Origin of the sequence: Parvibium lacunae (genome assembly GCF_003335215.1) — a bacterium.
GTDB classification, from domain to species: domain Bacteria; phylum Pseudomonadota; class Gammaproteobacteria; order Burkholderiales; family Burkholderiaceae_D; genus Parvibium; species Parvibium lacunae.
On record NZ_QPGB01000003.1, the window covers coordinates 230687 to 323191 of the forward strand.

At 51.9% G+C, this 92505-nt stretch carries 72 protein-coding genes, 1 other RNA gene and 1 pseudogene (1 of these 74 running past the window's edge); 31 read left to right on the forward strand and 43 right to left on the reverse strand.

Annotated features, from left to right (window positions below; all coding sequences use genetic code 11):
• Positions 1–912: the 3' portion of a putative bifunctional diguanylate cyclase/phosphodiesterase gene (locus DU000_RS08750; protein ID WP_114403006.1), read on the forward strand. Its footprint begins 405 nt before the window's first position; 912 of the gene's 1317 nt are visible here — the last part of the coding sequence; the start codon falls outside the window, past its left edge; it ends in the stop codon at positions 910–912.
• Positions 913–955: 43 nt separating this feature from the next.
• Here the strand turns inward: DU000_RS08750 and DU000_RS08755 are convergent, their stop codons facing one another.
• Positions 956–1549: a 5-formyltetrahydrofolate cyclo-ligase gene (locus DU000_RS08755; protein ID WP_158529670.1), complete on the reverse strand. Its 594-nt coding sequence runs from the start codon at positions 1547–1549 to the stop codon at positions 956–958.
• A 71-nt stretch (positions 1550–1620) separates the two neighbouring features.
• Between DU000_RS08755 and DU000_RS08760 the strand changes: the two genes are divergently transcribed.
• From DU000_RS08760 to DU000_RS08800, 9 genes are all read left to right on the forward strand, one after another.
• Positions 1621–3735 (forward strand): lytic transglycosylase domain-containing protein, encoded by a 2115-nt coding sequence (locus DU000_RS08760; RefSeq protein ID WP_114403008.1) that lies wholly within the window; start codon positions 1621–1623, stop codon positions 3733–3735.
• A gap of 279 nt (positions 3736–4014) precedes the next feature.
• A complete protein-coding gene (locus tag DU000_RS08765) occupies positions 4015–6606 on the forward strand; it encodes a CHASE2 domain-containing serine/threonine-protein kinase (protein ID WP_114403009.1) in 2592 nt (863 codons plus the stop codon).
• Positions 6607–6631: 25 nt separating this feature from the next.
• Positions 6632–7453, forward strand: coding sequence for a Stp1/IreP family PP2C-type Ser/Thr phosphatase (locus DU000_RS08770; RefSeq protein ID WP_338049460.1), 822 nt, complete (start codon positions 6632–6634; stop codon positions 7451–7453).
• Between the two features lie 21 nt (positions 7454–7474).
• A complete protein-coding gene (locus tag DU000_RS08775; protein WP_114403010.1) occupies positions 7475–8194 on the forward strand; it encodes an FHA domain-containing protein in 720 nt (239 codons plus the stop codon).
• Between the two features lie 42 nt (positions 8195–8236).
• The gene (locus tag DU000_RS08780) at positions 8237–10525 is read left to right on the forward strand and encodes a CHASE2 domain-containing protein (RefSeq protein WP_114403011.1); all 2289 of its coding nucleotides are present in this window, start codon (positions 8237–8239) and stop codon (positions 10523–10525) included.
• A gap of 10 nt (positions 10526–10535) precedes the next feature.
• Complete coding sequence (locus DU000_RS08785; protein WP_114403012.1) at positions 10536–11357, forward strand: MBL fold metallo-hydrolase; 822 nt, start codon at positions 10536–10538, stop codon at positions 11355–11357.
• Positions 11358–11367: 10 nt separating this feature from the next.
• Positions 11368–12477: a cyclic nucleotide-binding domain-containing protein gene (locus DU000_RS08790; RefSeq protein WP_114403013.1), complete on the forward strand. Its 1110-nt coding sequence runs from the start codon at positions 11368–11370 to the stop codon at positions 12475–12477.
• Positions 12478–12502: 25 nt separating this feature from the next.
• Positions 12503–14839, forward strand: coding sequence for a GspE/PulE family protein (locus tag DU000_RS08795; RefSeq protein ID WP_205074047.1), 2337 nt, complete (start codon positions 12503–12505; stop codon positions 14837–14839).
• A 13-nt stretch (positions 14840–14852) separates the two neighbouring features.
• Complete coding sequence (locus tag DU000_RS08800) at positions 14853–15452, forward strand: hypothetical protein (RefSeq protein ID WP_114403014.1); 600 nt, start codon at positions 14853–14855, stop codon at positions 15450–15452.
• Between the two features lie 132 nt (positions 15453–15584).
• Here the strand turns inward: DU000_RS08800 and proB are convergent, their stop codons facing one another.
• From proB to rplU, 4 genes are all read right to left on the reverse strand, one after another.
• A complete protein-coding gene (gene proB, locus DU000_RS08805) occupies positions 15585–16703 on the reverse strand; it encodes a glutamate 5-kinase (RefSeq protein ID WP_114403015.1) in 1119 nt (372 codons plus the stop codon).
• Positions 16700–17824, reverse strand: a complete 1125-nt coding sequence (obgE, locus tag DU000_RS08810; protein ID WP_114403016.1) for a GTPase ObgE — start codon at positions 17822–17824, stop codon at positions 16700–16702. Before obgE ends, proB begins: the two co-directional genes overlap by 4 nt.
• Before the next feature lie 163 nt (positions 17825–17987).
• The gene (rpmA, locus tag DU000_RS08815; protein WP_114403017.1) at positions 17988–18245 is read right to left on the reverse strand and encodes a 50S ribosomal protein L27; all 258 of its coding nucleotides are present in this window, start codon (positions 18243–18245) and stop codon (positions 17988–17990) included.
• A 48-nt stretch (positions 18246–18293) separates the two neighbouring features.
• On the reverse strand, positions 18294–18605 hold the full coding sequence (rplU, locus tag DU000_RS08820; RefSeq protein WP_114403097.1) for a 50S ribosomal protein L21: 312 nt from the start codon (positions 18603–18605) through the stop codon (positions 18294–18296).
• 375 nt (positions 18606–18980) lie between these two features.
• On the opposite strand from rplU, the gene DU000_RS08825 reads away from it, so the two are divergent.
• From DU000_RS08825 to DU000_RS08860, 8 genes are all read left to right on the forward strand, one after another.
• The gene (locus DU000_RS08825; protein ID WP_114403018.1) at positions 18981–19931 is read left to right on the forward strand and encodes a polyprenyl synthetase family protein; all 951 of its coding nucleotides are present in this window, start codon (positions 18981–18983) and stop codon (positions 19929–19931) included.
• A 103-nt stretch (positions 19932–20034) separates the two neighbouring features.
• Positions 20035–21330, forward strand: coding sequence for an HlyC/CorC family transporter (locus DU000_RS08830; RefSeq protein ID WP_114403019.1), 1296 nt, complete (start codon positions 20035–20037; stop codon positions 21328–21330).
• 108 nt (positions 21331–21438) lie between these two features.
• Positions 21439–23181, forward strand: coding sequence for a type IV-A pilus assembly ATPase PilB (gene pilB / locus DU000_RS08835; protein ID WP_114403020.1), 1743 nt, complete (start codon positions 21439–21441; stop codon positions 23179–23181).
• A 13-nt stretch (positions 23182–23194) separates the two neighbouring features.
• Entirely contained in the window at positions 23195–24415 is a 1221-nt protein-coding gene (locus tag DU000_RS08840) for a type II secretion system F family protein (RefSeq protein ID WP_114403021.1), read from the forward strand.
• Positions 24408–25286 carry a prepilin peptidase gene (locus DU000_RS08845; RefSeq protein WP_205074048.1) on the forward strand — a complete coding sequence of 293 codons (879 nt, stop codon included), beginning with the start codon at positions 24408–24410 and terminating at the stop codon, positions 25284–25286. The genes DU000_RS08840 and DU000_RS08845 overlap by 8 nt, the downstream gene beginning before the upstream one ends.
• Before the next feature lie 6 nt (positions 25287–25292).
• On the forward strand, positions 25293–25919 hold the full coding sequence (gene coaE / locus DU000_RS08850; RefSeq protein ID WP_114403022.1) for a dephospho-CoA kinase: 627 nt from the start codon (positions 25293–25295) through the stop codon (positions 25917–25919).
• Between the two features lie 116 nt (positions 25920–26035).
• A complete protein-coding gene (zapD, locus tag DU000_RS08855; RefSeq protein ID WP_114403099.1) occupies positions 26036–26785 on the forward strand; it encodes a cell division protein ZapD in 750 nt (249 codons plus the stop codon).
• A gap of 13 nt (positions 26786–26798) precedes the next feature.
• Positions 26799–26999 carry a DNA gyrase inhibitor YacG gene (locus tag DU000_RS08860; protein WP_114403023.1) on the forward strand — a complete coding sequence of 67 codons (201 nt, stop codon included), beginning with the start codon at positions 26799–26801 and terminating at the stop codon, positions 26997–26999.
• A gap of 19 nt (positions 27000–27018) precedes the next feature.
• Here the strand turns inward: DU000_RS08860 and DU000_RS08865 are convergent, their stop codons facing one another.
• The 8 genes from DU000_RS08865 to DU000_RS08900 all read right to left on the reverse strand — a co-directional run bounded on the left by DU000_RS08865 (position 27019) and on the right by DU000_RS08900 (position 37191).
• Entirely contained in the window at positions 27019–29079 is a 2061-nt protein-coding gene (locus DU000_RS08865; protein WP_114403024.1) for a M48 family metallopeptidase, read from the reverse strand.
• A gap of 19 nt (positions 29080–29098) precedes the next feature.
• Positions 29099–29698 carry a LemA family protein gene (locus tag DU000_RS08870; RefSeq protein WP_114403025.1) on the reverse strand — a complete coding sequence of 200 codons (600 nt, stop codon included), beginning with the start codon at positions 29696–29698 and terminating at the stop codon, positions 29099–29101.
• Between the two features lie 95 nt (positions 29699–29793).
• Positions 29794–30786, reverse strand: a complete 993-nt coding sequence (locus DU000_RS08875; protein WP_158529672.1) for a Nudix family hydrolase — start codon at positions 30784–30786, stop codon at positions 29794–29796.
• 20 nt (positions 30787–30806) lie between these two features.
• Entirely contained in the window at positions 30807–31097 is a 291-nt protein-coding gene (locus tag DU000_RS08880) for an antibiotic biosynthesis monooxygenase family protein (RefSeq protein ID WP_114403027.1), read from the reverse strand.
• Between the two features lie 16 nt (positions 31098–31113).
• The gene (locus DU000_RS08885; protein WP_114403028.1) at positions 31114–31998 is read right to left on the reverse strand and encodes an ATP-binding protein; all 885 of its coding nucleotides are present in this window, start codon (positions 31996–31998) and stop codon (positions 31114–31116) included.
• A gap of 19 nt (positions 31999–32017) precedes the next feature.
• Positions 32018–33250: a bifunctional glutamate N-acetyltransferase/amino-acid acetyltransferase ArgJ gene (argJ, locus tag DU000_RS08890; protein WP_114403029.1), complete on the reverse strand. Its 1233-nt coding sequence runs from the start codon at positions 33248–33250 to the stop codon at positions 32018–32020.
• A gap of 103 nt (positions 33251–33353) precedes the next feature.
• The gene (gene secA / locus DU000_RS08895) at positions 33354–36098 is read right to left on the reverse strand and encodes a preprotein translocase subunit SecA (RefSeq protein ID WP_192878466.1); all 2745 of its coding nucleotides are present in this window, start codon (positions 36096–36098) and stop codon (positions 33354–33356) included.
• Positions 36099–36288: 190 nt separating this feature from the next.
• Positions 36289–37191 (reverse strand): M23 family metallopeptidase, encoded by a 903-nt coding sequence (locus DU000_RS08900; protein WP_114403030.1) that lies wholly within the window; start codon positions 37189–37191, stop codon positions 36289–36291.
• A gap of 122 nt (positions 37192–37313) precedes the next feature.
• On the opposite strand from DU000_RS08900, the gene DU000_RS08905 reads away from it, so the two are divergent.
• The gene (locus DU000_RS08905; RefSeq protein WP_114403031.1) at positions 37314–37808 is read left to right on the forward strand and encodes a hypothetical protein; all 495 of its coding nucleotides are present in this window, start codon (positions 37314–37316) and stop codon (positions 37806–37808) included.
• Positions 37809–37821: 13 nt separating this feature from the next.
• Here the strand turns inward: DU000_RS08905 and DU000_RS12735 are convergent, their stop codons facing one another.
• From DU000_RS12735 to rnpB, 17 genes and pseudogenes are all read right to left on the reverse strand, one after another.
• Complete coding sequence (locus tag DU000_RS12735; RefSeq protein ID WP_158529673.1) at positions 37822–37998, reverse strand: hypothetical protein; 177 nt, start codon at positions 37996–37998, stop codon at positions 37822–37824.
• Positions 37999–38028: 30 nt separating this feature from the next.
• Entirely contained in the window at positions 38029–38940 is a 912-nt protein-coding gene (gene lpxC / locus DU000_RS08910) for a UDP-3-O-acyl-N-acetylglucosamine deacetylase (protein ID WP_114403032.1), read from the reverse strand.
• A gap of 291 nt (positions 38941–39231) precedes the next feature.
• Entirely contained in the window at positions 39232–40512 is a 1281-nt protein-coding gene (ftsZ, locus tag DU000_RS08915; RefSeq protein WP_114403033.1) for a cell division protein FtsZ, read from the reverse strand.
• Positions 40513–40576: 64 nt separating this feature from the next.
• Positions 40577–41809 (reverse strand): cell division protein FtsA, encoded by a 1233-nt coding sequence (gene ftsA / locus DU000_RS08920; protein WP_114403034.1) that lies wholly within the window; start codon positions 41807–41809, stop codon positions 40577–40579.
• Positions 41810–41903: 94 nt separating this feature from the next.
• Entirely contained in the window at positions 41904–42707 is an 804-nt protein-coding gene (locus DU000_RS08925) for a cell division protein FtsQ/DivIB (protein WP_114403035.1), read from the reverse strand.
• Positions 42704–43723 (reverse strand): D-alanine--D-alanine ligase, encoded by a 1020-nt coding sequence (locus DU000_RS08930; protein ID WP_114403036.1) that lies wholly within the window; start codon positions 43721–43723, stop codon positions 42704–42706. The genes DU000_RS08925 and DU000_RS08930 overlap by 4 nt, the downstream gene beginning before the upstream one ends.
• Entirely contained in the window at positions 43720–45156 is a 1437-nt protein-coding gene (gene murC, locus DU000_RS08935) for a UDP-N-acetylmuramate--L-alanine ligase (protein WP_114403037.1), read from the reverse strand. Before murC ends, DU000_RS08930 begins: the two co-directional genes overlap by 4 nt.
• 20 nt (positions 45157–45176) lie before the next feature.
• Entirely contained in the window at positions 45177–46292 is a 1116-nt protein-coding gene (gene murG / locus DU000_RS08940; RefSeq protein ID WP_114403038.1) for an undecaprenyldiphospho-muramoylpentapeptide beta-N-acetylglucosaminyltransferase, read from the reverse strand.
• Between the two features lie 76 nt (positions 46293–46368).
• A pseudogene (ftsW, locus tag DU000_RS08945) lies at positions 46369–47508 on the reverse strand (putative lipid II flippase FtsW); the annotation flags it as partial.
• Positions 47509–47564: 56 nt separating this feature from the next.
• Positions 47565–49088, reverse strand: coding sequence for a UDP-N-acetylmuramoyl-L-alanine--D-glutamate ligase (murD, locus tag DU000_RS08950; protein ID WP_114403040.1), 1524 nt, complete (start codon positions 49086–49088; stop codon positions 47565–47567).
• A gap of 52 nt (positions 49089–49140) precedes the next feature.
• Positions 49141–50310, reverse strand: coding sequence for a phospho-N-acetylmuramoyl-pentapeptide-transferase (mraY, locus tag DU000_RS08955; RefSeq protein WP_114403041.1), 1170 nt, complete (start codon positions 50308–50310; stop codon positions 49141–49143).
• On the reverse strand, positions 50300–53542 hold the full coding sequence (murE, locus tag DU000_RS08960; protein ID WP_114403042.1) for a UDP-N-acetylmuramyl-tripeptide synthetase: 3243 nt from the start codon (positions 53540–53542) through the stop codon (positions 50300–50302). Before murE ends, mraY begins: the two co-directional genes overlap by 11 nt.
• Positions 53539–55419, reverse strand: a complete 1881-nt coding sequence (locus tag DU000_RS08965; protein ID WP_114403043.1) for a peptidoglycan D,D-transpeptidase FtsI family protein — start codon at positions 55417–55419, stop codon at positions 53539–53541. The genes murE and DU000_RS08965 overlap by 4 nt, the downstream gene beginning before the upstream one ends.
• Positions 55412–55696: a cell division protein FtsL gene (ftsL, locus tag DU000_RS08970; RefSeq protein WP_114403044.1), complete on the reverse strand. Its 285-nt coding sequence runs from the start codon at positions 55694–55696 to the stop codon at positions 55412–55414. Before ftsL ends, DU000_RS08965 begins: the two co-directional genes overlap by 8 nt.
• On the reverse strand, positions 55693–56691 hold the full coding sequence (rsmH, locus tag DU000_RS08975; RefSeq protein WP_114403045.1) for a 16S rRNA (cytosine(1402)-N(4))-methyltransferase RsmH: 999 nt from the start codon (positions 56689–56691) through the stop codon (positions 55693–55695). The genes ftsL and rsmH overlap by 4 nt, the downstream gene beginning before the upstream one ends.
• Entirely contained in the window at positions 56691–57119 is a 429-nt protein-coding gene (mraZ, locus tag DU000_RS08980) for a division/cell wall cluster transcriptional repressor MraZ (RefSeq protein WP_114403046.1), read from the reverse strand. The genes rsmH and mraZ overlap by 1 nt, the downstream gene beginning before the upstream one ends.
• 319 nt (positions 57120–57438) lie before the next feature.
• Positions 57439–57765: RNase P RNA component class A (gene rnpB, locus DU000_RS08985), an RNA gene on the reverse strand.
• A gap of 188 nt (positions 57766–57953) precedes the next feature.
• On the opposite strand from rnpB, the gene DU000_RS08990 reads away from it, so the two are divergent.
• The 4 genes from DU000_RS08990 (at position 57954) to DU000_RS13085 (ending at position 64129) form a co-directional block, all read left to right on the forward strand.
• Complete coding sequence (locus tag DU000_RS08990; protein ID WP_114403047.1) at positions 57954–58688, forward strand: response regulator transcription factor; 735 nt, start codon at positions 57954–57956, stop codon at positions 58686–58688.
• A 136-nt stretch (positions 58689–58824) separates the two neighbouring features.
• A complete protein-coding gene (locus DU000_RS08995; protein ID WP_114403048.1) occupies positions 58825–60534 on the forward strand; it encodes a FecR family protein in 1710 nt (569 codons plus the stop codon).
• A gap of 5 nt (positions 60535–60539) precedes the next feature.
• Entirely contained in the window at positions 60540–63068 is a 2529-nt protein-coding gene (locus DU000_RS09000) for a CHASE2 domain-containing protein (protein ID WP_114403049.1), read from the forward strand.
• 263 nt (positions 63069–63331) lie between these two features.
• Complete coding sequence (locus DU000_RS13085) at positions 63332–64129, forward strand: response regulator transcription factor (RefSeq protein WP_114403050.1); 798 nt, start codon at positions 63332–63334, stop codon at positions 64127–64129.
• A gap of 74 nt (positions 64130–64203) precedes the next feature.
• On the opposite strand, the gene DU000_RS09010 is transcribed toward DU000_RS13085, so the two are convergent.
• The gene (locus tag DU000_RS09010) at positions 64204–64632 is read right to left on the reverse strand and encodes an OsmC family protein (protein ID WP_114403051.1); all 429 of its coding nucleotides are present in this window, start codon (positions 64630–64632) and stop codon (positions 64204–64206) included.
• An 839-nt stretch (positions 64633–65471) separates the two neighbouring features.
• Between DU000_RS09010 and rplM the strand changes: the two genes are divergently transcribed.
• The 8 genes from rplM (at position 65472) to DU000_RS09055 (ending at position 70277) form a co-directional block, all read left to right on the forward strand.
• Entirely contained in the window at positions 65472–65900 is a 429-nt protein-coding gene (gene rplM / locus DU000_RS09020; protein WP_114403101.1) for a 50S ribosomal protein L13, read from the forward strand.
• Between the two features lie 9 nt (positions 65901–65909).
• Positions 65910–66302: a 30S ribosomal protein S9 gene (gene rpsI, locus DU000_RS09025; protein WP_114403053.1), complete on the forward strand. Its 393-nt coding sequence runs from the start codon at positions 65910–65912 to the stop codon at positions 66300–66302.
• 168 nt (positions 66303–66470) lie between these two features.
• Positions 66471–67505 carry an N-acetyl-gamma-glutamyl-phosphate reductase gene (gene argC, locus DU000_RS09030; protein WP_114403054.1) on the forward strand — a complete coding sequence of 345 codons (1035 nt, stop codon included), beginning with the start codon at positions 66471–66473 and terminating at the stop codon, positions 67503–67505.
• A 23-nt stretch (positions 67506–67528) separates the two neighbouring features.
• On the forward strand, positions 67529–68314 hold the full coding sequence (locus tag DU000_RS09035; protein WP_114403055.1) for a DUF6776 family protein: 786 nt from the start codon (positions 67529–67531) through the stop codon (positions 68312–68314).
• 37 nt (positions 68315–68351) lie between these two features.
• Complete coding sequence (locus DU000_RS09040) at positions 68352–68753, forward strand: bactofilin family protein (protein ID WP_114403056.1); 402 nt, start codon at positions 68352–68354, stop codon at positions 68751–68753.
• 129 nt (positions 68754–68882) lie between these two features.
• Entirely contained in the window at positions 68883–69236 is a 354-nt protein-coding gene (erpA, locus tag DU000_RS09045) for an iron-sulfur cluster insertion protein ErpA (protein ID WP_114403057.1), read from the forward strand.
• A gap of 55 nt (positions 69237–69291) precedes the next feature.
• On the forward strand, positions 69292–69891 hold the full coding sequence (locus DU000_RS09050) for a YggT family protein (RefSeq protein ID WP_240001853.1): 600 nt from the start codon (positions 69292–69294) through the stop codon (positions 69889–69891).
• A 32-nt stretch (positions 69892–69923) separates the two neighbouring features.
• The gene (locus DU000_RS09055) at positions 69924–70277 is read left to right on the forward strand and encodes a DUF167 domain-containing protein (RefSeq protein WP_114403058.1); all 354 of its coding nucleotides are present in this window, start codon (positions 69924–69926) and stop codon (positions 70275–70277) included.
• On the opposite strand, the gene DU000_RS09060 is transcribed toward DU000_RS09055, so the two are convergent.
• The 12 genes from DU000_RS09060 to DU000_RS12990 form a co-directional block, all read right to left on the reverse strand.
• Positions 70254–71198 (reverse strand): carbohydrate kinase family protein, encoded by a 945-nt coding sequence (locus tag DU000_RS09060; protein WP_114403059.1) that lies wholly within the window; start codon positions 71196–71198, stop codon positions 70254–70256. The two genes, DU000_RS09055 and DU000_RS09060, sit on opposite strands and share 24 nt — an antisense overlap.
• 14 nt (positions 71199–71212) lie before the next feature.
• Positions 71213–71713 (reverse strand): thiol peroxidase, encoded by a 501-nt coding sequence (tpx, locus tag DU000_RS09065; protein ID WP_114403060.1) that lies wholly within the window; start codon positions 71711–71713, stop codon positions 71213–71215.
• Positions 71714–71733: 20 nt separating this feature from the next.
• Complete coding sequence (locus DU000_RS09070) at positions 71734–72972, reverse strand: DUF3426 domain-containing protein (RefSeq protein WP_114403061.1); 1239 nt, start codon at positions 72970–72972, stop codon at positions 71734–71736.
• Positions 72973–73098: 126 nt separating this feature from the next.
• Positions 73099–74016, reverse strand: coding sequence for a 50S ribosomal protein L11 methyltransferase (prmA, locus tag DU000_RS09075; RefSeq protein WP_114403062.1), 918 nt, complete (start codon positions 74014–74016; stop codon positions 73099–73101).
• On the reverse strand, positions 74016–75377 hold the full coding sequence (gene accC / locus DU000_RS09080; protein ID WP_114403063.1) for an acetyl-CoA carboxylase biotin carboxylase subunit: 1362 nt from the start codon (positions 75375–75377) through the stop codon (positions 74016–74018). Before accC ends, prmA begins: the two co-directional genes overlap by 1 nt.
• Before the next feature lie 83 nt (positions 75378–75460).
• Entirely contained in the window at positions 75461–75925 is a 465-nt protein-coding gene (gene accB, locus DU000_RS09085) for an acetyl-CoA carboxylase biotin carboxyl carrier protein (RefSeq protein WP_114403064.1), read from the reverse strand.
• 128 nt (positions 75926–76053) lie between these two features.
• Positions 76054–76500 carry a type II 3-dehydroquinate dehydratase gene (aroQ, locus tag DU000_RS09090; protein WP_114403065.1) on the reverse strand — a complete coding sequence of 149 codons (447 nt, stop codon included), beginning with the start codon at positions 76498–76500 and terminating at the stop codon, positions 76054–76056.
• Positions 76501–76769: 269 nt separating this feature from the next.
• Positions 76770–77333 (reverse strand): TlpA family protein disulfide reductase, encoded by a 564-nt coding sequence (locus DU000_RS09095; protein WP_240001854.1) that lies wholly within the window; start codon positions 77331–77333, stop codon positions 76770–76772.
• Positions 77334–77365: 32 nt separating this feature from the next.
• Complete coding sequence (locus DU000_RS09100) at positions 77366–78097, reverse strand: UDP-N-acetylmuramate--alanine ligase (protein WP_114403067.1); 732 nt, start codon at positions 78095–78097, stop codon at positions 77366–77368.
• Between the two features lie 35 nt (positions 78098–78132).
• The gene (locus DU000_RS09105; protein ID WP_114403068.1) at positions 78133–79557 is read right to left on the reverse strand and encodes an HlyD family type I secretion periplasmic adaptor subunit; all 1425 of its coding nucleotides are present in this window, start codon (positions 79555–79557) and stop codon (positions 78133–78135) included.
• A 3-nt stretch (positions 79558–79560) separates the two neighbouring features.
• A complete protein-coding gene (locus tag DU000_RS09110) occupies positions 79561–81702 on the reverse strand; it encodes a type I secretion system permease/ATPase (RefSeq protein WP_114403069.1) in 2142 nt (713 codons plus the stop codon).
• Between the two features lie 43 nt (positions 81703–81745).
• A complete protein-coding gene (locus DU000_RS12990) occupies positions 81746–92455 on the reverse strand; it encodes a calcium-binding protein (RefSeq protein WP_240001855.1) in 10710 nt (3569 codons plus the stop codon).
• Positions 92456–92505 lie beyond the last annotated feature (50 nt).

Consider the following 92505-nt stretch of genomic DNA (forward strand, 5'->3'; position numbering starts at 1 on the left):
GCAGCCAGCCCCGACCATGAAACTGACCCGCTCGGCCTGCTGAATGCTGCCGAACAGGCGGCCAAAGTCGCCACTCGCCAGCAAGAAGGCTACACCATCGCCGCATTTCACCAGCGCAATCACCCGCAAACCCTAAGGGCTCTGCAAAATGAGTTGCGTTGGGCGCTGACCGACAATAGTCTCGAGGTTTACTACCAGCCCCAAATTGATCTACGCACTGGCGCTTGTGTTTCTGCCGAAGCACTCATCCGTTGGCAACGCAAGCCTGGAGAGTGGGTGGCAGCGGATCAGATTGCCGCGATGGCGGAAGCCAGTGGCATGATGTATAACCTGACCATGTTCGTGTTGCACACAGTGGGGCGCCAACACAGTGAGCTACAGGCGCAGGGATGTAAACTCAAATATGCCATTAATCTCTCGGCGAGTATGCTGGATGATCCTAATCTCGCTGCCGCAATCAGTGACGCCTTAGATATTTGGGGGATTCCCCCTGATCATATTGTGATTGAGGTTACCGAAAGCTCGATCATTAATGATGTTGAGCGTGCCATCAAACGGTTCAGTGAGTTGCGAGCGCTCGGTATGCAACTCTCCATCGATGATTTTGGCACTGGCTATTCCTCGCTCGCCTATTTGCGGCGCTTTCCGCTGAATGAACTCAAAATTGATCAAGTTTTTGTCCGGGGAATGCTGGATAATCCGGGGGATGCCAGAATTGTGAAGTCAGTGATTACCCTGGCGCATACATTTGATTTACTGGTGGTCGCTGAGGGCGTCGAAAATGCCGAGATCGCCCAGCAACTGCAGGCTTTAGGCTGCGATATCACCCAAGGATATCATTACAGCCCGCCGCTCAATTTCAGTCAGTTTAAAGTCTGGCTCAGTAAGCATACAACCGCGCCACCGCCATGACTGTGAGATGGCTGCGGTGACGGATTAAGGCCGTGATATGCCTTTAGTCAAGCTTAGCAATGTCATCTGACTTATGCCACCCATCCTGGGTACAGATGAGCTGCAGTGGTAGATCATGTTGCTCGACCGGTAAGTGGGCTAATTCACATCGGCTGTCTGCAACGCCTACCGTGGTACACCGGGCGGCATACGCCGCCAATGTACGGTCATAAAACCCACCCCCATATCCAAGTCGATAGCCTATCTTTGTAAACCCAACACAGGGAATAAGTAGTGCCGCTGGTTGCACGTAGTGCGCCGCCGCTGGAATGGGGAGGCCATACGCATCGGCCACCATAGGCTGACCCGCAGCCCAAGCTCGAAAACGCAAAGGTTTACCCGTCTCCGCTTCAGGCAAGGCAAGCAGATGGCCCTGGGCCCACCAACGTTGATACAAGGGGTGCAAATCAACCTCATGCTTCAGCGGCCAGTAGACGCCGAGCCATGGTTTTTCTTGCGGTAACCCGATGGTTGAGGCGGCTGCCTGATACCAAGCGTCAAGCGCCGATTGAATGTGCAGGTCGCGTGCGACCACACTCGCCGCAGAAAATGCGGCTCGCTGTTGTAACAGTTGTCGGCGTAGCGTCGCTTTATCCATTGCAGCGTCTATACTCAAAACAGAATTGGTATATTCTGCCATCATAGTCAATCAATCATGCATGCAATCTCATGAATCTCTGTTTTTCACCCATGTTTTCTAGACTCTTCCACCTGGTTACCCGTTTTTGGTATGGCCTGCGCGTAACCACGGTTTTCGTGCTGTGCGCTTTCATGGTGAACAATACAGCGATTGCCAAAGCCAGTGACAGTCAAAAATCGCCAAGTCGCGCACAGCCGCAAAATGACTCTTTTGATGACCTTATTTTGAATGCACGTGATGCCGTGCGGCTTGGTGATAGCAAAAAACTCCAAGCCAGTCTCAGCCGCTGGCGACAACTTGATGGGCCGCAATCCCAGTACGTGTTAAATGACTACCTGGGCTACTGGGAATGGCGACAAAAATTGGTAGATGCGCGCCAAAATCCGCTGGGCTTGGATCAATCGGCATTACGCCAATGGCTTGCCGCCCGCCCAGGGCAACTGGTGAGTGATCTACTGCGCCGTGATTGGCTACAGCAATTAGCCCGCCAAGGACAATGGGAGCGCTTTCGGGAACTGTACCCGGCTTGGGTGCTACGGGATGAGCGTGACTTGCTGTGCTATGAACAAGTCAGCCAACTTGAAAACCGGCAGAGTAGCGATTTCCGCCCAGCAGACTGGCGGCTACAAACCCGGCAATTGCTGCTACAAACCGCCCAAAGTAAAGAGTTCCCCGAAGGCTGCCAGGAGCTGCTGTCTCAAGCTATCCAACAGCAACTTTTTAGTCTGCACGATGGACTAGAACTGTTGCGCCTATTATTTGCCAATAATCGGGGGGGGGCCGCATTACGCCTGGGGCAACAGCTGCAAGCGCAGTTAGCCCTCGGTCAGAGCAATATCAGCTTAGCCTATGAAAGGCCACTGGAATTACTGCGCCAACTGCCAGCCGAGCGGCTGAAACAACAACCTGCTCATCAAGAATTAGCCGTACTCGCCATCGTTCGCCTCACCCGCGAACAAGTGGACGAGGCGGCGCAGCAGCTCACCCTATTGGCCCCAGCCCTTAGCGCGCGGCAACAGGGCTATCTGTGGGGGCAAATCGGCATGGCCGGTGCTAAGCGCCTGCATGAGCAAGCCATCGATTGGATGGAAAAAGCCGATGCCAGTCAACTCAATGCAGAAATTTTGGAATGGAAAGTACGGGCGGCACTACGCGCACAGCGCTGGGATATCGTGCAGCGGGCGATTGAGAATATGGACGAGCCCCAGCGCCGCGACCCCACCTGGATCTACTGGTTGGGACGAGCCTATCAGGCTCAAGGGCAAGCAGTGCAAGCCGAGCAGCAGTTTCGCGTGATTAGCCCGCAGTTTGGGTTCTACAGCAAACTCGCTCAGGAAGAGTTAGGCTTAAAAATTGTGTTGCCCCCTGTGGCGACCGCGCCCAGCGAAACAGAGCGGCAATTTGCGCAACAACACCCAGGCCTGAAACGTGCGCTCAAGTTCTATGCGCTGGGCTTACGCTTCGAGGGCAATCGTGAGTGGAATTTTGCGCTTAGGGGCCTAAGCGATCGACAGTTACTGGCGGTCGCTGACTATGCAAAACAATTGCAGATCTATGATCGAGCCATCAATACCGCAGAGCGCACCCAGCAAGAGCATGATTTTAATTTACGGTTTTTGACGCCCTACCGCCAAGAGCTGGCACTAGCGGCACAGCGGGCTGGGGTTGATGAGCCTTTTGTCTATGGACTGATTCGTCAGGAATCCCGCTTTATTACCGATGCGAAATCTCAGGTTGGGGCCAGCGGTTTGATGCAATTGATGCCTGCCACCGCAAAATACGTTGCCCGTAAAATTGGGTGGCATGATTTTCATGGTCAGGAAGTCAATGACGTGGGCACCAATCTTACGCTTGGCACACGCTATCTGCGCATGGTGCTCGACAGCTTGGATCAATCGCCTGTGCTGGCAACCGCCGCTTACAACGCGGGCCCAGGCCGACCAAGAGCATGGCGCGCGCGCGCGCATTATGGCAAAGCGATAGAAGGGGCGATTTTTGCGGAAACCATTCCTTTCACTGAGACTCGTGATTATGTGAAAAAAGTGCTATCGAACACCGTCTATTACGCGGCTCAATTTGAAGGCCGCGCCCAATCGCTCAAAACACGTTTAGGTGTGATTCAGCCCACCACCCCGCAGCCCTAGCGTGGGCGATGGTAGTCAGGGATAGGCGATGCTGCGATTTACGCCACCCTGACTGCCAATTTCATCACAGGCTTTGCAAACGAAGCTGATTAGAATCAGCTTTGTCATTTAGCCGCGCCACTGAGCACGAGACAGCCTGCTGTCGTTGCAAAAAAACCAGCAAGTTCAGTAAATAATCATCAAAACATGAAAATTTATTGCTGGCATTCGGTTTGATCGGTAAGGTATTTTTGCGCTGGCACTATTCAACTCTCACTCTTCGTACAGGAAATCCGCCATATGGCTCGCACTTCGCGCTCCACCTTGCCCAGTTCTGCAGCAAAAACTGCCAAGACCCAAAAACCCTTTTGGCAAAAAGATTGGGCCTTGGGCGTGCTCATTTTGCTGGCCTTACTGGTGATGGATCGCAGCAGCACCTTATTGGCAGGGCTTGAGCGTGCCGCGTATGACTGGGGGGTTCAACTCAACCAAAAAACGCCAAACGATAAAATCGCGATCATTGCTATTGATGATGCGAGTATCGACAAAATCGGTCGCTGGCCTTGGTCGCGCGATATTCATGCCGAGTTACTAACCCTATTACAGAGCGCCAAGCCAAAATTAATTGGGCATACGACTTTTTTCTTTGAGCCTCAACAAGACCCAGGGCTGGCTTATATCCGAAAAATTCACCCCCTTGCGACTAAGCTTGCGGAGACCGAGCCAGTCCCCGCTGACCTACAGGCACTGCTGGGGTTAGTGCAAGAAGCGCAAACTAAACTCGATACCGATAAAGCCTTGACCAATAGCCTACAAACCGCAGGGAATGTGGTTTTGCCGCTCAGTTTTACACTCGGTGAACCACTCGGAAAACCCAATGAGTTACCCCCACCAGCGGTCAGTCGTTTTAGTTTCACGACCCCGCAGCAGTCGAATGAGCCGAGTATCAGGGCTGTTCCCGCCAGTGCGATGCAATTCCCGCTCACAGCGCTTGCCGAGCAAGCCGTTGGCCTGGGGCATTTAAGTTTTAATTTAGAGGTGGATGGTGCCGCGCGGACTGATGCATTGTTAATTCAATACTACGAGCAGTTCTACCCCTCGTTTGCCCTGCAGATCGCGATGCGGAGTTTGAATTTACAACTGGCAGATATGCAGGTTATTTGGGGGGAAGCGATTCGCCTTGGCAAGCTAAGCATTCCCACTGACAGTGAGATGCAGATGCGCCCTCACTTTTATCAAGATAGCAAAAATAGGGCCGCGTTCAGCAAAGACTCGTTTTTTGATGTGCTGAGTGGCAAGATCCCATTAAGCAAATACACCGACAAGATCATCTTGATCGGCCCAACCGCAACCGGCCTCGGTAGCAGCATGCCGACGCCAACCAACCCAGCGATGGCCCCAGTCGAAATCTTGGCACACCAAGTATCGAGCCTCTTATCAGGGCACTTTTACATCGTGCCTTTTTGGATATCACTGGTAGAACTGCTCATTATCAGTCTCACCACACTTTACTTGGTTATTTTGTTACCCCGACTCTCTGCCAAGGCAGGGGCAATGGTCACCGCCGTTATTGCGCTCAGTTTCTTGGTAAGCCATTTCTCAGTCATGTTAGTCGCTGGGATTTGGATCAAGTTGATGTTCCCATTGGTCTTGCTACTGTGTGGCCACCTCGCGCTAACAACCAAACATTTCCTGCAAACTGAAGCGGGTAAAGTCAAAGCTGATGCTGAGTCAGCGGAAAGCAACCGCATGCTGGCGCTGGCCTTCCAGGGGCAAGGTCAATTAGATATGGCTTGGGATAAATTCCGCAAATGTCCTTTGGACCAAAGTTTGTTGGATAACCTCTATAACTTGGCACTCGACTTTGAACGCAAACGCCAATTCAATAAGGCGCAAGCGGTGTATGAATACATGGCAGCATTTAATCCGAATTTCCGCGATTTATCGCAGCGGCTCAACCGCGCTAAGGACATGGCAGAAACGGTCATTTTAGGTGGTGGTAACACCCGCAGCCAGCAAGGTACCTTAGTCAATCAGGCAGGTGGAGTCGAGAAACCCATGCTGGGTCGCTACCAGGTTGAAAAAGAGCTGGGTAAAGGTGCAATGGGGGTGGTTTATCAAGGCCGTGATCCGAAAATCGGCCGTATCGTTGCAATCAAAACACTGGCGTTAGCGCAAGAATTTGAAGAGGATGAACTGGCTGAGGTGAAAACTCGCTTTTTTCGGGAAGCAGAAACGGCCGGGCGTCTCAATCACCCCAACATTGTTACCATTTACGATGCAGGCGAAGAGCATGATCTTTGTTACATCGCCATGGAATTATTGCGCGGAAAAGATCTGGTTCCGCACACTAAGCCTGGGCAGTTATTGCCGACCAAACTCGTCCTCACCATGATTGCACGGGTTGCACAGGCGCTCTCTTATGCGCACAAACAGCAAATTGTTCACCGTGATATCAAACCCGCGAACCTAATGTTTGACCAAACAGATGAAATTATTAAAGTGACCGACTTTGGGATTGCGCGTATTACCGACTCCAGTAAAACCAAAACTGGGATGGTGCTCGGCACCCCGTCCTACATGTCGCCAGAACAGCTCTCTGGGCAGAAAATTGATGGTCGCTCGGATTTATACTCATTAACGGTGACCTTATATCAATTATTATGCGGTAAGCTTCCGTTTGTTGGGGAATCGATGGCGCAGCTCATGTTCAAAATCGCGAATGATCCTGCCCCTGACATTCGTGATGTGCGTCCTGACCTTGCGGACTGCATCTGGGCAATCTTGGAAAAAGGGATGGCAAAAAATCGGCAGGCGCGCTACCAAGATGGGGAAGAAATGGCCGCCGAGTTACTTGCTTGTGCCGAACGCTTAGAAATAGTTGGCCAATAAAATTGGGCATGATCCAGATACGATAATGATGCGCTTAAATGTTGACCTTGATATCGCCTATGCGACGGATTCCGGGAAACTGCGTCCGCACAATGAAGATTCCGTCGCCATCTCGACCGAATATGGCCTAGCTATTCTTGCTGATGGCATGGGCGGTTATAACGCCGGTGAAGTGGCGAGCGGGATGGCGACTGCGGTCCTTAAGAATGACCTGGAAGCGGATCTTGCGCGGTGGCATAAGGAGCTTTACCGTGGCCGAGGTGAAAAACTAACGGCGCTATTGCAGGCACGGATCGCGCGCGCTAATAGTGCAATCTACCAAGCTTCGCAGAGCCAACCCCAGTACGCGGGCATGGGAACGACCCTAGTCATGGGAATATTTCGTGGCGAAACTGTCACGCTTGCGCATATTGGTGATTCCCGCGCATACCGTCTACGGGGTGAAGTCTGGCAACAATTAACCCGTGATCATTCGCTACTGCAGGAACAACTGGATGCTGGGCTGATTACACCAGAGCAAGCGCGTCAATCGCATAATAAAAATTTGGTCACACGCGCACTGGGGATCGACTCTGCAGTGATTCCAGACATCCAGCAAATGCAAACGGAAGCGGGTGATATCTACCTGTTCTGTTCTGATGGTTTATCTGACATGGTTCCAGAAGAAGTCATTATTGAAACCATACAAGGGTTAGGCATGAATCTGGCCGCAACCGCACAGCAACTGGTGCAGGCAGCAAATGATTACGGTGGGCGCGATAATGTTTCTGTTGTCTTAGTGAAGATTCAACCGCACAGCACCGCGTCATTCAATTTATTTTCTCGTTTCTTTAATTGGCTCAAATAATTGGTGAGTAAGGGGACTACGATGGCAAAAATCATTCTCTCTTTAGATGGCATGACACTCAAAGATATTCCCCTGACGAAAGAGCGGACAACAATCGGACGCCGGCCGCACAATGATCTGGTGATTGATAATCTTGCAGTCAGCGGGGAACATGCGGTGATCGTACAGGTCATGAACGATGCCATCTTGGAAGATCTGGGTAGCACCAATGGCACGATTGTGAATGGTCAATCGATTAAAAAGCATTTCTTGCAGCATCAGGACCTGATCGAGCTCGGCAAGTATCAACTTACGTTTATTGCTGACACGAAGCCTGCCCAGGAAACGGCAGACTATGAGAAAACCATGGTCATTCGTCCTGGTGCCATGCCCACTTATGAGCCTACCACTGCGGCAGTAGCGGCTGCCGCCAGCAGCAACCCACAGACAACGGCAGCAGCAGCCCCTAACGTATCCGTTAGCCCCGCTCTAACCGCTACCCGACCAGCCGCAGTACAACTCCTAAACGGGGCGAATGCAGGCAAAGAACTGGATCTAGTCAAAGCACTGACAACGATAGGACGGCCCGGCATACAGGTCGCGGTTCTCACCAAGCGGCCGCAAGGTTACTTTTTAACGCCAGTCGAAGGACCACACCCCACCATCAATGGTGTGGCAATTGGCGCAGAACCGCAGATCTTGAATGACCATGATGTGATTGAGCTATCGGGTATCAAGCTTGAGTTTTATTTCAAAGCCTGATTCTAGCTCTCTGGCCTAGTCGCGTTACCGGGAATACGTCCTATGCGTCTGTCACGCAAATTTCAGGCTCCACTACTGCGTCTGACCCTTAATCTCTTGGTCTTGCTATTTTTCTTATTGCAAGCAGCGGAGATTGTCCCCGCGCCCTTTATTCAGCGTTTAGATAATTTTTTATATGATGCCCGCTTGCTGGCTACCATGCCGCGCACCCGTGACGAGCGCGTGGTCATTCTCGACATCGATGAAAAGAGCCTCGCCGAGCAAGGGCAGTGGCCCTGGCGTCGAGATAAGCTGGCGCAGATCGTGGATACGCTTTTTGATCACTATCAAATTCGCGCGCTTGGATTTGATATGGTTTTTGCTGAACGGGATGAAAAGTCAACCGCTGTGATGCTGGAAACCCTGGCGCTCGGCCCACTAAAAGAAGACCCGAGCTTTCAGCAACAGATTCCTCATCTCAAACAAACCCTCGACAGTGATCAACGTTTCGCCAAAGCGCTACAAAATCGCCCGATCGCACTTGGCTATGTTCTTAATCAATCGATTGCTGGAGAAACCGTTACCGTTGGTCAGCTACCTGCTCCATTATTTGAAGCAGCACTTTTACAAACAAGACAGGTGGCATATAGCCGTTGGGAAGGTTATACCGCTAATTTACCCATATTGCAAAGCGCCGCCGCTGGGGCAGGATTCTTCAACCCGTTTATCGAAGAAAATGCCGGTGGGGTCTTACGTGGACTGCCTTTAATCAGTGAGTACCAAGGGCAATTTTATGAAACCTTGGCCCTGGCAATCGTCCGCCAAGCCCTGGGAAATCCCCCCGTCAAATTGGTTTTCAGTGATACCAGCCCATTACCTGGGTTTATGGCAAAACGCGCCAAAGGGTTAGAAGCGATCGCGCTCCCTCTCGCGAATGATCAAACGATCATGATTCCTACCAGTCGGGGCATTATGGTTAACGTGCCCTTCCGAGGGCCAGGGGGGCCAGCCGCTAACAGCTATGCCTATTACTCGCTCACTGATGTCTTGCAGCAACGGGTATCACCGACCCAACTACGCGGCAAAATTGTGTTGATTGGGACCACTGCGGCAGGCCTCAAGGATTTGCGAAACACCCCTGTTGGCGCGGAATATCCGGGGGTAGAAATGCATGCCAACACAATCAGCGGTATTTTAGACGGCACCATCGTACAGCGGCCTGATTTTGCGCCTGGGTATGTTGTCTTTATTGTGCTCATTTTTGGCAGTTTATTGATTTTTTTATTCAGCCGGGTGGGGCCATTGGGGTCGATGGCGCTCGCAGCATTGGCCATATTAAGCGTAGTTGGCCTGGATTTATGGTGGTATCAACAGCAACGGATTGTGATGCCATTAGCAGCCCCTTTACTGATGATCATTACCTTATTTATGCTCGATATGGCCTATGGTTATTTTATCGAGTCACGCAGCAAACGTGACATGATTGGCAAATTTGGGGAATATGTTGCCCCTGAATTAGTCGAGGAAATGGCACGCGACCCCGCGGCCTACAACATGGAAGGCGAAGACCGTGAAATGAGCGTGATGTTTGCGGATGTACGCGACTTCACCACCATTGCTGAATCGTTGCGCCCCCAAATCTTGCGTGAGTTTATCAATCAATATTTGACAACGATGACTGTGATAATTCGCACGCAGCATCGCGGCACTTTAGATAAATATATCGGTGATGCGATTATGGCTTTTTGGGGTGCCCCAATTGCCGACCCTGAACATGCAGAACAGGCGGTAGAGGCAGCCCTCGCGATGCAACAAGCAACGCGTCAATTGAATCAGGAATTCAGTCAACGTGGCTGGCCAACATTAAAAATCGGGATTGGGGTCAACACTGGGCTGATGCGTGTGGGCGATATGGGCTCTTCAATTCGTCGCGCTTACACGGTCATGGGTGATAGCGTCAATCTGGCCTCACGCCTCGAGGGCATAACGAAAACATATGGGGTTGGCATTGCCGTTGGCGAGGCCACAAAACAAGCTGCACCCCATTTTGTATATCGCGAGCTGGATCGTGTGCGCGCGAAAGGCAAACTGGAAGCTGTGTCAATTTATGAGCCTATCGGTCATGAGGGTGAAGTCTCGGCCGAATTGATCGAGGAGATCAAACTGTGGCACCAAACATTAAAGCTTTATCGCGCCCAGGAATGGGATCGTGCAGAAATTCAACTCTTAAATTTGCAAGCCAAGTCAACTGATACGATTCTCTATGCCCACTATCTCAAACAAATCAAGTGGTGGCGGCACAACCCGCCGCCGGCCGACTGGGATGGCGTTACCAATTTCGAGACCAAGTAGTACCACTTCTATGGCTAGTACTCACTCTCCTCGCCGTCGTGCCCATACTCGCCATACAGCTCAAACCCAAATTCAAGTATTGGGATGCAGTGGTGGTATTGGTGGGCCGCATTTACGGACAACGGCTTTGCTGGTGGATCATGATGTGTTGATTGATGCCGGGACGGGGGTGGGTGATTTAAGTCTGGGTGAGTTAAGCCTTATCGACCATATTTTTCTGACGCACTGCCATCTTGACCATGTCGTATCAATTCCGCTAATGGTCGATAGTGTCGGTAGCATGCGGACCCGCCCCCTCACCGTTCACGCTTTGCCCGCGACCATTGAGGTGTTGAAACAGCATCTGTTTAATTGGTCGATATGGCCCGATTTCACGCAGATCCCCAGCCCAACTAATCCTTATCTGATTTTTGAACCGCTCGAAATCGGGGATGAAATTACCCTGAATCAACGGACTTTCACCGTACTACCTGCGGTACATACCGTGCCAGCTTGTGGGTATGCCGTCCGCAATACCACCAGTGCGCTGGTTTTTAGCGGAGACACGGGGCCGAATCCGGCACTCTGGCCCATCCTCAATCAAATGCCTGATCTACGTTATCTATTGATTGAAACGGCTTTTTGTAACCGTGAAAAAGCGCTCGCAACGCTCTCTCAACATTTGTGTCCTCAACTCCTTGCGCAAGAACTCGCGCAGTTAACCCAGCCAGTCCGTGTTTTCATCAGCCACCTTAAACCTGGCGAAGTGGAATTAACGATGGAAGAGGTGTTGCATGATGCTCAAGCATGGGCTCCGCAAATGCTACAGAACGGTATGATTTTCACCTTATAGGGATTTAACTATGTCACAGAACACAGCTGGCCCAGCCAACCATGTATCGCTATCGTTGCCAGAGGTGGGCTTGGATAGCCGTTTTCTCATGGAGTTTGAGCCCCTCAATAAGCTCTCATCACCACGTCTGAAAGAGCTGGCGCGCTTCTGTTTCAGTGAAACAATCTCTGCGGGGAATGACCCTTTTCGTCTGCACAAAGATGGACAGCAATCAACCTTTTTGCTGAAGGGCGAGTTGCAGGTATGGCTGGCAGATGGCAGCCAGGAAATCCTTAGGGCTGGCGAAGGACGCAGTCGACACCCTCTAGATCGCACCAGTAATGTTAAGCGGGCGCTGGCATTAAGCGATATTGAAGTCGTTCGAGTCGATGATGACTTGCTCGATTTATTGATGACCTGGGACATGCTAAACCCGAGTCATACCATCCCAGCCGAAGGGAATGCCACGCCGGCCCCTGCCCATTTACAATCTGGGATTTTCACGGTTCCCCAATTGCAGCAAAGCGGTATTTTTGCGACTTTGCCGAGCGCCAATATTGATCGTTTACTACAAAAATTTGAATCGATTGAGGTAGCAAAGGGGGAAGCCGTCATCCGCCAAGGGGATATCGGGGATTATTATTATGTGATTGAACGCGGGCGCGCTCAAGTAACCCGCTATATTGGCAATACGCAGATACAACTCGCTGAACTAGGCCCGGGTGATGCGTTTGGGGAGGAAGCATTGGTCTCGGGGGCCCGACGTAACGCTACGGTTAGTATGCTATCCGATACCGTTCTGCATCGATTAAATAAAACCGACTTTAATGAGCTGTTGCGAGCTCCCCTACTCAATGAAGTCAATTATCCGGCTGCACAACAATTAGTCCAGGATGGCGCTTGCTGGTTAGACGTGCGTTTCCCTTCTGAATATCAGTTCGATCGGCTACCCGATGCGAAGAATATGCCACTGGGCGAATTGCGTCATGTGTTTCACGCGCTTGACCCTAAACAAACTTATATTGTGTACTGCCAAAGTGGGCGTCGCTCTGCTGCTGCTGCATTCCTACTAACCCAGCGTGGTTTTCGTGCCTATGTGTTAAAAGGTGGGTTGTGGGAAATGCATGCACTCCAGCGTTGAACATTAATAACCCCGAGAGATCAACATGATGCCCGCCCTCAATCTAGAAACCTTGTTTCAGAAACGCTTAGACAGTGTTAAGCAGCGTATTCGAGCGACCCGTCATGCTGATGACGTCATGCTTGAAATCAGTGCCGATATTTGCCGGCTCTTTAACGCTGATCGCTTAACGCTCTATATCCAAGATGAGGGACCATCGATTGTCTCGCGCGTTAAAACAGGTCTGAATGCCTTCAAAGATTTGCGCTTACCCATCAATGATCAATCAATCGCGGGTTATGTTGCCCATCATCGCCGCTTAGTAAACATTCGCGATGTTTATGACAGTGCGGAACTACAGCGATACTCTCCCAATATGCATTTTTTACGTGAGGTTGATAGACGCACGGGCTACCGGACGCGGGAGATGCTCGTTGCGCCAATCCTAGACTCAAACAATGCGGTTCTCGGTGTGATCCAACTCATCAATAACCGCTCTGGCGAAGCATTTGGGGAGATGGAAGAAAAAGGCATCACTCAGATCGCAGAAACCTTAACGCAAACACTGGCAACAACCCCCCAGGTCACCAGTAAAATTTTAAATAAATACGATGCCTTGATCAAAATGCAGGTGCTCGATGCAAAAACCTTGCAAGCCGCCAGCCAAGAGGCGCGCGTGGAGGGGACCAATATCGAAATTATCCTCACTGAAAATTATGGTGTCACCCGAGCGCAACTCGGGCAAGCACTCTCGCTGTTTTTTGATACTCCTTATGAACCCTATCGCAGTGAGCGCCGCGTACCCGAGGTAGCACTGCGTAAGCTGAGACGAGAATTTCTGGAAAGTACGGAGTGGCTACCCCTTAGCATTGAAGGGGAAAGTCTGACCGTGATGACCTTAGACCCCGAGCGTCTACAATCTGCCCGCACGGTTGATAATATCTTTCAGGGTTACCAAATTCGCTATTTGGTCACCACTGCGGTGGATTTTCAAGCAACGCTAGATCACTACTTCGGCCAATCCAAACCCAGTAATGAGTTATCAAACTTACTCTCCAATCTCGGTGAGGATAGCGACTATGGGACTGACCATGATACGCATGTTGAAGAATTAGATGCAGCAACAGATAATGAGTTAGTCAAATTCGTGAATAAAGTGATTATGGATGCCTACCAAATGGGGGCGTCTGATATTCACATCGAACCCTATCCCGGTAAAAACAATACCGAAATCCGTTTCCGCCGCGATGGGGGTTTGCTGAACTATGCCGAGGTTCCGTATCACGTGCGGGCGCCGATGGTGACGCGCCTGAAGATCATGGCGGATCTGGATATTTCAGAAAAACGTAAACCCCAAGATGGCAAAATCAAATTCAAAAAATATGGCGGTTTAGATATTGAGTTGCGGATTGCCACCATCCCCTCGGCAGGTGGCGTAGAAGATATTGTGATGCGGATTCTCGCTGCAGGCGAACCGATTCCGCTCGAGCAGCTCGGCCTCACTACTCACAACCGAGAACGCTTGGTCGATGTGGTCAGCAAGCCCTATGGTTTATTCTTTGTGTGCGGCCCGACTGGCTCAGGCAAAACTACGACGCTGCATTCCATTCTCGGCCATCTCAACACACCCGAAACCAAAATCTGGACGGCAGAAGACCCCGTAGAAATTACCCAAAAAGGCTTGCGCCAAGTACAAGTAAACCGCAAAGCTGGTTTGGATTTCGCCACCGTCATGCGCGCTTTTTTGCGGGCGGACCCTGACATTATCATGGTCGGTGAAATGCGCGATGCTGAAACCACCTCCATCGGCATTGAAGCGTCTCTCACCGGTCACCTCGTGTTCGCCACGCTTCATACGAATAGCGCCCCCGAATCTATTACGCGTCTACTCGACATGGGGATGGATCCGTTTAACTTTGGTGATGCCTTGCTCGGCGTGCTGGCGCAGCGCTTGGCTAAACGCCTTTGCTCAAAGTGTAAAGAAGCCTATCAACCCACCCCTGATGACATCAAAGCCTTCATCAGCGAATATGCGGATGAACTCCGCCATACCCCAGCCTGGCAAAAAGACCCGAATGGCGAAGCCAAACGTTTATATGAGCGTTGGGTGAAGGAGTATGGCACGGATGGCAAGCTCACCCTCTACCGCGCTAAGGGTTGCAGTCACTGCAACGATACCGGCTACCGTGGTCGTGTGGGTTTGCATGAATTGATGACGGCCACCCCGGCACTGAAAAAACTGATTCAAGAACGCGCCCGCGTGGCTGAAATGTTTAGCACCGCCGTCGCCGAGGGCATGAGCACCCTGAAAATGGATGGCATGGAAAAAATCTTGATGGGTCTGACCGACCTTAAGCAAGTACGAGCAGTGTGTATTAAATAAGATTGGAAAGTCAATGAAAAGAATATTCTCATTACTTATTACCATCGCTTTATCAGGCTGTGCTTTGGTTTCTTATCCACCGTATACTTTCTATCAAGGTACCCCCAAAAAGATTGATGAGCTATCAACGATTAAGGTGTACCGTAGCTTTGGTGGTCCAGCCGTCTATCTTCATTCCGTCAATTCAAAACATGTTTTTGATTTCCCAGCAATGAAAGGCTATCCTAAAGATCAAATTGAAGCCAATAGATTAGAGCCCAAAATTATTCATCTAGAGCCTGGGAACCACGTCATCAAGGCAGGATTTGTTTATGGTGATACCCCCAATAAATTTGGTACAGTGGCTTCTTTATCTCTCATTGGTGTCGCCCGTGTCAGCCTAGTTACCCTCAATCATATTGAGGAATTATCTTTTCAGACACTGCCTGGAAAAATTTATCAGATCAATTTCAATTGGGATGAGAAAAGAGGTATTGATGGCATCTCCTTATACATTAATGAATGCGATCAAACAGAAAAGATATGCACTCTACTTCCAAGCAAGGTGTTATCTAAAGAATCCAAGCTTTTGCCTGGTTTACCAAATCCACAGCAATTAATGAAAAAGGATTAAGCGTGCACCATCTGAGCATTGAAAACTGGTTCAAGTGCAGGCTGTATCGCCGATAAATGCAAACCCTGAAATGGATGGCATCGAATATCTCAGTGGACCTCACTGATTTGAAACAAGTAAGTGAGGTATACATTAAATAACAATCAAATCATCCCGATGAATCAATTCAGATTCATTGCAGTGGCCGAGAATAGCTTCAATCTCATTTGAGGCTTTTCGCAGAATCAAGCGGGTTTCGCTGCTGCTGTAATTGATGAGTCCACGGGCGATTTCTTGGCCGTCGGCATCCACGCACGCCACCACTTCGCCCCGGACAAACTCGCCCGCTACCGCAATCACCCCAATCGGCAATAAGCTCTTACCCCCTTCGCGCAAGGCTTTACCCGCACCTGCATCCACCGTAACGCGGCCTTTGACTTGCAGATGTCCCGCCAACCATTGTTTCCGGGCCGTGAGTGGCGCGGTTTGGGCGAGGAGCTGGGTGCCAATGGCTTCTCCCTGCGCGAGGCGCACGAGAACATCTGGCTCACGCCCCGAAGCGATAATGGTATGCGCCCCACCGAGGGCAGCGCGTTTCGCGGCCAGAATTTTGGTGAGCATGCCGCCTTTGCCGATATTCGTACCTGCACCACCGGCAATCGTTTCAAGCCAAGGATCACCGGCCTTGGCTTCTTGAACCAATGTCGCACTGGGGTCTTTACGCGGATCCGCCGTATAGACGCCGGGTTGGTCCGTGAGGATCACCAGCGCATCGGCTTCAACCAAATTCGCCACGAGCGCACCGAGGGTGTCGTTATCTCCAAATTTAATCTCGTCCGTTACCACCGTATCGTTTTCATTGATGATTGGAACCACACCCAAACTCATGAGGGTCCGCAGGGTAGAACGGGCATTCAGGTAACGCTCACGATCGGCCAGATCGGCATGCGTTAGTAAAATTTGCGCGGTTTGAATGCCATGCTGACGAAAACTGCTTTCGTAGATTTGCGCCAAACCCATTTGCCCGACCGCGGCCGCGGCTTGTAGCTCATGCGTTTCATGCGGACGGGTTTTCCAGCCGAGGCGCAACATGCCTTCGGCAATGGCGCCACTGGATACCAGTAGCACCTCTTGGCCTTGCTCACGCAATTTGGCAATTTGCGCGGCCCAGTGTGCAATCGCTTGCGCATCTAAACCCTGACCCGCGTTGGTGACCAGGCTGCTGCCAACTTTGGCAACCAAACGCTTCGCACTATACAGGACGGACTTCATGTCAAGTCCTCCGTGTCATCGTCTGTGTGCTGTTCCGCTGACGATGCGGGCGTTTTAGATGAAGCAGACTGTGCTGCTAATTCAGCTTCCAATGCCGCGTCTTCAGCTGCACGAACGGCATCAATATGTTCTTGAATTGCAAATACCAGTTCACGGCAACCGGTACCAACCAGCCCAGAAATCTGATGGATATGCCCCGTCCAACCGAAGCGCTTCACAAAATCGGCGACGCGTTCGGCACGCTCGTCTTCAGGCACCATATCAAGCTTGTTGAGTACGAGCCAGCGCGGTTTGTGGAAGAGGTCTTCATCGTACTTACGAAGCTCCCCCACAATCGCTTGCGCTTCGGCGACTGGATCGGTCTGCGGATCGAAGGGCGCTAAGTCAACAATATGCAAGAGCAAGCGCGTCCGCGCCAAGTGGCGCAAAAATTGGTGGCCCAGGCCAGCTCCCTCGGCAGCCCCCTCAATCAGTCCTGGAATATCGGCAATCACAAAACTTTTTTCGGGCGACACGCGCACCACACCGAGATTAGGATGCAATGTCGTAAAGGGGTAATCGGCCACTTTGGGCCGCGCATTCGATACCGCCGCAATATAGGTGGATTTGCCAGCATTCGGCATACCTAATAGGCCCACATCGGCCAGCACTTTCAGTTCTAAACGCAAGTTTTTGCGCTCACCCGGGGTGCCGGGCGTGCATTGGCGGGGCGCGCGGTTGGTACTGGATTTAAAGTGCAGGTTACCTAAACCGCCCTCGCCGCCCTTGGCCAGCACCACGACTTGCTCATGGCGCGTCAGGTCGGCAATGAGTTCGTCCGTATCCGCATCGTAAATCACCGTTCCAACGGGCATGCGCAAAGTAATGTCATCCGCGCCCGCGCCATAACAATCGGAACCCCGTCCGGCCTCGCCATTTTTGGCCAAGTGTTTACGAGCAAAACGGTAATCGACAAGGGTATTGATATTGCGGTCCGCAATCGCGAGCACGCTACCGCCCCGACCGCCGTCACCGCCATCTGGGCCACCCTTGGGCATGAATTTTTCGCGACGAAAACTGGCCACCCCATTGCCCCCATTGCCGGCAATGACTTCAATACGTGCTTCGTCAATAAATTTCATGGTGATTTTCTCGTCGCAAAAACTCAGCGGTATCGTTGATGAGCGGCGCTGGGTAGTCCAGCGAGACGATCAACGTCTTTAATGGAAAAAGGCTTCGCACCTGCGAAGCCTTGAGTGTAAAACAAAGCAAGCGGTCAATTGACCAGCTTGTGTGCTTGTTTACTTATGCTGCCACGACGCTCACGGTGGAACGCTTCAATGGGCCAGTGATGCTGAACTTGACAACACCATCTGTTGTAGCAAATAGGGTGTGATCTTTACCCATACCCACATTATCGCCAGCGTGGAATTTAGTGCCGCGTTGACGAACAATGATACTGCCTGCATTGATTTGCTGACCACCGTAAACTTTTACACCCAGTCGTTTGGCTTCCGAGTCACGACCGTTTCGCGTAGAGCCGCCGCCTTTTTTCTGTGCCATTTCCTATGCTCCTAAACTGAAAGAGGGGATCTTGATTTCACCAAACAATTATCCATTGATTGCTTCAATGCGAAGCTCGGTGTAATTTTGGCGATGGCCTTGGCGCTTTTGATAGTGCTTGCGGCGACGCATTTTAAAAATCTTCACTTTATCGTGACGGCCTTGTGATACTACGGTAGCCTTGATAGACGCACCGGCAACCAAAGGCGCACCAACTTTCAGTTGTTCGCCTTGCCCAACGGCAAGAATTTGGTCCAGCGTGACTTCTTGGCCAACGTCCGCAGATATCTGTTCTACTTTAATCTTTTCGCCAGCGACAACTTTGTATTGTTTGCCGCCAGTTTTTACGATCGCGTACATTGTTAAACCTCTGTAAATAAGTAAAAAGTGATCCCGTTTCATTTGACTCTGCCAACCAACAACGGCCATCGAGAGAACGGGCAAAGGATTAATCTTCGAGCACTGATATTGCTAGCCCAGACTAAAACCAGAACTTAGTATTATAAGAAAATAGCCGGACACTGTCAAACCTGACCTAGTCAATCCCTTCGGTGGAAGCAAGCGAGTAAAGAACAACAGGCTATAATAGGCGACATTTGATACTTGATAAGAGCATGCCCAAGCCTAACTGGCGGGGGGCTCCTTCAACTTGACTTAATTTCAGTGAACGCGCCTAACTCTGATTCCTTTACCGCTCCCTCTGCGACGGCTATTTTTGCAGCAATTGCACCCGACATGGCGGCGGTTGACGAGGTCATACGTAAGCGCCTACTCTCGGAAATACCTTTAATTAGCCAAGTTGGCGATTATATTATCAGCGCGGGGGGGAAGCGTTTACGCCCTGCCTTACTGCTATTGCTGGCACAGGCACTCGGCTACCAGCCAGCCCAAGAACAGCACGACACACCCAAATTACATACACTTGCGGCGGTAATCGAGTTTATTCATACTGCAACGCTGCTGCATGATGATGTGGTCGATGAATCCGCCCTACGTCGCGGCCGAGCAACCGCAAATGCCTTATTTGGTAATGCTGCCTCCGTTCTAGTTGGCGACTTCCTTTACTCACGTGCCTTCCAAATGATGGTGGCGTGTGACGACATGGCAGTCATGCGAATCTTGGCCGATGCTACTAATACAATTGCAGAAGGTGAGGTTTTACAGCTCCTGAACTGCAATGACCCTGATGTAACAGAGGCGCGTTATTTTCAAGTTATCCGCTTCAAAACAGCGCGGTTATTTGAGGCTGCTGCTGAAATTGCTGGCATCTTGAATGGCCTCCCCATAGATCAGATTGCGCAATGTGCCGAGTTTGGGCGCCGAATCGGCACAGCATTCCAACTCATTGATGACGTCTTGGATTACTCAGGCGCAGTGGAACAAATCGGTAAAAATGTTGGAGACGATTTGCGCGAAGGAAAGCCCACGCTGCCACTCATTTATCTTTTGCAACACGGTGAGCCAGCGCTAGTGAACCTAGTTCGTAGCGCCATTCTAAACGGTGGCAGCAGTGAGTTTGACACCATTCTCAGCGCAGTGCAGCGCAGCGGCGCGCTGGCCTACACCCAGGCAGCGGCGACAGATGAAATCCGCTTGGCGCGAACTTGGCTCGACAGCTTGCCAGCCAGCCCTTGGCAGAGTAGCCTGCAATCACTCTGTGATTATTCACTAGCACGCCTCAGTTAGCCCTAACCCTGACGTGAGCAGGACAGCTCGCGGATAAGCATAGAACCTTTATTGTTGACATAGCCCTAGTCAGTTAGCGTATCCCAACACCGAAACGATCATCATGGAAAATCTCCCTCTCTGGGCACAAATCAGTATTTTGGTTTTTCTTTTGATATTTTCTGGCTTTTTTTCGATTGCAGAAACCAGCCTGATGGCGCTGAATCGCTATCGACTCAAACATTTGGTGAAGCAAGGCTCGCGTGCGGCCAAAGTAACAGCAGGTCTGCTGGAACAAACTGACCGGTTACTAGGAACCGTCTTATTGGGCAATAACTTGCTCAATACAGCCGCAACCACCCTAATCACTGCACTCACCATTGCGATTTATGGCAATGATGAAATCGCCCTGACCATTGCCACCGCGGTAATTGCGTTCGCAATTATTGTCTTCAGTGAAATCACCCCGAAAGTGATAGGCGCGCGTTTCCCAGAAAAAATCGCGCTGCCGGCCAGTTATCTGCTCGTACCGATTCTTAAATTACTCTATCCGGCATTTTGGTTCGTCAATTTATTTGTCGGTCGCCTGCTACAACTCCTTCGTCTAAAGCCTGCGCAAGAAACACAGCAATCCCTCAGCATGGAAGAGTTACGGACAGTCGTCCTCGAATCCAGCGCCTTCATTCCCAAAAAACATCACAGCATTCTGGTGAATTTATTTGAATTAGAGCAAATTGCGGTCGATGATGTGATGACCCCACGCGCACAAATCGAGGGGCTCAATATTGGTGCGAACACCCATGAAGGCATGCAAAGTGTGCGCGATCAACTGGCAACTTGCTATCACAATAAGCTACCCGTGTTTGAGGAAGACATTCATAACACCATCGGGATTCTCCATGTCCGGCGCTTACTTGGCCAGCTGGCAGACCCTGATTTTGATTTGACTGGGCTGCGTGAACTACTCAGTGATCCGTACTACATTCCATCAGGCACCCCCCTGTTTCAACAACTTCAATATTTCCAGGAAAACAAGCAGCGCCTGGGTCTGGTAGTGGATGAGTATGGCGAAGTCCTCGGTTTGATTACCTTAGAGGATATTTTGGAACAAATTATTGGTGAGTTTACAACCAGTATGCCCACCAGCCAACATGCAGAGACCATGTGGGATAGCACCGATAGCGTGATTGTCGAAGGCAGCATTCCCTTGCGGGAGCTCAATCGTCGTCTTCACCTGAATTTAGCGCTCAATGGACCGAAAACCTTGAATGGCTTGATTCTTGAATGGTTACAAGAAATTCCAGAGCATGGTGTCAGCTTCAAGCTAGGGGACCACGTGATTGAAATCCTGCAAGTGCAGCAAAATGCCGTGAAAACCGCGCGAATAGCAAAGCTGAAAGCACGCCATTTGGCGAACTGAACTGTTGGTAAAAGCGCGTTCGATAGCGCTAGAACAGCGAACTAACTTTACAAGGCACAAGCTGGAATGCATTATTCACTCTTGTCTTGCTCTTATTCTTTCTAAGTTATGGCTGTCTCTCCTTCTGCCGCCAGTCAAGCACCCGCTAGCACCTTGGTTCTGTCCGGATTAGCCCGTGCGCTCGTGCAAGGTAATGCACTGCGGGCGGATCTTGCGGATGATTTATTCAAAAAGGCGAATGCGAATAAAAGCGCCTTCATTGATGAATTACTTAGCAATGGCGCACTCAGTCCCCGCCAAGTCGCCCGTTTTTGTGCCGATACCTTTGGCTACGCTTTACTGGACTTATCTGCCGTTAGCATTGAAGCGCTCCCGAGTGGGATACTCGACAGCAAATTATCAAAAAATCTGCGCGCAGTCGCATTGAACAAGCGGGGTAACCGACTCGCCGTTGGAGTCTCTGACCCGACTAATCAGCAGATTAGTGAGCAAATCAAATTTCAGACTCAATTGGCTGTGGATCTCGTCGTGGTCGAACACGACAAATTACTACAACTCATCGGCACCCTCACCCAAAGCACCGAAGGCTCCCTTAATACACTGATTGGCGATGATTTCGACCTTGGAGACCTAGAAGAGCAAACGCAACACGATACTGCCGCCCTCGATCAAGATGCCGATGTTGATGACGCACCCGTCGTCAAGTTTTTGCAAAAGATCCTGTTCGATGCTATCAATCAAGGTGCCTCAGATTTACATTTTGAGCCTTATGAAAAGTTTTACCGGATTCGATTCCGTGTAGACGGGCAGCTGCGGGAAGTCGCTCAACCACCCTTAGCAATTAAGGAAAAACTGGCCTCCCGCATCAAAGTCATCTCTCGCATGGATATTGCTGAAAAACGCATCCCACAAGATGGTCGAATGAAATTGGCCGTATCTGCCACCCGCGCGATTGATTTTCGGGTCAGTAGCTTACCCACATTGTTTGGTGAAAAAATCGTGATGCGGATTCTTGATCCGTCTAGTGCCAAGTTAGGTATTGATGCGCTTGGCTATGATCCTGAACAAAAAACCGTGCTGATGGAGACCATACAGCGTCCCTATGGCATGGTCTTAGTGACTGGGCCGACGGGTAGCGGTAAAACCGTCTCGCTCTACACCTGTTTGAATATCTTGAATCAACCTGGCGTGAATATTTCGACTGCAGAGGACCCGGCAGAGATTAACTTACCCGGCATTAATCAGGTCAACGTAAATGATAAGGCGGGTTTAACTTTCGCGGCAGCGCTCAAGTCTTTTCTGCGTCAGGATCCAGATGTCATCATGGTGGGGGAGATACGCGATCTCGAAACCGCTGACATTTCAATCAAAGCAGCACAAACCGGTCACATGGTCTTTTCTACGCTGCATACCAACGATGCGCCCAGTACAATTACGCGCCTAATGAATATGGGGGTCGCCCCTTTCAATATCGCTTCTAGTATTTTATTGATTACCGCGCAGCGTCTGGCTCGACGGCTATGTAGCTGTAAACAACCCCTGCCTATGTCAGACACAGCCTTGCTTGAAGCGGGATTCCGCGAAGAAGACTTAGACGGGAGCTGGACACCCTATAAGCCAGTTGGTTGTGAACGTTGTGGGGGCAGTGGCTACAAAGGGCGGGTCGGGATCTATCAAGTAATGCCGATTACCGAAACCATGCAAAAAATCATTTTGAATCAGGGAAATGCCATACAGATTGCCGAGCAAGCTGAAAAGGATGGGGTCAACAGCTTGCGTCGGGCTGGCCTGATGAAAGTCAAACAAGGCTTGACGTCAATTGAAGAAGTGCTTGGCTGCACCAATGAATAACTAGGAGGAAACCATGGCCACCAAAGCAGAAAAGGACGTCAAACAATATTTGTTTGCGTGGGAAGGTAAAGACCGCTCTGGCAAGCAAGTGAAAGGGGAGGTTCGCTCTACCGGTACGAGCGCCGTCTCTGCAACCTTGCGGCGGCAAGGGATTCTCGTTACCAAAGTCAAAAAGCTGACCAAAAGCGGGGGTAAAAAAATTACCGATAAAGACATTACCGTCTTTTCTCGTCAGCTAGCAACAATGATCAAGTCTGGCGTTCCACTGCTACAAGCGTTTGATATTGTAGCCAAGGGCCATGCCAATCCTTCGGTGGGTAAATTGCTGAATGACATTCGTAATGACGTTGAAACCGGAACATCACTCAGCGCGGCCTTTCGAAAATATCCGCTTTACTTCGACCAACTCTTTTGCAATTTGGTGGCAGCCGGTGAGCAAGCAGGTATTCTAGATCAACTGATGGATCGCATCGCCCAACAAAAAGAAAAAACCCAAGCAGTGAAGAAAAAAATCAAAGGGGCCTTGATGTATCCCACAGCTGTGTTGGTCGTCGCTTTTATCGTGACCGCCGTGATTATGCTGTTCGTCGTCCCGGCCTTTAAGAAAGTATTCGAAAGCTTCGGTGCAGACTTACCCGCGCCAACCCTCTTTGTGATGGCTATTTCTGATTTCTTTGTTGACTATTGGTATCTTGTTTTCGGCAGTATCTTCTTTGCGTTCTATTTCTTTATACAAGCGCTGAGGCGCTCGACTGCACTACAGGCAAAAATGGACCGGCTGCTACTGAATATTCCAGTTTTTGGTGATCTGGTTCGCAAAGGCGTCATTGCCCGCTGGACACGAACCATGTCAACGATGTTTGCAGCAGGGGTACCACTGGTAGAAGCCCTTGATTCGGTGGGGGGGGCGTCAGGCAATGCCGTTTATGCGGAAGCAACCCGGCAAATTCAGAGTGAAGTCAGCACCGGAACGAGCTTAACAGTCGCCATGCAGCAAACCAATGTCTTTCCGCCGATGGTGACACAAATGACGGCAATTGGTGAAGAATCTGGGGCGCTGGATGGCATGCTATCCCGCGTGGCTGACTTTTATGAAGAAGAAGTGGATGAAATGGTTAAGTCGCTGTCGAGCCTCATGGAGCCAATTATCATGGTTGTGCTGGGGGTCATCATTGGTGGCTTGATTGTTGCGATGTACTTACCGATCTTCAAATTGGGAGCGGTCGTTGGCTGATCTTTTTGCGGTGTTGTCATCCTATCCACTCCTCGCGTATGGGGTAGTGGTCTTATTCAGTCTGCTAATAGGCAGTTTTCTGAATGTAGTCATCTACCGTCTCCCCGTCATGATGCAGCAAGCCTGGGCCCGTGACTGCGCGGAACTGCGCGGCGAGCCGAGCCCAGACACCCCTCCTTTCAATCTCGCGGTTCCTCGCTCGCGCTGTGGGACCTGCGGGCACATGATTGGTGCCTGGGAAAACATTCCTATCGTGAGCTTTTTGTGGCTACGGGGCCGCTGTCGTGCCTGCAAAACGCCATTAAGTTGGCGCTATCCTGCGATCGAGCTGATCAGTGCCTTACTCGCGTTGGCTTGCTTGCACATTTTTGGTCTGAGCTGGCAAGCCTTGTTCGCCAGCGTTTTTGCTTGGGTCTTACTGGTTTTGGCTTGCATTGATTTCGATACGCAACTACTGCCAGACAGTCTGACTCTCCCTCTTCTGTGGCTCGGTCTATTGTTCAACGCTGGGCTCGCAACCATCGGGTTTTGCTCGCTTCAAGCAGCGGTGTATGGCGCGGCGATTGGCTATCTCAGCCTGTGGTCTGTGTATTGGGTATTTAAACTCGTCACCGGCAAAGAAGGAATGGGCTATGGCGATTTCAAACTGCTGGCGGCGCTGGGGGCTTGGTTTGGCTGGCAAGCACTTCCCGCGATCATTTTGCTTTCGTCGATCAGTGGCGCAATTATCGGCTCACTCTGGCTGCTATTGCACCGACAGGGGCGTGATCACCCAATCCCCTTTGGGCCTTTTCTAGCGTGTGCAGGTCTATTGCAACTGTTTTTTGGGCCAACACTGCAGTACATTCTAAGTGTTTTCTCGCCTGTCTGAGATTCGATGAACACCCCACTTCGAATAGGCATGACAGGGGGCATTGGCAGCGGAAAAAGTGCGGCGGCTCATTATTTTGCTCATCTTGGGGCAACGATTATCGATAGCGATCAAATCGCACATCAACTCACGACCTCAGGGGGATTAGCCATCCCCGCCATACGTCAACACTTCGGTACGGATTACTTAACAACAAATGGCAGCCTCGATAGGCAACGCATGCGCGAACGTATCTTTCAAGATCACGTAGCGAAAAGGACACTTGAAGCGATCTTGCATCCGCTTATCCGTGCTGCCTGTTGGCAACAAGCGCAGGAATCCGCTGCGGCACCTTATCAAATCTGGGTCATTCCCTTACTCTATGAACACCCAGACTGGCAAGAAAATCTAGATCGCATTCTGGTGATTGATTGTGATGAGGAAACGCAAATTCATCGAGTTATGCAGCGCAGCCAGCTGACACGGGAGGCCGTTGAGCAGATTTTGCGGCAACAAGCGAAGCGTATTGATCGACTCAGTATTGCGAATGATGTGATTGTTAATATAGGCGACTTCGCTGCTCTCCAGCAGCAGGTTGATGCACTGCACCAACTCTACCTGAACCGCACACCACAAAACCATCACAGATTGTAGGCAGCAGGCGCTAGTTTTTTTGTTGGCTGATAGCGCGCCAGGATTTAAATCTGGTATTGTTCAGGGTTATACCATTTTCACGAACACTCAGTTAATCATTAGGCATTGTGAGCGCCATACTCTACGAATATCCTTTTAACGAGCGGGTTAGAACCCTGTTACGGCTGGAAGATTTATGGGACAAGTTCTCGTTCTTCTTAGCCCAGGAAAACGCGCTGCAACATCATACGGCGCTGGTCACGTTATTCGAGATGCTTGATATTGTTGGGCGCGCCGATCTCAAATCAGATTTACTACAAGAGCTTGAGCGTCAGCGTCAAGTGTTGGCTGCCTTCCGCAACAACCCACAAATTGAAGAGCGCGTTCTTGAAGAGATCCTCACTAACATCGAACAGGCAGCACAAGGCTTGAGCCAGAGCCAAGGTAAAACCGGGCAATATCTACGTGATAATGAATGGCTCATGAGCGTTCGCAGTCGAACCATTATTCCAGGTGGCGCATGCGAATTTGATCTGCCGTCTTATCATGCTTGGCTGCAACAGTCTCATGACATTCGCCGCCAGGACATTGAACGCTGGGTTGGCCCGATGCAGCCGTTGTTTGATTCAATTCAGATCGTCCTGCGCTTATTGCGCGAAAGCGGCCACCGCAGTCACCAAATCGCCCAGCAAGGTAGCTTTCAACAGATGTTGGGCGGCAAGCAATACCAAATGATGCAGGTACGGATTGCCGACCCTCGTTTCATTCCTGAAATGAGCGCCAATAAATACATGCTATGGGTACGATTCACCACTCAAGATGGGGATCTCAAGCCCAAACCAGCAGAACAAGATGTTCCATTTGATTTAACGCTGTGTAATTTTTAGGGCGTTGTTCGTCATGAAAGTCAAGTGCCCTACTTGCCATCAAACCCACGATTGGGATACCCGTAACCGCTACCGCCCATTTTGTTCTGAACGCTGTAAGCAAATTGATCTGGGCGCTTGGGCTGACGAGCGTTATCGTGTTGCGGGCGCACCGCTGGATGAAAACGCTGTCAGTGTCGATGAATGGGGCCAGTCTTCATCACAGGCCCATTAGCCTGTGCCAATACCGTGAACTAACGGCACAAGGCGTCGGCTTCTGCAAATTGTATGCTCACTTGCGGCGGCAGGGGGGTATCAATCGCCGCGCAGAGGGTTCGTAAAAACTCGGCTGCAACCATCGTGAGTTGGCGCTGATGCTGATACGGCGAGCTGGCCACTAACGCAGTTTCTACACAAGCTTGTAAGAAAGCGGGTTTGCGCAAAGGGGCTAATTGCCGAATTCGCTGTATCGACGCGCTGATTTGGGGATAAGCAATACCACCGCCGCTGTCTATCGCAATCGGCTTTAACGCCAACACCGCCAACCCTTGATGAACCGCTTGCTGACAAATGGCCTGATTGTGTGGGACGTTGCGCGTGGATCGCCCTGGAGCAGCCACGTACGCCAGCAAATGCAACACACAGGCAATCTCAGATTGCAGTGACGCATAACTTGCGTAGCGTTTGTTTGGACCTAATTGTGGTGATGCCGCCAAACGCTGCTGCAATAGAGTTTGGAACATAAACTCCGTGAGTGATAAGCGTTGATCAGCCTCAATCACCCGTTGCACAGTCTGCAAGAAGCTCTCTAGATATTGTTTTGCCATTAAACGCAATGCGGGTGTACAGACATCTAGCAAGGGTAGACGCAAACTGGCCGGGTAGGTATTCAACATGTCTCGATAGCGCTCGATCTCGCTGCGCGCCGGCGGTGCTAGGCTAACAGCGACATCCAGCGCTTGTTGATCACGGACCTCCCCCTGCTCGGCCCACAGCATGGCATAGACCAGCGCTCGTGCGGTGTAAGGTTCGTGTGCGGCTTTAAGGATTAACGGCAGCGACACAGTGCTTGCCTGATCGGCTTGATCTGTTGCCAACATCCGCTGAGCAAAGCGCTGTTGCGCTGGGCCTGGCTGGCCAATTTGGGCTGCAAAATCGGGGACTTCCGGAGAGGATTGAATGAGCCCGGCCACTGGGTTCAAGGTCTCATGAATCCGGCGCGCATCACTAAAGTTGGTCACCTGATAAGAGAGCGGTGGCAGATCAGCAGTTGCGCCTATACCATCATTGATGATGGTCGCAGCCAAGTAAGTCACGCTGCGCCCGTATAGTTTTTCCAACCGTCGTGCCAAAGGGGGGTGCGTGGCAAGCCAACGATTGACGGCAGCTTGATTAACAGGGCCAAGATAAAAATGCGACAGTCTGTCACTGCTAGGATGGATGACGAAGGAACCGGCCTCTGCATTGCGCGGATTGATCTGGCGGCCCAAGCCGCCGATTTTTCGGAGTGCGCCGCCGATACCCTCAACCTGGCGAGTAAATTGGACAGCAGAGGCATCGGCTAAATACTCGCGCTGTCGGGATAGCGATGCACGCAGCAAACGGCCACACCACTCGCCCAAGTATCCCAACAACAACAAGGTCATGCCGGCTGCGAACCAAATCAGGGCAAAGCCATGATTACGCTCTCCATACTGACGCCGAGGCGTATGGTTGAGTAACCAGTGACCAAAATCAGCGACCATTTGCAAGCCAAATACCAGACCGAGCAGCCGGATGTTGAGGGCCATGTCACCATTGAGAATATGGCTAAATTCATGCGCAATAACGCCCTGTAACTCATCGCGCGTCAAGCGCTGCATTGCCCCTTGGGTAACGGCAAGCGCGACATCCTGCCTATCATGACCGGCGGCAAAGGCATTAATCCCATCGCTGTGTTCTAGCACGTACACCGCAGGCATAACTACCCCGGCGGCGAGGGCCATTTCTTCCACCACGTTTAATAAGCGACGTTCACGCTGATCACGGGTATTGGGCTGGATCCGCCGCCCTCCTGCCATTTCTGCAACACGTGTGCCTCCCGCCCGTAGATTTTGAATTTCTATCCAAGCCCCACCAACAATTAATAAAACAATAATCGCCGTATTCGTGAAATAAAAATAATGCGGGACCACCCGATCCTGCGCCACCCAGATCCAAACATAGGTGGCGATAATATTAACAACCACAACAATAAACAATACAAGCAAGGCGAACAGCCATAGTAAGCGACGTGAACGCCGACGCGCCTGGGCTTGCTCGACAAAAAACTGCATGGTGATTTAGCTTGAGCGATTACTTGCTGAAAGAGACTTTCACCGCTGCCTTCTCCACCGCAGATTCAGTCGCTTGCAGTAACTCCGCCGGCGCAAAGCCGTAACGATTGGCGATGAGATTGGTAGGAAATGATTCGCGCGCGGTGTTGTAGCTCATGACTTCATCGTTATACGCTTGCCGGGCAAACGCAATCCGATTTTCCGTGCTGCTCAACTCTTCCGTGAGCTGCATCATGTTGTCATTGGCTTTCAATTCTGGATAGGCTTCCGCCAGCGCCATAAAGCGTGACAGCGCACCCCCTAATGCCATTTCAGCTTGGCCCAGCGCTTGGATAGCCGTTGAATTAGCCGGATTACTGGCAGCGGTTTGGTTCACTGTCACCGCCTGATTGCGCGCCTTTACCACGGCTTCGAGGGTGTCGCGCTCATGTTGCATGTAAGCTTTGGCAGTTTCAACCAGATTGGGAATTAAGTCATAACGGCGTTTCAGTTGTACATCAATCTGCATGAAGGCATTTTTATAACGGTTGCGTGCCGCTACCAGACCGTTGTAAGCCGAAACCAGCCATAAGACTAATGCAATTAAGGCCCCTAACACTACCATCGTCGTGATGCTCATCGTGTCTCCCTATGTCAATTTGGCAATTCACTATACTGCGGTGGATATTACCCTGACTGGCTAGGGATATGGCGAGAAATAACAACGCTAGCGGACTACGCTTCCCAGTAGCCCCGTTGTAATGCCACGCCCTGCCCCCCTGCCGCCAGTGCTTGCGGCAGATCGCCTAAAGTCATCCCGCCAATCGCATACGTGGGTACGGGACAGCCAGTTACCTCCGTTTGCCAAGTCGCCCATCCCATGCCGGTCTGACCGGGATGGCTCGCCGTCGCTTGAACATTCCCTAAAAATGCATAATCCACATCCCAATCCGCCAATTGCGCCAACTCAGCCGCCGTATGGCAAGAGGCGCCGCGCCAGATGCACATTGCATCGGCATCGGTGCGCGGTGTTAATTCTGCACCGAGTGCGGCCACATCCCGCGCGGTGTAATGCAAAGGAGAGTTAACTTGCCTAGTAGCAAGTAAATTGACGTGACGACTGCTGACACTCAGCGGCACTTGGTAAGCCTCACACAAAGCGCGCAATCCGTCATACAGCTCAAATAAATCAGCTTCAGCCAGCGCCGGCTCGCGCAGCAATAACCACGGGCAGGCAGTTTGTTGAAAACGGGCTTCACACGCTTGTAAAAAGGGCTGCACGCCCCAGGCTGCCGCATGCGATAAGACCACATAGCGCGGCAAAGCCAACCAACGCAATACCGGTAAGCTGGCAGGTAACAGTGGCTGCGGCAATCCAGCAAACGCATCCACCGCGGTAGGTTGCATGCAGGTCCAGGTAAACGCCTGGCCTTCCCGCCCTCGGGGCTCCCCCGCAAAAGCAGTGACGCGCCAGAAGTGCAGACGCACAGTGGCATGGGGATAGGTATACACACGTGTCACCCAGGGAGTACCTGTTTGCGGTTGAATCCCTAGCTCTTCATCCAGTTCGCGGCAAAGAGCCTGCCAGACCGATTCGCCCGCTTCCAATTTGCCGCCGGGGAACTCCCAGTATCCTGCATACGGTTTGCCTTCTGGGCGTTGTCCTAACAGGAATTGCCCCTGCTGATTAAACACAATCGCCACCGCGACGTCCTTAATGTTAATCATGGTCTTACTCATGACGTCAGTCATGGAAAGCGATATTCCCGCTGGATCTCAGCGATTTGGACTTGATAGGTTTCATACCAATCGGTACGGCCACGCTGCTGGGCTAATACATGCGTGCCGTGGGCTTTCCATGCTTGAATATCTTCTAGCTTATGCCAGTACGACAGTGCAATCTCTTGCTCACCTTCGGTCACGGCGATAAATTCCACGCAGTGGAACTGTTCCAAGGCGAGTTGGCGCAATACGCTGGCTGTCGCGCTGTACTCCGCATCAAGGGCCTTAGTTTTGGCTCTAAAGATCACGACATACATTCGATCACCATTCGCGCTACACCTTCCCAGCCCAATCTTTGGCGAACTGATACGCGACGCGACCTGAACGCGAACCGCGCTCTATCGCGAAGCGCAAAGCATCGGCCCGCGCCCGTTCTATTTCATCCGTAGCGCAGCCTAATTGCACTAGCCAGTGCGCGACGATATTCAGATAATCGTCTTGCCGGAAAGGTTGAAACGAAATCCACAAACCAAAACGCTCAGAGAGAGAAATTTTTTCTTCCACTACTTCCCCCGGGTGAATCTCGCCATCGTCGGTATGGGTGTAGGTTTTGTTTTCGTGAAAGTACTCCGGCAGGAGATGCCGGCGGTTACTCGTGGCATACACCAACACATTCTCAGCCGGGGCGGCGAGCGCGCCATCCAGAACCGTTTTCAGCGCTTTGTAGCCAGAATCACCTTCATCAAAAGAGAGGTCGTCGCAAAATAAAATAAAGCGATAGGGCTGTGCCGCGATTTGCTCGACGATATCGGGCAAACACACCAAGTCAGTTTTATCAACTTCGATCACCCGTAAACCTTGCACGAAAAACTCATTCAAACACGCTTTGATTAGCGACGATTTGCCCGTGCCCTTGGCGCCGGTCAGCAAGATATTATTCGCTGGCTTGCCCGCAACAAATTGGGCCGTATTGCCAACCAAGCGCATCTTCTGCGTATCCACATGCTGAATATCCGCCAAGCGAATCGGCGCGACCTGTGGAATCGCTTGCAGATACCCATTGCTAGCGCTTAAGAGGCTCGCGGTACGCATACGCCAGCGTGCCGCAGGGATCGTTTGCCAATCAATCGCCGTGGCAGGTGGGGCAACCAAGGCTAAGAGCTGCTCAAGCGCTGCTGCTAATCTCTCATTGGACTGGTGCGTGATTTCAGTGGTCATATCCTCACCGCTATTCAGATTAGGTACGATATTCCGCGTTAATCTTCACGTAATCATAGGAAAAGTCACAGGTCCAAACGGTGGTGTGTTCAGTGCCGCGCCCCAAATCCACACGCATACTAATTTCGGCTGGGGCCAATACGCGTTGCCCATCGGCCTCGGTGTAGCTGGCGGCACGCCCGCCATTCTCCACCACCAGCACATCACCAAACCACACATTGGTTTTTTGGGTGTCTAAACTCGGCAAGGCATTCCCTACCGCCATGAGCACACGGCCTAAGTTCGGATCACTCGCGAACAAAGCAGTTTTCACTAAAGGCGAATTGGCAATGCCTTTGCCGACCTGATGAGCCTCTTCTACGGAGGCAGCGCCCGTGACCTGTATCGTCAAAAACTTGGTCGCCCCTTCGCCATCCCGCGCGATCCGCTGCGCCAAATCTGCGGCCACATCAGTCAAGGCGGCTTTCAGTGCCGCATAACGTGGGTCAGTCGTTACATTAATTTCAGGGTGTGCGGCTTGGGCACTCGTTATCAATACAAACGAATCATTGGTAGAAGTATCGCCATCCACGGTCACGCGATTGAATGAGGCATCGGCGACTTCTTTGACTAACTGCGGCAATAGCGCCGCAGAGATATTAGCGTCTGTCGCCAAATACGCCAGCATGGTGGCCATGTTCGGCTCCAGCATCCCCACCCCTTTAGCAATGCCCGTCACACTCACCGTTACCCCGTCCACGACCAGCTGTGTTGAGCGCGCTTTGGCAATCGTATCCGTGGTCATAATCGCCGCCGCGGCATTCGCCCAGGCTTGCGGGGTATCGCTCAAATTAGCCTGCGCCACGGGTAAGGCAGCGACGATCTTTTCAACGGGCAAGTGTTCCAGAATCACGCCCGTAGAAAAGGGCAGCACCTCCTGCGCCTTACACCCCATTAACTCGGCCACCGCACGGCAGCTTGCCTGCGCGGCCTGTAAACCCTGAGCCCCGGTACCGCAATTCGCATTCCCAGCATTCACAACCAAGGCACGAATGCTATTCCCGGCCTGCAAATGTTGGCGACAGACTTGCACCGGCGCAGCCGCAAAGGCATTTTGTGTAAACACGCCCGCGGCGCGACTACCAGGCGCTAACTCAATCAAAAGCACATCATCGCGCGTCCACTTTTTAATGCCAGCTGGCGCACTACCTACTTTAATGCCTGGCACAGAAACCAATTCAGCGGGGTTGGGGGGAAGCAGATTCACAGCCATCACGTATCCTAATGAACATAAAAACAATTATTTGATTGTAACGAATCTACAAACAGAAAAGCCACTCGCTGAGTGGCTTTTCTGTTTGTAGCGCCAGACGAGTTTAAGCTAAAGCGCCGTGACAATTCTTGTATTTCTTCCCGCTGCCACAAGGACAAGGATCGTTCCGGCCAACTTTCGGCACCACATTCCGCACTGGCTGATTTTTAGGTTCAGCCGCAGCAGGTGTGGCCTCACCATCGGCGTCGGCATGCTGGTATTGGGCTTGCTCGCGACTCTGAGCCGCACGCTCCTCCATCTGTTCTTCCGCTTGCTCCAGCTGTTCAGCATGTTGAATCCGAATCGTCATGATGATACGGATGACATCGGTCTTAATCGCTTCCAGCATATTGGCAAAAAGCTCAAAGGCTTCACGCTTGTATTCTTGCTTCGGATTTTTCTGGGCATAACCACGCAGGTGAATCCCTTGACGAAGGTGATCTAATGCCGAGAGATGCTCACGCCAATGATTGTCAAGAGTATTGAGCAACAACGCACGCTCAAAGCTGGTGAAGGCTTCACCAGCCTGAGTCACTTTAGCTGCATAGGCTTCCTTAGCGGCTGTCAAGACCAATGCCAGCAGGTTATCGTCGTCTAAATTCGCTTCGTCAGTAAGGCTTGCGGTCAGCGGCACTTCAAGTTGCCATTCTGTGCGCAATATATTTTCGAGTGCGGCTAAATCCCATTGCTCTTCCATGCTCTCAGCGGGAACATACGTCCGGAAAAGGACGGTAAAGACGCCATCGCGCAAATGATGGATCATCTCGCGGACATTCTCCGACTCTAAAATTTCGTTACGCTGGGAATAGATCACCTTACGCTGATCATTCGCCACATCATCGTATTCCAATAACTGCTTACGGATATCAAAGTTCCGTGCTTCTACTTTACGCTGTGCGGACTCAATGGAACGCGTTACCATGCCTGCCTCAATGGGTTCGCCATCGGGTAGTTTCAAGCGTTCCATGATGGCACGTACCCGGTCACCGGCGAAGATACGCAGCAATTGATCTTCCATCGATAAATAGAATCGCGACGAACCAGGATCGCCTTGACGCCCAGCCCGACCCCGTAATTGATTGTCAATCCGGCGCGATTCATGACGTTCACTGCCGATAATATGCAAGCCGCCCGCTGCAATCACTTGATCATGTAAGCTCTGCCACTCATTCCGTAAGGTTTCAATCTTGCTGGCTTTTTGCTCATCAATCAAATTGGGATCAGCTTGGACAAACGCGCATTGCTTTTCCAGGTTGCCGCCCAACACAATGTCGGTTCCCCGGCCTGCCATATTGGTCGCAATCGTAATGCGTTTTGGCCGCCCGGCTTCCGCCACAATTTGTGCTTCACGGGCATGCTGTTTCGCGTTCAATACCTCATGCGGCAAATTAAGCTCACGCAACATCCCCGACAACAATTCAGATTGTTCAATCGAGGTCGTCCCGACCAGTACAGGTTGACCACGCTCAAAACAGGCTTTCATGTCTTGAATAATGGCCTGATATTTTTCTCGCGCTGACTTGTAAACTTGATCTTGCCGATCTTGGCGACGGATTGGCTTATGCGTTGGAATGACCACCGTCTCCAAACCATAAATTTCTTGAAACTCATAAGCTTCGGTATCCGCAGTCCCCGTCATACCTGCCAATTTGCCATACATGCGAAAATAGTTCTGGAACGTGATGGATGCCAAGGTTTGGTTCTCAGCCTGAATTTTCGCGCCTTCCTTCGCTTCAATCGCCTGATGCAAGCCATCAGACCAGCGACGACCTGGCATCAAGCGGCCCGTAAATTCATCAACGATAATGACTTCACCAGCTTGCACGACGTAGTGCGTGTCTTTGTGGAACAGGGTGTGTGCTCGCAGGGCGGCATTCAAGTGATGGAACAACAAAATATTTTGCGGATCATAAAGACTGGCACCATCCGGCAGTAACCCGAGGTTAGCCAGAATCTGTTCCGCTTTTTCATGGCCAGCTTCTGAAATATGAACCTGATGCCCTTTTTCATCCACCCAATAATCACCCGGTGGTTCTGGTTCTGTCGGCTTGGGTTCACTGGTTTGCGGCGTCAACAAAGGCGGTACCGCATTCATCTTGACGTAAAGTTCGGTATGGTCTTCAGCGGGGCCTGAAATAATCAATGGGGTACGAGCTTCATCAATCAGGATGGAATCAACCTCATCCACAATCGCATAAATCAGTTGCCGCTGACGTCGATCGCCAACTTGATGCTCCATGTTGTCACGCAGATAATCGAAACCAAACTCATTGTTGGTACCGTAGGTAATATCTGCGGCATACGCGGCTTTTTTCTCTTCATTCGGTTGCTGGCTCAGAATAACCCCGACCGATAACCCTAGAAAACTATAGAGCTTACCCATCCACTCAGCATCACGCGCAGCCAAGTAATCATTCACAGTCACCACATGCACGCCCGTTGCCGGAATCGCATTTAAGTACACCGCCAGCGTTGCCGTGAGTGTTTTGCCCTCACCCGTACGCATTTCCGCAATTTTGCCGTGATGCAATACCATCCCGCCAATCAGCTGTACATCAAAGTGCCGCATGCCCATAACCCGCCGGCTCGCCTCACGCACTACCGCAAACGCTTCGGGCAGTAACTGGTCTAACGATTCTCCTGCGGCATAGCGCTGGCGAAACTCAGCCGTTTTTGCTTGCAGCGCTGCATCATCCAGTTGCTGTAAAGTTGGTTCTAAGGCATTAATTTTGTCTACTGTCTTCTGATACTGGCGCAACAAGCGCTCATTACGACTGCCGAAGATTTTTTTAAGTAATTGATTGATCATGCTAGAGACCCATTAAGGGTACGAATCGGGTTGAATCGGATAGCCCCGCAAACCATAGCCTGCGTTGCTGTTGGGGCATATATGCATGCGAAAGCCTGAAATACAAGCGCTATCTTTATTTTAGCATGCAGGCATTGGGGAATTTTGGCGAGATTCGCCACCAACTCGGCAAAACAAACGCGAGCAGCCGCTATTTTTGCGCAATCGCCGTCGCGCTAAAAAAGCGGTGTGGATTTTGTGGCACGCCGTTTACCCGGACTTCAAAGTGTAAATGCGAGCCGGTAGAACGCCCTGTTGAGCCAACCTCTGCGATTTTTTGGCCACGTTTAACGACATCGTTCAACTTGACCAAGAGGCGCGAAGCATGGGCATAGCGAGAGATTAAGCCTTCGCCGTGATCAATGTCGATCACATTACCGAACTCATGGTGATACTCGGCGGCAATCACTACCCCGTTGGCTGCAGCCACAATAGGCGTTCCCACGGGCGCGACGAAATCAACCCCTTCATGCATGGCTTGACGGCCCGTGATGGGATCAATCCGAACCCCAAAACTGGACGAGTTATAGCCAACTGCAACGGGCGGCAAGGAAGGTAAGCGGGCTTTCTCCATTCGATTCAATAACAGCTCCGCCTCTAATAGCGATAAGTAATCGGTACGCGATTCTACCGAGCGCTGCAACGAATCGAGCGAACGCTGTAAGTCTTGCAAGCTCATTTCCTGAGCCACGACCAACTGCCCGCCACGTCCTGGCGGCTGACTGAAATCAATCTCTTGGGGCTTGACACCGGCCTCACGGGAAACGCGTTCGCCAACCGCATCCAGACGCAAAATTTGGGCTTGCAATTCACCCACGCGGCGGGCCATTTCTTGCACATTGTCACGTACAAAACGCTGACTATCACCAGCGACATTAGTCACAGGCTGAATAATGTACTGCATGACGCCGGTCTGCCAAGCCAACCAGGCAAGCAGTGAGGACCCACCGAAAAACATAAATAAAGAAAATGCCAAGCCATACAGCACATGCTTGCGGGTGATCGTAAAGCTTCGGGCTTGCGCTAGGCGCGGATGCACCAAAATAATTTGCACGATGACTCCTCCAATGACTCGCTAGTGTGTCCGATTCAAAAATCCAGCATCGCTGGATCCGAACCGGCAACACAATTCGCTACAATAGCTGAGTACAACTTGAGTTTGCTTGCTTCGTTACTATGCCCACCTATCCTATGCGTCAACAGATCGTCGCTGACTGGCTCTCCGCCGATCCCAAGCTAGCCGGCGTATTGATACAGACGCATGCCCAGCAACGTCTCCAACAGGATTGTTTGGACTTACTCTCTCAGTCTGGTGTGGCCCTGGGGAACCGCACACGCGTGCCAGGCATAACCACTGATCACCTACAACCCCTGCAAACGAGCCTACGCGGCAACACCCTTATTTTTGTTCATGGATCGTCCGCGATCGTCAATAAAATTAAGCATCTCGCCCCGCGACTGTGCGCGGGTTTGCAGGAAAAGGGATGGCAGGTTAACGCAATCCGGGTTCAAGTGCAACCCCGACTGATTAAAAAAGAAACAAAATCAACAAAGAGGGGGCTGACTGAAGAAAATTTACGCAATTGGGAAGCGATGGCCACGCAACTTCATGACCCCGGCCTACAGCGCGCTGTTTTCGCTTTATTGAAACATCACCAGCGTAAATCCTAAGCAGGTCTGCGCCCTAGACCACTCGCTCTAAGATCAAAATGGTAAAGAAAATGAGCCCGCCGATGATAAAAAGACGGAATCCGAGCTGCGCCAATTGCAGGTAACGCGGTTGGCGCGTCAGGAAATAAGCCCCAACAGCAACCAATATGGCGATCAAAATCAAGGCCATTAATAATCGGAACACCGGCATAGCGTACTCCCTTGCAAATGAGTTCAGGCGTTAAGCCGCGTCCAGGACTCGAAGATACGCGGGCGGTGCCGTTTTACGTTGGGTAAAGGTCACGATGTCATAGGCATTGGAATCGGCCAAAACCGCACGAATCAACTGATTATTCAAGGCATGCCCAGATTTATGTGCGCTGTAGCTTGCTAAAAGGGGTTTGCCGATGAGATAGAGATCGCCAATCGCATCCAGAATTTTGTGTTTGACGAATTCATCCGCATCGCGCAACCCGTCTGCATTCAAGACCCGAAATTCATCCATCACAATCGCATTCTCAAGACTCCCTCCGCGGGCCAAGCCGACTGCCCGCAGGGTGTCAACATCCTTGACAAAGCCAAAGGTGCGAGCGCGCCCAATCGCATCAATATAAGGAACATCAGCAAAATCGACGGTGTACTCCTGGCCACTGCGATCAATCGCGGGATGATTAAAGTCAATTGAGAAACGCAATTTAAAACCATGGTGCGGGTCAAGTCGCGCCCACTTATCACCTTCACGGACCTCAACCGACTTGAGCAAGCGAATGAATTGCCGTGGCGCTGTCTGTTCTACCCGCCCCGCTTGCTGTAGTAAATAAAAGAAAGAGCCAGCGCTACCGTCCATAATTGGGACTTCTTCCGCATCGAGATCCACATAAAGATTATCGATATTGAAACCGGCTAATGCGGACATTAAATGCTCTACCGTAGAAACGCGAACCCCTTCTTTTTCGAGGACAGAGGCCATCCGCGTATCGCCAACGCCGTGCGCCGCCGCAGGCAGCGAAATCACAGGGGTTTGATCGACCCGACGAAACAAAATACCTGTATTCACTGGTGCGGGGTGGAGTTGTAACCGCACAGGCAGGCCTGCATGGAGGCCGATGCCAACGGTACTAACACTTTGACGTAAGGTGTGCTGGTAAAGCATAGCTATTCCAAGTAAGGCTCATTCACAGCCTGGGTTATCTGACGACACTGAATGAAGCCGCTGCGCCATTACGACCGCAACAGACTCAATTAAGCACTTTTGAGTCAGAGTAAAGCGATCTTATTCTTAGAACAGTATATCGACAATTCAGCCAATTGGCTGGCGCGCAGGTCCTGTCGTGTCTTTCGTGTCTTTTTAAAAAAGACAAAGCGACCCAGCCACGGGAGGCAATCGTGGCTGGGTCGCTTATACCGGCTAGATCAAAAATTGATCGACCGGGGGAGCTTAGAGTCAGTCAGCTTGGCGACGCAAGAAAGCGGGAATATCGTAACGATCCATCCCACTCTCCTCAAGGGCGTTCACCCGCGCATTGGCCGACTCGCGCGAACTACGCCATACAGCCGGCGTTTCAAAACTCTGATAATCGGTTGCTGGTGCTGTCGCCACATTTGGCTGCCCAGCCATGCTGGCGCCACTGGCGAGCGCATTGGGTGACGTCATGGCAGCCGCCATACTGGCGCCAAGCGCGTTGGCCTGGGCAGTTGTAAAGCCCACATTATCCGTCCCCGTGCGTAATACCGTATTCACCGTTGTTTGTGGGACTAACTGCGGCTTTTGTTTGGCTCGGCCTAGGCCAGTTGCGACCACGGTGACGCGCAAATCATCGCCCATCGCATCATCATAGACCGTGCCAAAAATCACCGTTGCATCTTCCGCCGCAAACGCGCGGATGGTATTCATGACCTCTTTGGTTTCCTTTAACTTGAGGCTACGGCTGGCGGTAATATTCACCAGAACCCCACGCGCGCCAGAGAGATCGATGCCTTCCAACAAGGGGCTGGCAACCGCTTGCTCGGCAGCGATTCGGGCGCGATCGATGCCGTTGGCTTTTGCGGTCCCCATCATGGCTTTACCTTGCTCAGACATCACTGTCTTCACATCCTCAAAGTCAACATTCACCAAGCCATCCACATTGATGATTTCGGCAATGCCTGCGACCGCGTTATGTAGTACATCATCTGCGCACTTGAAGCACTCATCCATTTCGGCATCTTCACCCATGACTTCTTCGAGCTTCTCATTCAAGATCACAATCAATGAATCGACATTTTGTGTCAGGCTCTCCAGACCTGCCTCGGCAGAGCGCATGCGCTTCGGACCTTCAAAATCAAAGGGTTTGGTCACTACCGCAACGGTCAAAATCCCCATCTCTTTGGCCACTTCAGCAACCACAGGGGCAGCGCCAGTACCCGTACCGCCACCCATACCCGCCGTGATAAAGACCATATGTGCGCCACGTAGCGCATCGGCAATGCGGCTACGCTCTTCTTCTGCCGCCAAGCGCCCTGCCTCAGGCTTGGCGCCCGCCCCTAAGCCTGTTTTGCCCAGTTGAATATTGTTATGGGCTTGGGAACGAACCAGTGCTTGCGCATCGGTATTCGCACAAATGAACTCGACGCCCTGTACGCCACGATTGATCATGTGCTGTACCGCGTTACCACCTGCACCACCTACCCCAACCACTTTAATAATGGTCCCTTGGGTCTCTGTTTCCAACATTTCAAAACTCATGATTGCCTCCTACAGTTGAACTACAAAGTAAAAACGACGCTTTCCTAACTACGATGAGTAATCATTAAAAATTACCCACAAACCACTCTTTCATCCGCTGCAAAACACTCTTGATGGAACCGCTTTGCTGCGCTACGCGACGCCCGCGCAGGCGCTGTGCCCGCGCTTCTAGCAGTAACCCCATCGCTGTTGCGTAGCGTGGGCTGGCGACGACATCGGCCAAGCCGCCACGGTAATCTGGCACGCCCATGCGCACCGGCTTGAGGAAAATATCCTCACCCAACTCAACCATGCCGGGCATTAAGGCTGTGCCGCCGGTCAAGACGATGCCCGACGACAGCAACTCCTCATACCCTGACTCACGGATCACTTGCTGCACCAATGAAAATAACTCCTCAACCCGAGGCTCAATCACCGCCGCCAACGCTTGTTTAGAGAGTGCCCGCGGCCCGCGATCACCCAAGCCGGGTACTTCAATACGATCATCCATACTGGCCAAGGCTTGTTTCGCAATACCATGTTGCACCTTGATATCTTCTGCATCAGCCGTGGGTGTACGTAATGCCATGGCGATATCGCTAGTGATCTGATCGCCCGCGATCGGGATGACAGCGGTATGGCGAATAGCGCCACCGGTAAAGATAGCGATATCGGTGGTGCCACCACCGATATCGACTAGGCAGACGCCCAGGTCTTTTTCATCTGGGGTTAAGACAGAGAGACTGGATGCCAGTGGCTGTAAAATTAAATCTTCGACTTCAAGACCACAGCGACGGACACACTTGACGATGTTTTGTGCGGCACTCACCGCCCCAGTCACGATGTGAACCCGCACTTCGAGGCGTACGCCACTCATCCCAATCGGTTCCCGAACATCTTCTTGACCGTCGATCATGAACTCTTGCGTCAGCACATGTAACACTTGCTGATCGGTTGGAATATTCACTGCTTTGGCCGTATCTATCACGCGCGCCACATCGGATTGAGACACTTCACGGTCTTTAATCGCGACCATGCCGCTCGAGTTAAAACTCCGAATATGACTGCCTGCGATCCCGGTAAAGACGTGCTTGATTTTGCAATCAGCCATCAGTTCTGCTTCTTCCAGTGCGCGCTGAATCGAGTTGACCGTGGCTTCAATGTTAACAACCACCCCTTTTTTCAGGCCTTGCGAAATATGGTGGCCCATACCGATCACTTCAAAGTGTCCGTCAGCCATTAACTCAGCGACCATAGCGACAACTTTTGACGTCCCGATATCCAGTCCCACAATCAAATCTTTATATTCTTTACTCATGCTGATTCCCTTGGGCAGCACCACATCATTTGATTAAGCAACGATATGGATGTTTGTTCACCAAATTCACGCCTGACCTGTTTCAGCCTTGCGGTTACCCTGCTGCTGCTAACTTGACCGCATTAGCACGTACCGCAAACCCATTGCTATAACGCAAATCCACATAGTCAATCTCTTTCCCCAACTGTTTTTGCAATTGCGGATATACCGCGACAAAACGACTCACTTGCGCGGTTAAATCAACATCGGTACGATCTCGACCCAGGGCTAATTGCATCCCATTATTCAAACGAATTTGCCAGGCGTAGCGCGGCGTGAGGGTCAATTGCTGAATAGCTTGAGGCCCAAGCGGCAACTTGGACAACTGGCTCTGTAATAAAGCAAAACGCTGTGCCACTAATGCTGCGGCACTGTCTGGCCCACTCAGCTCAGGCAAGGGCCCATCAAGCTCAGCTTCATCGAGGTTCGCCGTAAAAATCTCACCTTGTTGATTCAAAAGCCGGCTCTCACCCCATTGCGCGAGCGCCCGATGTTCTTCAATCTCAACCAACAACCCATTGGGCCATAGCCGTCTCACGCTGGCTTTACGTACCCAAGGTACCGTTTCAAACGACTGCTTCACCGCATCAAGATTAACGCCGAAAAAAGACTGATTAGGATGACGCGTAGGTCCAGCCTGCGCCCAGCCCGCCCCTAAACCGCCTGCGCGTAAAGTGGGTACGGTGACATACTGAAGCGTCATACCTGATTTTGCGCTGACTTGGATATGCTGTAACTCAAAATAAGGCAAATACATCACCCAGCGAATCGCATAGGCGAGCCACAAGAGGACCAATCCGATCCCCAACAGCAGGCTGAGGCGGCGTAACGCCAGCGGGTCATGCCATAAATTCATCATGACAAAGCCTCGTCATGCGCAGGCTTCAGTTGCAAACGTGCCGATGCCAAAATCTGTAAGCAGAGCGCCTGATAGGATAACCCTGCTGCTTGCGCCGCCATTGGTACCAGAGAATGGCTGGTCATCCCAGGGGAAGTATTAATTTCCAACAAGTAAGGCTGTTGGTCATGTTCACGCAAGAGCACGTCCACCCGCGCCCAGCCGCTGCATCCGAGTGCATGAAAGGCGGCCAGGGCCATTGCCTGAATGTGTGTGGTCAAGGCAGCACTCAATGGCGCCGGGCACAAGTACTGGGTATCGTCTGTAAAATATTTATGTTGATAATCATAGTTACCTTCTGGGGCCACAATCTCAACAATTGGCAATGCGCGAGCCTGTTCCCCCGTACCCAGAATAGCCACCGTAAATTCGCGACCCGCGACAAACTCTTCCACCAATACATCGCGGTCATGCTGTGCTGCTGTCTGCCAAGCTGCGGCTAATTCACTTTCTTGTTGGACACAGCTAAAACCAATGCTAGACCCTTCACGGGCAGGCTTCACTGCCAAGGGCAAGCCAATTTCACGGACGGCTGCCGACAATTGTGCTAATGATTCTGCCAACATGAAGCGTGGTGTTGTTAGGGTTGGCGCGTGGTCTGATCCGGTTTGGTTGGTTTGTAAATGGCTCATCCAGATACGCTTGGTATAGACCTTATCCATCGCCATCGCAGAAGCCATCACCCCACTGCCGGTATAGGGGATACCCATTTGCTCGAGCGCCCCCTGCAAAGTGCCGTCTTCACCCCAGCGGCCATGTAACGCGATAAACACTCGCTCGAATTGCTGTGCCGCCAGGGCGCTCAGCACGGTATCTTGGCTGTACAAGCCTGGGTCAAAAGGATGCGCATCTACCCCCGCCGCTTGCAAAGCCGACAGTACCCCATTACCGGATAACAAGGAAATCTCACGCTCAGCGGAGCGCCCCCCCAGCAAAACCCCGACCTTACCAAACTGAGAGACATCGATCTGGCTCATGCCTGGCTCCCTTCTGTGTACTGTCGCTGTAACTCAACGACTTGCCCAGCTACGTTACCAATCGAGCCGGCACCCATGCACAGCACCACATCTCCCGGTTGTGAAAACTGCAAAATGGTTTGCGGTAGCTCTGTCACTGTGGGGATAAATAGCGGTTCTGATTTTCCTTGTGTAGTGGCTTGTAACCGTAATGCACGCATCAGTGCGCGGCCATCGGCGGCGACAATGGGCGCTTCACCTGCGGCATACACCTCGGTTAAAAGCACCACATCCGCTTGATTCAGTACAGCCACAAAGTCTTCAAAGCAATCTCGGGTACGGGTATAGCGGTGTGGCTGAAAAGCCAGCACGATACGCCGCCCCGGAAAGGCCCCACGCGCGGCTTCCAGAGTTGCCGCCATTTCTACAGGGTGATGCCCGTAATCATCAACCAGGGTAAATGTGCCAAGACCATCTTGGGTGACGACCTCACCATAGCGCTGAAACCGCCGGCCCACGCCATGAAACTCTGCGAGGGCTTGAGCGATATGTCGATCGTCTATATGCAGTTCGGTGGCAATCGCAATCGCTGCCAGCGCGTTCAGCACGTTGTGTTGACCGGGTAAATTCAAGGTAATGGACAAATCTGGTAACGTGACGCCGTTATGACGCTGCACCGTGAAGTGCATCTGCCCCTGTTGTGCGCAGACATTGACGGCCCGAACCTGGGCTTGCTCACTGAAGCCATAGGTGGTCACAGGGCGCGAGAGAAAAGGAATAATTTCCCGAACATGAGGGTCATCCAAGCAAACCACCGCAGTGCCATAAAACGGCATGTGTTCGGTAAACTGGACAAACGCCTGCTTCAAGCGGGCGAAGTCATGCCCATAGGTATCCATGTGGTCAGCGTCGATATTGGTAATCACTGCCATCACGGGTAGCAAATTCAGGAATGAGGCATCTGACTCGTCGGCCTCCACCACAATATATTCACCACTGCCCAACTTCGCATTGGCCCCCGCCGAATTGAGCCGGCCACCAATCACAAAAGTCGGGTCAAGCCCGCCTTGTGCTAAAACGCTCGCAACCAAGCTGGTGGTCGTGGTTTTCCCATGGGTTCCAGCAATCGCAATCCCGCGCTTGAGGCGCATCAGCTCAGCCAACATCATCGCCCGTGGCACTACCGGAATAGCGCGCTGACGTGCCTCAATCACTTCTGGGTTGTCCCCTTGCACCGCGGTGGAAGTCACCACGACATTCGCCTGCGCGATGTGCTCCTTGGCATGTCCAATATAAATGGTTGCCCCCATGGTTTGTAAGCGGGTGGTGGTAGCGCTAGGGTGCAGATCAGAGCCGCTAATTGCGTAACCTTGATTCAGCAATACCTCGGCAATACCGCTCATACCGGCACCACCAATGCCGACAAAGTGAATATGTTTAACTTTATGTCTCATGGATCTCTATCATTCCTGACTTAACTTGGACTGGCCGCTGCGAGGCAATAGCCAGCCACCTGCTCAACCGCCTCAGGTTTCCCTAATGCTCTGGCGCAACAGGCCATTTGCATCAAGCTCGTGCGCGTCAGCTGTGCCAGCCGCTCAGCCAACCAAGCAGGGCTTAGCGTCGCTTGCGGTGCTAACCATGCTGCCCCTTGAGCGGCGAGAAACTCGGCATTATGGGTTTGGTGATCATCGACCGCATAAGGGAATGGCACCAAAATACTGGCGACACCCACTACAGCGAGCTCAGCAATGGTCATGGCACCCGCCCGACAAATAACCAGATCCGCTTGCGCATAGGCTTGCGCCATATCGTCGATAAAGGCCACCGTTTCAGCCGCCACCCCCACTGCCGCATAATTCTCTTGCAGGGTCTGCAAATGCTTTTCCCCTGCTTGGTGTAAGACAGTCGGGCGCTGCGCCGCGGGAAGTAATGCCAGTGCTTGTGGAATTAAGGTGTTTAACGCTGCCGCCCCCAAGCTTCCACCGACCACGAGCAACCGCAGTGGCCCCGCCCGTTCGGCCATACGCTCGGCGGGCGGCAACACCTGTGTCAGCGCTGCACCGACGGGGTTACCCGTCCAAATAGCATTCGGCAATGCTTGGGGAAACGCCACCAGCACATGCTGCGCTAGCCGCGCTAAGAGTCGATTGCTCAAACCAGCTATGGAATTTTGCTCATGCAACACTAACGGATAACCGAGCCAACGAGCAGCAATGCCGCCCGGCACAGTAATGTACCCCCCCATGCCCAGCACCACGTCTGGCTGAACGCGCCGCAGCACCTTACGGGCCTGCCAGCAAGCCCTTGCCAGACGCCAAGGCGCAAGCAAACGGGTTACCCAGCCTTTGCCTCGAACGCCACCAAATGCTACCAATTCAATCTCAATCCCGTGCTGCGGGACGACGCGACTTTCCATACTCGCTGGTGCGCCGAGCCAGTGAACTTCCCAGCCTTGGGCTTGTAAATACTTGGCCACAGCCAGTCCTGGGAAGATATGCCCGCCAGTGCCGCCCGCCATCACCAGCAAACGCTGAGGGCGCTGCTGGCGGGAGCGCGAATTGATAGGCAGGTCGCGTTTAATGCCCATGCTGTCGCCCGCCCGTTTTCAAATTTGCATAGGTCAATCCTGCACTGCCATGGCTGGCACTGGCTGCGCGGCTACTGCCGCGCATGTAGCCACGATTTTCTGCATCGACCCGCAATAACACTGCGACCGCGATGCAATTCACGAGAATGCCACTACCGCCATAACTCATCAGCGGTAAGGTTAGCCCTTTGGTTGGTAATAATCCGAGATTAACGCCCATGTTGATAAATGCCTGTGCCCCTAGCCAGAGGCCCACGCCCTTGGCAACCAATCCGGCGTAGACACGATCGAGGGCGATTGCCTGATCCCCAATGTCAAAAGCCCGTTTAATAATGAAGAAAAACAACAGAATGACGCACACCACCCCAACCAATCCCAACTCCTCACCGATCACCGCTAACAAAAAGTCGGTGTGCGCTTCGGGTAAATAATGCAGTTTCTCTACGCTTCCCCCTAATCCGACCCCCGTCCATTCACCACGACCAAACGCGATGAGTGAATGGGATAATTGGTACGCCTTACCCAGCGCATTTTTTTCTTCCCAAGGATTCAGATAGGCAAAAATCCGCTCGCGGCGCCATGGAGAGAACCAGATCAGCATCAAAAACGTTGTGGTTAACGTCAAAATCAAGCCGCCAAACAATTTGCCATTCACGCCACCTAAAAACAAAATACCAAAGGCAATCGCGACAATCACCATAAAGGCGCCCATATCAGGCTCTAGCAATAGCAACATACCGACTAACATCATCGCTGCGGCCATTGGTAGAAATCCCTGTTTGAAATATTGCATCACCTCTTGTTTCCGCACGGTGTAATCCGCGGCGTACATCACACAGCACAGCTTCATTAATTCAGAAGGTTGGATGTTTAATACATAGAGGGAGATCCAACGACGGGCACCATTCACCCCTTTGCCGATACCAGGGATCAACACCAACACCAGCAGCACCAACACGGCCAAAAAAAGTAGGGGGGCTAAACGTTGCCAGACACTCAACGGAATCTGAAAAGCCAAGACCGCCGCTATAAACCCGACCAATAAAGAAAAACAATGACGCATTAAAAAATGCGTACTTTTATAATTTGCATACTTAGGCGAATCTGGTAAGGCAATCGACGCCGAGTAAACCATCACCATGCCGAGTAAGAGCAACGCCAACACCGCCCATAACAGCCATGAATCGTAATCGGGCATGGCATTGCGGGCGGGCCGAATCGCCGTCAAAGACTCGCTGGCGTAGTCTGGTTTACCTTTAAAGTCGGCGAGGTTCAGCATACCGATATCCCAATTTGTCCCTGCGCCAGTGCGAGCTCTTGGTAGGCCTCACGGAATACCTCGGCACGATGTGCATAATTACGAAACATGTCCAAACTCGCACAGGCGGGCGACAATAAAACGACCGGGGCAACCGCGACTGCCGCCTGCGCGGTACGCGCCATCTCAAAGGCTTGTTGCGTTGCTTGTGGTAACGAGTCGCATCTCACCAAAGGCACGCCTTGGTCAGCGAGCGTCTCGGCTAATAGGGCGGCATCGCGACCAATCAGAAAAACAGCCTGTGCATGTTGGCGAATCGGTGCTGCTAGCGGGGTGAAATCTTGCCCTTTGCCATCCCCCCCGGCGATCAAATAAATCGGCCGCTGCAAACCCGTTATCGCGGCGACAGTCGCGCCGACATTGGTGCCCTTGCTATCGTCGATAAACTCCACCCCTGCGAGGGTGCCAATGCATTCCATGCGGTGCGGTTCACCGCGATACTCTCGCAACCCACGTAACAGCGGTGCCCAGGGGATGTCGAGGCGCCGGCAAAGCAACAAGGCTGCCAAGGCATTCGCCACATTATGCAAACCACGAATCTGTAATGCTTCGGCAGGCATCAGGCGTTTTATCCGAGTAGGAACAGGTAACTCGGCGGTTTTTTTTCTGCTTTTGGGTTGCGCTTCCTGTGCTTCCGTATCAATTTCAGCTTCTACCAGCCAGCGCATCCCTTGCTCTTCCACCACGCCTAAATCGCCAGCACGAATCGGGGCATCAATACCAAAACTCTGCCAAGGCACAGTATCGATTGCCTGTGTCATCACCCATTCATCTTGTCGATTCAGCACTCGGTAGGTTTGGCTTCCGAAAATTCGAGCCTTCGCCGCGCCATAGGCCGACATGGAGCCATGCCAGTCGAGATGATCCTGACTTAAATTCAGAATTGTGGCGACATCCGCCTGTAAGGTGTGTGTCGTTTCCAATTGAAAGCTAGAGAGCTCCAACACCCACACGGCAGGTAAAGTCTGTTGTTCGAGGGCATCGCTTAACGCATCGAGAGCCGCCGGGCTAATATTGCCGGCTTTGCAAACGGCATGTCCTGCTTCGCTGAGTAAATGAGCGGTAAGGCTTGTGGTCGTGGTTTTACCATTGGTACCAGTAATCGCAATCACTTTAGGCGCGTAGCCCTGTGTTTGCTGTAGCTCGGTCAAGGCTTGCGCAAATAGCTCAATTTCGCCAACCACGGGAATCTGTGCCGCGTCGACCTGTGTCAACCAATCTTTCCATGGGGCAATTGTTGGCGCTACCCCTGGACTTAGGGCGACTTGCTGCACCCCCTCAAACCAAGATGCCTCTGGCGTACCCGAAAAATAAGTCACTGTCGGTAGGGTGGCTTGCAAGGTTTCCAGTTGCGGTGGGGCTGGACGAGTGTCAGCAACGCGCACATCATGCCCCTGGCGGACCAACCAACGCGCCATTGCTAGGCCACTTTCGCCTAGACCAACCACCAGAGTCACTTTGTTCTCACTGTATGACATACCGTCTTTATCTTCCTCTATGCAATCGCAACACACACCGGCGTGATGCGGGCTAACGCAGTTTTAATGTGGATAATCCAATTAACACCAACATCATGGTGATAATCCAAAAGCGCACGACCACTTGTGTTTCTTTCCAACCCGAGACCTCGAAATGGTGATGCAGGGGGGCCATCTTCAAGATCCGGCGGCCTTCGCCATAACGCTTTTTCGTGTATTTGAAATACCCCACTTGCAACATGACTGAGAGTGTTTCTGCCACAAACACGCCGCCCATAATGAACAGTACAATCTCTTGCCGGACAATCACCGCCACTGTGCCTAAAGCCCCGCCCAGCGCCAGCGCCCCAACATCGCCCATAAATACCTGGGCGGGATGGGTGTTAAACCATAAAAAGGCAAGCCCAGCCCCCGCCATAGCCACACAAAACACCAGCAGCTCACTGGCCCCTGGAATATGTGGAAAAAATAAATATTTCGAGTAATCCACCCGCCCCACCACGTAAGCGAATACGCCGAGCGCCGCCCCCACCAAGACTGTTGGCATAATCGCCAGCCCGTCTAAGCCATCGGTTAAGTTCACTGCATTGCTAGTTCCGACAATCACCAGATAAGTGAGCAAAATGAAGCCCCACACCCCGAGTGGATAACTAATCGTTTTAATAAATGGCAAGATCAAATCTGCTTGCGATGGCAAGGGCATCATGAAACCGCTCTGAATCCATTGCCAAACCAACGCAAAAATTTTTTCTGTATTCGGCGCCGATACAGCAAACGCCAGATAAATGGATGCCGCCAAGCCGATCACGCTCTGCCAGAAAAATTTTTCCTTGGATGACATGCCCTTAGGGTTTTTGAACACGACTTTACGATAATCATCAACCCAGCCGACCCAGCCGAATCCCAGTGTCACCAGCAACACCACCCAAATAAAACGATTCGATAAATCAGCCCAAAGCAGGGTAGAGGTCGCGATTGCCAGCAAAATTAAGGCCCCGCCCATGGTTGGGGTGCCCTGCTTGACCAAATGGGTTTGCGGACCATCGGTACGTACTGCCTGGCCCATTTTCAATTTTTGTAGATAGCGAATCATCGCTGGCCCTGCCAGTAGGCCAATCAATAGCGCCGTAGCACCGGCCAGCACCGCCCGTAAGGTGATGTAATTGAACACCGAAAAAGCTCGGATATCTTGTGCGAGCCATTGCGCAAGCTCAAGCAGCATGGCGCTCTCCTTGATGGGGTTGTATGTGCTGGGAAGCGGCTGAGCTTGCCCCGTGAGAAGCAGGCACGGTAGCGTCAGTAACACCGCTATTATTAGCACTATAGTCATTCGCTAGCGCTGCCTGAATCGCGGCCACCACGCGCTCCATCCGCATGAAACGTGAGCCCTTAACGAGCACGCAGCACTCTGGGGTTAAACGTGGCAACAGATCCTGCAATAGGCTGGCTTGATCGGCGAAATGTTGCGCACCCTCACCAAACGCCTCGCTACTATGTGCGGCCAACGCGCCCACCGTCAATAACCGAGTGAGTTGCTGTTGCTGGGCATACTGCCCGACTTCTTCATGGAATGCCGGCCCTGCCGCGCCGACTTCCCCCATGTCACCCAAAATCAGAATCCGTTGCCGATAGGTCATCTGCCCAGCCAGCACTTGGATAGCAGCACGGACCGAGTCGGGGTTAGCGTTGTACGTATCATCGATCAAACGCATCCCATTGCGCAGCGTGTGTTGCACCAAGCGGCCTGGGACAGCGCTGAATTGTGCCAAGCCAGCCTGAATCGCGAAGATTGAACAGCCTGCAGCATAAGCACAAGCAATCGCGGCTAGCGCATTACGGGCATTGTGCTCACCCGCCACGTTAAGCTCTACGGTAAAGCGCATCATCGGTTCGTTACTGATTGAACAGGATAGCTGCATGCCCTGGGGCTGGATCGTGAGCCGACCTTCTACCGTGGCTTGCGCTTCGTCAGTCTCCAAACCAAACGTCAAACAGCGTGCGGCGCCTGCCTGCTTGCGCCACAGCGCATGGTATTCAGCTTGGGCCGCGGGAAATACGGCGCAACCTTGCGCCCCCAATGCGCGCAATACGTCGCCATTTTCTTGTGCGACAGCGGCAATACTGCCCATGAATTCTTGGTGTTCGCGTTGTGCATTATTCACCAGCGCGACGGTGGGTTGGGTGAGTTGCGCCAACCAGGCAATCTCACCCGGATGATTCATGCCCAATTCAATCACGGCGGCTTGATGCGCTGGCTGTAAACGACAGAGCGTCAGCGGCACCCCAATTTCATTATTCAAATTGCCTGCTGTTGCCAGCCGCGCCTCTGCACCATATTGGGCTGCCAAGATGCTCGCAAGCATTTCTTTGACGGTGGTCTTGCCATTGCTGCCGGTGACCGCAATCATAGGGAGCGCATAGAGTTGCCGCCATGCTGCGGCGATTTCGCCGAGCGCACGGCGGCTATCTGGCACGATAATTAAAGGCAATGGCGCAGCAGCCATTGCAGGGCTAGCTTGGGAGTGCAGATAACGAGCTAGCGCATTGGCCTCTACCACTGCCGCAGCCGCGCCCTGAGCAGCAACCTGTGGCAAGTACGCATGGCCATCGAACTGTTCTCCGCGTAAGGCAACAAATAACTGACCTGGCTGTAACTGCCGGCTGTCAGTACAAATACCGACAAAGGGACGATTATCGGATGCCTGTAACACGGCACCCGATAAACTCTGCACCAACTGCCAGAGATTGCCACGCACGCCTAACGTAGCAGAGTCGTTTGTTTGTTCGGTTTTCATGGCCGGCCTACGTTGGCGCAGACTGATCGCCCGTTCTGCTTCCGCCATGTCGCTAAAGGGATGACGCACCCCTGCGCAATCCTGATAAGGCTCGGCGCCTTTACCTGCCAGCAAAATGACATCGGCTGGCGCCGCTTGGGCTATGACTTGCTGAATCGCCCGCGCACGATCAAGTTCCACGACAACAGTCGTCGCCATCACACCCGCCTCGACATGCGTTGAAGTTGCTGTATCGCCTACTCGGCTTGGCGAACTGAACGCTAACGCAGCGGGCAAACCAGATAACATGGCTGCTAGAATCTTTTCCGGCTCTTCCCGGCGAGGATTATCAGTGGTTAACCACAGATGATCTGCGTAGCGTGATGCCACACTCACCATCAAGGGCCGCTTTACCTTGTCTCGCTCACCACCGCAACCAAAAACAACATGCAAACGGCCTTGACGTTGCTGACAGAGCGGATGTAATGCCTGTAAACATTGGGCGAGCGCATCAGGGGTGTGGGCATAATCAACAAAAACTTGCGGCATCAATCCTGACACCCCACCAGTATGCTCTGCCATAAAGGGGTAATGGACTGGCTGCAACCGCCCAGGAACCGGGGCGAGCGTTGCCAACACCTTCACAATGTTAGCGAGCGGATAGCCAGCCGCGAGCAATACACCGATTACGCCAGTGATATTACTGACATTAAATTGCCCAAAGATTGGAACCTGAACCACCGCTTCATCATGGTTGGCAGGCCGCTGTCGGTCCCATACCTTCACCGACCAACGCATTCCCAAGGGAGCTGCCTGTGCCCACGACACCGCTGTGGCCTGCACAATCACATCACACCAATCAACCGCAACACCTTGAGTGGTATAGCCCCAAACACGCACCTGTTGATTGAGAGGCCGCATTTGTACGGCGGCGGGATCATCGAGATTTAAGACAACAGCGTGTAAATCTGGAAATTGAAACAGCTGCGCTTTTGCGGCGGCGTAGGCTGCCATTGACCCATGGTAATCGAGGTGGTCATGCGTTAAGTTGGTAAACAGGGCATAGGAAAATGGAACGGCAGCCGCACGTTGCTGAACCAAACCAATTGAGGACACTTCCATCACAACGTGCTTTGCCCCAGCCTCAATCTGTTGCCGCAAATTGGCCTGCAGCGATAAGGCATCGGGCGTAGTGTTTAATGCGGGCTGCGTCGGATCAATCGCGCCGAGCAAGCCCGCCCCCAACGTGCCCACCACGCCGCTGGGCGTGCCACTCAAGGCCGCAAACGCTTGCGCGAGCCAGAAGCTGCATGAGGTCTTACCATTGGTCCCTGTAATACCGACATACTGCGGCGCAGGATAATCATCGAGCCGATAAAACTGCCGCGCAATCTGACTGGCCAAGCCTTTTAGGCCCTGGATCGCCAATCCAGGGCGGCCTTGCCAAGCCTGCGACCAGCGCTCGCTCTCGGTGGCTTCATAGACCACGGCAACCGCACCCGCTTGCCATGCCTGCTCAATGTAGGCACGGCCATCTTGCGCCACACCACTCACGCCTGCTTCACCAGGATAGGCAAAGAAAATATCGCCCGCTTGTAGCTGCCGGCTATCACTGATCAGCCGAGTCTGCGGCTGCGCGTGCTGACGCAGGAAAGATTGGATTGACGCCAGGGGGGTCATACACCCTCCTCCAATACCTCTGCGGGCACAACAATCTCCGTTTTGTGGGGAATATCTGGCTGGATTTGTAGAATGCGCATGGCGTTTTCAACGATTGCGCTGTAAATCGGTGCCGCGACTTCGCCTCCATAATGCTTACCCGCGCTGGGTTCATCGACCATCACCGCGATAATGATTCGCGGCTGACCAACAGGAGCGAACCCGGCAAAGGAAGAAACATAGCGATTCTCATAGCCTTGTTTACCGAGTTTGTGGGCGGTTCCTGTTTTACCTGCAACGCTGTAACCAATGACCTGTGCTTTTGGTGCGGTTCCACCGGGCCCCGCTGCCATTTCTAACATTTTGCGAACCGACTGTGCGGTCTTGGCTGAAACAACACGCTGGGTGACTAATGGCTGGCCGCCAGCATTGAGTTTCTGAAAACTCAACGGAACCAGATCGCCATCGCGCGCAAAAATACTGTAAGCGCGGGCCAACTGAATCAGAGACACAGAAATACCGTGACCATAGGACATGGTTGCCTGCTCAATCGGCCGCCAGCTTTTCCAGGGCCGCACACGACCCGCGGTTGCGCCCGGAAAGCCAACGCGAGGCGCTTGGCCAAAGCCGAGTTCAGTTAAGAAGGACCACATTACCTCGCGCTCAATTTGCAAGGCAATTTTTGCCGTGCCTACATTACTGGACTTCTGCACAATTTCTTCCACCGTTAACCAACCGTGGGGATGCGCGTCACCAATCGTGGCGGTGCCGATCGTTAACTTGCCGGGTGCGGTTTGAATCTGTTTTTGTGGCGTAATCAAGCGCTGCTCCAGACCCAACGCAACCGTAAATGGCTTGAGCGTCGAGCCTGGCTCAAACGCATCCGTCAAGACCCGATTACGCAGTTCCGCGCCGCTCAAATGACTACGCTGGTTTGGGTTGTAGGTTGGGAAATTCGCCAGCGCCAGTACCTCACCCGTTTGCACATCGAGCACCACTGCCGCCGCCGCTTTGGCACGATGCTGCTGCATCGCCTGTTTCAGCTGCGAATACACGACATACTGAATACGAGTATCAATCGATAAGGTTAAATCGCGGCCATCACGAGGTGGCTGCGTACTGCCCATATCTTCAATCACACGCCCCAATCGATCCTTAATCACCCGACGCGAGCCATTCACTCCCACCAAGGCTTGTTGCATTGACAACTCGACCCCTTCTTGGCCAAGATCCTCAATATTGGTAAAGCCAACGACATGCGCTAAGGTTTCCCCTTCTGGGTAATAGCGCTTGTATTCATCCCGCTCATGAATCCCGGCGATTTTGAGTGCGGCAATTTTCTCCGCCACGTCAAGATCAACCTGACGACGCAAATACACGAAACTCCGATCTGCCTGCAATTTACGTTTTAGTTCAGTTAACGGTAAATTTAATAAGCTCGCAAGCTGGGGTAATTTCGCTAGGCGTTCGCGCCACTCCTGCTCGCGCTGAGCCAGACTGATTTTTTCATTTTTACTGATTTCCATCACATCATCTGGGATCGCCCAGATCGCTTTCGCCGGCACACTGGAAGCCAGCACCACGCCATTGCGGTCTAGAATTTTGCCGCGCGTTGCTGGTAACTCCAACGTTCTGGCATAGCGCGACTCTCCCTGGCGCTGTAAGAAATCCGTAGAAAAGCCCTGCAGGTAAACAGCACGCGCAATCAACGCCAGAAAAGCCAGCGCAATCAATACTAGCAACAGTCGGGAGCGCCAACGTGGTAGCGATAAATTCAGTACTGGGTTAGCCGAGAACGAGACGCCACGCTTATTCGCTCCACTACCACGCTTGGTTCCGGTGGCACCGGCCTTCGCCCCCACCTTCACCCCACCGTGCTGTAAACCTAATTCACTCATGGTGCCCCTCCCGCGTCTCCGGGGAAACATAGAGGGTTCTCGCTGGGGTCACGCTTTGCATACGTAACTCACGCCGCGCCGCACTGTCGATTAAACTGGCTTTCGCACTATTCGATTGCTCAAGCTGCAATTGATCCCACTCAACCTCGAGCTGACGCATTGTCGCTTGCGCCCGATCCAGCGTTACAAAGAGCGTACGCTCACGCTGCCGCGCATTGATTAACCCAAACGCAGACGCGAGTAATAACAGGATAAGAAATATTTGGCCGCGAGTCATGGGCGCCCCTTCAACTGCGTCGGCGTCAGCAAGGGGAGCGTTAATAATTGCCCGACCTCTGCGGCAGAAGGCTCACGGCACTTTTCAGCGACCCGCAAAATCGCCGAGCGCGCACGTGGATTGGCGGCGACTTCGGCTGCGCTAGGCTTGATACGATCAACTAACCGTAGAATGGGTTGCGGCAGGTCCGCAGCGCGGACAGGCATACCGCGCGGAGGCTGGATGACCTGCACCAAACGCTGCATGAATTGTTTAACCAGGCGATCTTCCAATGAATGAAAGCTGATCACCGCCAGCCTCCCTCCCACGTTTAATACCTGCACGGCATTTGCTAGCGCACGCGGCAACTGCGCAAGCTCTTGATTGAGGTGAATCCGTATAGCTTGAAAGGTGCGTGTGGCCGGATCTTGCCCGACCTCCTTCTTACGGACACAACCTGCCACGAGCGTGGCAAGGTCGCGAGTGGTAACAAGGGGCCGCCCCGCTGCCCGGCGCGCAACAATCGCTGCTGCAATCTGAAAAGCAAACCGTTCTTCCCCATAGCCCGCTATCACCTCTCTTATCTCTTGCTCGGTCGCCTGTGCCAACCAAGCCGCTGCGGTTAGCCCTTGCGTGTTATCCATGCGCATATCCAGGGGGCCATCCAAGCGAAAGCTGAACCCGCGCTCCGCCTGGTCTATTTGTGGTGAAGAAATCCCCAAATCCAGCAACACCCCATCAACCCCAGACCAACCGCGCCGTTCTAGCACATCTGGCAACGCAATAAATGCCGCATGCTCAATAGCGAAGCGCGCATCTTCTATCTCTGCCGCTGCCGCAATGGCTTGCGGATCTTTATCAAACGCCAAGAGCCGCCCACGCTCACCCAATTGCGCCAGAATCGCTCGACTATGCCCACCCCGACCAAACGTGCCGTCTACGATTTGGCTATCCGGCTGCAACGCCAAAGCGGCAACGGCTTCTGACAACAACACCGATTGATGTGCTGCCGTCATTAAAAACTCAATTCATGCAATACCGTTGGCATCGGCTGCTCGAGGGCCGCCATTTCGTCAGCTTGCAGGCGCCGGCTGTCCCAGAGTTCAAAATGCGAGCCCATGCCCATCAGAACCACGTCTTTATCTAGCGCCGCAGCCTCACGCAACTCAGGCGCAATCAAAATTCGGCCAGCGCCATCCATCTCGACATCCACCGCACTACCCAGAAACAAGCGTTGCCAGGCGCGCGCTGACATCGGCCACGCGGCAATCTTTTCCCGATTCATTTCCCACACCGGGCGCGGAAATACGAGCAGGCAGCCATGCGGGTGGCGCGTAAGCGTGAGACGCCCCTCGCACTGCGCAGCAAGGACGTCACGATGCCGAGCCGGTACCGCAATACGGCCCTTCCCATCCATCGCCAACGCTGATCGCCCTTGGAACATGACGCCCTCACTCCCCTCACACCAAAACACCACTTTTTTACACTTTTCACCACGAATCACCACTTTAGTGGAATGTTTTTGATGGGTCAAGCTGAAAATCGAAAAAAATCAATTAGAACAATGACTTAGCGTGTTTTATCAAGGTGAAATTGGAATAAAAAAATGAATAAAAACAATACCCTGGCGCGCACATTGAAAGTGGCTTATGAGGAGTAAAGAGGGAATGAGGAGGAATAGCGCTAAGGCCTGCATCAGGCTGACGCAGCAATCTCACAACAAGGGCCGAACGCTCAGTCAGCTGGGCGGTAGATCACGAATAAGGCAAAGTCGATCGATAAGCCGGATTCTGTGTCAGCAACAACGCCAGGCAAGCTGGGTTGTTACGACGGCAATCATTCCTCTTGGTGGTATATCGCTATCCCACTCTAGCCACCTACCCGCACACTCACCGGGCCGGGTCAGCGTGTGCCTATTTGGTGTTGCTCCCCGTAGAGATTGCCCGTTTCACCCGAACTGAATCGGCTCGTCTCTGTTGCTCTAATCCGCATCTCACGATGGACAGGTATTACCTGCTACGGCGCCCTTTGGAGTCCGGACTTTCCTCGTCAAACATGGCTATGTTTGACGCGATTGCCTGATCGACTTTGCGTTGGCGATTTTATCAGCTTGCTGGAGAGGGGGGAGTTTATCTTTATCACCCACACAACGAAGTGCAAAATTCGACGAATGAGATTGTTAAATTCGGCAAAGAGCACTACACATTTTGATCGACTTGCGGATAATCGCAGTATGAGGCAGTAACAATAAATACAGACAATAGGATTTGGGATAGCTATGCGCATAGCCGCACTCGACGATGATGCCGAACAAGTACAGATGATCACGGCAACGCTCACCGCCGCCGGGCATACTTGTCACAGCTTTACGCAAGGAAAACAGCTCATGGTGCATTTGCGCCGTGAGAGCTTTGATTTGCTCATTCTGGACTGGCAGGTGCCTGATGTGTCCGGGTTGGAAATTTTGCAATGGCTACGCGCCAACAGCGAACAAATGACGCCCGTACTGTTCACCACCTCGCGGGCCAGTGAAGATGATATTGTGGCTGCGCTCGCCGCCGGGGCCGATGATTACATGATCAAACCCATCCGGCGGGCGGAATTAGTGGCACGCGTGCAGGCGCTGCTACGCCGGGCCTATCCGAACCACCTGAATAGCAGCACACTCGAATATGAGCATTATCATTTCGATGTGCGGTCAGGTGAGCTGCGCTTAGAGGGCGCCGCTATCGAATTGACCCGTAAAGAATTTGATCTTGCGTTGCTGTTCTTTCGGAATATGGGACGCCCGTTATCCCGCACCCATATTGTTGAATCTGTGTGGGGGCGCGATCCTGATATTCCTTCCCGGACGATGGACACCCATGTCTCGCGCGTGCGCAATAAGCTTAAATTAAGGCCCGAAAATGGTTATCGCTTGAGTGGCGTCTATAGCTATGGCTATCGACTCGAACGGGTGGAGCCATTGGCCCTCGACAAAAATCCAGAGACGCCCCCGCTCGACGCGAGATAACAGCGCTCAAAGGTAGTGTGATGGCTCAATGGACGTGATGGACGTGATAGCCATGTTGCTGACTCAGTGTCTTAAAAGAGCGATAAACTGCTAAGATGGTTGCTGGCTCAATTTTGACAGTTTGCATTGCCTACTCATGCTTGATTTTCGCCTCCTCTCGTACGTCCAGACAAGTCGCTTCGCGACGCTCCTTGGGGCGCTGCTATTAAGCCCGCTACTTGCCGCGCAAACTGCGATTAATGAGTTCATTTATCCAGCCAAAACCGGCGATACCCTAATCGGTATCGCCGCACGCCTCCTTGAAAATCCCAATGACTGGCCCGCCCTACAACAACTTAATAGGATTGCGAACCCGCGCCAACTTCAACCGGAACAACGAATCCGCATCCCTTACCCGTTACTTAAAAAAATCAGTACTCAGGCAGAGCTTGTCAAACAAAGCGGAGAGGTCACCATTCGCAACCCGAGAGGGTCTGACAGCGCACCAACCGGCAGCACGATACCCGAATCCAGCGTGATACAAACGGGTGAAAATGGCTATGTCACCGTCAAGCTACCGGATGGTTCACTGCTGCACATCCCGGCGGCCAGTCAAATTCATCTTGCTAAGCTAAAACGGTATTTGCATGGACCCGTATTGGAGACCCAAATTCAAGTTGAGCGAGGTCGCATTGAGACCCAGGTCGCCAAACAAGCCCCGGGCAGTCGTTTCAGTATTGGTTCGCCCACCGCGATTGCCGGTGTTCGGGGGACCGAGTTTCGCCTTGCCTACCGTCCGGGCACTCAGATCACCACGACCGAGGTGGAAGAGGGCCGCATTCAATTTGGCGCGAACAAGCCGCTTAATGACGAGTCTACTAAGCCTGGGCAGCGCCAAAAAGTGACCCCGCCCGGCGTTGGGCTGGCTGCTGGCTACGGCGCGGTAGCAACGGCACAAGGTGAGGTAAGCGCACCGATTGCGCTGCTACCCGCCCCGACACTGCCCCCAGAACAAATCCTGCAAGAACGCCTAACGCTTCAATTCAAGCCTGTTCTTCCAGAATCCAGTCAGCAAGTCCGGGCCATAGTGGCGGCTGATCGCGATTTCCAAACCATCCTTGGAGAGCGCTTGGTGACTGCGGGTCAAGTCATCAGTTTTCCTGCACCCAATGATGGCGAATACTGGTTACGCTTGCGCGCTATCGCCTCAACTGGGCTGGAGGGTCTGAGCGGGGAAACGGCATTCAGTGTGGCAGCACGGCCTGAACCACCACTACTGCAACAGCCTGCGCCGAATGCAAAACAACGAGAAGAAACCGTGCGTTTCAATTGGACGACGGAACCAGACTTGCGGTATCTGCTGCAAATCGCGAAAGACAGTCAATTCAGGCAACTCCATGTAGAACGCGATATCAAGCAGGGAGAAAGCGTCGAAAATTTACCTGTGGGCCGTTATTTTTGGCGCGTCGCCTCGGTGCAAGGAGCGCGCCGTGGCCCGTGGGGTGAAGCGCTCTCGCTGCAGGTGTTGGCTGGCCCAAGCCCGCTCTCCCCTCCCTCCGATGAGGGTAAAACCTTGCAGTTCAGCTGGGGGGCTGAGCCAGGACAAACCTTTGAAGCCGAAATCGCGCGCGACCCGGAATTTAAGCAGTTACTGCTGCGTCAGCGGATCCCCCACCCTACCTTAGTCATCGCGCGGCCTGCCGCCGGGAAGTATTACATCCGCTATCGGTGCCGCGATAGTGACGGCTATCTCGGCCCTTACTCTCGTCCTCAGGAATTTCGCGTCATGCCCAGATGGTCCGACACACACGGCAATGCGCTGAACGCCAGTGCGGGTGAGGTCCGAACTGATTACGCTGCGCCATAAACGCTATGACTAAGTCAGGCATGGGGACGGTGAAGCAGGCATGGCGACAGTGGGTTGCGCAGGCGCGTAGCACACGTGGGCAATGGCTCGGACTCACGCTGGGGTTGTGCTGCCTAGCCAGCTATCTTGGCTGGCAAAATGGCTTAGGCCGCATCGATGCACTGTTTTATGACACGGCGCTCAGTCACTATCGAATTCCAGCAGACCCCCGAATCGTCATCATTGCGATTGATGATGACAGTATTGGACAATTAGGACGATGGCCGTGGTCACGTCAGATTCATGCCGCTCTAGTCGAACAACTGACGAGAAGTCACCCCGCCGCGATAGGGCTAGACATTCTCTTTAATGAGCCGGTCGAGCAAGATAATGACTTGAGTGATCTCACCTTAGCAAAAAGCATCGCCAAAGCCGGGAATGTCGTGCTGCCGGTTATCGCAGAAAGCAGTCGGGCATGGCTCCATCAACCTGGAAGTTCTTCGCTGCGAGCCGCTTTGCCCATTCCACTGTTGGCCGCTAACGCCCGATCACTGGGCCATATCCATGTCGAATTAGATCAAGACAGTCTGGTGCGGAGTGTTTTTCTGCGGGAAGGTCAACCGGCAACCGCCATGAAATCTGTCATACCTTGGCCCCATTTTTCTCTCGCCCTGCTGGAAGCAGCTGGGAACTCAATCGCGCAAGCGCCACTTCCAGGGCAGCGCGTACCGAGTTATCTGAGTAACGCAGCGAATCAGCTGGACTGGCAACGCGATTATTGGATTCACTTGCCTTTTGCGGGGCCACCCGGGCAATTTACGACCTACTCTTATGCAGCGGTGTTGCGGGGTGAAGTTCGGCCAGATCTGTTGCGCGATAAATTTATTTTGGTAGGTGCAACCGCCGCTGGTTTGTGGGATGCTTACCCAACACCGGTGTCAGGCCATGCCCAACCCATGCCCGGGGTTGAAATCAGTGCCAATGTCTTGAATGCCCTGTTACAGGAACGCACGATCCAGCACGCCAAGCCCTGGCAAAATGCCATATTTGCCCTGATCTGGCCCTTGCTGGTAATGCTGATGCTAGCCCGAGTGCGCCCCCGTGTTGCGCTGCTTGGCGTCGTGCTGTTAAGCGGTATGGTGATGTTGCTTAGCTTCTTGGCCCTGCGCTATGGCAATGACTGGTTTGCGCCCGCTGCGCCCTTGGCGGCAATGCTGCTGGCCTATCCACTCTGGAGCTGGCGACGTTTGGATGCGGCTCATTATTTTATGCATCAGCAGCTTCAGGCTCTCGCGCGTGAGCCCGATTGGTTGCCGCAACAAGACCTCAGCGAGACCGACACGCCGCGCAGCGCGTGGCAAGTTTTTGGGCCACTGCGCGATCCGCTAGAACAAGACATGCTGCAGTTGCATGAAGCCATACAACGCATCCGTGATCTGCGGCAATTTGTCAGCGACAGTCTCGAAAGCTTGCCGGATGCAACGTTCGTGACGACCTTGGATGGCCATGTACTCTTGGCGAATCGTCAAGCGCGACAATGGTTTCAAAAGTTGGGGCGCGAGCACCTCGATAGTGTTCTGCTGCCGTATCTGTTAAATGAAACTACCCCGCAAGATAGCCGCCCTGATTTCAGTTGGTGGCACTTATTCGAAGAAAACCATTATCGACGCTATGCTGAGGGGGTGGAAGGGCGCGATCAGCTTGGGCGCGATCTCATGATTCACAGCGGCCCGATCTCTGCGGCCCGCGGGCAAACGATTGGCTGGATCGCAACCCTCATCGATATGTCTGCGATTCGGGCGGCAGAGCGTCAGCGTGATGAAACACTGCGCTTCCTCTCTCATGATATTCGCAGCCCGCTCAGCGCCATTTTGACTCTGGTTGACTTGCAACGCACGCAAAGCCTGCAACTCCCGATTGAACAAACCCTGGCTCAAATAGAACGCCAGGCGGGACGCTCTTTGACATTAGCGGATGATTTTGTGCAATTGGCACGCGCAGAAACACAAGAATACCAATTTCAGCACTGCGTGATTGAAGACATTCTGGATCAAGCGATTGATGATAGTTACGCCCTGGCCATCCGGCAGCAAGCAACCATCACGACCGATTATGTCGACACTGACTGCGTGTTGATTGCAGATCGGGAATTATTGTTACGGGCCTTGCAAAATTTACTCAATAACGCCTTGAAATACTCGCCCCCGCAGCGGACAGTTCTGTGCTGGACGCGGATTGAACCGAATCTAACCAGTGCTGATCTCATCGTCGGCATCCGTGATCAAGGCTATGGAATAGCCGCGGCGGATCAGCCCAAGTTATTTCGACGATTCACACGTTTTCAACACCCGGATCAGCCCAGGATCGAAGGGATTGGACTCGGCTTGACGTTTGTTAAAACGGTCGTTGAAAAACATAAAGGGCAGATTGAATTTACCAGTAACCCAGGCCTTGGCACTGAGTTTCGTTTACGCTTTCCCGTGCGTCTCAACACACTGCCTGCGGTAGCAAGACAGCGAGAGACCGCGCAGACATCATCACACTCTCCTCGCTGATTCGCTTGGGTACTACTGCCTAGTGCTGTGACTGAGCCGGCTAACCTAAAGTGCTAGAGGTATTCCCGGATTGAAGCGTCGACAAGTCAAGCCGTACTATTCAAGCTTCATTAATCCCTAAATAAACCATTACAGGTGCCCGCATTGTCCGGAGGGAGACAAGCACCCTGGCCGTCACACCGCTTGGTCAGCGTTGCGCTAAGTCGAGCCCCCATCATTCAGGTACGTAACAATGGTTAAGCCCCCTCTGCGACACAGTCTATATGCATATCATATTGGCCGATGATCAGCCCCTATCCCGTTATGCCTTGCGTCACGTTATTGATAGTGCGCTCACGGCATCCCTAGGTAACCGCCGGAAAATTCAATTTTTCGAGTGGGAAGACATCCGCCATTTTCCAACGCTACCTGCAGCAGCAGAAGAAGTCTGGCTAGTGATTGACGAACATTTTCAAGGTCAGCGCATGCTCGACTGGATCGATGCGACATTCAATACGCCGTCGTCTCATCATAAGCCGCCGCCCAGGCCCCATAAAATCATTCTGGTCTGCGTTCAAACTGAGTCGAGTCAAATCGGCCTTGCCTTTAAAGCAGGCATCGATGCCTACATTGCAAGACAACAAGATGTCGCGGCCATCCAGCAAGCGTTTGTTGATATTGCTGCGGGTAAGCGGGTGGTGTGTCTCGCTGCGTCAGTCGAAGTCCAGGCCGCCCCTGGTGCCAATAAAAGTCAAGAACAGAGCAAGCCTGCAGGTCGGCCATTCGTTGATGTTGCTCACACCACGCGGGCGCAAAAGCCATTCCTTCAACATCGGTCTGTCGATAATCGGCATAATCTTCATCAAAGCCTCGGTTTAACGGCACGAGAATCAGACGTCTTGCGGCTACTGGCTGACGGCTATTCCAACAAACAAATCGCGCTGCACTTAGCCATTACCGAGCACACGGTCAAAGTTCACCTGACTAAAATTTTTAGGGCGCTGCGAGTCAACAGTCGAGCGCAAGCCTTGGTTTATTTGATGCGAAATATGGCCCAACAAGACCCCCAAGCCCCTGATTAATCGCGGCAAATCGAAGGAAAACGTTGGGCTTGGGCGAGTGGGCAATCCGATTACCAAGCCGCTACGCTCACACACTAGGCAGCATCATCGACAATTTCATAGTCATGGGTCAGTTCTGCTGTTTTTGCCAGCATGATTGATGCGGAACAGTATTTTTCATGCGATAAGCTGATCGCCCGCGCCACATGGACTGGATTTAACTGGCGGCCACGCACAATGAAATGGAAGTGAATCCGGGTAAACACTTTGGGTTCCGTCTCCGCCCGCGTCGCTTCAAGACGCACACTACACCCCCGGACATCCTGACGACTTTTTTTCAATATCATCACCACGTCGTAAGCAGTGCAGCCGCCTGTCCCCAGCAAGACCATTTCCATCGGGCGCGGGCCAAGATTACGCCCGCCGCCTTCTGGGGCACCATCCATCACGACCGCATGACCACTCCCGGTCTCGGCGATAAAGCTCATGCCCTGTGGGCCAGTCCAGCTAACCGTGCATTCCATGTTGATTCCTTTTCGTTTCGACGAATTTCTACGTTTAAATTGGTGCTTTCCTTGGCAAGATTATCCCATTACTCCCTGCGATCAGGGGCGCGCTATCGCTCAATCTCTGTTTAATTTACAGGCAACAGTAATCTTCTTGCGCATTCGCTCTGTGATTGACTCCGCCCCGCAAAGCATGCGGCATTGCAATAAAATTGTTTCGATTTGCAACTTAGCCAACCAACCAAACTTAGCCAGCATGCCAGAAAAAATAAAACAAACCATTGATTTCATTGAATATTTATCTATCCACATAAATCAAGCCTTGAAAATTGAAGGCAACAAAAACATCTTGCAATGCAGCAAATTTACGCCTACAATGATGTCATTGAGATTGCTGCATGACCCTCATCAACGCAACCCCGTGAACTTGGTTCCTGTTGCAACGAGCGCAGCCTGACCGTCTCACCCAGTGTCTCCTCCACCCTCCTCCTTTGGTGGATTAAGCCCAAACGCGAAACCGTTTGGGCTTTTTTTTGGCACATAAATCCACACAGCCATAGGATTCGATCCCCTATTCCTTTTGTTTAGCTTGACCCTGCTTTGAAAAAACCGATATAATTCAAGGCTTTTCCTCATGCTTAAGACCTATTGGGAGAGGCCGACAATTTGTAGCAGTAAGGGTGAAATACCGCTTCGCTGACTACGCAGAATTGGTAGTAGGTCGCATCAATAAAGTAGTGCTAGTTAGCTTACTGCATGCGATGCGCGGCATGGGGTTTATTAATCTGTGCAGTGCTTGCGATAGCCAACCATTTCAATGGCTTGAACGACATTGCAAATCAACAAGTGAGTCGAACATGAAAACCTTTTCCGCCAAACCGCATGAGGTCCAGCGCGATTGGTTCGTGATTGACGCGACGGACAAAGTTTTAGGCCGTGTCGCCAGCGAAGTGGCACGCCGTCTGCGTGGCAAACACAAACCAGAGTTTACCCCCCACGTCGATACCGGCGATTTCATCGTGATTGTTAACGCGTCAAAAATTCGCGTTACCGGCACCAAAGATGAAAACAAAAAGTATTTCCGTCACTCCGGTTACCCCGGTGGGATTTATGAAACCAACTTCAAGAAGATGCAAGAACGCTTCCCAGGCCGTGCTTTAGAAAAAGCCGTTAAAGGCATGTTGCCGAAAGGGCCATTGGGTTACGCTATGCTGAAGAAGTTGAAAGTGTATGCGGGTGCCGAGCATCCCCATAGCGCGCAACAGCCTAAAGCACTCGATATTTAAGGAGCGAACATGATTGGTGAATACTATTACGGTACAGGCCGTCGCAAAAGCTCTGTAGCGCGTGTGTTTTTGAAAAAAGGCAATGGCAACATTGTTGTCAACGGCAAGCCCCTTGATGAATACTTCGCCCGCGAAACAGGTCGCATGGTGGTTCGTCAACCGCTTGAGCTAACCAGCAATCTTGAGGCGTTTGACATTATGGTCAATGTCCATGGTGGCGGTGAAACAGGCCAAGCCGGTGCTGTACGCCATGGCATTACACGTGCCCTGATTGACTATGACGTTAATCTGAAACCGGGTCTTTCCAAAGCGGGCTTTGTCACCCGTGACGCGCGTGAAGTCGAACGGAAAAAAGTGGGTCTGCGCGGCGCCCGTCGTCGCAAACAGTTCTCCAAGCGTTAAGCCTGTTTACGCAATGGTTCCGCGACCTCCCCGCAGAACCTTATCTACCAAGCCGCAACGATGTTGCGGCTTTTTTATTGGCCAGCCACATTCAACAGCAGCCCCTCCCAGAAGTAAGGCCAATGAACTCGGTTTACAATGCCGGTAATATGCTTTGAGGAAACCAAGATGATTAAAGTAGGGATTGTAGGTGGCACAGGTTATACCGGTGTTGAATTGCTGCGTTTACTCGCGGGCCATCACCAGGTTCAATTACAAGCCATTACCTCACGCAAAGAAGATGGCGTTGCGGTTGCCGATATGTTCCCCAGCCTGCGCGGTCATGTCGATTTGGCGTTCAGCTCGCCCGACAAAGCCGCGCTAGACCGTTGCGACGTGGTTTTCTTTGCGACCCCCCACGGCGTTGCGATGGCACAAGCGCGCGAGCTCTTGGCGGCCGGGGTCAGAATCATCGACTTAGCAGCTGACTTTCGACTACAAGATACCGCCGTCTTTGAGCAATGGTATGGTATGCCGCATACCTGCCCAGAGTTGCTGTCGGAAGCGGTTTATGGCTTACCGGAAATCCATCGCCACGCGCTGGCTAAGGCACGGCTTGTTGGGAACCCCGGCTGTTATCCCACCACGGTCCAACTGGGTTTACTGCCGCTGCTCGAAAAGGGAGGCTTAATCGATACCCAGCATATTATTGCTGACTGCAAATCCGGGGTCTCCGGTGCCGGACGGAAAGCCGAGCTTCCTTACCTCTTAACCGAAGCCGGTGATAATTTCAAAGCCTATGGCGTTAAGGGACATCGGCATCATCCAGAAATTGTCGAACAACTGCAGAAGATCGCGGGAGTCCCGATCCATTTAACGTTTGTACCGCATTTAGTCCCCATGATTCGTGGCATGTTTAGTACGCTCTATGTCACGCTGACCGACGCGGGGCAAGCCATTGACTGCCATGCCCTGTATGCCGACCGTTATGCCAATGAACCGTTCGTGGACGTCTTGCCCAAAGGCATGCTGCCAGATACCCGGTCTGTCAGGGCCTCCAATATGCTGCGGATTGCGGTACATCAACAAGGGCAACAACTGATCCTACTGGTGGTTCAGGATAATTTGACCAAGGGCGCAGCAGGACAAGCGGTACAGGTCATGAATGCCATGTTTGGACTGCCAGAAACCACAGGCTTAACCGGGATCGCGGTTTTACCTTAAGTGCGCTCAGAGCTGAATCCATCATGCGCCTGCGCCTACTCCTGCGAAAGCTGACCATCAGTGCGCCACAAATGCGTGTGCTGACACAGCGACCCTGGTATGTGCGCTTGGCCCCCTATTTTCTTGTCGCCCTAGCTAGCGCTGGGGTTACCGCCGGTTGGTACGCATGGAGTGGCGCAGCGGGCAATAAAACCAAACAGCAATTAGAGCAAGAGCTCGCCGAATCAAAGCTGAAATTGCAGCAACTGTATGATGAACATGCGCAGTTAGAACGGACCGCCCGCACCGCAACCAGTCAGATTGACATGGAACAAGCAGCCCGCAGCCGCTTAACCCAAGAAATGAAAACCTTGGAAGCGGATAACGCCCGGCTACGAGAAGAGTTGGCATTCTTCGAGCGTAGTATCAGCGCCAACCAGGCCGTACTGGGTTTAACGCTGAGCGGAGCGCGCATTCAAGTGGTTCAGGAAGGCGTTTATCAATTACGCGTCATGGTGGCTCAAAGCGGCAAGATCAATGCTAATTTCAATGGTCAATTGCAGCTCCACGTAACCGGGCAGCAAAATGGCAAGACCGTTCAACTGATCCTCCCTGAGCCGATCCAAAATTCAGCTACCGCAGCGGCTGGCCTCACGGGTAAAACCACTGGTTATGCGGTTTCCCCTGCAAGTGCATACCAACTAAATTTCAGGCATTATCAGCGCCTAGAAATTTATTTTGCACTACCGGCAAACCTACAGCTTAAAACCGTTCAAGCCAAGGTTTTTGATGGCAAAACGATTCGCCTCACGCAGCAGGTAAGCCTGTAGCTTGTCCAGACCCGCACTCAGCCAGTAAGGAATGCTCATGTTTAAACAAACCAAACCGGTACGACCCAACATCGACAGCTTGATTGGCGCGACAACGCATATCCACGGCAACCTGAATTTTGCAGGGGGGCTGCGCATTGATGGCAAAATCAGTGGCAATGTAATCGGTGCCGCAGAGAGCAAAACCATGCTTGTGCTCAGCGAAAAAGCAGAAGTTGAAGGCGAGGTGAAAGCCGCGCATGTTGTGGTTAACGGAAAAATCAACGGCCCGGTTACCGCCACCGAGCTGCTTGAGCTGCAACCGAATGCCCATATTACTGGCGACGTTCAGTACGTTGCCCTGGAAATGCACCCCGGCGCCGTGATTTCTGGGCGGCTCACCCATCAACACAACAAACCCGAACTGAAATTGGCCAGCGATCAGAGTGCGGCGGCCTAATCGCCCAAACAGCACGCACTCGTCTGCCCCCACAAAAGCAGCGGATAACCCGGGGCGAGGCAGTGCCTTTCAGCAATCGCAGCAAAAGCTGTCTATAATGTCTCGTTATTGAAGAAATGAGGAGTTGCCATGAATGCGGTCGTCGAAGCGCTGCCTGATCCCTTGGTGTTTACCGACAATGCAGTCAACAAAGTCCGTGAACTGATTGCCGAAGAGGGAAACCCAGACTTAAAGCTGCGGGTATTTGTTCAAGGCGGAGGCTGCTCTGGCTTCCAATATGGCTTTACGTTTGATGAATTAACCAATGATGACGATACCCAGTTAGAAAAGGGCGGGGTCAAACTCTTGGTGGACTCAATGAGCTTACAGTATTTGGTTGGTGCCGAAATTGACTACACCGAAGGCCTAGAAGGGGCGCAATTTGTGATCAAAAACCCCAACGCAACGACGACCTGCGGCTGCGGCTCCTCTTTTTCGGTCTGAAAGCGGCCGCTTGATTTATTAACAAACGCGGCCTGTGCCGCGTTTTTTGTGGGCCATGCCAATGCTATTCGATTTCTTGCATTTGCTTCTCTCGCTACCAGTGTCGCTGTTAGGGGGAGCGTTGCTACTGCGAGTCTATGCGCAGCGTATCAAACTCCACCCCCACAACCCGCTGTCGCAATTCTTATTCAAATTAACCGACTGGCTGGTTAAGCCACTACGACGCCTCATTCCTGGGGTTGGCGGGGTTGACTGGGCCAGTTTATGTGGCGCCTGGGCGCTGGCCGTTTGCCTCTTGGCTGTGTTGGCCTTGCTACGTTCGATACTCGCAGGGAGTGGCCTGGCGCTATTCCCCAGCCCCCTCAATCTGGCTTTGCTCGGTCTACTCAAAATTGCGCAATGGGGGATCTCAACCGCCTTGCTGTTTGTGTTTGTTGCGGCATTAATGAGTTGGTTCCAACTGCAATCGCCCTTGGCCTATGTCATTCGCGAGTTGGTTGCCCCGTTGCTGCGGCCCATCCAACGCCGCTTACCCACAAATGGCATGGGGCTTGATATGTCCCCCATGGTGCTGGTATTTATTCTGTTAATCGTACAACATGGCTGCATGCTGGGTGAACTTTATCTCACCCCCATCGGGACTATCGTGCGCTAGCAGCACGGGCAACGCCGCTAGCCAACCCGAATATGAAACGCGCACTCAGCGCCCCATCTTCCCTGCCAACTTGGCTGCGCAGTCAGCTTACTGCGCGTGGTGAACAAACGTGGTTGTTAGCCTTGTATGTTCAGCCCAATGCCAAACAGACCGTGTGTCTCGGTCTCCACGACACGGCGTTGAAGATCAGGTTAAATGCGCCCGCAATTGACGGTAAAGCCAATCAGGCATTGTTGCAGTGGTTACAAAATCGCTGTCGTCAGTTGCAAGCGGGAACACCCCAGCTTCATCTGCGCCAAGGCGAGCGCAGCCGCTATAAATGCATCGAGCTACAGTTCCCGCAGGCGGTCACACCACAAGCTTTAGTTGATTGCATAACCAAATAAGCTTTTGAAGCGGGCCAAGATATGCTCACGTTGGAGGTGGTGGTTCTGCGCGCCTTGCGAAGCAATTTTGATCGACCCCATTAAGCTGGCCAAGCGCCCCGTACTGGGCCAATCCATCCCGGTTGCGATGCCATACAGCAACCCACTGCGAAAAGCGTCACCACAACCAGTTGGGTCGACTAAATCAGGGGCGGCCACGACCGGAATCGTCTCAAGCTGCCCACCGTGATAAATCTGCGAGCCTTGGCTACCCAGGGTCACGACTACTGCTTTAATTCCTGCCCGCTGGGCCAACTTTTCCATACTCAGGCCAGTACGTTCGGAAAACAGCTTCGCCTCGTAATCATTTAGGGTGATGTAGCTGGCTTGCTCAGCCATCTGCAATAACTCGCTGCCATTAAACATCGGCAAGCCTTGGCCTGGATCAAAAATAAACGGGATATTCGCCGCGGCAAATTGCTGACAGTGTTCCAGCATCCCCTCTTTGCCATCTGGCGACACAATCCCGAGCTTGACATCGCGGGCATCGCTCACCCGGTTCAAGTGAGACGAGTTCATCGCCCCGGGGTGAAAAGCCGTGATCTGGTTATCATCGAGATCCGTGGTGATAAAGGCTTGCGCCGTATAAGCCCCAGGAATGACACGAATATGTGCGGTATCCAGGTCCAGATCAAGAAACCGCTGGCGATAGGTATGCCCATCAATCATGCCAATGGTCCCCATTAGCACAGGCTCGCCACCCAGCATCTTGAGGTTATAAGCAATATTGGCCCCTGTGCCGCCAAACTCGCGACGCAACTGCGGGACCAAGAATGCCACATTCAGAATATGCACCTGATCGGGCATGATATGGTCTTTAAAATGGCCGGGGAAGACCATAATATTGTCATACGCAATCGAGCCGCAGATCAGGGTACGCATAGTCACCTCAATAATTAGTTCAACACAGCCAACGCGGCTTCATAGTTTGGTTCGTGTGCAATTTCTGGCACCAATTCAACATGCAATACGGTATTGTTTTCATCCAGCACCACCACGGCACGGGCGGTCACGCCTGCGAGCGGCCCACTGGTAATATCGACACCGTAAGCGCGCGCAAACTCGCGGCCACGCATCAATGACAGAGGAATGACATTATCAAGCCCCTCAGTGCTGCAAAAGCGGCCCATGGCAAACGGCAAGTCCGCTGAAATCGTCAGTACAACCGTGTTTTGCAGTTGGCTAGCCTGTTGATTGAATTTGCGTGCTGAGGTTTGGCAGGTTGGCGTGTCTAGACTCGGGACAATATTCAACACCTTGCGTTTACCGGCAAAGTTGGCCAGGCTCACATCTGCCAGATCTTTCCCCACTAGGGAAAAATCGGGTGCAGACTGGCCGACTTGTGGCAAGCTTCCCGCCAATGAAATGGGATTGCCTTTTAGGGTTACGGTGGTCATCTTATTTCCTTTCCAGGAGATTACGGGTAAAAAATATACAAAAGGTAGCCCGCTGCTTTATAAGAAGCAGCCTGACTGGCGTCAAACAAGACTTTAGCATTCAATTCTGCTCGGCCAGGAATCGCCCCGCTCGTTTCGCCGGTGAGGCTAGCGAGCTTCTGCCCGTCCTGAACCAACAGGTACTCATTCGGCGCAAAAACCCGCCGCACCACAGGTTGATTTTGGACATCAGTCAGCGTCAGCTCAACATGCGGCAAAGCCAGGGGCCACGCGCTTTGATTTTCCATCGCAAACTGCAAGCTAAAAATATCGCGGGCCTTGCTTTCGGGCTGTAAATCCGAACTCGTAATACGTAACTGTTCAATGTGCTGAGGCCAGTCCAAACGACAAGGCCAGTAAGGCGAGATGGCCTCACAAGCGGTTTGTAATGCAGGACGTAACGAGGGCAAGCGCACCGCCAAGTCAGCCCGCCACACATACGCAACTTGAGCGACGAGCGCCAGCAGCGCGAGCAATGCCCCCCCCGCAGAGAGCCAACCGATCCAGCGACGCCAGCGCGCCTGACGCTCAAAGGCCAGCAGAAATGCCGGTTCGACCCGGCTGTCGGCTTCCTCGACACCCGCTATGTGCGAGGGAGCGAATGTGGTTGCTGACGGCATCGGGTCGGGCTCTGCCTGCGCGGCGGGCATCAAGGTCACAGGATCAGGGATCTCCGGCTCATGAGAAGCGATAGCAGGCTCGGTTGGCGGCACTGGCACTCGCTCTGCTTGCGGCGGCGTGCTAACCACGGCTGCGGGTAAGCGCGGCTCTTGCCGCTGTGCCTGAGCGGACGTCGCCGCAGCAGGCATCTCCAACACATGACGACGTGGGGGAGTGGTGGCGGGCGGCGGGTCATCCAATAACGCTAAAATTTCAGATTGGATAGCCGCGGTTGGCGCGGCAACCGGCGCTTTAGGCGTTGCGGCAGGGGTTTGCGGAGGCTGACTCCTCGGGCCTGGCGAGGCGCTTGGCTGAACAATGGCGGGTCGGCTTTCTGCGCCTGCCGCTGCAATAGCGGCAGCAGACGAAACAGGGGGGCTCAGCGTCGGGCTACTTGCCTCATCCGAGTCGCCTTCCAGCGCCACATGGGCCAGATGGTCGAGTGAATTAAACACATGGCGACACACCCCGCAGCGCACCATCCCGCCCCCTGTTTTCAGGTGTTCGGGCTGCACCCGGAAACGGGTTTGGCAATTCGGGCATTGGGTTGCTAAGGCCATGCGATCTATCAATCAGAGAAAACACACAGGGTAAGAACTATACCAGTCAGCGACTGCTGTCGCCGCGCTACGATCAGGAAAGCCCGTAAATTCGAGGTCAACTCAGCGTCAGCGGGCAGCGCCCGCTTATTGCTTTTGTCCTGCCAGGCAGACCCAACCTTCCGCACTTTGCCAGATTGTAACGTTAAGATACGGCGCATAGGCAGCCGCTACTTCTTCGGCTTGGCGTGCCAAAACGCCTGACAGAACCAGGTAGCCCCCAGGGGCGACTTGACGCACCAACATGGGCGCCAGGATTTTTAGCGGATTCGACAGAATATTGGCGACCACCACGGCAAACCCCTGTGTGGCTTGAGCCTGCGGCAATGGTGCGTCAGGCAGGGAAAAAGTGGCCTCGACCTCATTGAGCACCGCATTCGCCTGGGCGGCCGTCACGGCCTGGGGGTCGATATCAACCCCCAGCGTTAATCCGGCACCGAGCTTCTTGGCAGCAATCGCCAAAATCCCGGAGCCGCAGCCATAATCCAACACGGTTGGGGCAGCCAAATTCGGCACATGCTGTTCCAGCCATTGCAGGCATAAACGGGTAGTCGGGTGACTCCCCGTGCCAAAAGCCAAGCCTGGATCCAACCGCAAGACAACCCGATCATCGTCGGGCGGGGCGGTATGCCAAGTTGGCACGATCCACAAACGCGAGGAGATCGGAATCGGCTCAAATTGCGATTGTGTCAGCCGCACCCAGTCTTGCTCAGCCACCCACCGTTCCGTGTGAGCAGCAATCGGTGTCATGCCTAAGGCCGAGAAAGCCGCTTGTAACACCGGTTCACTCTGACACTCGGCTGGCAATAGAATAATCAGCTCACTCTGCACCCACCCAGCTATGGCAGGTTCCAGACCAGGCTCGCCAAACAAAGGCTGCTCATCCGGGCTATCGCGATCCGCATCTTCCACCAATACCGACAAAGCCCCAGCCTCTAGCAGCGCATCACTCAGTGCCTCCACCTCGGCTTGGGGCACCCGCAGCAGCACCTCCCGATAAGCCATTACTTGACGCCTGCCTGTTTACGCTGTTCTAAGCGGTGTTCGAGGTAATGGATACTGGTGCCGCCTTCGACAAAGCGGCCATCGTGCATGAGTTCCCGATGCAGGGGAATGTTGGTTTGAATCCCTTCCACCACCATCTCAGATAAAGCAATGCGCATGCGCGCAATCGCTTGCTCGCGCGTATCGCCGTAAGTAATCACCTTACCCACCATGGAGTCATAGTTGGGCGGGACAAAATAACCACTGTAAGCATGTGAATCCACCCGCACCCCAGGGCCGCCAGGGGGATGCCAAGTTGTAATTTTGCCGGGTGATGGCGTGAACTTAAACGGATCTTCCGCGTTAATGCGGCATTCGATTGCATGCCCGCGGAATTGAATATCACGCTGCCGATACCGTAGTTTTTCACCTGCAGCAACCCGAATCTGCTCTTGCACAATGTCAATGCCCGTAATCAATTCCGTGACTGGGTGTTCGACTTGGACGCGCGTATTCATTTCAATAAAGTAGAACTCGCCGTTTTCATACAGAAACTCAAAGGTGCCCGCGCCAAGATAGCCGATTTTCCGGCAAGCTTCTGCACAACGATCCCCAACCCGTTCAATCAGACGACGCGCAATCCCGGGGGCGGGTGCTTCTTCAATCACTTTTTGGTGCCGACGCTGCATCGAGCAATCACGCTCCCCCAACCATAAGGCATTGCGGTGCGAATCGGCCAGTACCTGAATCTCCACATGGCGGGGATTTTCCAAAAACTTTTCCATGTAAACATTGGGGTTGCCGAACGCCGCCCCAGCTTCCGCACGCGTCATTGTCACGGCATTTACCAGTGCCGCCTCGGTGTGAACCACCCGCATCCCGCGTCCGCCCCCACCACCAGCCGCTTTAATAATGACCGGATAACCAACCTGACGCGCGATGCGGATAATTTCTTTGGGATCATCCGGGAGTGCGCCCTCTGAGCCGGGCACACAAGGAACCCCAGCCTCAATCATGGCCCGTTTCGCACTGACCTTATCTCCCATCATCCGAATGACATTCGCCGAGGGACCAATAAAGGTAAAACCACTTTGCTGCACCCGCTCGGCAAAATCAGCATTTTCAGAGAGGAAGCCATAGCCGGGGTGAATCGCTTCAGCATCCGTCACTTCAGCCGCACTGATAATGGCTGGCACATTCAAATAACTCTGTGCTGAAGGCGCCGGGCCAATACAAACCGACTCATCAGCGAGCTTGACATACTTAGCCTGAGCATCCGCCTCTGAATGCACGACCACCGTTTTAATTCCTAGCTCACGGCAGGCTCGCTGCACGCGCAGGGCGATCTCGCCCCGATTGGCAATCAAAATTTTCTCAAACATACGCTACCCAAACAGTATCCATCCGTTCCCACTGGCACCGCACCCTGCAGCGCCGAGGTCTATGCAAGCAATTACTAGTGCGATCAAGCAATGACAAAGAGGGGTTGGCCATATTCAACAGGCTGACCATTCTCCACCAGGATTTGTTTAACCGTACCGCCAACATCTGCCTCAATTTCATTGAGCAGTTTCATGGCTTCAATAATGCACAGGGTGTCGCCCGCTTTTACTTGTGCGCCCACATCGATAAAGGGAGCGGCACCAGGTGCGGAAGACCGATAAAACGTACCCACCATCGGGCTCTTAACCACATGCCCCTCAAGCGCAGCGGGCGCTGGCTCAACCGCCGCCGCGGCAGCGGGTGTCGGGGGCGCAGCAAAGACGGCGGCAGGAGCAGGGGCAGCAACCAAGGGTGCGGCCGGCTGTGCGCCAGGCTGTGCAAATTTGACGATACGGACTTTTCCTTCGCCTTCCTCGGTAATCTCTAGCTCGGCGATCCCGGATTCGGCCACCAGGTCGATCAAGGTTTTCAATTTGCGTAAATCCATGACTTCTTCCTCCTTCTCGTTTACGAATGTGGCGTGCGGCAGGTTAAGCTTTCAGCGGCGCTGTCGCCCCACAAAAATTTGACGGCACCTTATGCTGGCCGTTGTGTTGAATGACGGAATGACTCGCTTTATGTAGCGACTGAGTAGGTCAGCGCATACTCCAGCGCAGCCACATAGCCTGCTGCCCCCAAGCCCCCAATGACGCCCAGCGCCAACGCAGAAAAATACGAATGCTGGCGGAAGGGCTCACGTTTATAGACATTAGATAGGTGAACTTCAATGAAAGGAATCGCCACCGCCGCCAAAGCATCGCGCAATGCCACGCTGGTATGCGTAAAGGCGGCCGGGTTAATGATGATGAAATCCACCCCCTCAGCTGCGGCCGCTTGCACCCGGTCTACCAACACTCCCTCATGGTTGCTTTGGCAAGTTACCAAGTGCGCGCCCACAGCACGAGCCTGTGCCTCTAAGCGGGCATCAATCTCTGCCAAGGTCATCTGCCCATAGACGCTTGGCTCACGGGTTCCCAACATATTCAAGTTAGGCCCATGCAATACCAAAATCTGTTTCGCCATTGCTACCTTCTCCTCACCCGCCCCAATATTCGTCGCAGTTCGCGGCGCTTACCGCACCACGCCCCCTGCAAACACCAAAAAGACGAGATCAAATAAACTACAGATAGGCTACATTTATATGAAATTGGGCGCATTTTGCCTACAGACTCGCCTTCTGTCTAGCAGTTTTTGGTTTTTGTCTAAATAATAAACAATGGCCATAGCGGCATCGCGTCTGATGTCCACACGCCACACGAAACCAGAGTCAGACAGTGACAGCCTGGCGCCGCTTATTGTCCCCGCGCTGGTGCTACAGCTTGTTGCAAATCGGCCAAGGTAATTCGCCCTGTATGACGCCAGACGATTTCACCACGTGGGTTTAACAACGCAGTAAAGGGCAAGCCCCCTGTTTGATTGCCCAAGCTCGCCGCCAGCTCCGTGCCCTGCAAGCCCCCCAATAAAATAGGATACGTGACAGGTGTTTGGGTTAAAAAGGTACGAACATTACTCGGGGAATCAATCGCCACCCCCAATAAAACCACCTTATTTTTATCTAATTGCTGATAAAACTGATCCAACTCCGGCATTTCTGCCACACAAGGAGGGCACCAAGTCGCCCAGAAATTAACAATCACCCAGCGCCCTGCATACGCCGCTAGAGACTGCGGCTGGCCGTCCAAACTCGGCAAGCTGGCCGCAAAAAAAGCCTGGGTAGAGGCGGTGGGGACTGGCGCCAAGACAGCAGGTGAGGTGGGGCCATAGCGTTGATACACAAAGCGCCCGCCCGCCCCCAAGATGAGCGCCCCCAGCGCACACCCGACCCAGATCCATCCTTGCCATAAGCGTAACTTCACTTTATCTCCTTGGTTTAACAACTCACGGGGCATTAACGCCCACTATACGCTGCTGACGCTGCCGCACCCCGATCTTCTTGCATCACTTGCAACAACTCCTGCCAAGTACCCCGCTCTTTGCGGCGATAAAGCGGCAACATGCCCCCATCTTGCAAAGCAATATTAGTTTGCGCTGACCGTGCCGCGGCATTATCCGACGTAGTAGCAGAACGCCCCGAACCGCGATGTTGCGCGACGTACTCATACAAATACAGGCAAATATCAACATCTTGCCAAGCAAAGTGCAAAAACTCTCCAGCATCTCCGCTACTATCCCCACTGACTAGGGGTTCGACCTGATAATCAATACCAGCATTCAATAAAAAGATTTCTGCATCCTTGGGGTTATCCAAATACAGCTCCAGCCGAACCGGGCTGTGAGCACTGGCCGTTCCATTCCACACCGCGCCCGTCACAAATGGCCCACTTGTCGTGGCGGCCAAATCGGCCTCTTGGAGCCAAGTGGAAAGCCGGCGCAACCAGTCCAGCGCGACCTCTCGCCGGGCGGCCAAGAGGGCAGGCTGCGAATCAGACTGAAACAAGCGCTGATAAACCCGCACTTCTTCCTCGATTTCGCTATTAGAGGGTAAGAGATTGCTGGCCCCACGCGGTAACTCGCCGAGCACCTGCGCAGTCGCTTTGCGTTTGGCTGAGCCGTAGTCGAGCCCGTCTTCGGCAATAAATCGAGCCGCACTCGCGGCGATTTCGGCGCGTATGTTTTCCATAAATCTCATCCTGATAGCGCACGATAAACGCGATGCTAACGCTCTCTTAAACTCTCATGTCGCACTTCTAGTAATGGTGTCAGAAAATACTCAATAACGCGACGTTTCCCCGTTTTTATTTCCACCGAGACTGCCATGCCCGGCGACAGTTTTACGGCAGCACCTCCGACCATAACGACATGACGAGCCATTCCAACGCGGGTAGCGTAGATTAATCCGCGCTTCTCATCATTAATCGCATCATGCGAGACCGTATTAATGACGCCTGAAATCGTACCGTATTTTGTATAGGGGAAGGTTTCGATTTTGATTTCTGCCGCCTGTCCAGGTTTTACAAAACCGATATCCTTATTTTCTAGAAACGCCTCAATATCAAGCGTATCGCCACTTGGCACAATCACCATTAAAGCTTGCGCTGGTGTCACGACTCCACCAATCGTATGGATCGCCAATTGCTGCACGGTACCCGTTACCGGTGCGGTGATCCGCATTAACTCCTGGCGCGACGTCGCTTTGAGTAATTCTTGCTCTAACGTCGTGACTTTTTGTTGACCTTCCGTCAAACTATCTAGTGTGATTCGTCGGGTTTCAGCCACCATTAAGTCTTTTTGGCCGATTGCTTCTCGCAGCGCAGCCTCAATCTCTTGTAAACGACTGCGCTGTGTCGCCAAATCGGCTTCCTGTTCGATACGAATCTGCTCTTTTTCTAGAAAGCCGTGCTGTGAAACGTAATTTTCCGCCATTAGTCGCTGATAATCCTGCGCGCGCTGTCTGACGATCGGGACTGTTTGCTCTAACTTCCGGATAAGCTCCTGAGTGGAACGAACCTCGGCTTGACGTCGATGAATATCTGCCTCAAGTCGGTTCAGCTTAGCCTGATATTCCCCATACTGGCCCTGCACTTGTCGTTGGGCTTCTGCATATCGTAACCCGCTAATACCCGCTGGTTTTGACAGAGAGGGAAGCTGTCCAATACTTAAGGCCTGTATCAGTGCTTGGCTGCGTAGTACCTGCAATTTCGCCACTTGCCAATCCTGTTGAATGCGCTCCCGATCTGCTGTTGTCATTGTTGCATCTAATTCGAGCAATATTTGCCCAGCCTGCACGAACTGGCCGTCCCGCACATGAATCGCCCTAACTACTGCGCTTTCTAAGGGCTGGATGGTTTTACTTCGGTCATTTAATACAATCTTACCCTGCGCGGTCGCGACAACATCAATCTGACCAAAGCAAGCCCACAACAATAACAAGCTTGAGAAACACAGCAAAATCCAGAGTGTTAAGCGAGGGAACGGGGAGGGCGGTGTCTCTTGTAACGCCAGAGCGGCGGGCAAAAAAGCGGTTTCATGCGATAAGCGCACTGGGCTATCTAAACTGCTGCGTTGCTGCCAAACTGCCCGGAAAATTTGTCCATAGCGCTTGAACAGATCGACCCATGCCATGAGATACATTTTTGACATTGATTAGCCCTGCTGTAAGCGGTGTAAATAACGATAGGAGCCACCTTCCTTCGCGAGTAATTCTGCGTGGGTTCCTTGCTCGACAATCTGTCCCCGTTCCATAACAATAATGCGATCAGCACTACGCACAGCAGACAGCCGATGGGCAATGATCAACACTGTTCGTCCTTGACAAATAGCACGCATATTCTCTTGCACAATGCGTTCGCTTTCATAGTCCAGCGCGCTGGTTGCCTCATCGAAAATCAAAATGCGGGGATTTGTGATCAGCGCCCGAGCAATCGCAATACGTTGTCGCTGCCCTCCAGACAATCCCGTCCCGTGCTCACCAACCAGCGTATCGTAGCCCTCGGGTAACTCCAAGATAAACTCATGCGCGCCGGCTAATGTCGCTGCATTCACCACCGCGTCCAACGGTGCGCCAGGATCTGCCAACGCAATGTTGTCGCGAATACTCCGGCTAAACAACACATTTTCCTGCAACACAACCCCAATTTGGCGACGCAAAGAAGTGGCATCCGCCATCGCAAGATCCATCCCATCGACCAGCACACGCCCACTTTCTGGCACATACAAACGCTGAACCAGTTTTGTTAAAGTGCTTTTTCCAGAACCGGAACGCCCCACTATCCCGATTACTTCACCCGGTGCCACATCCAAAGAAACTGACTGCAATACAGGTGCCATTTCAGGGCGATAGCGAAAGATGACTTGATCAAACTGAATCTGCCCGCGTAATCGTGGCAATGAGCTCTTTTGTCCACTAAGCTCAGTGCGCGTATTCAAAATATCAGCCAATCTTTGAACCGAAATACCAGTTTGCTGGAAATCCGTCCACAACTGCGCCAATCGCATTACGGGCTGCGCAACTTGGCCAGACAACATATTGAATGCCACTAACTGTCCGACTGAAAGATCGCCCTCTATCACCAATTTTGCCCCAAAATATAGGGTTGCTACCGTCACTAACTTGCTAACCAAACTAACCCCATTATTGGCTAACATCCCCAATGTGCTGGTTCGAAAACTGGCTTGAACATACGCAGCAAGTTGACTATCCCATTTACGTGTCCATTGCGGCTCAACCGCCATTGCCTTCACCGTATCCATGCTGCTTACCGTCTCAACCAAGAATGATTGATTCTCAGCCCCTCGATTAAATTTCTCATTTAAGCGGGCACGTAACAGAGGGGTAAACAATAAAGACAAGACAACGTAAGCGGGTAACGAAAGCAAAACCAATGCGGTTAAGCCCACGCTGTAATAAAACATGACTGCAACAAAAACGACTGCAAATAGCAGATCTAGCACCACAGTAATCGCATTACCTGTTAAAAAATTACGGATATTTTCCAATTCCCTTACCCGTGCGACAGAATCGCCAACTCGACGTGCCTGAAAATAAGCAAGGGGTAAGCTTAATAAATGCCGAAATAATTTTGCTCCTAGCTCCACATCAATTCGACTGGTTGTATGAGAAAACAAATAGCTTCTTAAACCGCTCAATACAATCTCAAATAAGGTCACCCCTAACAATCCTAGCGTGATCACATCCAGCGTACTCCAACCGCGATGTACCAATACCTTATCCATCACCACCTGAAAAAATAACGGGGTAACCAGTGCAAATAGCTGCAAGACCAAACTCACCAAAAGCACCTCTAACAATAACTTTCGGTACTTAACCAATGCTGGAATAAACCACGTGAAATCAAATTTAGTTAACTCGCCAAGCAGAGTGGCTCGTGAAGTAAATAAAATTAAAGCTCCCTGCCAACCAGTTTCAAACTCTGCGAGCCCCCATGTTTCTGGCCGACCCGTTGCTGGATTCTGGAGCAACACCTGATCCCCCTCCGCACGGGCCAAAATCATATAAATCGTCTCACCCTCCGAGTCACGCATGATCGCTAGCGCAGGTAATGGCGTTTTATCCAACCGGCTCAGGGTCGGGCGAATGAGCTTCGCCTGTAACTGCAGGTGCTTGGCCGCCAACAAAATATCTGCTTGGGTTAATCGGCCACCATCACAAGAGAACTGATGTTGCAACTGATCTGGATCAGCGGCGACACCATGCAAGCGCGCCATGAGAACCAAAGCAATTAGACCAGTATCAATATTTGAGGGAGAAGAAACAGGTAACGTCATAATGTAGAGTTAGTTCCCGCCGCTGCAGCGGCGGGTTATTCGGTTAGGTCAAGCTCGCACTCAACCAAGCTTTGGCGTCAGTTTGGCTACTATTAGTGAGGCTGGTTTGAGCCGCCGCAGGCGGGGCAAAGCTGGCCATAGCCTGTACTAGAAGTCCGATTTGCTGCTCAAGCAAAGGGTCCGCCGCTTTGTTACCTATAGCGCCAACCACAGTAACCTCTGGCGCCCAAATGTAGGTATCCGCCACTGCCAATGCGTCACCCCATAAGCTATAGCGGCTGGTCTTACCCGCGACGGTTACGGTATCGCCACTAGGCATGAGCGTGACATCAGGTTGAATAGATTCCTGATTTGTCTGACTGGCTCCACCCTGAAGAACCGTTTTGTCACCATAATCAATCCCAATCGAAGCTTCGTTAAGGGTCTGCGATGATTCTGTTGCTGCTGGGGTTGTTGACTCACCCCATAAGCTGTAGCGGCTGGTCTTGCCCGCGACGGTTACGGTATCGCCACCAGGCATGAGCGTGACATCGGGTTGAATAGATTCCTGATTTGTCTGACTGACTCCACCCTGAAGAACCGTTTTGTCACCATAATCAATCCCAATCGAAGCTTCGTTAAGGGTCTGCGATGATTCTGTTGCAACTGGGGTTGTTGACTCACCCCATAAGCTGTAGCGGCTGGTCTTGCCCGCGACGGTTGGAGAATTGCTTTCGGGTGTAATCGTTACATCGTTAATACTAGCGATTTTTAGATTATTGGCCGAGCTGACTTGTGCGGCGAGGCTGAGTCGTGACTGAATCTGGGCTGCATTCCAAATTGTGTTATCACTAAAGATAATTGTCTCAACTCGATACTGTCCTGAAAGATCGAAATAATTAGTAATAGTTACCGCGTCGTTCACGGCATACTCTAGAACAAGGTGGTCTGCCTGTCGTTTGACAGCACGGACAGCACTTGCAGTCACATCAGTGAATCTCAATATATCGTTATTCCCTGTACTACTATCTTGGTCGGTAATCGTATCAATTCCAGCTCCTTGGCTCACCTGATATGTATCATTCCCTACTCCCCCAATCAAAATATCATTCCCTACTCCACCAATCAGGGTGTCTGCACCAGCACCGCCATCAAGCGTATCTGCACCAGCCCCGCCGTTGAGGGTGTTGTTACCACTGTTGCCCGTGAGAATATTGTTCAGCGCATTACCTGTGCCGTTAATGGCAGCCGTGCCAGTCAGGGTTAGGTTTTCTACATTCGCACCCAGGGTGTAGGTGATGCTGCTTTGTACTAAATCGGTCCCTTCGTTGAGATTCTCGGTCACGATATCACCGATGTTATCTACCACGTAGGTGTCATTGCCAGCCCCACCTATCATCGTATCTGCACCAGCCCCGCCGTTGAGGATGTCGTTACCGCCAATAGTGGCCGGAATGGAAAAATTAAAGCGTAGTGCTGCATTCCACCACAACCCATTTTGCCCGGCCAGAGTGTTAAGACCATCAAAGGCGGCATTGCCATCACCGATATCAACCATAACACCAGGATCAGTTGGCTTGAGTACAGTCGCCCCAATTGTCACACTATCCACAATGAGATTGCGGTCTTCCGTGCCAATCAAAGCATCATTGGTAAATACCACATCTAGCTTGTTAACTGCTCCGGCAGGAATGGTGAGGTTATTGAAGGTATAGTTAGCTAAACTGGTACTGGTCACGATGGTGCTGCCAATTTTGTTGCCATTGAGCCAGAGTTCCATCTGGGCTCCAACGCCAGCAGCTAAGTTTGCACTCGCTTTGACAATAATACTCTGTGAGTTATTGACCGAGTCTCCATCGCCAATCAAGGTATCGGCACCCGCACCGCCATCGAGCGTATCCGCACCAGCCCCACCGTTGAGGGTGTTGTTACCACTGTTGCCCGTGAGAATATTGTTCAGCGCATTACCTGTGCCGTTAATGGCAGCCGTGCCAGTCAGGGTTAGGTTTTCTACATTCGCACCCAGAGTGTAGGTGATGCTGCTTTGTACTAAATCGGTCCCTTCGTTGAGATTCTCGGTCACGACATCACCGACGTTATCTACCACGTAGGTGTCATTGCCAGCCCCACCTATCATCGTATCTACACCAGCGCCACCGTTGAGGGTGTCGTTACCTGCCAGTCCCTCAATAACATCATTGAGCCCAGTTCCGGTTAAAAGATCATCGCCGTCTGTGCCACGAATTTTATTTTGATTAACTATGGTGATGATCTGCTCATAGGTCAAAGTTGTATTATTGCCAGAAAAATTAATCCGCTCAATCTGATTATTACTTGCAAGCTCAAAATAGTCAGGAATAGTCAACGTGTTCTGAGTATTTTTGTTATCAACAATAATGAGCTTGGTTCCCTCACGGCGCATTAAGTAATCTGACTGACTTCCAGCAAGTCGAATCATATCTAATTGGGAGTTAAGGCTATCCCCATTATCTAAAACGATGTCAGCACCAGACAGACCTCCGCTGTAGTCATAAATGTCTGCTCCCTTTAAGCCACTTAAAGTATTGTTACCTGTATTACCGATAAGTATGTTATCAAACTCATTACCAAAGCCATTAATCGCTTGAGTACCAGTTAATGTAATATTTTCAGTATTGTCCCTAAGACTGTATGACACACTAGTCTTTACCGTATCTATGCCCTCTTGCGCATTCTCAACTACAGCGTCTGAGTCAAGGTCTACAATATATGTATCATTGCCAGCCCCTCCTGCCATGAAGTCCATATCTGCGCCACCATCCAATACATCATCATTGGCACCGCCATATAATCGATCTATGCCATTTCCTCCATTCAGGACATCATTGCCATTGCCACCATACAACTGATCAATCCCGTCTAGCCCAGAAAGCGTATCATTACCATTTCCACCATAAGCGAGATCATTATTTTGATTACCTACCCAACTATCATTTCCACTCGTTCCCCAAAACAATCTCCCCGTTACCAGTGAGTCATACAATCCTACGCCATCAATTATTTCTCCTGAAGCGAATCTTAGGTCGCTGATAGGAGTGCTCATATAACGAACTGGCCCATCGAGGCGAGAAATATAGTGCTCGAAATTAAAATAATTATTAATTCTTATCGAATCATTACTTGAATACTGAATAATTAGGTTGCCTCCCTCTCTTGAGAAAGCCAGTTGTCCAGCATCAACCCCTGAACCGAAAACAATACTTGGCAATGATCCGGTCGCTTGCAAGGAAAGAAAATTGATTGAATCTCGACCGTCGCCAAGATTAAATTCCAATGATGCATTGAATGTTTTTGTGAAGGTTATCTCATCATTCCCTCCTTTAGCATTCAGGGTCCTCACACTCCCAACCGTCATCCCAGGAGCTTGACTACCATTCTGATCCCTCAGTAATATTTTTGAATCTCGGTTATCTCCAATTACCGAAGGGGTGTCATATAGCTCAAAATTTTCAACATTCTGATAGTCAGCAAGATTTATATTTCCATTGGCAATTACAACCGTATCATTACCCTCGCCCTCTAGTTCAATCACCTTGTCGCCACTATTAATAATATATAGATCATCGCCTTTACCGCCTACCAAGGTATCCCCTACCACACCATTCCCAAGTCCCTGATTCACCCGTAATGGACGCATTGTTAGTTGATACGATTCAGAGAAGAGCGAGGCTGTCTGTACAGAATCATTAAATATATATTGCAACTCATCAAAAGCATAAACGCCTACACCATAGGTCGAACCAGTTGCAGTTGTCAGCAATCGGCCGTTTGCACTGCCCAGAATATTATTTTTATCGTTACCGTAACCAGTACGTTTTTCACTAATACCATCAATAAATAAATTTTCTTCAAACGCCTTTAAGCGGTAATCGTTTGATGAAATGATCGTATCCACTGAACCCGCCACCTCCTGAATCGTATCTCCAGGCTCACTCAGTCGATAAACGTTTCGTGCATTTGATAAACCAATATACTCATCTGCCCCTGCGCCGCCATCAAATAACGTATACGCATAAGGAAGATCTATCCCACTTGGGAGCATAAGGTTTGGTAGTTCGTCTATGAATAATCGATTATTTCCTTCATTCCCAAGCAAATGAAAAGCATTAACCGAAGAAGACGTATTTGTATCTATCCGAGCGCCCAGGTTTTCAATATTGTCAGGGAGCTGGTATTGCACCACGCCATTTTGCACGATACCGTTGTTGTCGACGTAGCCTAGTGTAGCTGCGCCGTCACCATTTAAGATTACAGTATCATTACCCTGACCACTAAGTTCATATACTTGGTCAGAACGAGGGCCGAATGCATTGCTCGGGTCAACGTTCCCCCAGCGCGAAAAATATGCTCCATAGCCATTTGCCTGTGGTAGGCCATTTACGAAATAGGTGTCATCCCCAGCGCCTCCATAGAGAGAGTCAATCGACACGCCTATCGGAGGAGCATAACTTCCAGAATATCGATATTGATTAATTCGATCATCAAACCCAACAGCCAATCCATCGAGGCCATAGAGCCTGTCATTCCCTGCATTACCGTATAATGTGTCTTTACCTGCGCCATCAAACAAAATATTATTATTGGCATTCCCGGTTATCTGATTATCAGCGTCATTACCCAACCCATACAGAGCGCTATCAAATAGACTCAAATTTTCTATACCAGCAGGCAGTTTAAAATCAGCCCACGAATTCACGGTGTCTATACTTGTAAAAGTGTTTTCGTTTTGAATGATGGTATTCGTATCGTGAACGGTATAAACATCATTTGCCGCAGAGCCATTGTATGTCAGAGAGTTATGCGTGAGCGCAACGATTTCTGCGCGACTAAGCTGATTGCCATTATCAAAGTTAATCGATACGTTACCCGCCTTAGTTGAAAAAAATTCGCGAACAAATATGGTTTGATCCACACCACGGACCTGAATTAGCAGCCCATCTTCATAATAACCTGTATCAAGGGGGCTCGGTGGCTTGTATGGTGCATTCGGATCTTTAAATCGAATAGGCCTCGGTAGCGCAAAGTTAAAACCCGGTTCCAGGCTGTACTCAAATGGATAGGGAGAAACGTAGCTCTCCCAGCGCGAAAACACCAAATCTTCAGGTTTAATGTTGGATCCGAACACCATTTTAAGGCTGCTCGCATTGAGTGGCTGTGTGACTAAATCATGCCCATCACCCAAGTTAAAGTAATAAGTATCATTACCCACTACATGGGCAAAATAATCCATCCCCTTTCCGCCAGTTAACCCATCATCACCAGCGCCACCATTCAGAGTGTCATTTCCTGCGTTTCCAGAAATCTGATCGGCACCAGAAAAGCCAGTGATTAAATCATCACCATCGGTACCAGTTAATAACTTTTGTCTGATTAATTCATTGCTCCATGTCGTTCCGTTATTGAAGCGGATACTGATTGGTGTTTCTGCGTCAAAAAAATCGTCGATCGTAATAGAATCCCCACCACGATGCTGAATGCGCATTTCACGCGAAAACGATTTGAAGCTGATATCAGCAGGCAAAATTCCAACGCCAAATTCGATGGTGCTGGTTGTCGCTAATCCGTCATAGGTTAACAATCCTATCGTATCCTGACCAAAACCCAGATCAAAACGATAGACGTTATTGCCGCCACCTCCCCCCATAGTATCGTTCCCAGCGCCGCCAACTAAAACATCATTACCTTTGCCTCCTGCCAGGCTATCGTTTCCATCACCGCCATATAACGTATCATTACCCCAATTCATGTCATACGATAACCCCTCTTCTGGCAAAGGCTCTGCATTATCATAACCACCATATAACGTATCATTCCCAGCGCCTCCATACAACTCATCATCCCCAATCAAGCCGACCAACACATCATCTCCCGCCAAACCATCTAGGCGGCCAACATGATTAACATCAATCAGATAATCTGCCCCTGCAGTCGCCCGGCGGGCATACTCATCCAACTGATTAGTCGTTAATTTCGTGCCATCAGCAAACTGTAAGAAGCTAATTCGATTATTTTGTGATCCGAAATAATCCCAAATCAGAAGACTATCATTGGTATCAATAATCTCAATCAATAGCCCGCCTAGTTGTTTCAATGGCTCCCCTAGTGGTGATAATTTCACATCATATCGCTGTGCCTTAATACGTAAATCTGATAATCGAATATCAGGCCCGAACTCAATCACATCAACATCTGTACTGATAGATTTCCTATTATTAATTCCGTCTTTCCCATCGCCGCGATTAAAAATATATTTATCAGAGCCAGTACCACCGCTCAAAATATCATCGCCAACACCACCAATCAAAATATCATCGCCAGCATCACCACTCAAAATATCATTGCCGCCCCTTCCAATCAAAATATCATCGCCAGCACCGCCTGATAATTGATTAATTAAAGCATCCCCTTCTATTCGATTACTTAACGCATTCCCTGTGCCACGACTAGCGTTACCGCTTACGATCAGATTCTCAACATTGTCGGGTAGAGAAAAATCAACAATGCTGCTACGTACCGTATCAACACCCTCCCCAGCCAACTCAATAACTTGCACATTCTCATTACTGACAATATAGACATCATCCCCAGCGCCACCCTCAAGACGATCAGCGCCGCCAGCCCCATCTAAAATATTATTGCCCGCATTTCCTCTCAAACGGTTATCAAGCTCATTACCGGTAATCTTCCAATTTCCCGAGCCTAACAGTTGTCCATTGAATATACCTGTTGGCAAAATCAAATCACCATTATCAGCGCTCGCTCCCTCAAAAATTATCTTGAGCTCAGTACTGCTATACACACGGCCATTTAAAATCAGTGCGCTAATTTCATTCAGATCAATACGAATTTCACCTGCAGTAACTGGGTAAGCCGAACCAGTGCGATAACTCAAGCCTGTTTGAGTAAGACTTATCTGGTCTAAATTGACATTGATCGAAATTGTCGAATCTGCACCACTATCAACAATCGTATCAACCCCATAAGTATCGCTAACATTAAATTCATAACGATCAGCGCCAGCACCCCCAATTAAAGTATCATTTCCACCGCCCCCAACCAGTACATCATTCCCAGCGCCACCGCGTAGGCTATTATCAAGATAATTACCAATCAACCGATCATTACCAGCCCCCCCTACCGCATTTTCCAGAAAACTACGTTCAGCAATATAGGCTTGACCGTCGGCCAAAATACTGGAATTTTTTTGCCCGCGGAAACTCCAGCCACCCGGATTCAAATCAATCGTTACTGACTGTGTTTCTTGGCTGGCATCAAAAGTATCGGTACCAAAACTATCGCCAATGTAATGCTGACCAAACCCATAATTATCATTACCCACACCACCGCGCACGCCATACAAATATTGCAAAGCAGCCACATCAAATAGCGATAAGCTGGTTTTAGGCCCCCCCACTTTTGTATACGACATCAAAGTGTTGTTAGTATTATTTTCTGCATTAGGTAGCACTGGGGCCTCAAAAGGATGCTTTAAGCCTAACGCGTGCCCTACCTCATGCAAAATAACCTGGAAACCAGACTGCCCTTCAGATAAAGATTGCCGCGTTACCAGCTTATGGTTAGCATCTTTGAAGGTCTCTGAAAACAGTAAACTATTCAAATGCACATCACCCGTTTGCGCCACTGCATAGCCAGCAAATGCCGATAAATTCTCACTACTCAAGTCATCTAGCATAAACCGCATATCGCTACCAGCAACATTAGATGTTTCCAAGAAATCGATTGGAATAACCTCACTAAACTTACTCAGTGCCGAGCGCACTGCTTGTTTTTGCTCATCGGTAAAGGCATATACATTTTTCTCACCTGCCAGAGGGGAACTGGCAAAGCTGTATGTAATAAAACCTCGATAGTTATAACTCATGTTGGTCAAGACTTTTATTTCATCTCGACTTAACAGTGCGTTAATAAAGTACGGTAAATTTTTATCCGCAAAAGGATCAAGCGGTGCCGTGCCAGGGTCTGGAGCAGGGGCCATTGTTAATATTTTTTCAGTATCCCATGACACCCCATCAGCAAAAGCAATCGACGCAATGACTGGATTATCAGGGTCATATTCTCCGGCCCCTGCAGAACTGTCTCCATGGCTTGGGCCGCCAGTGTAATACCCCTTAACCCTAACGCTATCTTGCCCAGCTGATCCATACTCAACAACCAAATCGCCTGAATCTCTAAAAACGCGCTTTACCAAACTAGAGTCAAACTTGAAACAAATCAAATTTCGCGAGCCATCAGTGCCAAAATCTTGAATCGTATCTGCCCCATCCCCCAAACCAAACACATACGTATCACTGCCGCCGCCACCGTACAATTCATCGTTACCTACTCCCCCCTCCAGCAAATCATTACCAGCAAAGCCGCTTCCATTGTCGCCATACAAAAAATCGCTACCCTCTTGCCCAAGCAAGATGTCATCGCCATCACCGCCGGTTAAAATATCATTATCTTTTCCACCATCTAATAAATCATCGCCGCTGGCCCCATCCAGGCGATCATCTCCATCCTGCCCGAATAACACATCGTTTCCTATGCCATCCGACTCAAATTCCTGCAAAGTGTCTGCCCCCGCACCACCTTCCATATAATCATTTCCCTGACCGCCATACAGATCATCGGCATCTGCACCGCCATCCAAATAATCGTCCCCTAAATCCCCCCACAAATAATCGTCCCCCGCTCCCCCAGCCAAGTAATCATCAGTAGGGTAGTCTCCGTCACCTACAACATATGGCGCATCCCCGATCAAAATATCATTGTTATCACCCCCGAAGAGCGTATCTGCCCCCAAACCACCTATTAAAAAATCAACACCATCACCGCCATCTAAATAATCATTACCATCATCACCACTCAGCTCATCCGCACCAGTCCCACCCTGCAGTTGATCATTGCCGCCCAAGCCTAACAACACATCATCATTCTCATCGCCGCTTAGTAAATCATTATTATTAGCTCCATAAATTACATCATTCCCAATCCCACCATAAATTCTCGCCCCCATCCCCCCCGTCCCCGGGTTTAATAAAGTTAGCGGCGAATCAAACATAATCGCAATCGACTGTGTAATAGGTGCCAGACCAAAACGAGGATCATCTCGCTGCACATAATCACGAAACTGAGCTACATACTCGGTCACACCTAACTTAATTCCAACATCAATTCGCTGCTTACCATCAACCCCCAAAAACCAACTCAAATACTTACTCAACCCACCGTTATTTTCCAGAAGTGTCGAACTCACATCAAAAACATCATAGCGCCCAGTTCGGCTCTCCACCACACTCGGCGCACTACCGCCCCAACGATAAGCATATCCCCCGTTCACTGATTCAGCATAAACACCAGGGAAATCAGCATAGAGCGCCCCATTTAGCAGGACCGGGCCATAATCCCCCGCTGCATACCGCCCGGATTTCGACACCAGATAACTCACCCCATCTGGCCCCGACACAAGATCCCAACCCACACTTACCCCCGCTCGCACCACGTCATTCCCCGCTCCAGCGAAAATCGTATCACCCCCATCGCCACTCAAAATAATGTCATTACCCTCCCCCCCATCCAGCCAGTCGCCTAAATTTCCCCCTGAGATCAAATCATTCCCAGTCCCTCCAAGAAATACATTTTTAGCAACAAGCTGGCCTACTATAAAATCATTACCAGCGCCACCATCCACTGCAGTTTCTCTACCAACAATATCAACCTCATTTCTGAAATACCCCAAATATGAACCATGCGTATTTGCCAACTGCTGCCGCTCAGCCCCACTCATTGCGCTCAGGTTCAAGAGTGGTACTGCCGGCTGGCTGGCTACGGCCTCCTGCCCCGCCAGGCTAATACCGAGTTTGCCAGGGGCCCAGTTTTTAACATACACGGTGTTTTTTAAATCCCCGTTGAAGTTGATCGCCAGCAGGCTCTGACCATCCAGGTCGTAACGCCGAATTTCATAGCCATTACCGACCCAGGCAAGCTTTTTGTCATCATACGTCGCACTACCGACTTTACTGCCCATGTAGCTGATCTGGCCCAGGCCATCGGCATCGTCGATCAGGTCTGTCCCAAAATTGGCGGTGTCAATGGCGTAGATGTCAGTGCCTTGCCCGCCTTGTAAATAGTCGGCCCCCGTGCCACCCACCAGGGTGTCGTTACCACTGCCAGTGGTGAGGTTGTCGGCGCCGTCTCCGCCATACACAAAGTCGGTGCCATTGCCGGTGACAATGGTGTCGTTACCAGCATCACCATAGAGATTGTTTTTGGCGGCTTGGCTTTGGATGAGGTCGTTGCCACTGCCGCCTTGTACCAGTTGGGTGGCGCTGCCAGCGCTGATTTGAATGACGTCGTTACCGTCATCGCCATTGAGGCTGTTGTTGTCGGTAGCTTGGTCGGTCAGGTAATCATTGCCGGTGCCGCCATACAGGGTGTCTTGACCACTGCCGCCTTCTATAAAGTCATTCCCGTCATCGCCGTTGAGGGTGTCATTACCGCTACCGCCTAGCAGTTGGTCGTTACCATTGTCGCCATTGAGGGTGTCCGCTCCGGCGCCGCCTATTAGGGTGTCGGTGCCTTGGCCGCCGTTGAGGGTGTCGTCACCGGTGCCGCCTTCAAGCCAGTCGTCTCCACCAAGGCCATTGAGGGTGTCGTTGCCCGCACCGCCATAGAGGCGGTCGTTGTGGTTTTGTCCTTCTAGAAGGTCGTTTCCAGTGCCGCCAAAGCTCACTAGGTGGGTGACGGTGGTGGAGGTGATGGGGTTGATGAGTATGCTTTGGG

Bases quoted from the DNA above. Each gene is read 5' to 3' on its own strand.
- DU000_RS08755 (WP_158529670.1), bottom strand. From the start codon at position 1,549: ATGGATAAAGCGACGCTACGCCGACAACTGTTACAACAGCGAGCCGCA.
- DU000_RS08760 (WP_114403008.1), top strand. From the start codon at position 1,621: ATGAATCTCTGTTTTTCACCCATGTTTTCTAGACTCTTCCACCTGGTT.
- DU000_RS08765 (WP_114403009.1), top strand. From the start codon at position 4,015: ATGGCTCGCACTTCGCGCTCCACCTTGCCCAGTTCTGCAGCAAAAACT.
- DU000_RS08770 (WP_338049460.1), top strand. From the start codon at position 6,632: ATGATGCGCTTAAATGTTGACCTTGATATCGCCTATGCGACGGATTCC.
- DU000_RS08775 (WP_114403010.1), top strand. From the start codon at position 7,475: ATGGCAAAAATCATTCTCTCTTTAGATGGCATGACACTCAAAGATATT.
- DU000_RS08780 (WP_114403011.1), top strand. From the start codon at position 8,237: ATGCGTCTGTCACGCAAATTTCAGGCTCCACTACTGCGTCTGACCCTT.
- DU000_RS08785 (WP_114403012.1), top strand. From the start codon at position 10,536: ATGGCTAGTACTCACTCTCCTCGCCGTCGTGCCCATACTCGCCATACA.
- DU000_RS08790 (WP_114403013.1), top strand. From the start codon at position 11,368: ATGTCACAGAACACAGCTGGCCCAGCCAACCATGTATCGCTATCGTTG.
- DU000_RS08795 (WP_205074047.1), top strand. From the start codon at position 12,503: ATGATGCCCGCCCTCAATCTAGAAACCTTGTTTCAGAAACGCTTAGAC.
- DU000_RS08800 (WP_114403014.1), top strand. From the start codon at position 14,853: ATGAAAAGAATATTCTCATTACTTATTACCATCGCTTTATCAGGCTGT.
- proB (WP_114403015.1), bottom strand. From the start codon at position 16,703: ATGAAGTCCGTCCTGTATAGTGCGAAGCGTTTGGTTGCCAAAGTTGGC.
- obgE (WP_114403016.1), bottom strand. From the start codon at position 17,824: ATGAAATTTATTGACGAAGCACGTATTGAAGTCATTGCCGGCAATGGG.
- rpmA (WP_114403017.1), bottom strand. From the start codon at position 18,245: ATGGCACAGAAAAAAGGCGGCGGCTCTACGCGAAACGGTCGTGACTCG.
- rplU (WP_114403097.1), bottom strand. From the start codon at position 18,605: ATGTACGCGATCGTAAAAACTGGCGGCAAACAATACAAAGTTGTCGCT.
- DU000_RS08825 (WP_114403018.1), top strand. From the start codon at position 18,981: ATGGCGGCGGTTGACGAGGTCATACGTAAGCGCCTACTCTCGGAAATA.
- DU000_RS08830 (WP_114403019.1), top strand. From the start codon at position 20,035: ATGGAAAATCTCCCTCTCTGGGCACAAATCAGTATTTTGGTTTTTCTT.
- pilB (WP_114403020.1), top strand. From the start codon at position 21,439: ATGGCTGTCTCTCCTTCTGCCGCCAGTCAAGCACCCGCTAGCACCTTG.
- DU000_RS08840 (WP_114403021.1), top strand. From the start codon at position 23,195: ATGGCCACCAAAGCAGAAAAGGACGTCAAACAATATTTGTTTGCGTGG.
- coaE (WP_114403022.1), top strand. From the start codon at position 25,293: ATGAACACCCCACTTCGAATAGGCATGACAGGGGGCATTGGCAGCGGA.
- DU000_RS08860 (WP_114403023.1), top strand. From the start codon at position 26,799: ATGAAAGTCAAGTGCCCTACTTGCCATCAAACCCACGATTGGGATACC.
- DU000_RS08865 (WP_114403024.1), bottom strand. From the start codon at position 29,079: ATGCAGTTTTTTGTCGAGCAAGCCCAGGCGCGTCGGCGTTCACGTCGC.
- DU000_RS08870 (WP_114403025.1), bottom strand. From the start codon at position 29,698: ATGAGCATCACGACGATGGTAGTGTTAGGGGCCTTAATTGCATTAGTC.
- DU000_RS08875 (WP_158529672.1), bottom strand. From the start codon at position 30,786: ATGATTAACATTAAGGACGTCGCGGTGGCGATTGTGTTTAATCAGCAG.
- DU000_RS08880 (WP_114403027.1), bottom strand. From the start codon at position 31,097: ATGTATGTCGTGATCTTTAGAGCCAAAACTAAGGCCCTTGATGCGGAG.
- DU000_RS08885 (WP_114403028.1), bottom strand. From the start codon at position 31,998: ATGACCACTGAAATCACGCACCAGTCCAATGAGAGATTAGCAGCAGCG.
- argJ (WP_114403029.1), bottom strand. From the start codon at position 33,250: ATGGCTGTGAATCTGCTTCCCCCCAACCCCGCTGAATTGGTTTCTGTG.
- secA (WP_192878466.1), bottom strand. From the start codon at position 36,098: ATGATCAATCAATTACTTAAAAAAATCTTCGGCAGTCGTAATGAGCGC.
- DU000_RS08905 (WP_114403031.1), top strand. From the start codon at position 37,314: ATGCCCACCTATCCTATGCGTCAACAGATCGTCGCTGACTGGCTCTCC.
- DU000_RS12735 (WP_158529673.1), bottom strand. From the start codon at position 37,998: ATGCCGGTGTTCCGATTATTAATGGCCTTGATTTTGATCGCCATATTG.
- lpxC (WP_114403032.1), bottom strand. From the start codon at position 38,940: ATGCTTTACCAGCACACCTTACGTCAAAGTGTTAGTACCGTTGGCATC.
- ftsZ (WP_114403033.1), bottom strand. From the start codon at position 40,512: ATGAGTTTTGAAATGTTGGAAACAGAGACCCAAGGGACCATTATTAAA.
- ftsA (WP_114403034.1), bottom strand. From the start codon at position 41,809: ATGAGTAAAGAATATAAAGATTTGATTGTGGGACTGGATATCGGGACG.
- DU000_RS08925 (WP_114403035.1), bottom strand. From the start codon at position 42,707: ATGATGAATTTATGGCATGACCCGCTGGCGTTACGCCGCCTCAGCCTG.
- DU000_RS08930 (WP_114403036.1), bottom strand. From the start codon at position 43,723: ATGAGCCAGATCGATGTCTCTCAGTTTGGTAAGGTCGGGGTTTTGCTG.
- murC (WP_114403037.1), bottom strand. From the start codon at position 45,156: ATGAGACATAAAGTTAAACATATTCACTTTGTCGGCATTGGTGGTGCC.
- murG (WP_114403038.1), bottom strand. From the start codon at position 46,292: ATGGGCATTAAACGCGACCTGCCTATCAATTCGCGCTCCCGCCAGCAG.
- murD (WP_114403040.1), bottom strand. From the start codon at position 49,088: ATGTCATACAGTGAGAACAAAGTGACTCTGGTGGTTGGTCTAGGCGAA.
- mraY (WP_114403041.1), bottom strand. From the start codon at position 50,310: ATGCTGCTTGAGCTTGCGCAATGGCTCGCACAAGATATCCGAGCTTTT.
- murE (WP_114403042.1), bottom strand. From the start codon at position 53,542: ATGACCCCCCTGGCGTCAATCCAATCTTTCCTGCGTCAGCACGCGCAG.
- DU000_RS08965 (WP_114403043.1), bottom strand. From the start codon at position 55,419: ATGAGTGAATTAGGTTTACAGCACGGTGGGGTGAAGGTGGGGGCGAAG.
- ftsL (WP_114403044.1), bottom strand. From the start codon at position 55,696: ATGACTCGCGGCCAAATATTTCTTATCCTGTTATTACTCGCGTCTGCG.
- rsmH (WP_114403045.1), bottom strand. From the start codon at position 56,691: ATGACGGCAGCACATCAATCGGTGTTGTTGTCAGAAGCCGTTGCCGCT.
- mraZ (WP_114403046.1), bottom strand. From the start codon at position 57,119: ATGTTCCAAGGGCGATCAGCGTTGGCGATGGATGGGAAGGGCCGTATT.
- DU000_RS08990 (WP_114403047.1), top strand. From the start codon at position 57,954: ATGCGCATAGCCGCACTCGACGATGATGCCGAACAAGTACAGATGATC.
- DU000_RS08995 (WP_114403048.1), top strand. From the start codon at position 58,825: ATGCTTGATTTTCGCCTCCTCTCGTACGTCCAGACAAGTCGCTTCGCG.
- DU000_RS09000 (WP_114403049.1), top strand. From the start codon at position 60,540: ATGACTAAGTCAGGCATGGGGACGGTGAAGCAGGCATGGCGACAGTGG.
- DU000_RS13085 (WP_114403050.1), top strand. From the start codon at position 63,332: ATGCATATCATATTGGCCGATGATCAGCCCCTATCCCGTTATGCCTTG.
- DU000_RS09010 (WP_114403051.1), bottom strand. From the start codon at position 64,632: ATGGAATGCACGGTTAGCTGGACTGGCCCACAGGGCATGAGCTTTATC.
- rplM (WP_114403101.1), top strand. From the start codon at position 65,472: ATGAAAACCTTTTCCGCCAAACCGCATGAGGTCCAGCGCGATTGGTTC.
- rpsI (WP_114403053.1), top strand. From the start codon at position 65,910: ATGATTGGTGAATACTATTACGGTACAGGCCGTCGCAAAAGCTCTGTA.
- argC (WP_114403054.1), top strand. From the start codon at position 66,471: ATGATTAAAGTAGGGATTGTAGGTGGCACAGGTTATACCGGTGTTGAA.
- DU000_RS09035 (WP_114403055.1), top strand. From the start codon at position 67,529: ATGCGCCTGCGCCTACTCCTGCGAAAGCTGACCATCAGTGCGCCACAA.
- DU000_RS09040 (WP_114403056.1), top strand. From the start codon at position 68,352: ATGTTTAAACAAACCAAACCGGTACGACCCAACATCGACAGCTTGATT.
- erpA (WP_114403057.1), top strand. From the start codon at position 68,883: ATGAATGCGGTCGTCGAAGCGCTGCCTGATCCCTTGGTGTTTACCGAC.
- DU000_RS09050 (WP_240001853.1), top strand. From the start codon at position 69,292: ATGCCAATGCTATTCGATTTCTTGCATTTGCTTCTCTCGCTACCAGTG.
- DU000_RS09055 (WP_114403058.1), top strand. From the start codon at position 69,924: ATGAAACGCGCACTCAGCGCCCCATCTTCCCTGCCAACTTGGCTGCGC.
- DU000_RS09060 (WP_114403059.1), bottom strand. From the start codon at position 71,198: ATGCGTACCCTGATCTGCGGCTCGATTGCGTATGACAATATTATGGTC.
- tpx (WP_114403060.1), bottom strand. From the start codon at position 71,713: ATGACCACCGTAACCCTAAAAGGCAATCCCATTTCATTGGCGGGAAGC.
- DU000_RS09070 (WP_114403061.1), bottom strand. From the start codon at position 72,972: ATGGCCTTAGCAACCCAATGCCCGAATTGCCAAACCCGTTTCCGGGTG.
- prmA (WP_114403062.1), bottom strand. From the start codon at position 74,016: ATGGCTTATCGGGAGGTGCTGCTGCGGGTGCCCCAAGCCGAGGTGGAG.
- accC (WP_114403063.1), bottom strand. From the start codon at position 75,377: ATGTTTGAGAAAATTTTGATTGCCAATCGGGGCGAGATCGCCCTGCGC.
- accB (WP_114403064.1), bottom strand. From the start codon at position 75,925: ATGGATTTACGCAAATTGAAAACCTTGATCGACCTGGTGGCCGAATCC.
- aroQ (WP_114403065.1), bottom strand. From the start codon at position 76,500: ATGGCGAAACAGATTTTGGTATTGCATGGGCCTAACTTGAATATGTTG.
- DU000_RS09100 (WP_114403067.1), bottom strand. From the start codon at position 78,097: ATGGAAAACATACGCGCCGAAATCGCCGCGAGTGCGGCTCGATTTATT.
- DU000_RS09105 (WP_114403068.1), bottom strand. From the start codon at position 79,557: ATGTCAAAAATGTATCTCATGGCATGGGTCGATCTGTTCAAGCGCTAT.
- DU000_RS09110 (WP_114403069.1), bottom strand. From the start codon at position 81,702: ATGACGTTACCTGTTTCTTCTCCCTCAAATATTGATACTGGTCTAATT.